Raw genomic sequence first — 115,343 nt, forward strand, 5'->3', positions numbered from 1 at the left:
GCGTCGGCGCAGCATGGTTTCTCGCGTTCACTCCGTCGGCCCATACCGAGGGCACCCGGCGAGCCTCATCGGCCCTGGTGATCAGGGCGCCGGCATTTCATGCGGGCCAACCGGGTGAATCCCCGCAACCAATTCACGAGGGTCCGGTTGTTGAGGCCGTAGGACACGCGTCGCTACGACGAAAGGAACGCGAAGTGCTCAAGAAGGCAATGGTTGCAGCGGCGGCTGCCGCTTCCGTCATCGGAATGTCGGTGGCGGCCGCGCCCCAGGCGCTTGCCATCGGCGACGACAAGGGGCCGACCGTTGCCAACGGCAACGGCGCCTCGTCGAAATTCGGCAACTCGGTGACCAAGGGCGACATGAGCCCGCAGCTCTCGCTGGTGCAGGGCACGCTCAACAAGCCCTGCCTGGGTGTCCAGGACACCGACGTCGCCGTCGACGGGTTCATCGGCGGCACCATCCAGGACGTCCCGGTTCTCTCGGACCACCTGCAGCAGCAGTGCAGCGACAACTCCTCGAACGTCAAGCGCGACGGCGCGCTCTCGCACGTCCTGGAGGACGTGTCGGTCCTGTCGGCCAACAGCGAGAAGTGAGCCGCCCCGCAGGGTGAGGGCTTCGGCGGTTGTGTAGCTCTTTCGGCGGTAGGGCGGCGGTATTGTGCGGCCCATCCGAGTGAATTCCGGGGTGTCGCACGTTGATTTTCCCTTCTTCGGTCAATTTCTCGTGTGCAGGCTGCTGGTCATGGTGCGAGCCGTACGGCTGTGCTCGCGCGGTTTCGGCCGTCAATGAGGCATGACCGCAGAGAAGGGAAAGTTCATGAAGAAGACCGCTGCTGTCGTTGCGGGCGTGATCATGGCTCTGGGTGCGGCCACTCCGGCTTTCGCTGACGCGGAGGCCGAGGCTGTCGCCGTCGGTTCCGGAGGATTTCTGTCCGGCAACGTGGTCCAGATTCCCATTCACGCGGCCATCAATGTGTGTGGCAACTCCGTGAACGTTGGCGGGATCTTGAACCCGGCGTTCGGCAACGTGTGCGTGAACGGCTGACGTCGTTCCGCACCAGCCGTACAGCTGTGTCATGGCCGGCCTTGGACATCCTTGTCCGTTCCAAGGCCGGCTTTCCCATTTCTTCAAGCAGGAAGACGAATAAGAGTGCGACAGACCCTGAGCAGGGGAATGTTCGCGGCCGCTGCCGCGACGAGCCTTCTGTCCCTGTGCGGTAGTCCCGCCCTGGCCGATTCGCAGGCGAACGGGGCCGCAATGGACTCGCCCGGTGTGGTGTCAGGCAACGACGTGCAGGTGCCGGTCGACGTGCCGTTGAACCTGTGCGGCAACACGGTTGACGTGATCGCCGCACTCAACCCGGCTTTCGGCAACGACTGCGCGACGCGGGGCGAGGGCGGTGCGGACGGCTCGGGTCATGACCACGATGAGGACGCGGACGGCGGGACCGAGGGTTCGCCCGGCGTCGGCTCCGGCAACGACGCGGGAGTCCCGGTCGAGGTGCCGGTGAACGCGTGCGGCGACAGCGCCGACCTGGCCGCCGTCCTCGCCCCCGCCTTCGGCAACGCCTGCGCCGAGGACGCCCCGGACGGATACGGCGACACCCCTGCGACGACTCCACCGTCCACCCCACCGCCCGGGGGGAAGAGCACGCCTCCCCCCGCCGACAGCGGCCACACGCCCTCGCACACCGGAAGCGAACAGCCCGCTCTGGCCGAGACCGGCAGCGCGGCCCTGCTGGGCACCTCGGCCGCGAGCGCCGCACTGATCGCGGCCGGAGCCGTTCTGTACCGGCGAAGCCGAGCCGCGTCCCGTCGATGACACGTGGGGGTGCCGGCCGCGGACGCCCGGCACCCTCCCCGTGGACGCCGGGCAACCCGGCCAGGAGCCGTGTCAGGGACGCACGGCGGGCGCCGGCCCGCGCTGCCCCCGACCGCTGGGCGCCGGGATCGTTCCGGCGGGTGTGCCCGTGCGCAGGCGACGCCGCACTCCGCCTACGAGCGTGCTCGCCGTGAAGGTCGCCCCGTGCACGAAGCGCATGGCCGGGCCGAAGCCGGACGCCGTCACCAGACCCGCGAGGAACAGCCCTGGACAAGAGGACTCGAAGTCCCGCCCGACCTGCGGCGCGCCGTCGGCCACCGTCGCCAGGGAGCCGCGCAGTTCGTCGGAGAGCAGCCGCAGCCGCTCTCCCGTCGCCCTGAAGCCCGTGGCGGCGATGACATGCTCCGTGTCCAGGGAACGCAGGACCCGCCCCGGCCCCGACGGGTCCGATCCGCCCCCGCCGCTCACCACGTCCAACCGCACCCCGTCGCGCACCGGACGGGCCGCCGCCACCTCGTGGCCGAGCTGCACCTCGACGACCGGCTCGATACGGTCGCGCAGCCACCAGGCTCCGGCCGGTCCCAGCGCCGTGGCGCAGATCCGCGTCCGCCTCGCCTCGGGAAGCCGGTGGAAGAGGCCCGGGCGTTCGGAGTAGAACCAGTTGCGCCAGCCGGGGCCGAGGCCGCTGTGAGGGGCGCGCGCCCGCTGCCACCAGGGGCGTTGCCAGGGCGGCGGCACGTCGTTCCACTGCAGCTGGTCGGCGCGCGCCAGGACCCGTACGCGTGTGCCCTGCTCGGCGAGGAGGGCCGCCGTCTCCAGCGCCGCCTGGCCACCGCCGATCACGGTGACATCACGGTCGCGGAAGCGGACGAGGTCGTCGTGATGGCTGCTGTGCGACACCAGGGAGGCGGGGAGCGCGCGCAGGGCGGCCGGCAGCTCCACGAAGGGCATCACACCGACCGCCAGGGCGACCGTGCGGGAGTGCAGGGTCTCGCCGTCCTCGGTGACCGCCTCGAAGCCGCCCGGGCACGGCGCGATCCGCGTGATCGTGCGCTCGTCCACCTCCGGTACCGCGTTACGCGCGAACCACTGCCCGTACGCGGCGAACATCTCCACCGGGATCGGCTCCCCGTGCTCGGCTGCCACGCCCTGGCCCGCGCAGTACGCGTCCAGCCGCAGCCGGCCCGCCGGGTCCGACAGGTTGGACGCCCACGGCTCGGACTTGAGGAACATCCCGCGCGGCATGTGGTCACGCCACGAGGCCATGGGGCGGCCGAACACCCGCAACCGCAGCCCGGCGGCCGCGGCATGGGACGCGATGGACAGACCGTACGGGCCCGCGCCCACCACCAGGAGGTCGTACATCAGCAGCTGCTCACTTTCTTCTCGTCCGACAGCTCGTCAGGGAGCCCGTTCGCAAGGGCGGGAGACCGGTAGGGCGTGGCGGGGGAGGGCGGTGGCACGGACACGGTGGCCCCGACCAGGCGTCCGGTGCCGACTCCGCCCGGCCGTCGCAGTCGCTCCCGCACGCGGCGGGACACATGGCGTGCCCACAGCCCCCGCATCACCCGGCCCGGCGCCCGGTCGTCCTCCGCGTGCCAGGCCAGTTCCCGTCCGTCGGGAGCGGGGCGCAGCAGCGTGAGCGGGGAGTAGTTCTCCACCACGAAGGCGCGCCCCGGCAGGGGCGAACCCTCCGGCAGCGGGCGGTGCGTCAGGTCCAGGTGCAGGGCCCGTACGACGTCCAGGTCCGCGCTGTCGGCGAAGAGCCGGAACTGGGCACCGGGGCGCGGGTTGAAGTCGAGGAGGTGGTAGGCGCCGGTCGTGCCGCAGCGGCGGAAGTCGAGATCGAGGATTCCGCGGTAGCCCAGTGCGCCGGTGAGCCGCTCGGCGAGCGCCTGCACGTCCGGGTTCGGCCGCCAGCGACCCACCGCGGTCAGGCCCGCCGCGCGCGGCCAGGACCGTTCCTTCACACCGGGGCCGCCGCCGATCACCGCGCCCGAGCGGGCGGCGTAACCGTGGAAGAACCAGTCGCGGTCCGGGCCCGGTGGCAGGAACGCCTGTAGTAGCAGCCGGCTGCCCGCTTCCTCGGTGCGCAGGTACAACTCGTGCGCCTCCTGCGGGCTGCGCACCACGACGGTGCTGCGCAGCCCACCCGTCGTCGGCAGCAGCCAGGGGCGGCTCCACTTCGCCACCACCGGAAGGCCCAGCCGCCAGGCCGCGGCGGCGGCCTCGCCGGCGCTGGCCGGGACGACCGTCTCCGGATGCGGGATGCCCGCTGCCGCGCACACCGTTGCCAGTTCGGCCTTGTCGGCCACCGTTTCGGGCAGCGCCGGGGGTTGCTGCGGCAGGAGGTAGGAGGGGGCCAGCTCCTCACGCAGCCGGCCGACCGCGACCGCGCTCGCGTCGTCCATCGGGATCAGGACGGCGGGGCCGGCGATCCGGGCGGCCACCTGACGCAGTACGACAGCGATGTCGGCCTGGGACGCGCCGGGCGGCGGCGGGGAGTGCAACTGCCGTACGAAACGGGACGCGCGGACCGGACTTCCCGCGCAGTCGGCGACCAGGTGCACCTCCAGACCTGCCCGGCCCAGTGAACGCACGGCACCCAGCGTTCCGTGGTGAAAGGGATTGGGGTCGATCCGCAGCAGTACTGCGGGGATCCGGCTGTCGAACGACGACACGGCATCATCCTTCGGTTGTTTCACTCGTGCGGGCGATCGGAGCACACGAAAGCCGTAAGCACGGTGGCGAAATTCATATTGATATGACTGAGTGTCAGGTAAGGGAAAAGCCTGAGGGCGAGGCAAAGACAGCGAAAGCGAAAGCGAAAGTCCGAGCGTGGAGAGAGGAGCAGGCATGGCCCTACAGCATCGACGGACCCGGTCCGGGCGGTTGGCCGTTGTCGCGGCGTCGGTCGTCGCGACAACGGCACTGGCGTCCGGTCCAGGATTCGCGGCGGGTGCGGGGGTGGCGCGGATCGCCGATCCTCCCGCTCCGACACCCGCCGTCACACCGGTCCCCGTGATCCCGGCCCTGCCCGAGCAGCCGAAGGTGACCCCGCTGCCCCTGCCGGCCCCGGCGCGGCCCGGAAAACATGCCCCCGCGTTCGGTGCCTATCTCGACTACGGCCCCAGTGGCGTGGCCCGCATGCTCGACCTCAGCCGCTGGCTGGGCGGTGCCGAACTGCGCGTCGGGCACACGTATCTGCCCGGAGACCGCTGGAGCAACATCGAGGGCGCCCCCGGCTTCCTCGACGCGTGGGCGCGCTGGCGCACCGGGCGGGAGGACCGGATGTTCGTCCTCAACGTCCCCATGCTGGAGCGCAACGAGGAGCACGTCCCCGACGCCGAGGTGCGGCAGTTGTTGCGCCAGGGCGCTGCCGGCCGGTTCGACCATCACTTCCGCGCGCTGGCCGAACGGCTGGTGCGGCTGAAGGTTCCGGACACGGTGATCGTGCTCGGCTGGGAGATGAACGGCACCACGTACACCCATCGCTGCGGGCCCGACCCGCAGGCCTGGAAGACGTACTGGAACAGGATCGTCACGACCATGCGTGCGGTGCCGGGGCAGAAGTTCCGGTTCGACTTCGCGCCGTCCCGGGGGCGGGACGCCGTGCCCTGGACGCGGTGTTATCCGGGGGACGACTCGGTCGACATCGTTGGCATGGATTCCTACGACCAGCCGTCCGGGGTGACATTCGACGAACAGGTGAATGAGCCCTACGGCCTTCAGGCGCAGGTCGATTTCGCCAAGGCCCACGGCAAGCCCGTCTCCTATCCGGAATGGGGACTGTTCCGCAACGGGGACAACGCCGAGTACATGCGGCGCATGCTCGCCTGGATGAACGAGCACAAGCCGCTCTACAACACGCTGACCGACTACTGCCCGCACGGTGTGTGGCAGTGCCCGGACAACCCGAGGGCGGCAGAGATCTACCGGTCCCTCCTCTCCGGCACCATCACGGACCCCGTCACGGAGCCGGCCGAGCCCACGGACCCGGTCACGGAGCCGGTCGAGCCCACGGACCCGGTCACGGAGCCGGAAGAGCCCACCGTCCCCGCCAGCCCGACGAGTCCGCCCAAGTGCGCGCCGTTGGATCTGGGCGACTGGGTCGAGTACTGGCTCGGCGGGAAGCTGTGCCTGCGCTTCGACTGGTGGGCGCGCAACCGGTAGCGCGGCCGGCCGGTGGCGGCGGACTCCCTCAGGACCCGCCGCCATCGTGGCGTTCCTTCCGCTCCGTCCAGCCCTGCCAGTGGAGAAGCAGTTCCTTGCCCCGCCGCCGCGCGGCCACGTCGCACTCGACCGCCGCGAGCAGCGGGGCCGTGCGCCGCCGGGCCAGCAGCAGCCGCTGGTTGACGACCGTCTTGGGCCGCCAGTGGTGCTTGTACGGTTCGGTGCCGCGCAGCAGGCTCAGCGTGCCGTGGCCGCCGTCCTGGGTGCGACGGCTGCACGCGTCGAGCAGCATCACCGCCACGTCCGCCTTTCGTTCCCGCAGGCACGGGTGGGCGCCGTACAGATAGCCGCCCGCGAGCCGCCGCGACAGCAGGGTGAGGTCCACGGCCACCACGTCGTCGTCGAGGCGGAACTCGGTGACCACCGCGTCCCCGGAGCGCACCATCGGTGCGACCGAGCGCACCAGGTGGTCGCGGAACCGAGGTCGCAGATGCTCGGGCGTCACCCCTCGGCCCTGCCACTGGAGCGTGTGCAGCTCGATGAGCCGCCGCAGCGCCTTGTCCACCTCGTCCGGTGTCACGGTGTGCTGCTGGATCCCGAGCGCGGTCAGCTTGCGCAGCTTGGCGCGGACCCGCTGCTGGGCCTTGGCCGTGGGCAGACGCGTGATCAGTTCGTCCATGGACACGGCGGGCAGTTCCAGGCACACCGAGTCGTCCACCCGGCGTCGGGGCCCGCTCCAGTGGCCGTAGATCCGCTCGGCGGCGCCGCCCGGGCGGACCTCGCGGAGGTCGATCAGGGCGGTGCGAGCGGCCGCGGACAGGCCCCCGGCGAGCGCGGTGACCGCCTCCGGGCCGCGCTCGTCGTCCAGCAGCACGTCCCCGTAGTCGGAGATGGACCCGCCGAGCGGCACGAGGGAGGGCACCGGGCGGTCCACCCGCATCAGCGGCGCGGCGGCGGCCAGGTCGGCACCGTCGCGCACCAGCACCAGCCGCAGCCGGCCGCGTCGGCCGTACGACAGCCACCAGGAGTGCAGCCAGGCGTGACTCTGGAAGGGGGTGGCGGACCCGCACCGGCGGTACAAGTCGCCCCACTCAGCCGCCAGTTCGGCGAAGCCCTGTTCTGTGGTGACGAGTTCCGCCCGGTACCTCACAGCTGCCCGTGGGTGTCGGCGGCCAGGGCCGGACCCGGTACGGACGCGGGGCGCCCGGGCGCGTCCCCGGACCGCCTGGGCCGGCCCAGCAGCACCAGCCCGCCGAGCAGGCCGCCCGCGCTCGCGCCCACCAGGCCGATCAGGGCCGGGGATGCCGAGGACGGCTCGCTGGGCTTGGTGGCCCGGGCGAACTGCTGAAGCTCGACACGGGTGGCGCCCTTGGTGTCGTTCGCGTGCCGGGTCAGCGCTCGGGAGACGGCGTTGGCCATGTCGGCGGCGAGGTCGGGGTGGGTGGAGGTGGCTGTGACGGCGACCATCGGGGCGTCCGGTGAGGTCTCCGTCCGCACGCTCGACTTCAGCGTCGTGACCGGCACCCCGGCCCACACCTGTGCGTCCCCGAGCACCGCGAGCTGCGTGGCGACCCGGCCGTAGGCCTGAGCGAAGCCGGTCGCGGTCGCCGGGTCGGACTTCGCGGTCGGGACGGCGACGACGTAGGAGGTGGCGGTGTACTCGGGCGGCGCGGCGACCCCGTACACCCCGCCGAGCAGCCCGCCGACGAGGGTTCCGGCCGCGAGCAGGGTCCAGGGCGGCAGGGTCCTGACGCGGGCCAGGCCGGTGCTCGGGTGGCTTGGTCCGGTGGGGTTCTCGGTCATGAGGAAGGGACTCCCTGGGGTGATGGAGACGTGGAAGAGGCGGCCACCGCGGCCGCGTAGACGTTCAACAGGCGATCGGCGCTGCGGGTGATGCTGTAGCGGTCGGTGGCCTCGGGCGCGGTGCGCGGGCCGGGGCCCATGGCCCGGGTGGCGGTGACGGCCCGCGCGAAGGCGTCGGGGCCGCCGCGGACGAGGCGAGCGGCCGCCGCGCTCTGCGGGGGCAGGTCCTCGAGCGCCGGACAGGACGAGTAGAGGACGGGCAGCCCGGCCGCCAGCGCCTCCACCATCGCCAGACCGAAGGTCTCCTCCGGGCACGGGGAGGCCAGCAGGTCCATCGCCGAGGTGAGGGACGGCAGATCGGGGCCGGGGGTGCCGTCGGGGACGCAGGGGCGTTCGCCGGTGAACAGCACGCGGTCCGTGACCCCGGCGTCCTGAGCGGTCCGCCGCAGAGCGTGCTCCTCCGGTCCGCCGCCGGCCAGCAACAGCCAGTGGTCGGCGGGCAGTCGGGCAAGAGTCCGGATCAGGACGTCGAAGCGTTTGGCGGCCGTGAGCCGGCCGATGCCGCCGATGAGGTACGCCGTCTCGGGCAGGCCGAGCCGCTGCCGGGTGCGCAGGCGACGGTCGGGGTCGAAGCGGAAGCGGTCCAGGTCGACGCCGTTGGGGACGACCTCGATCCGGGGAGCGGGAACGCCCCAGCGTCTCAGCCGTTCGGCGACGGCGGGGGAGACGGCGACCGTGGTCCGGCCCAGGCGCTCGCTGGCCAGGTAGAGCCCACGAACCCCCGCCGTCAGCGGGCGGCCCTCCATCTGCGAGTCACCCAGGGAGTGCTCGGTGGCGACGATCGCCCGGACGCCGGCGAGCCGCGCGGCGAGCCGGCCGTAGACGCAGGCACGGTAGAGGTGGGTGTGCACGAGGTCGTAGCCGCCCGCGCGGATCAGCCGGACCAGCCGGGGCAGAGCGCCCAGGTCCCGGTTGCCGGCCATCCCCAGGTGGGTCACCCGCACCCCGTCGGCGGCCAGCCCGTCGGCGACCGCGCCCGGGTTGGTGAGCGTGACGACCTCGCAGTCGACCGGCAGGTGCCGCAGCAGGTGCCGGAGCTGCTGCTCGGCACCGCCGACGCCCAGGCCGGTGATGACATGCAGGGCCCGCACGTCAGACCCCCTCGACAGGGCGTCGGCGCAGGCGGTGCAGCCGGTACTTCAGAAACAGGCGTACGGCGGTGTCGCCCTGCCCGATGTACAGGCGGGGCAGGGCGTACGGGCCGTTCAGCGGACCGGGGTCGATCGCGCAGGCGTACGTGTACCCGGCGTCGCGGACGGCGTCCACGGCACGTTGGTCGATCGTGCCGTACGGGTAGCAGAAGCCGTTGACGGGAGATCCCGTCAATTGCTCCAGCGCGGCCCGGCTCTCGACGACCTCGGCCTTCACCAGGGCGTCGTCCGCCTCGGTCAGGTCGACGTGGGTCAGCCCGTGCGAGCCGATCTCCACGCCCTCGGCCGCCGCCTGCCGGATGCCGTCCGCGGTGAGCAGCGGCTTGCGCGGGCCCGGCCGGTCCCAGGCGTTGTCCCCGCCGAGCCGGCCCGGCAGTGCGAAGAGCGTGGCGCCGAAGCCGTACCGGCGCAGTACCGGCAGGGCATGGTCGACGAAGTCGGCGTAACCGTCGTCGAAGGTGAGCCCGACCAGCTTGCGGCCTTCGCCGCGGGCGCGGGCGGCCAGCAGGTCGGCCACGGAGACCCCGGTGAGGCCGCGTCCGCGCAGCCAGCGCAGCTGCCGGTCCAGCCGCTCGGGCGTGACCGTGACGCGGTAGGGGTCGTCGGAGGCGTCGCCCACGGAGTGGTACATCGCCACCCAGGGCACCGGACCTCTGAGAGGGGCGATGTCAGCGGAAACGGGCATACGGGAGCCTTCGGGTGACGGTGCGTACGGAACGCAGTGCGGAAGCGACGCCCTGGACGTTCAGGGCCCTGGCGAACAGGACGAAGACGGCGACCACGGTCAGGGAACCCGCGGCCAGACCCGGTACCGCCGAGCCGAACAGGCTCGCCGTGAACGCGCCGGCGACGGCTGCGACGACCGCCGCGCACAGCGTCCTGCCGAGCCCGACGAGAACCCTCCGGGTACGGATCGGGACGTTGCGCGCGCCCATGCCGGCGAGCAGCACCATGGCCGTGACGGTGATGCCGATGGCGTTCGCGGCGGCGATTCCGGCCACTCCCCAGGGGCCCACCGTCCAGGAGCCGACGCCGGCGGTGGTGGCGATGCCGAGGGCCATCGCGCCGAGTGGATACCAGGTGGAGCGGCCCGCCGAGAAGTGCGACCGGACCAGGCACCCGACCAGGGTCTGGCCGAGCAGCCCGAGGGCGTACACGCGCATGACCCCCGCGGTCGCCGCCGTGTCCGCCGCGGTGAACTCGCCGCGTTGGAAGAGGAGTTCGACCATCTGCGGGGCGCAGGCGATCACCGTGGCCGCGCCGAGCAGCACCAGACACGCGGCCAGCGCCAGGTCCCGCTCCACGCGGTCCCGGGCACGCTCCGTGTCGCCGTCGGCCAGCGCCCGCGCCACCACCGGGAAGGTGACCGTGCACAGCATCAGTGACAGCGTCATCGGGATCTGTGCCACCTTCTGCGCGTAGTTGAGGTGCGAGATGGCGCCGGCCGGGAGGGTGGAGGCGAGGAAGCGTTCGATGAGGATCTGGGACTGCCGGCACAGGGCGAAGAGGAGGACGGTGGCGACCATCGTCAGCGTCACGCTCTGCCCGGGCGCCTCGGCGGAGGCGACCCGAGGTGCCGCCCGGCGTCGCGACTGCCGCCAGACGGACGGCAACTGGATCGCCACCATCAGTCCACCGCCCACCGCGACCCCGACGGCCGCCGAGCGCACGCCCCACTGGCCGCCCAGCACGAACATCGCGGTGATGATGCCGGTGTTGTAGGCCACGTAGATGGCGGCCGGCGCGAGGAAGGTCCGGTGTGCCCTGAGGGCGGCGCTGCAGTACCCGGCGAGCCCGAAGCCCAGCACGCTCAGCGCGGTCAGCCGGGTGCAGTCGACGGCGAGGCCGGGGTCGGGCAGCCCCGGTGCCAGGGCCTCGACCAGGTAGGGGGCGGCGCCGATGACCATCGCGGACACGCCGACGAAGGCCAGCGACAGCCAGGGGAGCGTGGCGGCCACCAGCGAGCGGACCGGGTCGCCGGGAGCGCCCTGCGCACGGCGGGCCAGCGCCAGGCTGAACGCCGGGATCAGCGCGAAGGCCAGTCCGTCCTCGATGAACAGGGTGGAGGCGAACTCGGGCACGGTCCAGGCCACCAGGAAGGCGTCCGTCTCGCTCCCGGCACCGAACAGCCGGGCCAGTGCCTGGTCACGGACCAGCCCGAGCAGGGCTCCGACGATCGAGAGGGCGGCCGTGACCAGGGTGGCCTTGGCGAGGAACCCCCCGGAGACGGGGGCGAGTTCGCTCGCGTCGGCGGTGCGGGCGGAGGGAACCGCCACCGTGGTGTCGGTGTCGGTGTCGGTGGGCGCGTCGGGCCGGGAGGGCGTCACGTTCACCGCACCGTGCCCCATGCCGTCGTCTTGCCGCTTCCGGCCAGCGCCCACCACGCCACCAGCCCGAAGCACACCGCCGTCAGCACGGTCGACGGGCCGCCGATGTCGGCGTACAGGAAGTCGCTCAGCTGCCAGATCAACAGGCCGCAGGCGACGAGTGCGCAGTCGAGCCCCGGACCGTCACGCCGTACCCGCGACAGCCCGCGCAACCCGCACACCAGAAGGCCCAGCCAACAGCCCGCGAGCGCGAGCAGACCGATCAGGCCCTGTTCGGCGAGGACGAGGAGGTACATGTTGTGCGGGGACAGCAGCGGCTGCTTGCGGAAGTCCGCGCCCGCGCCCTCGGTGTCGCTGCCCGCGGACAGCGCGAGCGAGGCGTGTGTGTCCCGGTGCTCGGGGAAGCCCTTCAACCCGACGCCGGTGAGCGGATGTTCGCGCCACATGCCGACCGCCGCCGCCCACAGCGTGTAGCGATCGGTGACGGACTGGTCGGGCGCGTCGGCGACCCGTGTGACGCTGTCGATCCGCTCCTGGAGCTGTGCCGAGCCCAGTCCGAATCCGCCCACCAGGATCACGCCGGTCGCGGCCACCGCCGCGGTCACCGTCAGCGCCCGCCGCAGCCCGGCCAGCACCAGCTGTGCCCCGCACGTCACGGCCGTCGCGATCCACGCACCGCGGCTGAAGGACAGCGCGAGCGGCAGCAGCAGCGCGACCGCGCAGCCGGCGGCGACCGCCCGCTGTCGTACGGACGTCCGGCCCAGGGCCAGCCCCACCGAGCACACCAGCCCGAAGGACACGACGGTCGCCATCCCCATCACGTCACTCGCCCCGAAGGTACCGACGGCCCGGATGTCCTGGCCCTGGTACGAGGCGCCGGTCCCCGTCATGTACTGATGCGTACCGATCGCGCCCTGCCACACGGCGAGCCCCACGAACGCCCAGGTCAGCAGCCGGAAGTCAGTCCGGTCGCGGATCAGCAGCAGGACGGCGGCCGGGACCAGCACGAACACCTGGAGGTAGCGGCCCATGCCGCTGACGCCCGCGCTAGGGGAGGCCGCCCCCGCCGCGGCGAGCGCGAGCCCGGCCACGGGCAGTCCCAGCAGCACGACCGCCGTACGGGACAGGGGGCGCCGCCGGTCCCGTACGAGCCGGATCGCGCAGTACACGACGACGAGCGCGGAGGCCGCGTCGGCCGGTCCCGCGCCGCCCTCGTCGCCCGGGGTGAGCGGCAGCGCGAGCAGGGCGACGACGGCGAGCACGGGCAGGACGGGGGGCCACTGCCGGACGCGGGGCAGGGTCAGGGCGTGGGTCATGTGCTCAGCTCCCCGTCGGGCGCACGAGCGCGGCCGCGGTGCGCAGCAGGATGCAGACGTCCTGCCACAGCGACCAGTTGTCGATGTAGGCGTTGTCGAAGCGGGCCCGGTCCTCGATGGAGGTGTCCCCGCGCAGACCGTGGATCTGGGAGAGGCCGGTGATGCCGGTCTGCATGCGGTGGCGGGCCGCGTAACCCGGGTGCGCCTGGCTGAACTTGGCGACGAAGTACGGGCGTTCGGGGCGCGGCCCGACCAGGCTCATGTCGCCCCACAGGACGTTCCACAGCTGGAGCAACTCGTCCAGCGAGGTGCGGCGCAGGAAGCGGCAGAACCACGGCATGCGGTGTTCGTTCGCCACACTCCAGCGGGTCGCCGCCTCGTGCTCGTCGACCGGTCTGTGGGTGCGGAACTTCAGCAGGGTGAAGGGCCGGCCGTCCTTGCCGATGCGCTCCTGCCGGAACACCACACCCGGCCCTCCGGTCAGCCGCAGCGCCACCGCGAACACCAGCAGCAACGGGCTGACCATCAGCAGCAGCGTCCCGGAGACGGCCACGTCCAGCAGCCGTTTGCCGAGGCCGCCGCGCCGCCGCGAGCCCAGGTCCAGCCGGCGACAGGAGAACCCGGCGAGCTGGTCCTTCGAGGCGTACGACGGTGAGTCCGGCTCCACCTCCCACACCGCGCAGCCCGACTCGGCGAGCGCCCGCAAAAGCGGGGCCTGGGCGGAGCGGGCGGAGGGATGGACGACCAGGACGTCCCGCACACCGTTCTGGATGAGGGCCCGCTCGACCTCCTCGCCGGTCGTCAGCACCGGCAACTGACCGCCGCCGTCCGGCTGCTCGGCCACGATGCCCACCGGCCGCACCCCGCACCGCGGATGCCGCAGCACGGCGGCGGCCACCCGCTGCGCGATCCCGGCCGGGCCGACGACCAGCGCGGCCCGCGGCCGGGCGCACCGCAGCACCCGCCGCCGCCAGTGCACGGTGCCCCGGGCCGCGCAGGCCGTCGCCGACTGGAGCACGAAGCCCGTGGCGAGGGTGCGGGCGGACAGGGCGTGGTGGGGCGCGTAGGCGGCGACGAGGGCCGCGACCGCCAGCCAGGCGATCGCGATCCGGCCGCACACGGTGGGCAGTTCGTCGAGGATCCCCGGTACCGGCCGCGTCGGGTGCCGGCGCAGCAGCATGGACGCGGTCACCAGCAGCGCCACCAGGAGCACTTGGTGCTCGGCGCCGGCGAGTGTCACGGCGCCCAGCAGGGCGGCGACGCTGTCCGCGGCGAGCAGCGGGGCCGGGGAGGCCGGGCGGGCCGGGGGTCTGCTGGCCGGGAAGCGGAAACCGGATGCGGTGCCGCGCGACGGTTTGACGAACAGCGGCGCGAAACCGGGATCCCGTGGCTGGGCACCGGGCGAGGGGACGGTACTTTCCGCGGTCACGAGTGGATGAACTCCCTGTACTCGGTGGGCACGGCGCATACGGCGGCCGGGCCGCCGAGCACGTCGCGGTACACGGCCGCCACCGCTTCGGCGGTGAGCCGTACATCGTGCGTGGACAGGACGTGGCGGCGCCCCTGATGGCCGAGCGCCTCGCGCAGCAACGGATCGAGCAGCAGCGTGGTGACCGCCTCGGCGAGCGGCTCCGGATCACCCGGTGGCACCAGGCAGCGGGGGAGGAGCGCGGGCGGCAGGCTCTCCCGGGCACCGTCCACGTCCGTCAGCACCACGGGGCGTCCGCAGGACATCGCCTCCAGCGGGGCGAGCGCCATGCCCTCCCAGAGCGAGGGCAGCACGACCAGGTCGGCGGCCTGGTACCAGGGCGCGGTGTCGGTGACGGCCCCGGCGAACAGCACGGTCCGCGGTGCACGGGAGCGCAGGCGTTCCAGGTCGGGCCCGTCACCGACGAGCACGAGCCGGGCGCCCGGAACCCGCCGCGACACGCTGTCCCAGGCATCCAGCAGGACGTCCTGCCCCTTCTGCCGGCACAGCCGCCCCACGCACACCACGAGAGGCGCGGCTGGATCGACACCGGGAAGGACATCGGACCGTACGGTGTCGACGGGGGCGGGGTGGAAGCGGTCGGGCCGGATGCCGTTGGGGACGACCGTCCACCTCCCGCCGATCCCGGCGCGCACGCCGGTCGCGCGCTCCGCCGCGCTCACACACACCACTCGCGATGCCCAACGCGCCCCCCACCGCTCCCACCTCAGCGCGAGCGCCGCCGTCATCCCGCCGACCGCCTCGAACGACCAGGCATGCGGCTGGAACACGGTCGGGATCCGCCCCCGCACCGCGAGCCGGCCGACCAGACCGGCCTTGGCGCTGTGTGCGTGGACCAGGTCGGGGCGCACGTCCTCGAGCACCTGACCGAGCCGCCGTACCTCCCGCACCAGGGCCGGACCCGGTGAGCGGGTGGCGGGCCAGTGCCGTACGTCGGCGCCCAGCCCCCGCACGGCGGGAGCGAGGGGGCCGTCCGGGCAGGCGACCGTCACGTGCAGACCGGCCGCGAGCTGGGCTCGGGCCAGGTCCGTCACCACACGGGCGACCCCGCCGTCCACGGGCTGGGTCAGGTGCAGGACCCGTGGCCGGGGGTCGGGGACTGACTGGTGCATGCGCGTTTCCTCGCTCACGGACGGCGCTCGGGACGGGAGGGAAGGCGCCTACGCGCGGGCAGCAGCAGCGACGAAGAGCACGCCGGCCCTGGCCGCGTCGCGCTGGGAAACGAGCCACAAGGCCGACTGGTCACCACCGGACCGCGGCGCCTTGCCGAGTTCGGACAGATCGGACCGGTCGACACCGGACGCGTCGAAGTCGTCGTCCGCCGCGCGGACGGTGCCCCGGACGCGGACGGGAGCAGCCGGCACCCCGAGGGCGTAGACGCCGATCCTCGCAACGTGGCACAGCGGGATCCCGGAAATACGCATGACCGGCTTTGCCCTTTCAGCAGGTGACGTGACGAATGCGAGGTGCTGGCTGCATGGGTGCGTCAAGAGCTTCGCACCCTATCCGGTATGCGCATTTAGTCCGTGAAACCCGACATGTGTGTCGGAATGGTGCGGCACGTTCGTTCGTGAGATCACCCCATTGGCCGCACAACCCGCGCGGGCGTCACGCGTTGACACAGCACCGGGCATCCCCGTCCGGTCTGTGTCAATCCCCAAGGAGTACCTCCCCATGTCGCGTATCGCGAAGGGCCTGGCCCTGACCACCGTTGCGGCCGCCGCCGTTGCGGGCACCGCGGGCATCGCCGCCGCCGACAGCGGCGCGCAGGGCGTTGCCGCCCACTCCCCGGGCGTGCTGTCGGGCAACGTCATCCAGGTCCCGGTCCACGTCCCGATCAACGTCTGCGGCAACACGGTCAACGTCATCGCCGCGCTGAACCCCGCGTTCGGCAACGAGTGCGAGAACGACTGACCTCGGCTCGCCGCCTCCGCCGGCCGCCCTCGCGTGGACCCTTCCACGGGAGTGCGGCCGGTCCGCGTTTCCCCGGTTGGGGGGTGACCTGCGAAACGAGCGGTCCATGTCTTGGCATGCCCTTACCAGGGGTGATGTCCGAGGGGCGCGGCCTGGGCGATGTCGGGGGGTGATCGTTTGGGTTGCAGGGCGCGGTGGTCGCATCCACGGTGAGCTCAGGATCCCGAGCACATCGAAAGGAACCCCATGCGTGGTCTGCCCGCACGGCGTATCGCCTCCTGCGCACTCTCCGCCGCACTGCTCGTCGCGGTCGCCGGTCCCACCGCGGCGGCGGCGGAGAGGGACTCGGCCGCCGGCCGCGTCGAGGCGGCGTCCCATGCGCCGGTGCCCGTTCCCGACGCGGACGTGCTCCGCCCCCAGGTCGAGGCCCTGGCCGGACTGGGCGGCGTGCTCACCCCGGTCACCGACCTGCTGAACACCGTGCTCGGGGCCGACAACGGCCAGCTCTCCGTCGAGCAGGCGTCCAAGCTCGGGGACGCCGTCAAGAACGCCTTCGCGAAGATCACGGAGGAAGCTTCGGCGGCCGCCGTCATCCCGCCGGCCACGGGCATGACGACGACTCCGAGCACGACGACGGGCGGCACGACGACGCCGAGCTCCTCCTTGCAGTTCACGCTCATCCAGAACCGCGAAGCCGCCGAGGCGCGGTCCACCAAGGCGTCGGCCGACCTGCTGGACGACGTGCTCGACGCCCTGCAGAAGGCGGTCGACGCCCTGCTCGCCGCGGTCACCTCCGGAGAGGCCACCCAGGTCGAGTCCACCCTCCCCGCCGTGATCAGCGCCCTGGTCGACACCATCGCCGCCACCATGGTCGGCACCGAACTGCCCGCTCCCGACCTGGCGGGCCTGTCCCTGCTGCCGAGCAGTTCGCCGCCCGCCGACTCGCTCTTCCCGGCATTTTCATGAAAGCCCAATATCCGCGCACGGAGTTTCCGCTCCGCCCGGGGCTCGTTGGGCACGGCGTCGGGCTTCCCCGCCCGACGCCATGAATTGCCGAAGAGAGGAACACGATGAAGTCCCTGAAGGCTGCTGCTGTCGTTGCCGGTTCCCTGGTTCTCGCCGGTGCCGCCGCACCCGCGTTCGCTCAGGACACCGCCGATCTCACGCCGACCAGCCTCAACGGCGCCGTCAACTCGCTCACCAAGGGCCCCCTCGACGTGCGGCCGCTGCAGCACCAGTCGGACGCGCTGAACACGGAGAACAAGAAGTCGGTGCTCCACACCGCCAAGAAGGCGACCGCCAAGGCGAACTCCAGGCGCGGACTCCTCGGTGGACTTCCCGTGGGCAAGTGACGTCATCCTCCACGCCGGGGCCGATTCCCCAGCGGCGGCCGCCGCCCGGGATCGGCCCTACGTGCTGTTCGAGCCGGACAGCACAGCGGAGCGGTGCCTCCCTCGTTCGGATGGAGACGGCATCAGCGCTCCCCCGGCCGAGTGAGAAACGGCCACCCCCGTCCGGCCGCGTGGGTACGGTCGCGCGGTGACCACGACCTCCGGCGAAACCCGCCCTCTGCGCACCGCCGATCTCGGCACTCTCGCGATGACGGCCTGGAGCGGCGAGGCTCCCGACGGCCACGACATGCCCTTCCTTCTCGCGTATTCCCGCGGGGACGCCCCCGACGGCACCGAGGCCGCGACCGCCGCCGTCGAGAGGCTGCTGAACGAGAACGGCCTGACCGTCGGCGGTGACCTCGTCGACGGCAGCGTCAGGCCGAGCCTGCCGATCACGATGCTCGTGGTGGCCGGGCATGCCGTCGTCACCATGCCGCGGCTGAACGTCCAGTGCCAGGTAGGGCCGCAATGGCTCGCGGCCGTCGCCGAGCGCGGCTACGCCTACGTCGTGTTCACCACCCGGCCCTGGCCCAGGGCCACGGGCCGGTCCGCCGTCACCTGGGACGAACTGGCCGTTTTCGCGAGTGCCGAAGAGACGCTGAAGGCCGCCGCCCACATCATCCTGCCGGCGCGCAGCCTGCGCTCCTGACAGGGCAGGCCGAGAGCCCGTCGGGATCGCCGGCATCCGGACGAGCCGACTGCCGTAGGTCGTACTACTGCGGCAACCGGGGGAATCTCGCGCTGGTCACCGCACCGGGATCGTTACCGGTACGGACGTTGAGCCCGCACACCTGAAAGGGACCGAATCTGTCATGAGGTCGACCACCCGAGGAACCCTTGCCGCCGTCATCACGGGCGTCGCGGCCGCGGTGGGGGCTGCCGCGTCCCCCGCCGCGGCGGTGGGCACGGTGCCCGTACCCGTGCCGCTGGAGGGTGCCGAGAGCGCCCTCCACATGGAGCTGCCCAAGGCCGGCGGGAAGATCCCGGTGATGACGCCGGGCGTCCCCGAGGCACCGAAGTTCGTCGAGGGCCGGCTCATGCCGGAGCGGACCATTCCGCCGGTGCCGATCAACGGCGGGCTGCCCGGCGCCGACCTCACCGCGCCGGTGCCGCACCTTCTCGACGACGGCTTCGACCATCTCGGCCTCGACGCGCCCGCCGCCGATGCGCGGACACTGACACCGGGCCTGGCCCTGGACGCCCCGCTGACCGCGCCCAAGCCCGGTAGCGGCACTCTGCCGCAGCCGAAGCTCCCGGAGGCGGGCGTCCTGCTGCCGATGGTGCAGGCCACGCCGGGCGCCGACCTGACCGCGGGCCCCGGCCTGTAAAGCGCCTCGACCCCTCCTCCCCCGACGGGGCCCGGACCGTGACACGGCCCGGGCCCCGTCGGCGCTTCGGCACGGAAGTTCACCCCTTGGGCCCTCGGACGGTGACCGCGCAGGCCGTCGGGCGGTTACCGGTACGGGCAACGGAACCCGAGCCCTTTCGCGCACGAGACGAGGAGCACACGATGGTCATGAGCGTCGGCCGAACACCGGTGGGCGCCGATCCCTCCCGGGCAAGCCCGGAGAGCGGCGCGCCCGTCCGCCGGAGCAGGCGAGACCTGCTGCTCGGGATCTTCGGCCCGGCCGCCGTCGCGGTCGCGCTCACCCCGGTCGTCACCGCCTCGCGGGTGCCGCGCGCGGCCGAACCGGCCGCCCGGCTCGTCTTCGACGAGATGTACCGGGGCCGCCTGATCCGCGGCGTCCGCACTCCCGTCGGCGGTGCTCCCGGCGGCGGACAGTGGCGGGTCACCGTGGACGGACGGCTGCTGCACCTGATGCGCCGCGCCGACGGCACCTGGCTGAGCATGGTCGACCACTACCGGTCGTACGCCACTGCGCTGGACGCCGCACGGGCGGCCGTCGACGAACTGGGGCCCGGGCGGCAGTTGCGGGAGACGGGGAACGACGGGGCAGACATGGGGGGCCACGGTGGCGTACACGCGTAAGGACGTCAGCACACTGACCGCGGCCGAGAAGCGGCGGTTCGTGCAGGCGATGCTGGAGCTGAAACGACGCGGCGAGTACGACGAGTTCGTACGGATGCACATCGACTTCTACGTCTCGGACGGCGAGGAGGGACTGCGTACGGCGCACATGTCGCCGTCCTTCCTGCCCTGGCACCGTCGCTTCCTGCTGGAGCTGGAGCGGGCCCTGCGCCGCGTCGACTCCTCGGTGACCGTGCCGTACTGGGACTGGACCCGCGACCGCACGACGAGGGCGGCGCCCTGGACGGACGACCTGCTCGGCGGCACCGGCAGGCTCCCGGACCGGCAGGTGACGACCGGGCCGTTCGCCCACGCGACCGGCAACTGGACGCTCAGGGAACGCATCACCGACGAGGACTACCTGACCCGGGACCTCGGGCGGCCCGCCGATCCGATCGAGCTGCCGACGCGGAGCGACCTGGAGTGGGCCCTCCAGGACCCCGTCTATGACACCTCGCCCTGGGACTCGACGTCCACCAAGGGGTTCCGCAACAAGTTGGAGGGGTGGGGGAAGGGCCAGGGTGCGGCCGCCTGGCGCAACCACAACCGGGTGCACCGCTGGGTCGGCGGGGTGATGGTGAGCGGCGCCTCCGTCAACGACCCGGTGTTCTGGATGCACCACGCCTTCGTCGACCTGTGCTGGTCGCGCTGGCAGCGTCGGCACCGCGACCACCGCTATCTGCCCGCGCGACCGCCCGGCCCGGGCAGCGCCCAGCGCGGCCGCATCGTCGCCCGCCACGAGAAGCTCCCGCCGTGGGACGTGACCCCGGACGAGTTGGAGGACCACGGCAGGATCTACCGGTACGCGTAGGCCGAACGGCGGCACGGAACCACGGGTGCGGACACACAAGAGCCCCGGCGCTGGAAAGTGCCGGGGCTCTGGAGTGGGTACGGGCGATCAGCCGCCGTAACCCTGCCCGTGGTCCTTCTTGTTGCCACCGGCGCGGTGCTCCTTGTGGCCGCCGTTCTTGCTGTCGTCGGCCTTCTTGTCCTTGTGGTCGCCACTGTTGTTCTCGCAGTGGTTGCCGAACGCCGGGTTCAGCAGGCCGACCACGTTGACGGTGTTGCCGCACACGTTGACCGGGATGTGGATCGGGACCTGGATGACGTTGCCCGACAGGAAGCCGGGCGAGTGGACGGCCGCGGCGTCGGCGCCCGCGTCCGCCATGGCCAGGCCGGCGCCACCGATCATCACGGCACCGGTGCCGAGAGCGACTCCGGCCGCCTTCACGATGCGAGACATAACGTTCTCCTTTGGTTCGTGGAGTGCGACGACAGGACGCGCCGTCGCACTCCCCCTTCAACGCCGCCCCTCACGGCTGGTAACGGCGCCCCGCCGCAGATCACCCGTTTTGAAGAGTGACGGGAGGGACCTCAGGGCAGTCGCCGTACCGGAGAACCCGAGAGGAAGGCCTGGATGTCCTCGATCGCCTGGCCGTAGTACGTCGTGTAGTTGGCGCGCGAGACATAGCCGAGGTGGGGTGTGGCGAGCAGGCGGGGGGCTGTGCGGAACGGGTGGTCGGCGGGCAGGGGCTCGGTGTCGAAGACGTCGACGCCCGCTCCGGCGATGCGGCCCTCGTGCAGGGCGGCGAGGAGGGCGTCCTGGTCGACGATGGCTGCGCGTGAGGTGTTGATCAGGTAGGCGGTCGGCTTGAGGAGGGCGAGTTCGGCCGGGCCGAGCAGGCCGCGGGTGCGGTCGCCGAGGGCCAGGTGGACGGAGACGAAGTCGCTGGTGGCGAGGAGGTCGTGCAAGGAGGCGGCCGGCTCGACGCCCACCTCGTCGGCGCGGTCCTTTGTGAGGTTCTGGCTCCAGGCGCTGACCTCCATGCCGAAGGCGAGGCCGACCCGCGCCACCCGGCTGCCGATCTTCCCCAGGCCGAGCAGCCCGAGCCGACGGCCGTGCAGGTCGGCACCGACCGTCCGCTGCCAGGGGCCGTTGTCGCGCAGGGCCCTGCTCTCCTCGACGATCCCCCGGGCGAGGCCGAGCAACAGCGCCCAGGTCAGCTCGACGGGTGGGGTGGAGGAACTCGCCGTACCGCACACGGTGACGCCGTGTGTCTCGGCGGCGGCGTAGTCGATGACGGTGTTGCGCATGCCGGAGGCGACGATCAGCTTCAGCCGGGGGAGGCGGGCGATCAACGATCCGGGAAAGGCGACGCGTTCGCGCAGGGTCACCACGATGTCGGCGTCGGCGAGGGCCGCGGCGAGGGCGTCCTCGTCGGGGAAGTGGGTGTCGTAGGTGACGACTTCGATCTCGTCGGCCAGCGGTGACCAGTCGGCGAGCTCGGTCGCCACGTTCTGAAAGTCGTCCAGCACAGCACAGCGCAGCCGCACTTCGGTTCCCTCCGGTTCCTCTCCACCGCCAACGAGGCCGACTCTACGGGGGATGGCCGGCTCCTCCTGGGCGAAGCCCGCCTGCGGGCGAGGCCTCCTGCGGGCGAGGCCTCCTGCGGTCGGCCGGTGAGGCGATCCGGGGGAGGTTGAGCACCCCGTGGTCCCCGGTCGACGAGACGCGAGCCCTCCTGCTCGGCCCCACTGCTCGGCCGGGGCGATGGCGCGCGTCCACACGACTGCCACCGAGGCGTCGAGCTCGCCCGGAAAAGGGGGCAGGCGTGAGGAGCTCAGGCCGGGTGATCTGTTGTCCCGGGGCGAGAACGGCGGCATCCTCGCAGGCTGCTCGCCACCTGCGCCCGGCGTTGTTGATGGGCAACTCTCGGGTCTGAAGAAGCGACTTGAAGCCGCCGGAGACCTCCCGGAGCCGCCCGACGGCGGTTGATCTTCAGCCAAAGAACTTCGACATGTGTGCGACGCGGCCACCCGCAGAAGCCCGGTGAGAGCCGGACCGCCTCTGAACCCGCTCTTGATCGGTGGGGGAGTGCCCGGGGGGCTCTGTCGTGGCGAGCGATACCCGTTCTGAGCAGCAAAAACGCCCTCCCGATGGGAGGGCGGAGACTTGCGCCCCCGGCAGGACTCGAACCTGCGGCCAAGCGCTTAGAAGGCGCCTGCTCTATCCACTGAGCTACGGGGGCCGGGTGTGGTGGCCTCTGTCTTGGGTGCCCGGGTGTGGGCCGTTCCGTGACGTTGCCGGGGACAAGGATAGGGCTCCCACGACCTTGTCCCTGTTGCTTCGCCTCCGTGGCTCGATGTGGAGGTTCAGTGAAGCGGTCCTGATAATCGCAGGCAGGTACGAATAGTGCATCGCTTTTGGCGCCTCACGCGCCGGGTGTTGTGCACTCGTTATGCCTGGACTGTGCCTGTGTCCCAGTCATCCCTTCCATCCCTTGTGTCCGGTCGGCGCGCAGGCATGGCCATATGCTTCAGAATTCCCCCAAAATTGGGCATTCTTCACATGTGGTGACCTTGGACGTACGGCCTCAGCTGCTCGACGCACTCTCCGCCCTGCGCGACCGTGTCGCCGCCGCACGCTTCCCGCTGCCCCTGGCGGGGGCCCCACGCGCGCGTGCCAACCGCGACGAACTGCTCGCCCAGCTCGACGACTATCTGGTGCCCCGGTTGAGGGACCCGGAAGCGCCACTGCTGGCCGTGGTGGGCGGTTCCACCGGGGCCGGCAAGTCGACTCTCGTCAACTCCCTTGTGGGACGGCGGGTGAGCCAGGCGGGCGTGCTGCGACCGACCACGCGGACACCGGTGCTGGTCTGCCATCCGGAGGACCATCACTGGTTCAGCGGAATGCGCGTACTGCCCGACCTGACCCGCGTGTGGGTGCCCCACCAGGAGCCGGGGGACGAACTCCTGCTGCCCGGTGAGAACCCCGCGCGCGTGCTGCGCGTCGAGACCGCCGACACCCTCCCGCCGGGCCTCGCGCTCCTCGACGCACCCGACGTCGACTCCCTGGTGGCCGACAACCGCGTCCTCGCCGCCGAGCTGATCTGCGCCGCCGACATCTGGATCATGGTCACCACGGCCGCCCGCTACGCCGACGCCGTCCCCTGGCATCTCCTGCGCACCGCCAAGGAGTACGACGCCACCCTCGTGACCGTCCTCGACCGGGTGCCGCACCAGGTCGTCTCCGAGGTCTCGCGGCAGTACGGCGCCCTGCTCACCAAGGCGGGCCTCGGCGAGGTGCCCCGGTTCACGGTGCCGGAGCTGCCCGAGTCGGCCTGGGGCGGTGGCCTGCTCCCGGCCACCGCCGTGGCGTCGCTGCGGACCTGGCTCGTCCACCAGGCGCAGGACCGCGTCGCCCGGCAGCACACCGTCGCCCGTACGGCCCACGGTGTCCTCGCCTCCCTCAAGTCCCGGATGCCGGAGCTGGCGGCCGCGGCCGCCGCCCAGTACGCGGCCGCGCTGCGGCTCACCACCGCCGTGGAGGGGGCGTACGACAGCGAGTACGCGCGCGTGCGGAGGCGGCTCCAGGCCGGTGCCGTGCTCGCAGGTGACGCCCTCAAGCGCTGGCGGGCCTTCCCCCTCGACTGCACCGCCGCGGAGCTCCTGGACGCCCTGGTGGAGAGCCTGGGCGCCCTCCTGCTGTGCGCGGTCACCGCCGCCGACGAGCGCGTCCACGAGGCCTGGCGGCGTGAACCGGCCGCCCTCGCGCCGGAACTGACGAACCGCGAGCCGGCCCCCGAGAGCGTCGAACACCGGATCGGGATGGCCGTACGGCGCTGGCGGCGCGAGCTGGAGGAGTACGCCGAGGAAGAGATCCGTGGCCTCGACCGCGGTGTCGCGCCCGACCCCGAGACGATCGCCGCCCTCGTGGCCACCGCGCTGCTCGGCGGACGCCGGGCGCGGGTCGCCGGTGAGGGGCTCGCCGAGCGGATCGGCGCCCACGGGGCCCTGCGCCTGCGCGACCGGGGTGGACGACTGCTCGCCGAGCACCTCGACAGGGTCGTGCACGCCGAGCGCGAGCGCCGGCTCGCCCCGCTCGACGCCCTCGACGTACACCCCGAACCACAGGCCGAACTCATCGCCGCGCTGTCCGTACTGCAGAAGGAGAGGTGACCGATGACCGCCGTCACGGATCAGGACCACACGGAGCGGGCGGGGGACGCCGGATCGGAGAACGGGAAGGCGCCGGGCGAGGAACCGGCGTCGGGGGGCGAGGTGGACGCGGGCGGGAAGGACGAGCACGCGCGCGTGGAGAGTGCGGAGGGCGGTGACGGGCGGGTGGGCGGCGGGCACGCGCGCGAGGAGGCCCGTCACGCGCGCCAGGAGGCCCGTCACGCGCGGGCCGACGCCGTGGACGCCTCCGGTGGGGCGGCCGACGCCGACGCCGCGGGCGCCTGGGACGACGGGCTCATCGCGCGCCGGGTCACCGCCGAGACCGAGCAGGCCGCCGTCGTGGAGGTCCGTGGGGCCAACGTCCCGCCCGCCGCCCCGCTCACCTACGACGGCCCCCTGCGCTCCCGTCTGGACGCGCTGCGGGAGCTGGTCGGGCTGTCGCGGGCCCGTCTTGACAGCCGGACGCTCGCCGAGGCCGGTCAGGTCCTGGACGAGGCGGCCGCCCGGCGCAGGCTCTCCGGGCACCACACCGTCGTCGCCATCGCCGGCGCGACCGGCAGCGGCAAGTCGCAGCTGTTCAACTCGCTCGCCGGTGTGGCCATCTCGGAGACCGGTGTACGCCGGCCCACCACGGCCGCGCCGATCGCGTGCAGTTGGAGCGACGGTTCGGCGAGTCTCATCGAACGGCTCGGCATCCCGCCCCGGTTGCGGCGGCGCCCGCTGCAGAGCGCCGAGTCGGAGGCCCAGTTGCGCGGGCTCGTCCTCATCGACCTGCCGGACCACGACTCGGCCGCCGTCCAGCACCGCGAGCACGTGGACCGGATTCTGCGGCTCGTCGACGCCGTCATCTGGGTCGTCGACCCCGAGAAGTACGCCGACGCGATCCTGCACGAACGCTATCTGCGGCCCATGGCGGGCCACGCGGAGGTCATGTTCGTCGTCCTCAACCAGATCGACCGGCTGCCCGGCGAGGCCGCCGAGCAGGTTCTCGACGATCTACGGCGGCTGCTGGACGAGGACGGGATCGCCCTCGGGGAGTACGGCGAACCGGGCGCGACCGTGCTCGCGCTGTCGGGGCTCACCGGCGACGGCGTCGGTGAACTGCGGGAGGCCCTCGGTCAGTTCGTGGCGGAGCGCGGGGCTCCGGCGCGGCGGATCGCGGCCGACGTGGACGCGGCGGCATGGCGGCTGCGGCCCGTCTACGCGACGGGCCGGCGCACCGGGCTGAGCGAGGAGGCGCGTGACGACTTCGCCGCCCGGCTCGCGGACGCGGTCGGCGCCACCGCGGCGGGCGAGGCGGCCGAACGCGCCTGGCTGCGCAACGCCAACCGCGCGTGCGGGACGCCCTGGCTGCGGCTGTGGCGCTGGTACCAGGACCGGCGCGAACCTCCCACGGGACGGCTGCCGTTGCGCGCCCAGCCGGACGAGGAGGCGACCGCGCGGCAGCGTGTCGAGCACGCCGTACGGACGCTCGCGGACCGGGCCTCGGCGGGACTGCCCGCGCCGTGGGCGCAGGCGGTGCGCGAGGCGGCCGTACGCGGCTCCCAGGGGCTGCCCGAGGCGCTGGACGAGCTGACGGCCCGGGCCGGGCTGCCACCGGGCCGTCCGCCGCGTCCGGGCTGGTGGCCGGTGGCCGTGCTGGCGCAGGCGTCCATGACGCTCCTTCAAGTCGTGGGCGGACTCTGGCTGGTGGGTCAGATCGTCGGGGTCATGGCGCCGAACCTGGGGGTGCCGGTACTGCTGATGGTGGCCGGCATCATCGGCGGCCCGCTCGTCGAGTGGAGCTGCCGGATGGCGGCGCGAGGGCCCGCGCGACGGTACGGCGTTGAGGCGGAACGGCGGCTGCGGGAGGCGGCGTCCGGGTGCGGGCGGGCGCGGGTGCTGGACCCGGTGGCCGCGGAGCTGCTGCGCTACCGGGAGGTCCGGGAGCAGTACGGCAGGGTCGTCGGGGTGGGGTGAGGGGCGCTCCAATGAGCCTGGTCCCTCGTTCGGGTGGGGGAGTTATCCACAACCCGGGGACGGTCCACAGGGCGCAGCGGGCTCGGCCCGGCGGAGGCAGTCTGGCTTCGCGGCGATCGCGGTGACGCGGTCGGCACGCAGACAGCAGCAGCCGTACGGGACGGGCCCGTAGGCATGTCCGGGAGGGGTTCCCAGCGATGAACGAGACCATGATCTGCGCGGTGGGCAACGTGGCGACGCAGCCGGTGTACCGGGAGTTGGCGACGGGGGCGTCGGTGCGGTTCCGGCTGGCCGCGACCGCGCGCTACCTGGACCGCGAGAAGAACGAATGGACGGACGGGCACACCAACTTCTTCACGGTGTGGGCCAATCGCCAGCTCGCCACGAACGTGGCGGGGTCGATCAACGTGGGGGATCCCGTGGTCGTCCAGGGCCGGTTGAAGGTGCGCTCGGAGGTGCGCGAGGGGCAGCCGGCCTGGACCTCGGCCGACATCGACGCGGTGGCGATCGGCCACGACCTCGCACGCGGCACCTCGGCCTTCCGGCGCACACAGCGGCCGGAGAACACCGCCGCCACGGGGTCGTCCGCACAGCCGGAGCCGGTCTGGGAGACACCGCCGGGCGAGGCCGCGGACCGGCAGGAGGCGGTCGCGGTGACGTGACGTCGACCGAGGGCGCGGCAACCCTGACCGAAGTGCGGCTTATTGATGAATGTGTTCCGGATGCCTCCGGTCGATTTGTCGATAAGCCATGCGGGTGAAAGGTCCTGGCGATAACGATTCCGAGTCGGATCGATCTTCCGACCGCATCCTCGGGAAGAGGGGGGCGGCCGCGTCCCTAGGATGCCGAACACAGCTCCCGGGGCTACTGATTCTGCTGGTGGGACCGCCACCCCGCTCGTCAACGGGTCCTGCTCGAAGGGGAATTCCGTGTTTTCTGCGTTCTCTGCGCTGTCCGTGCGCGGACGGGGGGCGGCTCGCCTCGCGGCCGTCACCTTCGTCTCCGGCCTGCTCGCCGCGGGTGCGACGGTGGCTGTCGCCGGCCCGGCGTCGGCGGACGAGGCGGCGCAGAACCAGAGAGGGGCGACCGCCACGATAGGGGGCCTGAAGACCTACGGTGACGCGGTGATTCACGACACCGACGGCGATCTCCAGGTGCCGGCCGGGCTGTTCGAGATGTCCGTCGAGGGCGGCGGAACCCTCCAGACGTACTGCGTCGATCTCTACAACCCCACGCAGAAGGACGCCAAGTACCACGAGACCGACTGGAGCGGCACCTCGCTGGGCGCCAACAAGGGTGCGGGCAAGATCCGTTGGATCCTGGAGAACTCCTATCCCCAGGTCAACGATCTCGCGGCGCTCGCCGCCAAGGCCGGTATCGCCGCGGGTCTGACCGAGCAGGACGCGGCGGCCGGCACCCAGGTGGCGATCTGGCGGTACTCGGACGCCGTGGACGTCGACGCCGCCGACCCGCAGGCCGAGAAGCTCGCGGACTACCTGGAGAAGAACGCCCGTGACGTCCCGGAGCCGACGGCGTCGCTGACGCTCGACCCGCCCGCGGTCTCCGGCCACCCCGGGGAGCTGCTCGGCCCGGTGACGGTGCACACCAACGCGACCGGCGCCACGGTCACCCCGCCGACGGACGCGGCCACGACCGGCGTGCGGATCGTCGGCAAGGACGGCAGGCCGGTGACCTCGGTGCGCAACGGCAGCGAGCTCTACTTCGACGTCCCCGAGGACGCGGCGGCGGGCTCGGCCGACCTCACCGTGCAGGCCTCGACCACCGTGCCGGTCGGGCGTGCGTTCGCCTCCGAGAGCCGGAGCCAGACCCAGATCCTCGCGGGCTCCAGCGAGTCGACGGTCTCGGCCACGGCGAGCGCGACCTGGGCGAAGCAGGGTGCCGTACCGGCCCTCTCCGCGGCGCGGAACTGCACCGAGGGCGGCCTGGACATCACGGCGGTCAACCAGGGCGACGAGGAGTTCGCGTTCGAGCTGATGGGCACGGAGTACGCCATCGCGGCGGGTGAGTCCCGCACGGTGACGGTCCCGCTCCAGGAGGACCAGGCCTACGACTTCACGATCACCGGCGCCGACGGTCTCGCCGAGCGCTTCACCGGCGTCCTCGACTGCCGCACGCGCAGCAGCGAGACGGGCGCCACGACCCAGACGCTCAGCGAGCCCAGCCCCGCCACGGTGGCCGTCCCCACCACCGACGTCAACCTCGCCGAGACCGGCGGCTCCGCCACCACCCCGCTGATCGCCGGTACCGCCATCGCCCTGGTCGTGGTCGGGGGCGCGGTCCTGGTCCTCACCGGCAGGAAGCAGAACCGGGCACAGGACTGACCGGGGCGCGCCTGGGTGGGCACAATGGCGTCATGACCAAGCCCTCCGCATCGCCGGCGCGTCACACCTCCTCGGACTCGGTGCTGTCCCTGTGGTCGCAGGACTCGGTGCTGTCGATCGGCTCGGTGGGGTCGGTGCTGTCCATCGGTTCCGTGGGCTCGGCCCTCTCGGTCGGCTCGATCGGCAGCGCCCTGTCCGCGGGCTCGATCGGTTCCGCCCTGTCCCTCGTCTCGGCGGGCTCGTGGCTGAGCACGGGGTCGCTGCTGTCGGCGCAGTCGAGGTGGTCGGTGCTGTCGTGGCGCACGTCCCGGGGGCGCATGCGGTCCGTGGGGGCAGCGGGCGCGCTGCTCGTGGGCGCCGCCGTGGTGCTGGCTGGGCGTGGGGCAGGCGACTGACCTCTGGGTGCGGTGTTCCTCCAGGGAGGGGCTCGGCGGTGGGGAGGTGGTCCTGGACGCCGGTCCGTTCACCGGTCCGTGGAAGGTGGGTGAGGGGGCCCGCCCTGGACCGGCGTGTGGAAAGTGATGCCGGAGAAGTCACGTCCCTGCACGACGGGTCCGTGTTGTGTGCCGCCGCTGATGGCGTTGTGCGTGTCTCCGTCCCCGGTGCGCAGCAGCTGCGCCTGCTGCTGCCACTGCGTCAAGTTCGCTCGGAACGAGGGGTCTTGTTCGGCGCGGCGGTTCAGGGCCTCGCTGAGCGCCCGCGCCCGCTCCACGTCGTGGGGAGCCTCGGACAGGGCGGCCAGTTCGGCTTCGCCGGATGCCGGGCCGGTCCGCACCAACCCCCGGAGCGCCGACCAGAGTTGCCGCCCCATCTCACCGCCCGCTCCGGTCGCCGCCGCCACGAGAAGGCTCGCCGAGATCGGATCCACGCCACTACCCCCAGTCGCTCAACGGAGTCGAACGCATCGGTACGTCATCGTCCCAGAACGGGCGCCGAGGAGGATGGTCGTCGTCGGCCAGATTCGGGGGGCCGGTGTCCGGCACGGAGCCACTAGCAATAGGTACCGGACACCGGGCGGTTCACATGCCGAAGTACGTCGGACCGTGACTGTGGAAAATCACGTATGCAATGCAGGTCAGTACGACGACACGGTTCAGGTATCTCACGAAGCTCTTTGCCTTTCGTTCCCTCAACGAGCGTTGGTCTATGTCGGAAGCGTGGGCAAGGCACAGCGGTGGCCCGAAGTGGCAGCGGAGTGCCTCGTCGCACGCAAGAACATTAGCGTGTTGATCGAGTGTGCGTGCGGCTCTATGACGAAACCAGTCGAACGCTGCGCTGGTTACGCGTGTATCCCTATGCTCCGGCCACGCCCGTACGAATTGAACTAGGCGGTAACTTCGCCCCGCAGCTCAGCCAGCAAGCCGGCGGCCCGGACCTCCTCGGCCAAGGCGCCGATGCTCCGGCTCACCGCCAGGCTCTCCTCCAGATGGGCCAGGGCCCGAGCGGTGAGTCCGGCATCCCGTTCAGCCAGGGCCAAGTCGTGGAGCACCTCGGCCTCCTCGCCCGCCGCATGAATCGCACGTGCCATCTCAAGTGCGATGATGTGGTGTCGCAGGGCATCTTCGGTGCGGCCCGCCGTTCGGTACGTCCTGCCGATGCGTGTGAGGGCGATGGCCTGCGCGCGCCGGTCTCCGACATCGCGCAGCACCTGCAGGGCCATGCCGTACAGCGCGAGGGCTTCATCGGCTCTGCCGAGCGCGTCCATCACGGACGCCATATTCATCCGGAGCGTGGCCCTGTCTCGCGGATTCCCCATCCGCTCCGCCACGATCACCGCCCGCCGGTAAGCGATTTCGGCGGCCTCCGGGCGCCCTGCTCTCTTGTGGAGTTCCGCCATGTTGTTCAGTGCGCTGTATTTTCCGCGCTCGTCCCCTATTTCCGTGAAATCGGCCAGAGAGGAGGTGAAGCACGCCAGGGCCTCTTCGTTCTCTGCCAGATGGAGATGATTGATTCCGAGTAAATTTCGGCAACGCGCGATTCGGAGGGTATCGGAAGTTTGCGAAAGAAAATCAAGGGACTTCTTGAGGAGTGATCGGGCCGATCTGTACTGCCCCGTCAGCCACAGCGGGATCGAGAGCTGGTGAATGCATTCGCTCGCCAGTTCCCGGTCCCGCAGCGACCGTGCGAGACCGAGCGCCTGGCGTGCGGTCGAGATCGCCTCGTCGTAACGGGAGGCGTGGGTGTGCACCGTGCAGAGGTCGAGCAGGGCACGCGCGCTGGCCGGACTGTCACCTGCGGCGTTCCAGTGGGCGACAGCGCGCCGCAGCAGTGGCTCGGCTGTGCCGAGGTGTCCCTCCATGTCCAGGAGACCGGCCAACACATGGACAGAAAGGGCGAGTTGATGTTCTGTGCCGTGCTTTGCAAGCCAGTTCAGGGTGTCCAGAAGATTGGCCGACTCGGTGATCAGCCAGTGTTCGGCCGACTGCGCGTCGACGATTTCCGGACAGGGTGCGGTGGCGGGAACACCCGTGCCGAGATCAGTGCGCGAACGGAAGGGATAGGCCAGTCGGTCCGCTCGGTCCGCGGTGTGCACGTAGTGATCCACAAGACTTTGTACGGCCCGTCGGACATCGTCCCGGGATTCGGCCTCGCCCGACTCCATCAGTGATCTGGCGTAGTCCCGTAAAAGATCATGCATGGTGAAACGGTGGGGAATGGGCTCGGCCACGAGGTGGTGAGCCAGTAGTTCTTCGAGTACGTGTTCAGCCGTCTCCGGTGAGAGCCCGGTGAGAGCGGCGACTGCCCGAGGGCCGAACTCGACTCCCACATGCAGTCCGACGCGGCGGAAGACCAACTGCTGGTCGGCGTTGAGAGCCTCGTACGAGACCGCGAAGACATGGGTCAACGTCCGGTCCAGGTCGTGAAGTTGAGCCAGGTGGCCATTGCCGTCGCTCAGCTGGCGCAACAGGTCGGATGTGGTCCACGAGCCGCGGGCCAGCAACCGGCTCGCGGCAATCTCGATGGCCAGCGGGAGGTAGCCGCAGGCCCGGACGATCTCCGCCACATCGGCGGGATCCGTGTCGCGTGCTCTCCCCAGTCGCTGTGAGAAGAGCGCCGCCGCGTCCTCGGGAGGCAGCACGTCCAGTGAGACCGGCCGTACGCCCGGCAGTCCAGGCAGGTGTCGGCGGCTGGTCACGACGACCGCTGTCGGAGAAGCGCCTGGGAGGAGTGGGCGAATCTGCTCGGAGGAGGTCGCGTCGTCGAGGATCACCAGCATCCGGCGGTCTCGTGCCACCGAGCGCCACAGGGCGACCAACTCGTCCAGTTCACGCGGTAGTTCCTTGGTGGTCAGGCCGAGCAGCCGCAGCAGTTCGGAGAGGGCGCGGGCTGGGGTCGGCCGGGTCCGGTCGGTGGAAGAGCCGCCGAGGTGGAGGTAGATGCGGCCGTCCGGGAAACGGTCCCGTAATCGATGCGCCAGATGGACGGCCAGGGCGGATTTTCCGACCCCGCCCATTCCGTGGATCGCCTCGACGGTGACGACGTCCGCTGCTCCCCGCCCCTCGCAGAGCGCCGCGGTGAGCCGCCGCAGCTCATCGTGCCGCCCGGCCCACGGGACATCACGGGGCAGGTTGTCCGGGACCCGGCGCGTCGGCGGCGGGGGGCGCTTGTCCTTGGCCGCGGCGTGGGGGAGGAGGTCCGCCGCGGGGGTTCCCGCCAGGATTCCCTGGTGGGCCCGGTGCAGCCCGCGGCCGGCGTCGAGGCCGATGTCACGGACGACACGCTGCCGGGTCCGCTGGAGCAGTCTGGTCGCCTCGGCGGTCCGGTTGCTGCCGTACAGGGCGACGGCGAGTCGTTCGGCCAGGGCCTCGTCCACGGGATGTGCCTCGGCCAACGGCAGAAGTACGGGCACGGCGTCGCTGAACTTCCCCGCGTACAAGAGGATTTCGGCTCTGGTCATCGCCGCGACGAGACTGATCTCGCCGACGGCGGCACGGAGATGTTCGGCCCAGGAGCCGGTGATCCCGGCCAGCGGCTCGCCGTGCCACAGGGCCTCCGCCCGGTCCAGCAGACGCAGTCCCGTCTCCTCGTCCTCGTTGTCCCGCAGGGACCGGGCTCGCTCGACGCAGTTCGTGTAACAGCGCAGGTCCACCCGCTCCGGGTCGACCTCCAGAGCGTACGAGTTCGTACGGCTGACGATCGGGGGAGCGTCGCCCCCGGCCATCCGCAGGACGCCCCGGATGCGGGAGATGTGGGCGTGGAGCGCTTCCCGTGCCTTGGCGGGCGGATGCTCGTCCCAGATGCGGTGGATCAGAGCGTCCACGCTCACCGTGCGACCCGCGTCCCAGGCGAGGCCTGCGAGCGCCAACCGTGTCTTGGTCGATCCGAGATCGCTACGGCGGCCCGCCGTTCGGATCTCCACCGATCCCGAAAGCCTGATCTCGAACTCCACCAGCGTCCTCCCCGCCGGTAGGCCCTGTGATTGCCGAGCTTTCGAGAGTGTCATGGACCTGGCACGGGCGACCATAAGGCGGAGTGATGTGTTCAAAGTTGACCGATAAATAGCGCTATTGGTTCACATCTGGTCCGCAGTGGGGAGTGACTCCCGAGGAGCCGGAAGGAGTTGCGCACGTGCGTGCTTTCCCCTCGGACGGATCGGAGGCGCTGCTGTCGGCCATGGCCGCCTGCGGTGCCGACCCGGAGTCGCCCGCGTGGCGCGAACTGGCCTGGGTGATGGACACCGCGGCCCGCGCGGACCCCTCGGTGACGCGGCTCTGGCCGGGGCACGGGACACGGGGGCAACCGGTCGAGGCGACACGGTGGCAGCAACTGGCGGACACTTTGGGTGAGTTGGCCTCGCACGACGCGTCGACACGGCTGGCGCTGACCAAGTGGTTACGCAACTACCCTGGCCCTGGGCCGGCTCTGCCTGGGTCGGCCTCCATGTCGCCTGGATCGGCCCCGGGGGCGCCGCCCACATCACCCACGTCGCCCCCCATACCGCCCGCCTCCACGCAACCCGCCCCGAGCCCCGCTCCCGCCCCCGAACCCCCCACCCCCGCGGCGACCACCAACCTCATCAGCGGCAGTTCCGTGCTCCACGGCCCCAACGTGCAGGCCCGGGACATCCACGGTGGTGTCCACTTCCACCCGTCCGCCACCCCGGCACCGCCGCCCCGTCACCCCGTTCCCCGTCAACTGCCGCCGGTGACCGCGCGGTTCATCGGCCGGGAGACCGACCGGCACGCGCTCGACGCGCTGCGTGCCGAGCGGCCGGCGCACGCGCCGCAGCTCCTGGTGATCACCGGACTCGCGGGTGTCGGGAAGACCACCTTCGCCGCCCACTGGCTCCACGAACACGCCGACAGCTTTCCCGACGGCCAGCTCTACGCCGACCTCGGCGCCCGGAACACAGCCGCGGAGGACGGCCCCGTCTCCCCGGCCACCGTCCTGGAAGCCTTCCTGATCGCACTCGGCGCGTCCTCGGTGCCGAGCGGGACCGCACAGCGAAGTGCGCTGTGGCGTTCTACGACCTCGGGCCTCCGGCTTGCCGTCCTGCTGGACAGCGCGTTCACCGCCGCCCAGGTACGCCCGCTCCTGCTCGGCACACCGACCGGCCTCACCGTGGTGACCAGCAGAAACAACCTGACCGGGCTGCGCGTCGACGGCGCCTCCGTACACCGGCTCGAAGGGCTCCCCACCGCCTCGGCCGTCGAACTTCTCGCCGTCGGCGGCGGGACGCGCGTGGCCCGGGAGCCCGCCGCCGCGCGTGAGGTGGTCAGACTGTGCGGCCGCCTGCCCCTGGCCGTGGCCCTGGCCTCCGCCCAGCTCGCCCTGCGCCCCCACCGATCCGTGTCCGCCCTGGCCGACAGCCTGTCCCGGGGGCGGGGCGCGGTCGACACGCTGCGGGTGGACGGGGAGGCCGTGATGCGTACGGCGCTCGACATGTCGTACGACGTCCTCCCGGGCGGGAGTCGGGCCCTGTACCGCCGGATGGGGCTGCTGCCCGCCGACCGCCACGACCTCTCGCTGCTGACCGCCCTAGCAGCCGACGTGGAGGAGCAGGGCGGGGAGGGGCCGGGGGAGGAAGGGGTCGACAGCGCGGAGGCCGCCGACATCGCCGTCGACGCGCTCGTGGAGTCGAATCTGCTGGAGGAGACGGGTCCGGGCACCTATCGCTTCCATGACCTCGTCCAGCCGCACGCCCGGCGGCTCGGCGAGGAACTGGAGGACCCCGGCCTGCGCGAGCGCACCCTGCGGCGGTTCGTCGACTGGTGTCTGTCCACCGCGGCTTCGGCGGAGGGCATCCTCACGCCCAGCCACCGGCTGGCAGGGCACGACCTCCCCGCCGGGACGACGCCCGCGACACCGCTCGACGGCCCCGAGGAGGCGCTGACCTGGCTGGACACGCACCGCAACGGACTCATGGGCGCCGTACGGCTCTCGGCCCGGCTCGGCTGGAACTCCTCCTGCTGGCGTCTGACGGACCTCATGTGGCCCCTTTTCCTGCGGTTGCGCCCCTCGGAGATGTGGATCGAGGCGCACCGCCTCGGCCTCGAAGCGGCGCGCCGGAGCGGATCGAGGCAGGGGGAGGGCCGCATGCTCACCTCCGGTGCGATCGGCCTGCGCGACGCGGGCCGCTACCGGGAGGCCGCCGACTGGTACCGGCAGGCGCTGGAGGCGGCCACGGCCGACGGCGACGTACGCCAACAGGCCCAGGCCCTGAGCGGGTTGGGACACGTCGCACTCCTGGCCCACCGGCTCGACGAGGCCCGCGGCCACTTCGAGCACGCCCTACGGCTGCGGGAGTCGATCGGCTACCGGCGCGGCGCCGCCCTGACCCGGCGGCGCCTCGGCGAGACCGCGCTGACCGCCGGTGACCTGGCCACGGCCGCCGAGCAGCTGCGCCGGGCGGGCACCGAACTGGACGCGCTGGGAGAGACGTACGAGGCGACCCGCGTCCTGGCCCTCCTCGGTCATGTGCTGGACCGCGCAGGGGACCCCGACGGGGAGCCGGGCGGTGGTGTGCGACGGCTGCGGGAGGCACTCGGGCGCTTCCGGACGGGCGAGGCCCGCTCCGAGCACTGGGAGGCACGCTGCCTGGAATGGCTCGGCCAAGCGGCCGAGACGCGTGGTGATCGAGAGGAATCGGTACGCCACTACGAGGCCGCGCGTGCTCTCCTCCGCCGCCTGAGCCCCGAGGACGCACAACGCCTGGACGACCGGCTGCGGCCGCGGTGAGCGCCGCGGCCGGTCGTCCTCCGCCGGTCCGTTCGGTGCGGCTACACCGGGGCGAGGCGGCGCAGCGCACCGGGCGGTCTCCCGGCCACCGTCCAGGCGTGCACGACCGAGGCGACCGTGTGCGGCGGGAGCGGGGCATCGGACCTGCCGCCCCGTGACGGCCGTACGAACGACACGGCGCCCGATGCGTCCCGCACCCCGACGACACACGCGGTGGACGTGTCGGGTACGGCGGCGGCAAGGCAACCGGGGTGGGCGGTCAGCAGCTCGAGCACGCGTCGGCGGGCCGCGTCGGGCGGCAGTGGGGCACGGCTCACGAGGACGTCGGCGTGTGCCGCGAGCGCTGCCCGCTCCGGGGTGTCCGCGTCCACCCGCAGGTGCACGTCGCAGGGCAGCGGTCCCCCGGGCGGGTGCGGGCAGGGCGAGGGATACGGATGTCCGCGTCGCGCGGTGGGCGAGGGCAGCGGATCGGACCGTACGAGCACCGGACCGTGCGCCGAGTCCGAACTCCAGACGGCGAGGGACGAGCGCTTGTGCGAGCCGTCGGCGTGGAGCGCGGACGGACCGGAGCACGCCGGGGGAAAGCACACCGTGGCCCATGCGGCATCCATGGCCGACGCGGCGTCCGTGGCCCATGCAACCTCCGGGACGGGGCGCCGGTCGCTCCTCATGCCGCCCCGCTGCCGGCGGAGATCTCCCACCGGGTCAGCGCGGGCGGTGGCGGGGGCGGTGCGACGAGGGGCGGACGGGCGGGTTCGCCCAGCCCGAGCAGGTGGTAGACGAGTGAGCGCATCCGCCGGTGGAACTGTCCCGGCGCCGATGTCAGCGAGGCGGCGACATGGTCGTACTGCCCCGGGCGGTGCAGCTGAGCCGCGTACTCCAGCTGCTCCGCGAGCGGATATCCCGGTACGACCACGGGTGCCACGGCCGACAGCAGGGCAGCCGGGGAGCAGGCCGACACCTCGCGCCGGGGCCCGGCGGTCAGCAGCAGCGTCGCGTCCGTGAGGGTGCCGTACGCGGTCAGTGATCCGTGGTCCCCGATGATCCAGTCGGCCGCGATCAGCGGCGCCTGCCAGTCGGCCTCCGGCGGCACGACCGCGAGCCCCCGGCCCCGGCAGGAGGACAGCCAGCCGTGCACCTGCCGGGTTCCGTGGCCGGCGAACACATTGGGATGGACCAGCATCGCCACGCGGTGGCCGTCGCCCGGCAACTGGCTCAGCAGTTGCGGCAGCAGGGCGTCGAGCCGCCCGAACGTCGACGCGGGCCCCCAGGTGGACGTGACGACCACGAGCCGCTGCCCGTCCTCGATTCCGAGGGCCCGGCGGTAGGCCTCGCGGCCGGCCCGGCCCGCCATGATCCGGTCGGCACACGGATCGCCCGCCACGTGGGCCACCGGAAGCGCCTCCGGGCAGGACCGGGAGAGTTCCTCCAGGCCCCGGTCATGGGCGTAGACGATCGCCGCCGGGACCAGCCGCCCCTCGTGCAGCAGATGCCGCCGGCTCAGCATCCCGGGCGGCCTCGGCTCTCCCGGGGCCAGTGCGGTGACGTCGGTGAGCAGTTTGATCTGGCCGGCCCCGTGCGAGATGCGTACGACCGGGGCCCGCAGTTCGTGCACTCCGCGGGAGCCCGCGGCGAGCGCGAGGTCGAAGTCGGCGCGCCGGGCATCTTCCCAGGGCACGGTGCTGATGCCCAGGCTCCGCAGGAACTCGGTGGTCCCGTTGCCGAAGGCGTGCGGGGCGACCGTGAAGACCAGTTGGATGCGCAGGTCGGTCTCCAGGAGTTCGAAGACCTCGCGCAGCCGTTGGGCGAAGGTCACGGTGTGCACGACGACCAGGACCCTCTTGCAGTCCCGTACGGTCAGCCAGTGCCCCTGCTCGATCAGTGCTGATCTCGTCGTTCCGACAGACACGCGATCCCCCATCGCTCGTCGCGACGTACCTCGGACGGCAGGGGGGTTCCCGGCGCACACGGCGCTTTCCTTGCACGTCTCTTGCAGCACCCTTGCGGCGGCGCAGCTGCCACTTACCTCTGCGGTGTCCCGGCACGACTGTCCGAGAGCTGTGGCTGCGGCCGAAGCAGATCTCCGGGGTCGCTGACGACCAGCGTAGTGGCCATTTTGTCCCAGAGCTCCTGTCGATTCTTGTCCCACAGGAGCCAGAAATAGGGAATCAGAAGGGTGAAGCTGGCAAGGAATCCGATGAGCGGCTTCGCGATGACTTCCCGGAAGAACATTCTGAGCCATCCGGCGGTTCGAGCCTGTGGAATGCAGACGACTCTCATGTGGAGCAGCTGTTTGGCGGGGGTCTGGCCGTATTGGAAGACTATGAGCGCCCAGATGACCCAGCCGATCACCAGCGTGCAGATCATGAGGACGAACTCCAGCAAGTACCCGCCGAAGCGGAGTCCAGCAGTGGAGAGCGTTATTCCTTGCGGCAGGAACAGGACTTGGTTGCAGAATTGGCAGGATAGTTCCTCGCCGGCGGGTTTTCCGCAGGCCGGGCATTCGGTGGGCGGTGTCAATGCCGTCGACGTTGCCGGCGGCGTTGGCTGTGGAGTCGGCTGTGGTGTGAACGGCGGCGGGGTCGTCGGGGGGTGTTGGGGTCGCTGGTCCCATTGCCGGGGCTCGCCGCGAGCCTCGGGCTGCACTCTCGTTCCCCTGTGCTCATCAGGGTTCTCGGGCATTGTCGTCTCCACTTGCTGATGCGTAGGCTCAGTGACCGAAGGGGTCAAGGGCCTGGGAGGTCCCGTAGTCCTCCCACTGCAGTGAGACGCGATCGCCGATCCTGGGAACGTTGTGGAATACAGCCCAGGACATGATGATCCTGTGGTTGGGGCTCAGATTGGCGTTCCACTCCGGGTGATCGCTGCATAGGTCGTGCTCGGCCTTCACGTACCCAATACTCGTGCCTTGTCTGAATATGTTTTCCCTTATCTTTCCGGTGTCCCAGCCCTGGCATGTCAAGTAAACGACATGATCCGACGTGTTGTTGTAGATCACGTTCACCTGCCAGCGTGTGGGTATGCCTCCCTCCCAGGGGAAAACTTGGCTCGCTATCCAGGAGACCTGCACCTCTCCGTCGTCCGAGATGACATTGCTCCTGCCCTGGGTTGCGTATGCACCAGCCTCGGGGAATGAGCTGGCTGCCGTGACCACGGACTGCTGCTCTGCGGGGGCGGCACTCAGTCCGATTGCTGCGACCATCATCACTGGGCTACTCGCAGCCAAAGCCCTTCGGATGTTCATGGTGACCACATCCCCAGCGGGCGGAAATGCATGATGTGCAGGTGCCACGGGAGGGCGATGCGTCGGAGCGATCCGAATGGTGCTCGGTGCATCAGCGGGTGCTTGACCGCTTCGAGCGGTAGCTGTCGCCTGCCGTGGGGCGAGAGTGTCCGCCAGGCATATGGCGGGTTCGCCTGCGGTACCGGCAGTACCTATGTCCAGGGGAGCACAGGTCGGAGGCAGCCGCATGTCGATCAAGGGCGTTGCGGGTACAGCATTCTCCCCGACGGGCCCGGCATCCGGGACGCGAACGGCATCGGGTCCTGCCGGTGTTCCAGGGCGTCCTGTTCGTGCCGGCATATCGGGATCGGCCGGGAGCACCTGCCGCAGGAGCTCGGCTTCGATTCGGGGACGACATGCGGGTGGCGCCCGGCCGGTGGACCGAGGCTGGGCTGGGGTGTGGCCCGCTGCACGAGGTGCTCGTCGCCGAACTCCGCGGCGCGGGCATCGTGGACTTCGGCGCGGGCGGTGGCCGACGGTTTCCACATCCGCGCGTTGAACGGGGGCCAGGACGAGTGGAAGCTGCGTCGACCGGGGTGAGGACGGGCAGGGCGGCAAGCATCACCTGATCACCCACGCCACCGGCAGCTCGCCCGCGGTCACCCTGGTCGGCGGTAACCGCAACCGCAAGCGCGGCCGACCGCGTCGCCGCGCGGACGTCGTCCTGCTCGGGAACCGCGGCACCGATCACGCCTCGGCCTGGGCGCCCAACGCCGGGTCGGATCCGCTGGGAGATCCGCGATGACATCCACGAAGCCTTCCTCACGCTCGGCTGGCTCGGCCGCCAAACGCGCGTCATCGCCCGGCAGGCCGTCACTTGCGGCTGAGAGCCTCCCGTCCGTCTCTGCCCGAGGGGCCACGCGGCGCGGACCTGTGTGAGTCGCGCTGGATATCGCTCCGGTCAGCGGTCAGGCGCACCGAGCTGTTGCCGGACGTAGGGCCTGTCCTAGGTGTACTGCCCAGCGATGTTGTCGACGGCGAGCCCGGAGATCTCGCCCTGTCGCAGGCCCCCATCGGCGCCGACGTCGGACGTGGCTCGGTAGCGGGAGTGATGGGCCGGGGCGGCGCGGCCTGAGTCATGGCGGTGATGAGGGGCACTTCCTTGGGCCGGCCCCTGGGCCGTCACCCGCGGCCGAGCGCCTCCTGGCCGACTCTGCCCGAGGGGCCACGCGGCGGGGAGCTGGGTGAGTCGCAGACGCTGGGTATCGCCCTGGTCAGCGGGCAGGTGCACCGAGCTGTCGCCGGACGCAGGCCTGCCGAGGTCACCGATCCTGCCAACGTGGTGACAAGCAGTGACGGGTCGGCTACCGCGCGGTCGGTGAACGGCCAGGTCACAGCCCCCCGACCAAACGGGTTACCACCTGAGGGTGGACCTCAGGCAAGATGGGGTGTATCTGCCCACTCCAGATCTCAAGTTGCCGGACGGTTTCTCTTGGCTGAGTACATCTACACCATGCGCAAGACGCGTAAGGCGCACGGAGACAAGGTGATCCTTGACGACGTGACGCTGAGCTTCCTGCCCGGCGCGAAGATCGGTGTGGTCGGGCCCAACGGTGCCGGTAAGTCCACCGTTCTCAAGATCATGGCGGGCCTTGAGCAGCCGTCGAACGGTGACGCGTTCCTGTCGCCCGGCTTCAGCGTCGGCATCCTCATGCAGGAGCCGAAGCTCGACGAGTCCAAGACGGTCCTGGAGAACGTCCAGGACGGCGCCGCCGAGATCATGGGGAAGCTCAACCGCTTCAACGAGGTCGCCGAGCTCATGGCGACCGACTACTCGGACGCGCTCCTTGACGAGATGGGCAAGCTCCAGGAGGACCTGGACCACGCCAACGCCTGGGACCTGGACGCGCAGCTGGAGCAGGCGATGGAGGCGCTGGGCTGCCCGCCCGGCGACTGGCCCGTCACCACCCTCTCCGGTGGCGAGAAGCGCCGTGTCGCGCTCTGCAAGCTGCTGATCGAGGCCCCGGACCTGCTCCTCCTCGACGAGCCCACCAACCACCTCGACGCCGAGTCGGTGAACTGGCTGGAGCAGCACCTCTCGAAGTACGCGGGCGCTGTCGTCGCCGTCACTCACGACCGGTACTTCCTGAACAACGTCGCCGAGTGGATCCTCGAGCTCGACCGCGGTCGCGCGATCCCCTACGAGGGCAACTACTCCACGTACCTGGAGAAGAAGGCCACTCGCCTCAAGGTCGAGGGCCGCAAGGACGAGAAGCGCGCCAAGCGCCTCAAGGAAGAGCTGGAGTGGGTCCGCTCCAACGCCAAGGGCCGCCAGACCAAGTCCAAGGCCCGCCTGGCTCGTTACGAGGAAATGGCGGCCGAGGCCGACAAGATGCGGAAGCTGGACTTCGAGGAGATCCAGATCCCGCCGGGCCCGCGTCTGGGCTCCATCGTCGTCGAGGTCAACAACCTCTCGAAGGCGTTCGGCGACAAGGTCCTGGTCGACGACCTCTCGTTCACGCTGCCGCGCAACGGCATCGTGGGCATCATCGGCCCGAACGGCGCGGGCAAGACCACGCTGTTCAAGATGATCCAGGGGCTTGAGCCCGCGGACTCGGGCACGGTCAAGATCGGCGACACGGTCAAGATCAGCTACGTCGACCAGAGCCGCGCCAACATCGACCCCAAGAAGACCCTCTGGGCCGTGGTGTCGGACGAGCTGGACTACATCAACGTGGGCCAGGTCGAGATGCCGTCGCGGGCCTACGTCTCCGCCTTCGGCTTCAAGGGTCCGGACCAGCAGAAGCCGGCCGGCGTCCTGTCCGGTGGTGAGCGCAACCGCCTGAACCTGGCGCTCACGCTCAAGGAGGGCGGCAACCTGCTGCTCCTCGACGAGCCCACCAACGACCTCGACGTCGAGACCCTGTCCTCGCTCGAGAACGCTCTGCTCGAGTTCCCGGGCGCGGCTGTGGTCATCTCCCACGACCGCTGGTTCCTGGACCGGGTCGCCACCCACATCCTCGCCTACGAGGGTGACTCCAAGTGGTACTGGTTCGAGGGCAACTTCGAGTCGTACGAGAAGAACAAGATCGAGCGGCTCGGTCCGGACGCCGCGCGTCCGCACCGCGCCACCTACAAGAAGCTGACCCGGGGCTGATCTTGCGGCACATCTACCGCTGCCCGCTGCGCTGGGCGGACATGGACGCGTACGGCCACGTCAACAACGTGGTCTTCCTCCGCTACCTGGAGGAAGCCCGTATCGACTTCCTGTTCCGCCCGGAGAAGGACTTCCAGCAGGGGTCCGTGGTGGCACGCCATGAGATCGACTACAAGCGGCAGCTGGTCCACCGGCACGCGCCCGTGGACATCGAGCTGTGGATCACCGAGATCCGGGCGGCGTCCTTCACCATCGCCTACGAGGTGAAGGACGGCGACGACGTCTGTGTCCGGGCCTCGACGGTGATCGTGCCGTTCGACTTCGAGGCCCAGCGGCCGCGCCGGATCACCGCGGAGGAACGGGAGTTCCTCGAGGAGTACCGGGACGACGACGAGGAGGAGGCCGTCGCCGCATGACGGTCCTCCACCTCGCCGACGAGGGGGAGGCCGCGGACCTCGCCGCCTTCCTCTCCCGGCTGCTCCACTACGACCGCTCGGCCGCGGTACGCCTCCAGGGCACCGGCACCGGCACCGCGCTCGCCGTCTTCGGGCGCCCACCGTCCTTCGAGGTGCTGGCGATCCGGGCGGTGCGCCTCGCCAAGCCGTACGAGAACGGGCTCGACGTCACGCTCGACGTGACCGTGTCCGCCGGGGAGCTCCTCGAGTCCGTCGACGAGGGCGCCGGTACGGCTGTCGTGCCGGGGGCGGTGACCGGGCCGCCGTGGGCCGGAGTGCTGCCGCCGCGTGGCGGGTGGCAGACGGTGAGCGGGCTGCCCGAGCCGGCGGCGCTGCGGGCGCTCGTTAACTCCGGGGTCGCCGAGTTCCGGTCCCGTACCGAGGAGTTGGGCCCCGAGGAGCGTACGCGGGCCGAACTCGACCGGATCGGGCGGGAGATCTGGTCCCGGACCGTGGGGGACACCCGGCTGCCCGTGCGGGCCGTGCACGCGGCCCAGTCGCTCGGATTCCTGCGGCCCGGCGCGGAGTTGGCGCTGTTCTCGTCGGGGGCGTGGCTGCGGCTGCGTTCGCCGTACGGCTCGATCGCCGTACGGCAGGGGGGACTCGGGATGCTCGGCGTCAGCGTGCGCTGAGCGGGGCCGTCAGTCCCGGTCGCTGTCGTCCGGCCATACGCCGATGTGGTCCGGCTCCAGTTCCAGCGCGACCCTGTCGCGCATGCCCAGCGCCTCGGTGTACTCCTTCGGGAGCTGGAGGCGGCCCGCGCGGTCGAGCATCGCGTACTCCCGCGCCACCAGGGTCTCGTGGCCCGTCGCCGCGTCCACCTCACTGCGGCGCAGCACCTCCGTGGACGTACGGCCGTCCCTGATGGCGACCGTGCGGCGGACCTCTCCCGCCACTGCCGGGTCGTGGGTGACGATGACGATGGTCGTGCCGAGCTGTTCGTTGGCGGTGCGGAACGCGGCGAAGATCTGTTCCGCGGTGTGCGAGTCGAGTTCGCCCGTCGGTTCGTCGGCCAGGAGGACCGCGGGGTTGTTGGCCAGCGCGACCCCTATCGCCACGCGTTGTTGCTGGCCGCCCGACATCTGGTGGGGGCGGCGGTTGCGGCAGTCGGCCACATCCAGCAACTCCAGGAGTTCCAGGGCGCGTTCGGTGTGGGCGCGGCGGGGAGTCCGGGAGCCGGAGAGCTGGATGGGCAGGGTGATGTTCTGGACCGCGGTGAGGTAGGGGAGGAGGTTGCGGGAGGTCTGCTGCCAGACGAAGCCGACCGTCTGGCGGCGGTAGGCCAGGCGGTCCTTCGCGGTCATGGTGAGCAGGTCGTGGCCGGCGACCCTGGCGGCACCGGCGGTGGGGGTGTCCAGGCCGGCGAGGATGTTCATGAGCGTGGACTTGCCGCTGCCGGACGCGCCTACCAGGGCGAGGAGTTCGCCCTCGCGGACCAGGAGGTCGAGGCCCTGGAGGGCCTGTACCTCCACGCCGTCCGTGGTGAAGATGCGGACGAGCCTGTCGCAGGTGATCAGGGCGTCGTGGCCGTAGGTGGGGCGGTTGCGGGCCTCGGTCGCCTTGTGGGCGAGGTCGGTGAGGGTGGGGTTCGTGGTCACTGGCCGTCTCCTGTGGGGGCGCCTGTCGATGTGCCGCGCTGTGCCGCAGTGCGGGTACCGCTCTGAGCCGGCCGGGAGCCGCCCCCGCGGCACGACCGCCCGTGGCCGGCCGCGACGAAGTCACTCATCTCGCGTCCCCCGCTCTCAACTCCCGCACCGACCCCCGTCTCGCCGACCACCACGCCTGGCCGATCCCCATCCCCACCGCCAGCAGCAGCACGGCCGCCGCCGGCAGCACCAGGGACAGGGCGTCCGTGCGCAACTGCGCCTCGGCCGAGGAGGGTTCCGCCGAGGGGAGGGCGATGGCCGTCAGGTCGATGCCCGGGGACAGGAGGCGGATGGTGGCCCAGCCCGTGAGGGTGCCTCCCAGGGCGGCCAGGATCGCCTGCGGCAGGGACTCCAGGATCAGCAGGCGGCGGCCTGCCGCCCGGGTCAGGCCCATCGTGCGGAGGCGGGCCAGCAGGGCCGTGCGTTCGGGGGCGGTGCGCAGGAGGGACAGGAGGAGGGCCAGGACCGCGTATCCGGTGCCGGCCGCCACCGCCGCCGCGTAGACGCCTTCCGCGCCGGTCTGGAGGGGGGAGTCGACGTAGTGTCGCCGTTCCTCGGACCACAGGTGCACGGACGCGTCCTTGGGGGCCGCCTTGCGCAGAGCGGTCCCGTCCAGGCCCTTCCCCGTCAGCAGCAGGGTCGTCGGCCGGGCCACCACAGGGCTCAGCGCCTTGCGGTTCACGATCAGGAAGTCCGAGCCCGTCACGGCCGAGGTGCGGTCGATGACGGTGGTGATGCGGACCGTGAGCGAGGTGCCGTCCGGGAGGAGGACCAGGAAGGGGCTGGTGCCGTACGTCCGGGCGGTGTCCGTGGAGGCCACGGCCGGGACGGGGGCGCCGGCGGTCCCTTCTGCCAGCCGGGCCGCCGCGAAGGCACCGATGTCCGTCCGGGACGACAGGGCCGCGTAGTCGGCGGGGTCCACGCCGACCAGCGGTATCGAGGTGAACCCGTTCCCCGGTTTCGCGTCGTACGTGACGCTCACCGCGGACAGATCACTCACCCCGGGTGAGCGGCGCAGCCGGTCCGGCAGCTCCGACGGGAGCGGCGTCGCCGTCTCCACGCGCGCGTCGGCGCCGACCGCGAGCAGGGCCGCGTGGTCGCGGGCCTCCTGCACGCCCGCGAGGACCGAGCCGCCGAAGGCCGCCGTGGTCAGGGCGGTCAGCAGGGCGAGGAGGGGCAGGACGGCGGAGGCCGAGGTGCGGCCCGCGCGGGCCAGGGACAGATGGGCCAGGGCACCGCGCAGGCGGGCGGCCGGGCGGGCCAGGCCCCGCAGGGGGAGCGGGTACAGACGGACCAGGACCAGGGCGGCGATCACGCCCACCAGCACGGGCGCGAGGGAGACGAGGTCGTCGGAAGCGCCCGGCGTCGTGCCCCGGCGGCGCAGCGACTCCACCGCCCCCGCCGCCAGTACCAGCAGCGTCAGCTCGGCGACCGTACGGCGCCGGGACGGTCGTACCGAGGCGACGTCCTCGCGGCCGGTGTGGACGCGGACCACGCGGTGGGCGGCCGTCGCGCGGAGGGGGAAGGCCGCGCAGGTGACGGCGGTGACCGCCACGGCGGCCGCGATCGCGTACCGGAAGCGGCCCTCGGGGACCGCGAGCAGCGCGGCGGCCAGGCCCAGGGCGCCCGCGGGGACGGCGACGACCGCCGTCTCGGCGAAGAGGCGGGCGGTGAGACCGCGCAGGGAAGCGCCGCGGGCCCGCAGCAGGGCGAGCTCGGTGCGGCGGCGGTCGGCGATGAGGCCGCCCGCCATCAGGAGCACGACGGCGGCGACCGTGCCGGTGCCGACCGCGGCGATCGCGACCAGCGGGGCGACCCCCTCGCGGAACCGGTCGTAGGCGATGAGGACCTCGTCGAGGTCGGTGAGGACCTCGGTCTGGCCGGTGATCTGCGTCAGCTCGGTCACCGGACCGTCGATCGACAGACGCAGCTTCCGCAGTGCCGGACCGGCCTCCAGGGAGGCGAGCGCGGACCGCAGGCGCGGGGCGTCGCGGGCCCGCAGCGCCTGCTCGGAGGGCGCCAACTGCCAGTAGGGCTCCGGCAATCCCGGGGTGGCCAGCATGATGGGGGCCGCCTCGGGGGCGATGAGCAGGGCGCCGAGCCAGTACATGTCCACGGACGGCGCGGGTTCGCGGATCAGGGACGGGCTGCGCAGGATGGGGTGGGTGGACCAGTAGGCGCCCTTCGGGGCGTGCGGGCGGACGATGCCCGTGACGCGGATGGGGAGCGTACGGCCGGCCGCGGGTGTGTGGATCACCGAACCGACCTTGATGCGGAGAAACTTGGCGGTCTCCGCGGTGACCGCCGCCTCCACCTCGGGAGTGGTGGCGGTCACCTCGTCGTCCGCACGCGGCAGGCGGCCCCGGACGACCGAGGAGTGGGCGCCGAGACCCGCTTGGGCGACCAGGGTGACCTTCGCGGGCTTGCCGGTCGGCCTCGGCAGCCAGGGGTCCTCCGCCGTGAGGTTCGCGGTGGTGCGCACGCCGTACGTCGACTGGCCCGCGTCGAGGGCGAGCGCGCGCGGGACCCGGGCGCGGACCTTGGCGTACTGCGCGGCGAGCACCCCTGGGCGCAGCACGTTCTCGCGGTCGTGCGGCGTCAGCATCGGGGACGGCTGCGGGGCGAACACCTCGATGCTGGTCCGGTCGGGGCGGGCCTGTTCGACGGCTCCGCGCAGTCCGGCGTCCTCGTAGCGGTCCACCGCCCGTGGGAACGCTGCCGCGAGGCACGCCGTCAGCGCGACCAGCAGCGCGAGCCAGAGCGCGGTGCCGGGCGCTGTCCGCAGCCGGGTGCGCACCCAGGGCACGGTCTCCCGGGTGACGCCCGGCTCGGCTGTCCTGAAAAACCTCATCTCACTCGCCCCCCTCACGCAGCGCGCGTGCCGGATCCGCCCGCCGCAGTGCCAGCGCCGCCGTGACCAGGAGCGGGGCGAGGGCCACCGCCGCCAGCAGCGCGGCCGCCTGCGGGAGCGGGAGCTGGACCAGGACCCGCGGGACCGGTCTGGCAGCCTCGTCCGTCAGCACGATCAGCGGGACCACCGCCCGGGTCAACGCCGTGCCCAGCAGCGCGCCCACCAGCAGCGCCAGCACCACCAGGACGCCCTGCTCCACGGCGACCGCCCGGGCCAGCCGCCGCCGCGTGGCCCCCAGGGCGCGCAGTACGGCCAGCTCCGCGCCGCGTTCCCGCAGCGACCCCGCCGCGCTCACCGCGAACCCGACCGCGGCCAGCGCCGCCGCCACCGCGGCCGCCGCGGCGAACGCGGCTTCGGGGCCCGCGCCGAACGGGTCGTCGCGCAGCTGCCCGGAGAGTTCGTCCCGCACCACGACCTGGGCGGGGTCCATGTCGGGCCGGGCCCGCAGCGCCGCCGCGACCTTGCCGGACGCACCGGGCTCCGTCGTCAGCCACCACTCGGTCGGCTCCACTCCGCGGCCGCTCTGCGCCTGCAGCCTCCGGTTCACGGTCCGCAGATCGACCAGCAGGGCCCCGCCGCTGTCCGTGACGGTGGGCAACTCCCGTATGGAGCGCACGATCCGCACCGAGACCGTCTCGCCGTCCAGCGGCACGTCCAGGCTGTCCCCGACGGCCGCACCCGCCGAGGTGAGGAAGCGCTCGGTGGCGACGGCCGTGATCCTGGCGGGCACCGGCTGCGGGGCCTCCAACCGGACTGCCAGCGTCCCCGAGCCGGAGGTGTCGTCCCACGGGACGGTCCCGGTGCCGTAGTCCACGCTCAGCCGCCCCGGTTGCGAACTCAGGCGCGGTGCGGGGGGTTTGTCCTCGGCGTTCAACGTCGAACTCGCCCCGTCGCTCTGCGAGTGGGCCGTCCAGCCGGTCGGCAACGGCAGCCGTCGTACCGTCCCGTCGGTGCCCGTGGCCGCCAGCTCGCTCAACGTGAAGCGCTGTCGGTCGGGCGTGTCGGCCGGGACGGGAACGGCCAGTTCCAGGGCGGTGAGGGTCAGCGGGCCCCCGGACACGTAGACGTCCAGCGCGTGGGCCCGGCCGTCGCAGGGGAGTTGACCGGCCGGGATCCGGAAGGGCGTGCCGTAGCGGTCCACCAGGGTGACGGTGACCCCCGTCGTACCCCCGTCCTCACCGCGCAGGGTCGCCGTCAGCCGCAACCGGGCCGTGTCCGCGGGCACCTTCAACCCCGCGGTCGAACCCTTGGGGGCGAGCGTCTGGAGGAACGGTCCGGAGTGCAGGTCGGGGCGGATCAGCATGGAGGCGCGCGAGGTGTCCAGCGCCAGCACCGTCGCCACCTTGCTGCCGGACAGCGGCAGTTCGGACCGGGCGGCGGGAGCGGTCTGCCGTACGCCCGCCACGGCCGCGTACTGCTCGGTGCGGCCGAGCCCCGCGTCCCCGGAGACCAGCACCCGCACCGGCGCCCCGGCCCGGAAGTCCGCCTGGTCGGACTGCGAACGGTCCCAGGAGGCGCTCTGCCCGATCGCCAGCATGCCCAGCGCCATCGCGAGGACCAGCAGCAGCACCGGGCCCGCCCCGCGCATCGGGCGGCGGGCGATCTGCCAGCCCGCGAGGGCCGCGGTCAGCCCGCGCCCGCCGGTCGCCCGGCGTTCGGCGAGCCGGGCCAGCGGCGGCAGCAGCCGCAGCGTCAGGACGGTCCCGGCCAGCAGCGCGAGCGCGGGCGCCGCCACCAGCAGCGGATCCACGCCCAGCGTGCCGGCGGTGTCGTCGGACACCGCACCGGAGGTCTGGCGGCTGAGCTGGAAGTACGCCACGGCGGCCACGGCCAGCAGCCCGAGGTCCGCCCCCGCGCGCACCGCACCGGGCAGCGTCCGGGCCCGGCCGCGCGCGAACGAGGAGGTCAGCGCGGGCAGGGTCACCGCCAGCGCACACCCGAGCGCCACCGCCCCCGCCACCAGCCACACCCCGGGCCGCCCGCCCGACGGCACCTCCAGATGCAGCCCGATCCGGGCCAGCGGTCCCCGCCCGGCCAGCATCCGCGTCAGCGGGCCCGCCAGCAGCGGCGCGCACAGCAGCGCGGGCGCCGCGAGCAGCGCCCCCTCCAGCGCGGCCAGGCCCGCGATCCGGGCACGGGAGGCGCCGCGTGCCAGCAGCAGCCGGCTCTCGCCTGTGCGCTCACTGCTCAGCAACCCCGCCACCAGCAGCAGGGCGCAGCCCGCGAGGAGCACCAGTTGCAGGGCCACGATCAGCAGGGTCGAGCGGGAGACGAGCAGGGAGCGGTCGGTGCGGTCGAGGACCTCGGGCAGCGAGGTCGACGCGGTCGTGGCCCCGCCGAGGGAGGACTCCTTGCGCAGCGCCGCGTTCCCCGCGACGGCCGTCTTGCGTAACGCGTCCGACCGGGCGGTCGTCACCGCCGCGAAGTCGGCCGACGCCAGCCACCCCGACGTCCCGACGCTCACCGTCCCGTCGGCCAGCACGCCGGGATCGGCGAGCAGGGGGCCGTACGTCGTGAAGTCGAGCTTGTTGATGCCCCGCCCGTGCAGCTCGTCGAGGAGCCAGTACGGATCGTCGGCGCGGACGGGCCGGTACAGGCCGGTCACCGTGACCCGCACCGCCGGGCCGCGGAACCGGTCGGCGAGGGTGAAACGGGCGCCGGGGCCGAGGTGGAGGGTGCGGGCGGCGGCCTGCGGGAGCGCCACCTCGACCCGCCCCTCGGACGGCCGCGGCAGCCGCCCCTGGACCAGCCGCAGCCGGCTGCGGTCCAGTGCCGCGAAGTGGGTCAGGTCCGGGTCCCCGGACCGCTCCGACTCGGGCTGCAGCGACCGCGGCAGCGCGTACGGACCCGACCGCAGGAACGTCCGCACGGTCACCGGCAGCCCGTCGAACGCCCGCCGCGCCACGTCGCGTACGGCGGTGTCGGCGGCCGTACGACGGTCCTCGGGCACGTCGGCCTTGACGACCAGCGCGGTGTCGGCGGCGTTGCGCGGGTCCTGGAGGGAGTGGCGCAGGGCCGCGTCACCGATCGCGCCGGAGTAGGCGGTGAGGGTCGCGAGGACCGCGGTGGTGAGCAGGACCGTGAGCAACGCGGCGGCGAGCAGCAGCCGGTGCGCCCGCGCACGCAGGAACACGAGACGTGCGATTCCCCCGAACCCCGTCACCCGGCCCCCCGCCGTGTTGTGCCAGATCTCCGGCGAGGATGTCAGAGGGGACGGTCAGGGGTAAGCGCTTGTAGCGCGGGCTTGACCGGATCGTGACCGGAATCCGGCGCCGTGCGACCGGAATCCGGCAATCAGTGAGCGGTGGTCACCCAGCGGTGATCAGTCGGCCGTGTTCACCATCGAAGCGGCCGCGTACGTCAGGTAGTCCCACAGCTGCGTCGCGTGCGCCTCGGACAGACCGAGTTCGTCGACGGCGTCCCGCATGTGCCGCAGCCACGCGTCGTGCGCCTCGCGGTTGACGACGAAGGGGGCGTGGCGCATACGCAGCCGGGGGTGGCCGCGGTTGTCGCTGTACGTCGTGGGGCCGCCCCAGTACTGCATGAGGAACAGCGCGAGGCGCTCCTCGGCCGGGCCGAGGTCCTCCTCGGGATACATGGGCCGCAGGACCGGGTCCTCGGCGACCCCCTCGTAGAAACGGTGGACGAGGCGGCGGAAGGTCTCCTCCCCGCCGACCTGCTCGTAGAAGGTCTGCGTCTGAAGCGTGCCGCGCCGGATCTCTTTCACGTCAACCATGGTCTCAGACCGGGTGGACGAGGACTCAAGGCTTAGGACCTCCCCTGCCCAGGGTGCAGAGTGGAGGTATGGGCGCGCACGCTCTCGACAGGGATCTCACCGAACTCGCCGCCTCCGCGCGGGCCGCGCTGGTGCGGGAGATCGACGCGAGCGGGGCCTGGGCCACGGACCCGGCATGGCGGGAGGCCTTCGAGGCGGTGCCCCGGCACCTGTTCGTGCCGTACTACTACGTCGGCACCAGGGGAGGCCACGAGCGGCGCTGGGGCGAGAGCCCGGACCCCCGCAGCCGGGAGAAGTGGCTCCGCGGGGCCTACGCCGACGCCCCCCTCGCCACCCGGCTGCGCGACGGCGAGCTGGTCTCCTCCAGCAGCCAGCCCTCGCTGATGGCCTTGATGCTGGCCGAGCTGCGGGTACGGCCCGGCGACCGGGTCCTGGAGATCGGCGCCGGCACCGGCTACAACGCGGCCCTGCTCGCGCACCGGCTCGGCGACGACCGCGTCACCACCGTCGACCTGGAGCCCGAGATCACCGAGGCGGCGCGCGGACACCTGGCCGCCGCCGGGTACCACCCCGTCGTCGTCACCGGCGACGGCGCGCGAGGGGTGCCCGAACACGCCCCCTTCGACCGGATCATCGCCACCTGCACCCTGGCCTCGGTCCCGACCGCCTGGCTCGCCCAGTGCCGCCCCGGCGCGCGCGTCCTGAGCCCGCTCGCCACCGGCCTGATCGCCCTGACCGTGCGGGACGCCGGGCATGCCCAGGGGCGGTTCCTGCCCACGCCCGCCTACTTCGTGCCGTTGCGTGGCGCGGACCGGCCGGACGAGGAGCCCGCGCACCTCGACGGGATTCCGGGCCCGGCCCGGGACAGCGATCTGTTCCGCTTCCTGCTGGCTCTGAGCCGCGGCAGCCTCGAACCGCGGGAGGCGCACGCGCTGTGGGAGCGCGAGGACCGGCCGCGTCGTGAGCGGTACGGCATCACGGTCAGCGGAGAGCGCGAGTGGGCGTGGCTGGACGACCCGGAGGGACCGTATGCCTGGCCCCTCCGGTGACGTGGCCGTTCGCTAGCCGCGGCGGATCGTGATCGTCGTCCAGGCGCCGACGTGCACCCGGTCGCCGTCCTGGAGCGGCACGGGCACGAACGGCGTGATGGGCTCCTCGGCGCCGTTGACCGTGGTGCCGTTGGTCGAGTTCTGGTCGACGACCGCCCAGGAGCCGTCCGGCTGCTGCACCAGCACCGCGTGCTGGTGCGAGACGCCCGGGTCCTCCGGCGGTACCGACAGGTCGACGTCGGGGGTGTCGCCGGTGGAGTGCCGGCGGCGGCCGATGGTGACCTGGTTGCCGGTGAGGGCGCGCTGCTGCTCGGGGGAGTACGCGGGCAGGTTCAGGCCCGCGGCCTCGGGGCCGGAGCGCTGCATCATCGCCATGAAGTAGTCGCGGTCCGGGCCGATGGTCGCCGTCCAGGTCGCCGGCTGCTGCGGGAAGGACGGGCCGGGGGGCGCGGGCGGGGCCTGGGTCGAGCCGGGCTGCGGGTAGCCGTAGCCGCCGCCACCGGGACCACCGGGACCGCCCGGACCTCCGGGGGCGTTGGAGGACGGCGGGGAGATGACCCAGTCGTCGGCGCCGCCGCCGAAGGGCGGACCGCCCGGCCGGTGGGTCTCCTGCGGGAAGGCGGGCGGGGCCGATGCGCCCTGCGCCTGGAAGCCCTGGGGGGCACCGCTCGTGGCACCGGGGCCGGCGGGCGGGGTCGGGCCCGGGGGCGGCGGGACCGGGCGGGAGGGGTCCGCGCCGAAGTTCGGAGGACCGCCGGGTCCGCCAGGTCGGGACGGGTCGCCGGGGAAACCGGAGGGGCCGGGACCGCCGGGACCGCCAGGTCGGGACGGGTCGCCGGGGAAGCCCTGCGGGCCTCCGGGACCGGACTGCCCGGGGCCACCCGGACCGGGCTGGGTGGGAGGACCGCCGAAGCCCTGCGGGCCGGGGCCGCCGGGGCCACCGGGACCGGGCGGGGCCTGGTTGGAGCCGGGCTGGGGGTAGCCGTAACCGCCGGGGCCGCCGGGACCACCAGGGCCGGGCTGGCCACCGGGACCGCCGGGGCGGGACGGGTCGCCGGGGTAACCGGAGGGGCCGGGGCCGCCGGGACCACCGGGGCCGCCCGGGAAACCGGAGGGGCCGGGTGCGCCGGGGCGTCCGGGATCACCCGGGAAACCCTGCCGTCCACCGGGGCCGGACTGGCCGGGACCGCCGGGGCGGGACGGGTCGCCGGGGAAACCGGAGGGGCCGGGGCCGCCCGGACCGCCCAGACCGCCAGGACCACCCGGAAAACCGGAAGGAGCGGAGGAACCAGGGCCGCCGCCGGGACCGCCGGGTCGGGACGGGTCGCCGGGGAAGCCCTGCGGACCTCCGGGACCGCCAGGGCCACCGGGCCCACCCGGACCGCCGCCGGGACCGCCCGGACCCGGGCGCCCCGACGGCTCCGAGCCGAACGGGATCGGTTCTGCGGGGCGGTTCACCTGGGACGGGCGCGAGCCCTGGTACTCGTACGAGTCACCGCCGCCGCCGAAGGACGGACCGGGTCCGGGCGGCTGCTGCTGGAAGTGCGAGGGCGGCCCGCCGGAGCCGGCCGGCGGGCGCGGGGCGGCCGGGGTGTACGAGGTCGCCGTGTTCGTCAGGAAGTTCCACCGGCACTCCTCGCAGAAGGGCGCACCGCCCTCACGGGGCGTACGGCACTGCGGGCAGAGCTCCGGCTCGGGGTCCGGTACGGCGGACAGGTGCTGGCGTCCACCGGGCTGGCCCCCGGGACCGCCGGGCTGCGGGAAGCCGTAGCCGCCCGCACCTGGACCGGGCGGCGGCGGAGGGGGCGGAGGCACGGCACCGGCCATGCGGTGACCGCAGACCTCGCACCAGTCGTCGGAACCCGACTGGTGTCCGTTCGGGCAGGTCGGCATGTCGGCGCTTCCCCCTCTCGGATCAGGGAACTTCTACGTCGGTAACTGTCTACTTCTTTACGCGAACTGTCTTTGTCGACCGGGTCTCGAGAGTCATCTCGTCGGCCTCCTGGACCTTCGCCTTCAGTCGCACAGTACCTGTCGTGGCGTCGACCACGTCGACCACCTTCGAAAGCAGTTTCGCAGTATCGGCGTTCCCCGAGTCGTTCGCGAGCTGAACGGCCCGGCCCAGTTTGGCCGTTGCTCCATCGAAATCGCCCGCTTTGCGCAGATCGAGACCTTGTTGGATGGCTTGCGCCAGTTCGGCCTGGCCGGTGTAGTGGGCGACTTGGGGGTTGATCGACGTCGAGGCGACCATGTCGTCGGTCCACACGGCCCTGACGAGACCCTGTGCGCCCAGGTTCTGTGTGCCGCCGTCGGGCTGCGGGATGACCAGGGAGACCCGGGCGGCGAGCATCTCCTGGCCGATGTTCGCGGCCGGGACCTCGACGCAGACGTGGTAGTCACGGGACTCGTCTCCCCAGGAGCCGGTGGGGTAGTCCCCGGCGCGCGGGCCGGCCTCGGTGCGGCGGTCGGTGAGCTGCTCGACGGTGGGCGCGACCTGCTTGACGAACTTGATGGCGGTGCCCACCGGGGTCCACACCCGCAGGGCGACGTCGGCGACCTCCTTGCCCATGGCCGTCTCCATCATCTGCGTGAAGTCGGCGGCGAGGGCGGCCGGGTCGGCGACGATGTCGGCGGTGCCGAGCAGGGCGGAGGCGATCCCTGTGACTTCTTTCACTTCCCAGTCGGTGCCCACGCCCCGGGCGTCGCAGGTGAAACGGCCCGCGCAGGCGTCGAGGGAGGCCTTGAGGTCCTCCGGCGACTCGTGTTCGTTGCGCCCGTCGGTGAGCAGGATGCCGTGACGTATGGCGACGTCCGCCGAGGACAGCAGGCGGTCGGCGAGGCGCAGCCAGGTGCCGATGGCCGTACCGCCGCCCGCGCTGAGCTTGCGCAGGGCCTGTTTGGCCTGGTCACGGGTGGTGGCGTCGGCGATCGCGAGGCGGCCGTCCCCCGGATACACCTCCTTGGCCACGTGGGTGCCGCCGATCACCGCGAAGTGCACACCGTCGCGCAGGGTGTCGATCGCGGCGGCCGTGGCGTCGCGGGCGTTGCGCATTTTGGCCCGCGGGTAGTCCATCGAGCCCGAACAGTCGACCATGATCGCCACCGCCGCCGAGGGGCCCTGCCCCGCCGACCAGAGGTGCGTGGCCGCGACCGCGCTTCCGATCGTGCCGCCGCCGGTCGCGGTGACCGTGACGATCGCGTTGACCTCGCGGCCGCCCTCGGGCAGGTACTCGTTCTGGTAGACGTCCATCGCGAACTGCGGCACGTTCGACTTCGAGAAATTGGCCATGCCTACTCAAATCCCCCTCGCGAACCCCACATGCGTGGGCCGGTGACTGATCGCGGACCGGTCCCCTCCGGTCCTGCGCTGGTGCCGCGACGCGTTCCCCGTATACGGCCTCAGCCCGATCCTGCCCCCTGCACAGGGGTCGGGAACGGCACGACGGCCACTGTTACGTTGTCGTGGCCCCCGCCGTCCAGGGCGTGACCGACCAGGACCCGGGCGGTGTGCAGCGGGCGGGCGGCGGCGTCGGCCGGCACGGCCTGAGCCATCTCGTCGGCCGCCTCCGCGTAGTTCCACAGGCCGTCGGTGCACACCACCACCACACCAGGCCGGTCCGGCTTGAAGGAAGCGGTGTGCGGGTCGAGTTCGTAGGCGTCCGCGCCGAGCCAGCCGGTGATCGCGTGGGCGCGCTCGTCGGCGTACGCCTCGGCCTCGTTCATCAGGCCCGCGGCGACCATCTGCGCGGCCCAGGAGTCGTCCTCGGTGAGCCGGGCCGGGGCCGAACCGCGGTCCGTGGGCACCCAGTAGACGCGGCTGTCGCCGACCCAGCCGACGACCAGCAGGCTGGGGGTGACGATCGAGCCGACGAGCGTGCACGCCGGGGCGTTCTGGTGCGGCTGGTGCTCGCGGGCCGTGGCGGGTTCCGCGGCGAGCGAGTTGACCGCGCGGGAGGCGGCGACGATCGCCTCGTGCATCGCCTGCTGGGGGTGCGTGCCCTGCGGCAGCGCGGCCAGCAGCGCGTCGGCCGCGGCCCGGGAGGCGGCCAGGGAGGCGTCGTCGGGGCGGGTCGCGGAGGACACGCCGTCGCAGACGACCGCGAAGGTCGCCGGTGTGCCGTCGGGCAGCACGCTGGTGCCGAGGGTGAAGGCGTCCTCGTTGCGGTGGTGGCGCAGACCGCGGTCGCTGACGGCGGCGATCGGACCGGCCTCCTGCTCCATGTGGTCGCGCTCGCGCGGCTGGGCGTGCCCGCAGTTCTCGCAGTAGCCGTCGTCGTCGACCCGGCCCGCGCTGCAGGCCACGCACACTTTGGTGCCCTCGGCCGGGGTGGGCGGTCCGGCGGCCACCCGCGGGTCGGGCGCCTGCAGGAGGTACTCCTCGGGCTCGGGCGCCCGGTCGAAGCGCACACCGGAGGCGGGGGAGACCGGCGACCCGAGCACCGGCCCCGACTGGGGCGGCACCGGGGGCAGTTCGTGCTCGCCCGACGCGGAGGCCCGCAGGTCGCTCGGCAGATGGAGCTCCGCCGGCGGGTGCGGGGCCTGTGGCCAGGGGCCGCCCGGGGGCGCGCCGTTCACGGCGACGGCCGGGCTGTCGTCCGGCCGCGCCGGGACGGCGGACAGGTCGTATCCGCACGCACCGCAGAAACGGTCGCCCGACTCCAGGGGTTCCTCGCAGCTCGGGCACCTCGAAAGGGCGGTCTGCTGGGGCATCTGCGACATCAACTACACCCACGTCCGGGGGCGGTAACGGTTGGCTCGTTCCACCAGGTCGATCCTCTCCTCGCCGCCCTGCGCGAGCCTGGCCAGCGCGCGGTACGAACGCTCCAGGCCGAAGCGCAGTCCTCGCTCGTCCAGTCCGCTGCCGAGCAGTGCCCGTCCCCCGGCGGCGGGGGCGACGGAGTCCTGGCCACCGGAGAGTATCCAGTCCAGGGCCGCGCCCAGCACCTCGGCGGACAACTGCTCGCGACGCGCCGGATCCAGTCCGTACGCGTCCAGTGCCTCGACCTGCCCGGCGGCGGCGGTCAGGTCGTCCAGGAAGGGTACGTCGCCCGCGGTCGCGGTGCGTTGACGCAGCCTCGCGCGGACGGCCGCCACCCGGGCCGCGGTGTAGTGGATGGAGGACTCCGGCACCGACTCCAGCGTCCTCACCGCGCTACGGCGGTCCCCGGTCGCCAGTTGCACGCGCGCGAGGCCGAACGCGGCGCTCACATAGCTGGGGTCGGTCGACCAGACCAGGCGGTAGTACTCGGCGGCGTTGTCGAGCTGGCCGAGCACCTCCGCGCACAGGCCGAGGGCCAGCTTGGGGGCGGGTTCGCCGGGGAAGGCGTCGTAGATCGCGTCGAAGGCGAGCGCGGCGGCCTCGTGGTCGCCGGTCACCAGGGCGGCCACGCCCCGGTACCAGACCACCCGCCAGTCGTCGGGCCGTTCGTCCTCGAGGTGCCGCAGCGCCTCGTCCGCGGTGTGCGTGTCGCCGTTCTCCAGCCAGGCCCGCACCTGCCGCAGCCGGGTCTCCGCCGACGGGGCCGGCGCGGCCGCGAGGGCGCCGAGCAGCTCGGCGGGCGCGGTGGTCATGAGACCGGCGAGGAAACCGGCGTTGGGGTCGGAGGGGTCGACGTGGGGGACGGGCAGCGAGAGCGCGGCCACGGGAGCGTTGACGTCCTTGACGATGGTCCTGGTGGCGCTGACGGCTCCGGTGCCGACGGGACCGACCGAACCGGCGGTCGCCTTCCGGCGCGTCGGCACCACCCGTCCCCCCAGCCGCGACACCTCTCCGTCCAGCTTCGGGAACAACTCCGCGTCGGTGACCCGGACTTCGGGCCCGAAGAGGGTCGACAGGGCGGGCCTGGCACGGCCCGTCTGCAGGGAGACGACCTCGCGCAGGACGCCCGTCAGCTGTTCCGACATCTCCTGCGCGGAGGCGAAGCGGCGGGCCGGGTCCGGGTCGGTCGCGCGGACCAGCAGGCGGTAGAAGGACTCGTACCGGCGGAAGACCTCGATGTGGTCGGGGTCGGGGAGCGAGTCGACGAAGACGTTGGTGTAGCCCTGGAAGTCGAAGGTCAGCACGGCCAGGGTGCGGCCGACCGTGTAGAGGTCTGAGGCGAGCGACGGGCCCACGTCGGCGACCTCCGGCGCCTGGTAGCCCACCGTGCCGTAGATGGCCGACTCCTCGTCGTCCATCCTGCGCACCGCGCCCATGTCGATCAGCTTGAGCTGGTCCTCGGTCTGGATGGCGTTGTCGACCTTGAAGTCGCAGTACAGCAGGTTGCGGCTGTGGAGGTGGCCGAGCGCCTCCAGGGCCTCGATGCCGTAGGCGCACGCCTGCTCCACCGGCAGCGGATCCCGCTTGCCGTCGGCCGAACGGCGGCCGTTGGCGATCTCCTTGAGCGACTTGCCGCCGACGTACTCCATGACGATGTAGCCGTCGAGCGAGCCGGTGCGCTGGTCGAGGTGTTCCACGAAGTTGTAGATCCGCACGATGTTGGAGTGCTCGATCTCCGCGAGGAAGCGCCGCTCGGAGATCGCGGCGGCCATCGCGTCCTGGTCGCCGGTGTCCAGCAGGCCCTTGAGGACCACCCAGCGGTCGGACACCGCGCGGTCCACGGCGAGGTAGACCCAGCCGAGTCCGCCGTGCGCCAGACAGCCCGCGACCTCGTACTGGCCGTGCACGATGTCACCGGACTTCAGCTTCGGCACGAACGAGTACGGGTGGCCGCACTTGGTGCAGAAGCCCTCCGTGCGCCCCTTGTGGTCCCCCCGCGCGCGCCCCACCGGCGCCCCGCAGTCGGAGCGCGAGCAGAACCGCTTGCGCTCGGGCACCTCGGGGTTCTCCAAAACCATCTCGCGCGGGTCGGGCCGCGGCACCCCGGGCACCTCGACGAGCCCCGCGCCGAGCCGGCCGCGCCCGGTCGAACCGGCGGAGGAGCCGGAGCCGCGCACCGACACCGAACGGCCCGTGGACTTCCCGGAGACCGAGCGCGAGAGCCGCCCCGACACCGAGCGCCGGGACTTCGACGAGTGCGAGGACGTACGCGAGGAACGCGAGGATCCGCGGCCGGTGGAGCGCGAACCGCCGCTGCCCTGCGAGCCGCTGCCGGCGCCCGTGCTACCGGTGGGCACCGGTCCGGTCCGGCCCGCCCCGGCCGGGAGGACCGGCGCGAGACCGCAGGTGTCGCAGTACAGCTCGCCGCCTCCCATGTCCTCGTACCTGCCGTCGCAGCCGGGCCGCTGGCAGGGTTGCTGTTCCTGACTCATGACGTCGACTCCCCCCTACGGTCCTCGGTGCCGCTCTGCTGCGGCACCCGCGGTGCCCCCAGCAGTTCGGCGACCGCGTGCTGGTAGCGCAGCACGGCCTGTTCGGCGACCCGCAGGTCGCAGGGCGCGCTCCACAGCATCCGCCGGGCCGCGTCGTACCGCTCGATCAGGAACGGGTCCTCGGCCAGGCCGTGCCGGGCGACCTTCGCCTTGTACGCGTCGAGCCGGCCGCGCAGCTCCGCGCGGACCGCGAGCGGCGCGGTGACCGCCGTCAACGACTCGCGGGCGCGCAGCAGTTCGTCCTCCGCCTTCTCCTCCAAAGACTCCAGGAGCGGGGACAGACGGTGCCACTGGGCGTGTCTGCGGTACTCGGCGGCCGTCGCCAGCTGCTCCTGCAGCACGGTCGGCGGTCCGCTGACGACCGGCACCTCCGTGGCCGCGATCTTCGCGAGGACCTCGCCGCGCGCGAGGCGGGCCTCGGCGAGCGTGCGGTCCGCGCGGGAGAGCACGTCCCGCAGCCTGACCAGCCGGGCCTCCGCGTCCTGCCGGACCGTGAGCACCGCGTCGATCTCCCGGCGCACGTCGTCGAGGGCGCGCGCCTCCCGGTCGTACGCCGTGGTGTCCGGCCTTCCGCCGCCGGGCGCCGAACTGCCCTGCGCGCGCTGCCAGAAGGCGAGCGGATCGGAGATCACCTGCTCGCGCAGCGAGGTGAGGGTGCGTGTGATGCGCTCCAGGTCGTCGCCCGCCGGGTGCTCCCCGGGGCGTACGCCGACGGAGTGCGCGAGCCGACGGGTGCGCTGGAGTTCGGCGGACAGCAGGTCTATCCGCGCGGGCAGCGCCGACCAGACCGCGTCGGCGGCGACGACCATGTCCAGGCTCGACGCGTACAGCTCGTTCATCCGCTCCACGAGTGTCACCAGCGAGAACTGCTCGCTGAGTTTGCCCGAATTGCCGTGCAACGTGGGCGCGTTGGCCGTGGCGGTCGCCGAGCCCGCGACCGTGACCGACTCGCCGCGCAGCAGCTCGGTCAGCTCCACCAAATCCTCGCGGCTGGACCAGCGGCGGCGGGAGCGGATCTCGCGGGCGGAGCGCAGGGCGTCCGAGTACGCGTCGAAGTACGCCCACAGCAGGGTGATCGACGCGTCGGCGGCCTCCCAGCGCTCCTTGGTGACCCCGGTGAGGTCGGCGCCTTCGAGGAGCCTGCGGCCCGCGTGGTCCTGCAGGGCGAAGAGCGAGGTCTCGATCGCCTCGTGCTCCGCGCCGAGCCGAGCCAGCGCACGGTCCACCTCGTCCCGGTCCATCACCGGCCCGGGGGGTCCCGTGACGCCCATCGATCACCTCTCGCTGCTGAAGGGTTGCTGGGTGGTTGTTCGTCTGTGCCGGTCGTCTGTGCCTGTGGTCCGTGGTGGTGGTCAGCTCGTGCGCAGGTACTTCGGTGGCGGCGGCTCCGACTTCGCCGAGTCCTTGGCCAGTGTGGCGGACAGCCACTTGTCGTACGACGCCTGCCAGCCGTCGGTGGTGTCCTTGCGGTAGTCCACCAGGATCTGGTTGACCCGGCGTACCAGATCGTCGGCGTCGCTCTTCATCGCCACGCCGTAGTACTCGGTGGTGAAGGGGGAGCCCTTCAGTTCGACCGTGGGGTCCTGGGCGGCCTGGCTGGCGGCGAGCGCCCCGTCCGTGACCACGGCGTCGACCTCGCCGAGCTGGAGCCTGACCAGGCAGTCGAGTTGGTTGGGCACCGTGGTCCTGATGTCGGCGGAGGCGACGAGCTCGCCCGCCCTCTTGTCGTCGTCCAGCTTGCTGAAGGCGGTCGAACCCTCCGCCGTGCAGATCTTCTTGTGCGCCAGGGTGGCGCCGTACCCCTTGATGTCGGAGGACTTGGGGGCGAGGACCTGCTGTCCGGTCTTGAAGTACGGTGCGGAGAACGCCACTTGGCCCACCCGCTTGCAGTTGATCGTCATCGTGCGGACGACCATGTCGACCCGGCCGTTCTGCACCGCCGGGATGCGCTGGTTGGTGGGGATCGCCTTGAACTGCACGGCGTTCGGGTCACCGAGGATGTCCTTCGCGATCCGGTGCACCAGGTCGATGTCGAAGCCTTCCAGGTCGGCGTGGTTCCCGCCGTTGGGGTTGCGGTAGCCCCAGCGGTAGCTGTTCTGGTCGACGCCGACGATCAGCTTGCGCTTCTCGCCCTGCCGGGCCTTGATCTTGTCTATGGTCGTGCCGTCCGCGCCGGACGGGGACAGCGTCTGGTCCTCCGGGTGCGTCTTGATCGCCGGGACAAGACAGGGATCGCCCTCGGCCGCCGCCTGATCGGCGTGGGTCGTGCCCGGGCCGCCGGTGCCCGTGCCGCCGTCGCCGTTCGGCCGGGTCTGCGGCAGCAGCAGCGCGCAGGCCAGCACCAGGGCGCAGACGAGCGCCATCACCCCGACCCCGCCCCAGCCCTTGAGACCGGTCCGCACACGTCCACGCATCCGCATCGTCACGCCCCCTCTCACCGGTACTCCGACAGCCTGCGCCCGATGCCGAGCACCGCGCCGGCCGCGCCCAGGACGGCCAGGACGGCGGCGCCCACCGACAGGCCGGTCATCGCGTCCAGCCCGTCGGCGGCCGACTGCTGGAACTCGGAGTCCTCGTGGTCCAGGGCGAGCTGGAGGTTGTGGTCGACGCTGTCGAAACACTCGCCCGTCGCGCCCTTTCCGCCGATGACCCGCTTCAGCGCCTCTTCGTAGTTGCCGTAGTCGTCCTGCTTGCGGGCCGCGGCGTGGCGCTCCTTCCACACCTTCATGTTGCCCTGGGCCGCGGTCACCGGCTCTGCGCCGCTGCTGTCGTCGGCGAGCTTCGACGCCTCGGCCAGGCCCTTGGAGAGGGTGTCCATGTCCTTGCCGAAGTCGTAGTCGTAGGCGTCGTAGGTGACGTCCTCACCCTGGGCGTTCTTCTTGACGACCGTCTCCGCGCCGCGGGCCACCAGCGTGAGGTTCTCGTTGCCACGCGCCTTCAGGGAGGCGATGCGGGCGTCGTGCAGCACGTTGAGCGAGCGGACCCCGTGGTCGTAGGAGTCTTCGAGGCCCGCGCGCGCGACGGTGTGGCCGACGACCAGCCACAGCAGCACCACCGTGGCCGTCGCGGTGGCCGCGACCAGGCCGTGGTTCAGGACCCGGTTGGTGCGCCGGTAGTTGCGGTGCTGGGCCCAGGCGAGCCCGGCGAGCGCCAGGACGCCGAGGCCGATCGCGGCCCACGGGTAGGGCGTGGCGTCGGCGTAGTCGGCGCGCAGCCGCTGGTTCTCGCTCGTGTAGAGGTTCTGCGCCTTCGGGAGCATCTCCTCCTGCATCTTCTCGTTGGCGTACCGCAGATAGGCGCCGCCGACCGGGAAACCCTGGCGGTTGTACGTACGGGCCTGCTCCACCAGGCCCTTGTACTCCGGCAGGAGGGTGTTGAGCTCGGCCACGGTCTTCGCGGCGGGGGAGTCCGGGTCGGAGTTCGAGGCGGCCTTGACCAGACCGGCCGCGGCCCGGGCGATGTCCTTCTCGTACCGGTCGCGGGAGTCGGCCGACTCCTGGCCGCCGACGAGGAAGCCGCTGGAGGCCGTGGTGTTGGCGTCGGCCAGGTACAGGTATATGTCGGCCGCGGCACTGCTGAGCGGCTGGCTCTTGTTGAGCACGTCGTCCGCGGCGGTGGCCCGGTCGTTGGTCTGCCAGGCGGTCACCGCGCCGAAGAGGACGACGAGCAGGGCGAGCGCCGCGCCGATGATGCGCAGCCGGCCGGGCTCGGTGGTGGCGGCCGCGCGCACCTGGTCGAAACCCTCCGCGAAGGCCGTACGACGGGCGGGTGCCGGGTCCGGCGCGGAGTCGGGCGGGGGTGTCTGCGGTGCCGGGGCCGGGGGTCCCGGCTGCGGCGGTACGGCCGGCATCGTGGGCACCCCGGAAACCGGTGGTGCCGCACTGCTCTTCGGCGGGTGTGTCACCGTTTGACCTCCCCCATGGTCATCCCTCGCCGCAAGTATCGCTGCCGGGACCGACATCCGCACCGGCCTTGGCTGGATCTTGATCGGATCGCGTCGGATCGTCTGCCGACGGCCCTGCCGCGCCCCCCCGCACCACCCCTTGCCCATGAATACGCCACGGGAATCGGTTCGGTTCCCCCAGGGGGCGCGTAGGGTCGCCGTCGTGCGCGGGCTACGAGTGGTGATGATCGGCGGAACGTCTCATACCGGCAAGTCCACGGTCGCCGCGGCGATCGCCGACCGGCTGGGCTTCGAGCATCGCTCGACGGACCTGCTGGCGAGACACCCGGGGCGGCCCTGGCGCACGCCGGAGCGGGAGGTGCCGCCGCATGTGGCCGAGCACTACGCGACGCTCGGCGTCGACGAGTTGATCGACTCGGTCCTCGCCCACTACGAGAGGCTGTGGCCCCGCATCGAGGAGCTGGTCAGAGCGCACGCCACCGGACCGGGCCTGGTCCTGGAGGGCTCCGCGCTGTGGCCGGAGCGGGTCGCGACGCTGGATGTGCCGCACACCGCCGCCGTATGGCTCACCGCCGGCGAAGACGTCGTGCGCGCCCGGATCCGTGCGGGCGGGCGCTATGACGAGGCGTCGGAGGGGGAGCGGGCGCTGATGGACAGGTTCCTGGCCCGGAGCGTGCGGTACCAGGAGCTCATGGTGGAGGCGGTCGACCGGCTGGGCCTGCCCCGCGTCGACGTCGGGAACGGCAGGTCCGTCCCTGAAGTCGCCGACGCGGTGCTCGCTCAGGCCTCGTAGTACGCCCGCACCCTCGCCTGTACCTCCGGGGACGACCCCGCCCGGTCCAGGCCGAGGAGCGCGGCGCCCAGGACCGGGCTCGCCGTCACCACCTGGGGTACGGCCTTCGGGGCGCGGGCCGCCAGGAGTTCCCGTACGCCGTCGTCCAGTTGCGGGTGCCGGGCGGCCAGGACGCTGCCGCCGAGCAGGACCGGGGTCTCCTCGTCGAGGAGGTCGAGGCGGGTCAGGGCCACCGTGGCCATGGACACCACCTCGTCGGCCAGGCGGTCGACGAGCGAGCGGGCAACGGGGTCGCCGGCGGCCGCCGTGGCGAAGAGCACCGGGGTCAGTTCGTGGCGGCGGGCGGGGGCGACCTCCTCCAGGTGCAGGGCCTCGATGAGGGCGTACATCGACGGCAGCCCGAAGTGCCGCGGAAGCACGCGCGCGAGGTCGGTGTCGACGCCCCGCCCGTCCTCCGCGCGGGCCGCGTGCCACAGCGCCTCCTCCGCGAGGCCCCAGCCGCCGCCCCAGTCGCCGGAGATCCGGCCGAGCGCGGGGAAGCGGGCGGTACGGCCGTCGGGGCGCATGCCGACGCAGTTGATGCCCGCGCCGCACACCACGGCGACCCCGCGCGGTTCGGTGACCCCGGCCCGCAGGATCGCGAAGGTGTCGTTGCGGACCTCCACGTCCGGGCCCCACGCGCGCGTGTGCAGCGCTGCGGCCAACTGCCGTTCCTCCACGGGGAAGTCGGCGTTGGCGAGGCACGCCGAGACGTGCTCCACCGACGTCACGCCGGCCGCGGCGAAGGCCCGCCCGACCGCGTCGGCGACGGTGTCCACCGCCGCCTCGACGCCCACCACCGGTGGCCGGAACCCGCCGCCGCGGGCCGTGGCGAGGACGTTTCCGTCGGCCGCCACGACCGCGACGTCGGTCTTGCTGTTGCCCGCGTCGACGGCGAGGACGCATGCGGTCAGGCCCACGCGAGATGCTCCCGGTTGTGTGCGATCAGTCGGTCGGTGAGGCCCTCGGCGTACTCGTACTGGCCGACGAGGGGGTGCGCGAGGAGTGCCTTGAAGACCCGGTCCCGGCCGCCCCGCAGAGCGGCCGCCAGCGCCAGGTCCTCGTAGGCCGTCACCTGCGCCATCAGGCCCGCGAACAGCGGGTCCACGGTCGGTACCGCCAGTGGGGTCGGCCCGGTCGGGCCCACCGCCGCCGGTACCTCGATCACCGCGTCGCCGGGCAGGAAGGGCAGGGTGCCCCGGTTGAGGGTGTTGACCACCTGGTAGGGGCTGCCGCCCCCGCCGAGCAGCCCGGCGGCCAGGTCGACCGCCGCCTCCGAGTAGTAGGCGCCGCCCCGCTTGGCCAGCAGCTCCGGCTTCTCGTCCAGGGCCGGGTCGCCGTACATCTCCAGCAACTCCCGTTCCATGGCCGCCACTTCGGCGGCCCGGGACGGCTTGCTGCCGAGCTCCCGTACGACCTCGTCGTGCGCGTAGAAGTAGCGCAGGTAGTACGACGGGACCACGCCGAGCCGGTCCAGGAGCGCGCGCGGCAGGTGCAGGTCGCCGGCGATCGTGTCGCCGTGCCCGGTGAGCAGCTTGGGCAGGACGTCCTCGCCCTCGGGACCGCCCAGCCGCACCCCGGTCTCCCAGGTGAGGTGGTTGAGGCCCACGTGGTCGAGGTGGATGTCGGAGGGGACGACACCGAGCAGCCCGGCGAACTTCCGCTGGAAGCCGATCGCCACGTTGCACAGCCCGACCGCCTTGTGCCCGGCCTGGAGCAGGGCGCGGGTGACGATCCCGACCGGGTTGGTGAAGTCGATGATCCAGGCGTCCGGGTTGGTCCGGCGGACCCGTTCGGCGATGTCGAGGACCACCGGAACGGTGCGCAGCGCCTTGGCGAGGCCGCCCGCGCCGGTCGTCTCCTGGCCGACGCAGCCGCACTCCAGGGGCCAGGTCTCGTCCTGCTGCCGAGCCGCCTGGCCGCCGACGCGCAGTTGCAGGAGCACGGCGTCCGCGCCGTCCACGCCCGCGTCCAGGTCGGACGTGGTGACGATACGGCCGTCATGGCCCTGCTTGGCGAAGATGCGCCGGGCGAGACCGCCGACCAGCTCCAGGCGGTCTTCGGCCGGGTCGACGAGGACGAGTTCCTCGACGGGCAGGGTGTCACGCAGGCGCGCGAAGCCGTCGATGAGTTCGGGGGTGTAGGTCGAGCCTCCGCCGACCACGGTGAGTTTCACTGAAGGTTGCCTCGCTTCCGGGCGTGGGGTGCGGTGATCATCGGCCGGGGGTCCGGGGGTTGCCCCCGGGGAGATGCCGCATACGTGGTTAACCCTTCACTCCGGTCAGCGTGACGCCCTCGACGAACGCCTTCTGCGCGAAGAAGAACACGAGGATCACGGGGGCCATGACCAGCACGGTCGCGGCCATGGTGAGGTTCCAGTCGGTGTGGTGCATGCCCTTGAAGGACTCCAGGCCGTAACTGAGCGTCCAGGCGTTCTGGTTCTCCGAGGCGTAGATCTGCGGGCCGAAGTAGTCGTTCCAGGCGTAGAAGAACTGGAACAGGGCCACCGCTGCGATCCCGGGCTTGGCCATGGGGATGACGACCCGCAGCAGGGTGCGGAAGTCGCCGCACCCGTCGACCTTCGCCGCGTCCACGTACTCGTTCGGGATCGTCATCAGGAACTGCCTGAGCAGGAAGATCGAGAACGCGTCCCCGAACGCCATCGGGATGATCAGCGGCCACAGGGTGCCCGACAGGCCGAGCTGCTTCGCCCAGAACAGGTACATCGGGATGATGACCACCTGGGGCGGCAGCATCATCATCGAGATCACCAGCATCAGGGAGAGATTGCGGCCCCGGAAGCGGAACTTGGCGAGCGCGTACGCCACCGGGATCGACGACACGACTGTCAGGACTGTTCCCAGTCCCGCGTAGATCAGCGTGTTGCGCCACCAGGTCAGGAAACCCGGCGTGTCGAAGACCCGCTTGTAGTTGCCCCACTCCCAGGTGTGCGGGATCAGATCCCGGCTGAGGGCCTGGCTGTCGCTCATCAGCGAGGTCAGGAACACGAACACGAAGGGCAGCGTGAAGAAGAGGGCGGCGGCGAGACCGAGGGAGTGGATCGCGACCCACTCCAGGGCGGCCTTGCGCCGGGCGGTGCGCTCGGCGGGCGAGGCCGGGGTCTTCAACTCCACCGGCCGGTCCAGTACTTGGGTCATGGTCAGTCACCTGCCTGGATGAGACCGCCCCGGCGCCGCATCAGGAACGCGGTGAACACCATCGACAGGGCGAAGAGGACGAGGGCGACGACACACGCGGAGCCGTAGTCGAAGCGCTGGAAGCCGAGGTTGTAGACGAGCTGCGGGAGGGTCAGCGTGGACTTGTCCGGGTAGCCGGGCTCGAACTGCGTGCCCGCCCCCTGGATCACGCCCGAGGCGACCTTCCCGGCGATCAACGGCTGTGTGTAGTACTGCATCGTCTGGATCACACCGGTGACGACGGCGAACATCACGATCGGCGAAATGTTGGGAAGGGTTACATACCGGAACCGCTGCCACGCCGACGCCCCGTCCAGTTCGGCGGCCTCGTACTGCTCGGTCGGCACGTCGAGCAGCGCCGCCATGAAGATGACCATCAGGTCGCCGATGCCCCACAGGGCGAGCAGGGTGAGGGCCGGCTTCGACCAGGTGGGGTCGTTGAACCAGCCGGGGGCCGGGATGCCGACCTTCTCCAGGATCGAGTTGACCGGTCCCGTACCGGGGTTGAGGAGGAACGCGAAGGCCATCGTGGCCGCGACCGGCGGGGCGAGGTACGGCAGGTAGAAGAGCGTCCGGAAGACCCCCGTACCCGTCTTGATCTTCGTGATGAGCAGGCCGATCCCGAGGCCGAAGACGACCCGGAGGGACACCATCACCACGACCAGCCACAGGGTGTTGCGCAGGGCCGGCCAGAAGAAGGGGTAGTGCTCGAAGACGTAGGTCCAGTTCTTCGTTCCGCTCCAGGTCGGCGGCTTGAAGCCGTCGTAGTGCATGAACGAGAAGTAGAGGGTCGACAGCAGTGGGTAGGCGAAGAAGACCGTGAAGCCGATCAACCAGGGCGACATGAAGGCGATGGTTCGAAGCGCCGACCGGCGGCGCTTCGACGCCAGAGTGATCGTGGCCATTACTTCGCCTGCGCGATGTCCGTGTCGATCTGCTTGGCCGCGTCGGCGAGGCCCTTCTTCAGGTCGGTGACCTTGCCGCTCTCGTAGCCGTAGCCGAGCTCCTGGACGGTGGTCAGGTACACACCGCCGTTGATCGAGGACGGGGCGGTCGTCGAGTTGGGGTTCGCCGCGATGTCGAGGAAGGTCTTGAAGCGCGGGTCGTACTTCAGCTTCGGGGACTTCAGGGCCGCGAGCGTCGAGGGCACGTTGTGGATGGCGTTGGAGAAGCCGACCACCGCGTCCGTGTCCGTGGTGATGTACTTCAGGAACTCCCAGGCCGCGTTCTGCTTCGTGCTGTTGGCGGCGATGCCGGCGATGGTGCCGGTGATGTAGCCCTTGCCGTACTGGTCGGCCTGGGCGTCGGGGACGGGCAGCGGGGCGACGCCGATCTCGAAGCCGGGCTTGGCGTCCAGGGCCATGCCGAGCCGCCACTCACCGTCCAGTTGCATGGCGACCTGGCCGGTCTGGAAGGGGTGCTTGGGGCCCCACTCGTCGCCGAGCCCCGCACGGTACTTCTCCAGCTTCTTGTAGCCGCCCAGTTCGTCGACGAGCTTCTTCTGGAGGGTGAAGGCGGCGGAGACGGCCGGGTCGGTGGCGACCGTGGACTTGCCCGACTTGTCGAAGTAGGTGGGCGAGAACTGGCCCATGTAGTGCTCGGTCGTCGTCTCCCAGCCGTGGTAGTTCGGCATGAACCCGAGCTGCTTGTACGAGTCGCCCTGCGTGATCGTCAGCTTCTTGGCGTCGGCCTCGAACTCCGACCACGTCTTGGGCGGTGAGGTGATGCCGGCCTTCTCGAACGCGGTCTTGTTGTAGTAGAGCCCGTACGCGTCGCCCAGCAGCGGCACGGCACAGCGGTCGCCGTCGAACTGCGTGTACTGGTTCATCGCGGCCGGGAAGGTCTTCTCCGCGTCGACGCCCGACTTCTTGAAGAACGGGTTCAGGTCGACGAGCGCGCCCGAGGAGCAGAACTTGCCCACGTTGTTCGTGGTGAACGACGAGATGACGTCCGGGGCCTTGGCGCCGCCCGTGCGCAGCGCCTGGTTGATCTTGTCGTCGGTCATGTTGCCGACGACGTTGACGTGGATGTTGGGGTGCGCCTTCTCGAACCCGGCGACCAGCGCCTTCACTCCCGCCACCTCGGAGTCCGCGCTCCAGGCGTGCCAGAAGTTGATGGTCGTCTCCTTCGACGCGTCGTCGTCGGCGCCGGAGGAGGACTGGCCGGTACAGGCCGTGGTGACGAGCACGGCGGACACGGTCAGGGCAAAGGCCGCTTTTCGGGCGGCGGAGGGTATGGCTGAGGGTACGGCTGTGCGCATGACGGGGTCTCCCTGGGACGGGCGGTGAGAGGAGGGTGTGGGGGAGTACGGGGGTCAGCGCGAGGTGTCGAAGACCTCGTCGCGGGTGGCCGCCAGCGCGCTCTCCAGCGCGCCACGCAGCACGGGGTTTTCACGGACGTCGCCGACGACCAGCCGGGGCCGGGAGGCTGCCAGTTCCTCCAGCTCGGCCTGGACGAGGGCGCGCAGGGTGTCGCCGCCCGCGGTGAGCGAGGCACCGCTGAGGACGACGAGTTCGGGGTCGAGGACGGAGACGAGGGAGGCGAGACCGGTGGCCAGACGGGTGGCGTAGGTCTCCAGGAGCAGCCGGCCCAGGACGGTGTCCTCGGTTGCGGCACGCTCGACGAGGGCGGCGGCGACCTCGGCGTACGGTCCCGAAGGGATGTCCGTCATGCCGAGCTCGCGGGCGAGGTCCGGGATGGCCTGGGAGCCCGCGAGCTCCTGATAGCCACCACTGTTGGCCTTGGTCACCTGCCGCACCAGAGGCGCTCCGGGAACCGGCAGGAAACCCACCTCCCCCGCACCGCCGGTCCAGCCGCGGTGCAGCCGTCCGCCGAGCACCAGGGCGGCGCCGAGACCGCCCTCGTTCCACAGCAGCACGAAGTCCTCGTGGCCGCGGGCCGCCCCGAGCCGTTGTTCGGCCACGGCGACGAGGTTGACGTCGTTCTCGTACTCGACCGGCATCGGCAGCGCGGCGGCGAGTTCGTCGAGGAGGGTCGGGGTGTGCCAGCCGGGGAGGTGGGAGGCGTAGCGCAGCCGGCCCGTGCCCGGGTCGAAGGCGCCCGGGGTGCCGATGACGAGCCGGTGGACGTCGCCGCGGGCGAGGCCCGCCGCCTTCACCGCGCCGTCGAGGGCGTCGGTGACCTGCCGGACCACGGGCTGGGTGGGCCGCCGTCCGGGGGTGGGCAGTTCGTACGACCCCACCGTGCGGCCCGTGATGTCGGCGACCGCGGCGAGGATGCGCTCGGGGGTGACGTCGAGCCCGGCGGCGTACGCGGCACTCGGGTCGACCTCGTACAGCTGGGCGTTGGGGCCCGGCCTGCCCTCGCTGGTACCGGTGGCGAGGACGAGCCCCGATGCCTCCAGGCGGGCCAGGAGCTGGGACGCGGTCGGCTTGGAGAGGCCGGTGAGCTTGCCGATCCGCGTACGGGAGAGGGGCCCGTGCTCCAGCAGGAGGTCGAGCGCGGCACGGTCGTTCATGGCGCGGAGTGTGCGTGGTGTGCCTGCCATGGGTGCCCCTCTCCGTGACTGTCGGACGACTTTAGTGTCCGGCGACTGTTAGGAAGGTTTCCTATCGGATGCACGGAACATAGGTCTGGACCACCTGTCCGTCAAGAGGGGAACGACAAACCGCCCCCGCAGGAAACGGAGTCGTTACCTGCGAGGGCGGTGGAGGCGGGGGAGCGGGTGGTTACCGGACGTCCACGTAGTCGCCGGCGGCGGTCGCCGAGCCGGTGGTGGCCGTGCCCGCGAAGACGTAGCGGTAGTAGCCGTCCTTGGTGGCGGTCGTCGTGGTCCTCAGCGCGCCGCCGGTACCGGAGGTCACCGTCTTGACCGTGGTGTAGGTGGTGGCGCTCTTGGCGCGGAACTGGAGGGTGGCCTTCTGGGTGGTGTAACCCGAGTACGTCCCGGTCTCCCAGTTGGCCCGGGTCAGCTTGCCGGTGACGGTGATGGTCCGGCCCTTCTTCACCGGCTCGGGCGACGCGTCGGCGGTGAGCTTCGCGGCGCGCTTGATCTGGACGCCGCTGCCGAGGGGGCCCCAGGCGTCGTAGTTGTAGCCGAGGCTGATGTGACCGTCCGAGTCGTCGTCGTCCTGGTCGATCTTGCTGTAGAGACCGGCCGCCTTCCAGGTGGTGGCGTCCGAGGCCGAGTACAGGAAGGCCTCGGGGTCGATCGCCAGGGTCTCCTTGCACGACTCGGTGACGGTGGTGTCCGTCGTCGCGGTCGTGGTGCAGGTGGGCACGGCCTCGGGGTCGATCTCGTTCGCCATCCTGCTGAGCGTGCCCCGGTAGAGCAGGACGCCGGCGAAGGTGGTCTTGTAGTCGACCGTCAGGTCGGAGGGGCGGGTGAGGGTGTACGTCACCGGCACCTTCACGGTGGCGGTGGTGCCGATCACGATCGCCTTGCCGCCGTTGACCGTGACGGCGGAGAAGACCAGGTCGGGCGAGGTGGCCGCGGACGCGGCGGGCGCGACCAGGCCGGTCAGGGCCAGGGCACCGGACGCGGCGATGCCGATGGCGAGCTTTCTCATGTGTTTCCCCACATTCGAAACGGCCCCTGGGCGTTGCGCTCCAGAACAAGGGCCCGTTGTGTGGGTGACGTTAGATGATCACACTCGTGCGCGGGATGCGCCGATCTTGTGAAGACGGTGAGAGTTCGGGCTACTTCGGCGCGGGACGCTGGACCGGTGCCGACACGAGCGGGGAGGCCGCTGCCGACTGCGGGGAGTCCGAGTTGGAGAAGACCGACGGGGCCGCGACCGCCGCGGCCGGGTCTGCGGGCTCCTCCTCGGCGAGGACGGTCGCGCCGCCGACGATGCGGATGTCCGCCGCGTCGAAGGCGCGCTTGATGCGCCACCGCAGCTCGCGCTCGACCGTGAGGGACTTGCCGGGCATCGTCTTGGCGGAGACCCGCACGACCATGGAGTCCAGCAGGACGCTGTCCAGGCCGAGGACCTCGATCGGGCTCCACAGGAGCTCGTTCCAGGGCTCCTCCTTGCTCATCTTCTCGGCGACCTCGGCCAGCACCCGCCTGACCTTGTCGAGGTCCTCGGAGGCCCGCACGGTCACGTCCACGCCGGCCGTCGCCCAGCCCTGGGAGAGGTTGCCGATGCGCTTGACCTCGCCGTTGCGGACGTACCAGATCTCGCCGTTGTCACCGCGCAGCTTGGTCACCCGGAGGCCGACCTCTATGACCTCGCCGGACGCCACGCCCGCGTCGATGGTGTCGCCGACGCCGTACTGGTCCTCCAGGATCATGAAGACGCCGGAGAGGAAGTCCGTGACGAGGTTGCGGGCGCCGAAACCGATCGCCACACCCGCGACACCGGCCGACGCCAGCAGCGGGGCCAGGTCGATCTCGAAGGCGCCGAGGATCATCAGGGCCGCCGTGCCCAGGATGGCGAAGCTGGCCACCGAGCGCAGCACCGAACCGATCGCCTGGGAGCGCTGGTGACGGCGCTCGTTGTTGACGAGCAGACCGCCGATCGAGGTGCCGTCGACCGCCTGGGCGGTGCGGTTCATCCGGTCGATCAGCTTGGTGATGGCCCGCCGCACGACCATTCTCAGCACGCCGGCGATCACCAGGATCAGCAGGACCCGCAGACCGATCGCCAGCCAGGTCGACCAGTTCTGCTCGACCCAGCTCGCGGCGTTGGTCGCGCTCTCCTGGGCGTCCTGGAGACTCGGCACGGCCGGCGTCGACGTCTCCGAGGGGGACGGCGACGGCGACGGACTCGCGGCCAGTAGGACGGCGGACAAGGACACGGCAGGTACCTCCAGGTGCTGCGTCTGCCTCCGGTGCGGCGGTCAAGGTCACGAAAAGGTCACCGGTAAAGCAGGCTCACCACACTAACGGTGCATCGTGTGTGGATCGTTGCGATGTTCAGGGGAGAGACGGCTCTCACCTGGGGAGGAAGAAAGGTGTGGTCGAAAACACTCCCAGCCCGTTACCGGGACATGGTGGCGTTTCTCCCGGCAGAGAGGGGAGACTGACTGCAGTTCGTCCCGGCGCGAGCCACGCGCCGCCGACGCCCAAGGAGGCATCCGTGCCGCATGTCCTGGTACTCAACGCGTCGTACGAGCCCCTCGGCGTCGTACCGCTCCGCCGCGCGCTCGTCCTCGTCCTGGAGAACAAGGCGGTCTCCCTCGAGGAATCCGGCGCCTACATGCACAGCGCGACCGTCACAGTCCCCGCACCCAGCGTGGTCCGGCTCAAGCGATTCGTGCGGGTCCCCTATCGGGGGCCCGTCCCTCTCACCCGCAGGGCGCTCTTCGCCCGCGACGGGGGCCGGTGCATGTACTGCGGTGGCGTCGCAACCAGCGTCGACCACGTCATCCCGCGCAGCCGCGGGGGCAAGCACGTCTGGGACAACGTGGTGGCGTCCTGCCGGCGCTGCAACCACGTGAAGGCCGACCGGCACCTGTTCGAAATCGGCTGGCGGCTGCGCCACAAACCCGCCCCACCCACCGGTCTGGCCTGGCGCATCATCGGCACCGGGCACAGGGACCCGCGCTGGCTGCCGTACTTGCAGCCGTACGGCGCGGAGGACGCCATGGCCCGGATCGACGGCATCTCAGCCTGACGACGATCCGGGCCTTTGTGTTGCCGCTGCGGCGGCTCGGATCCGGCCCCGGAGGTCCCCCGTGCCTCCGGGGCCGGACGTTCATGCGCTCACGTGTACCTGAGCTCCGCCGGCCGCAGCGAGCGGCGCAGCAGGGGGAGCGAGGTGGCGGCGGCCAGCAGACAGGCCGCGTACACCCCGAGCGGGACCAGGAGGGCCGCGTACGGCGTGACGGGCGACCCGTGCGAGGTGAGCCGGGCGTACCAGACGCCGATCGCCATTCCTCCGGCGCCGCCCAGCAGCAGAGCGGGCGCGAGCGGCAGAGCGGTCTCCAGGAGCAGCGCCCGGCCGAGCACCGACCGCGGCACCCCGGCGGCGGTCTGCGCGGCCAGACCCCGGCGCCGCGCGGCCAGGGACTCGACGGTGCCGACCGCGAGGCCGCCCAGGGTGATCACCAGGGCGACGAGGAGCGCGGCGGCGGTCAGGTTCAGGCCCGACTCGTAGTACGACATGCTCGCGCCCAGCCGGTCGGGGTTCCTGGCGCCGAGATCGGCGAGCAGGGCCTGGCGGACGCCCAGGTATCCCGTCCCCGCGACCGTCACCAGCAGCACCGCGGCATGCGTACGGGCCGCCGCCCACGGGTCCTCGCGCAGCCGTTCCGCGGCGATCAGCGTCGCCGCCGTCCGCGCCCGCGCGGCCAGCCGGCGCCCCATGAACCCGGCCGTCGCCCCGGACAGCCCCACCGCGCCCGCGCCGACCGCCAGCAGCGCCCCGGCCACCAGCAGCGGACCCCGCCCGTACGACAGGCCGCCCCGGTCCGGCATCCCGTCGGACGTGCCGGCCACGGTGGCCAGCACCACCGCGCCCACCAGCAGCAGCGCCGCCGCGAACAGCAGCCCGGGCCCCCGTCCCGACCGCGGGCGCACCCGCCGGACCCAGCCGAGGGGCGAGGCCACCAGACGGCGCAGCGCCAGCGCGCTCGCGCTCGCGCCCAGCACCGGCACGCCGAGGCCGATCACCGCGATCCCGGCCCAGGCGAGGGCGGCCGGGCTCTGCCACTGGCTCAGCAGCACCACGACCGAGCCGATCGTCGCGAGCGCCGAGCCGAGCAGACAGGCCAGGCCCGTCTCCAGCGCGGAGATCCGCCGTACCTGGGCGGACGAGGCGCCCGCCAGCCGCAGCCCCGCGAGACGCCGGTCGCGGTGCACGGCACCGATCCGGGCGCACTGGCCGAGGAAACCGAGGACCGGCACCAGCAGGAGCAGCAGGGTCACGATCACCCCGGAGCGGGTGCCGGGCTGGTCGAGCAGGCCGGCGCCCACGGAGATGTCGTACTGCCCCCGAAGGGAGGCGAGACAGACGGCGGCCAGCGCGAAGCCGGTCGCGAGCGCGGCGCCCACGGCCGTGAGCCCGGCCCGCCACCACTCCCGCCGGTCGGAACCGCGGGTGAGCAGCCAGGCCGTCCGCAGATCGGTGGCCAGGGAGCTGCCGGTCCGCGCCCCGAGGCCGGACGCCCCGCGGCCGCCCCCAGCAGGGCCGGCACCGGCACGCGCGCGTACGTCGGTCGTCACGCCGTCACCCCCACCGGGACCACGGCCCCGTCGGCCATCCGCAGCTCGCGGTCCGCGTACGCCGCCACCTGGGCGTCGTGGGTGATCAGCAGGACCGCCGTGCCGGACTCGCGGGCCGTGTGGACGAGGGCGGTCATGACCTGCTCGCTCGCCAGGGAGTCCAGCGCGCCGGTCGGCTCGTCCGCGAAGACGATCTTGGGTCCGGTGATCAGGGCGCGGGCCAGCGCGGTTCGCTGGGCCTGCCCGCCGCTCATCTCGCCGGGCCGCAGCCCGGCCTGGCCGCGCACTCCGAACCGCTCCAGCCACTCACCGGCCCGCGTGTGGGCGTCGGCGCGGGTGAGGCCCGCGAGCAGCAGCGGCAGCGCCACGTTGTCGAGCGCCGTCAGCTCGGGGATGAGCTGGCCGAACTGGAAGACCACCCCGAACTCCGTACGGCGCAGCTCGCTCAGCCGCCTCTCGGGCAACTGGTCGAGGCGCTCACCGGCGTAGGACACCGAACCGGCGTCCGGGCCGACGATCCCCGCCAGGCAGTGCAGCAGCGTCGACTTCCCGCTGCCGCTGGTGCCGGTGACGGCGAGGATCTCGCCGGCGTCCAGCCGGACCGAGGCGCCGCGCAGGGCCTCCGTCGGGCCGTACGTCTTGACGAGACCGCGCCCTTCGAGAAGTGGCACCGCTGTGTCCCCCTTGGTGTTCATGCCGAGTCGACCTCCGCGGTCAAAGTGACGAGCCGGGCCGCCGTGGTGTTCATCCAGCGGAGGTCGGCGTCGAGGTGGTTGAGGGCGTAGTCCGCCGAGAGCACGGTCGCGAGGTCGGCCCCTTTGGCGGTCTTGACCGCCGTGAGCTCCCGCATCCGTGCCATGTGGGCGGCACGCTGGGCCCGGAGGTAGGCGTCCGGGTCGCCGCCGGACAGGATCGAGACGACGACCTTGGCGAAGATCTCGTTGGTCACGAAGGGTGCGGGCGGGGTGATCTGCCCGGCCCACTCGGCCAGTTCACGCGTGCCCGCCTCGGTCGAGCGGTACCTGGTGCGCTCCGGGCCGCCGTCGGAGTCCGTGCCGTCGATCTCGGCGAGACCGTCCCGGACCAGGCGTTGGAGGGTCGTGTAGACCTGCCCGTAGGCCAGTGGACGGGCCTCGGGGAAACGGTCGTCGTGGCGTCGCTTGAGGTCGTAGCCATGGCTCGGCCCTCCGGCGAGCAGCCCCAGCAGGATGTGGCGGATGCTCATGGCGATCAGTATGCACCATGTACATGTACTGAGTGAATAGTGATCAGTGGACGACGGCCGATCGACGACTGATGGGCGGCCGATCGGTGTTCGACGGCCGTTCGGTGGACGGGAACATTGAAGCCACGGAACATGACGAAAAGCACGTTCTCCCCTCCCGCACGTCTGTCCTCGCGTCCTGTGGGTAGGGCTGCGGTAACCCCCGTCGTCGTACTCGACAAGGAGGCCCCCGTGGCCGCATCGGCACCCCTTCTGCTCCCGGCCCCGTCCAAACCCGAGGCGCCCGCTGATCACTTCTGTGTCTTCAGCGCCGAGGGCGCCTGCACCGAGACCCCGCTCACCAGCGAACCGCCCCTGCCCGACGCCGAGCCCCTCACCAGCGAACCTCCGCTCGCCGACGCCGCCCCCCTGACCAGCGAGTCCGACGCTTACCTGGAGCCCTAGATGGTGGCGCCCCCCGGTCCGGAGCTGTCCCGGCTCGCCGAGTCGTACGGCATCGCCACCTCCTATCAGCCCTCCCCGGACCGTACGGTCGCCGCCTCCGCGACCGCCGTCACGCTGGCCCTGGCTGCCCTCGGCGTCGACGCGGGCGACCCGGCCGCCGCGCTCGCCGCCCGGGAACGCGAACTGCGCGCGCGCCTGCTGCCGCCGACGGTGGTGTGCTGGAGCGGCAGCCCGCCCGCCTTCGTCGACGACCTGCCGGAGGGCACCCGGCTGCGCATCGAGACAGAACAGGGCGAGACCCGCGCCGCCGCCGACCAACTCCCGCCCGGCGTCCACCGGTTGACCGCCACCGCCCGCGACGGCCGCATCGCCGACGCCCACCTGATCGTGGCCCCGCCGCGGCTGCCCGCGCCGCCCGGACGATCGTACGGACTCCTCGTCCAGCTCTACTCCCTGCTCTCGCACCGCTCCTGGGGCATGGGCGACCTCGGCGACCTCACCGAACTGACCTCCTGGGCGGGGCGCGCCCTCGGCGCCGGCTTCGTCCAGGTCAACCCGCTGCACGCGGCCGTGCCCGGCGCCCCCACGGACCCGTCCCCCTACCGGCCCTCCTCGCGCCGCTTCCCCGACCCGGTGCACCTGCGGATCGAGGACATCCCCGAGTACGCCCAGGTCGCGGACCCCGACCGGCTGCGGACCCTGCGCGAGCGGGCCGAGCGGCTGCGCGAGTCCGTGCTGGCCAAGGGCGCCCTGATCGACCGGGACGCGGTGTGGGAGCTGAAGCGGGAGGCGCTCGAACTCGTCCGCGAGGTCCCCCTCGGACCCGGCCGCCGCGCCGCCTACGCCGACTACCTCGCCGAGGGCGGCCAGGCCCTGGAGGACCACGCGACCTGGTGCGCGCTGGCCGAGACGCACGGCTCCGACTGGCGCGGCTGGCCCGTCGGCCTGCGCGACCCGCGGTCCGCCGAAACGGCCCGCGCCCGCGGCGAGTTGCTGGACCGCGTCGACTTCTACTGCCGCCTCGCCTGGCTCACCGAGAGCCAGCTCGGCGCCGCACAGCGGACCGCGCGGGAGGCGGGGATGCCGGTGGGCGTCGTCCACGACCTCGCGGTGGGCGTGCATCCCGAGGGCGCGGACGCGTGGGCCCAGCAGGCGTACTTCGCGGCCGGGATGTCCGTAGGAGCGCCGCCGGACGCCTTCAACGCCCGCGGCCAGGACTGGGGACTGCCGCCGTGGCGCCCGGACCGGCTCGCGGAGTCCGGGTACGCGCCGTACCGGCAGTTGCTGCGGGCCCTGTTCCGGTACGCCGGCGCGCTGCGCATCGACCACGTCATGGGCCTGTTCCGGCTCTGGTGGGTCCCGCAGGGGCAGCCGCCGACGGAGGGCACGTACGTCCGCTACGACGCGGAGGCGATGCTCGCCGTGCTCGTCCTGGAGGCGTCGCGGGCCGGGGCGGTGGTGATCGGCGAGGACCTCGGCACGGTCGAACCCGGTGTGCGGGAGACGCTGCGCGAGCGCGGGGTGCTCGGTACGTCGGTGCTGTGGTTCGAGCGGGACTGGGAGGGCGACGGGCGTCCGCTGCCGCCCGAGGCGTGGCGCGCGGACTGTCTGGCGACGGCGACCACGCACGACCTGCCGCCCACGGCCTCACGTCTCACCGGGGAGCATGTCGAACTCCGGGACAGCCTCGGCCTGCTGACCCGGTCGCTGGACGAGGAACGCGCGGAGGCCGCCGCGGACACGGGGGAGTGGCTGGAGCTGCTGGCCCGTCTCGGCCTGCTGCACGGCACGGGGGGCGGTGCCGACCCCTCCTCGGAGGAGGCGCAGATCCAGGCCGTCCACCGGTATCTGCTGCACACTCCGGCCCGCATGGTGGGGGTCTGGCTGCCGGACGCGGTGGGGGACCGCCGGCCGCAGAACCTGCCGGGGACGTGGGACCAGTACCCGAACTGGCGGTTGCCGATCGCCGACGGGGAGGGGCGGGCGGTGACGCTGGAGGACCTGGCGGCGTCGGCTCGGTTGCATGCCCTGGTCGAGGTGCTGCGGGCGCGGTAGGTGGGTGCTGCGGGTCGTAGGCGGGCGCTGCGGGTGTCGTAGCGGGCGCTGTGGCTGTCGTGAGCAGGCGCTCGCACCGCCGGGTCGGCTCATACGGCACCCCGGACGCGCGGCCCGAACCGCCGTTGGATACTTTGACTCCGTGGACAAGAAGAACGCCCTGCGCGCCGGCGCCCTGGTGGCCGGTACGACGCTGATGATGCTGCTCATGTCGTCCCCCGCCTCCGCGCTGACCCGCGACGACGGCGACGACCCCGGCACGGGCCTGAGCGTCATCGAGACGCTGGGTCTGTTCGTCGTGGCCCCGCTCGTGCTCTTCGGGGTCATCGCCGGCCTGGTGCTGGTCCTGGACAAGTCCAAGGAAGAGCACCGCGTGACCAGCCGCAACATCAGGACCAAGCCCGCCGAGGCCGGGGCCAAGGCCGGATCGAAGGCCTGAGCCCGCCTTTTCCGGGGCGCTGACCTCGTCTTTTCCGGGGCGCCGACCCCGCCGCACGTACGCGCTTGAGCCGTGCGTGGGCGGGGCCGGCGCCCTTGTGCGTCCTCAGGGGCTCGGCGCCGTGAGGTACCGCTGCACCGTGGGCGCCAGCCACGCCACGAGCTCCTCGCGCGTCAGCGCCACGGTCGGCGGAAACCGCAGGACGTACCGGGTCAGCGCGAGCCCCAGCAGTTGCGTGGCGGCCAGCGCGGCCCGCGCGGGAGCCTGTTCCGGGTCCGGACACACCCGCAGGGCGACCGGCATCACCTGTTCCCGGAAGATCTCCTGCATCCGCTCCGCCCCCGCCTGATTGGTCGCGCCGACCCGCAGCAGCGCGGTGAGCACCTCGTTCTCCTCCCACAGGTCGAGGAAGCGGGAGACGAGCGCGCGGCCGATGTCGTGCCGGGGCAGTGAGCCGGAGTCCGGCAGCCCCAGCTCGACCGAGACGGCCGCCGCGAACAGGCCCTCCTTGTTGCCGTAGTAGCGCATCACCATCGACGGATCGATACGCGCGTCCTTGGCGATGGCGCGGATGGTGGCCCGCTCGTAGCCGTCGGCGGCGAAACGCTCGCGGGCCGCGGCGAGGATCGCGGTGCGGGTGGCGTCGGAGCGGCGGCGGGGGTTTCCGTTCATGCCAACGATCGTAGGCCAACACGCGTTGGCCAACAAGTGTTGACGTGGTGGGGAGCCGCCACTACCTTCGTCAACAAGCGTTGGCAAACAGACGTTGGCGAACAAGTGTTGGCGAACAAGCGTTGGCAACAGGAGGCCACCATGAACGGCACCCCCGTGATCGTCGTCGGCTCCGGTCCCACCGGCCTGCTCCTGGCCGGTGACCTGGCCACCGCCGGCGTCCCCGTCACCCTCGTCGAGAGGCGCTCGCACGGGATCAGCAACCTCTCCCGCGCCTTCGTCCTGCATGCCCGCACCCTCGAACAACTCGACGCCCGCGGCCTCGCCGACGGCCTGGAGGCGCTCGGACAGCGCCTGGACAAGCTGCGCCTGTTCGGCAGCCTGACCGTCGACCTCGACGACCTCCCCTCCCGTTTCCGCCACCTCCTGGTCCTGCCGCAGTACGAGGTCGAGAAGGCCCTGGAGCAGCGGGCGGTGGAGGCGGGCGTCGACTTCCGGTACGAGACCGAGGTGACGGGCCTGTCCCAGGACGAGAACGGCGTGACGGTGGAGGTCAGGGGCCCGGACGGGTCCAGGGAGTCCCTCCGCGCCGAGTACCTCGTGGGTGCCGACGGCATGCGCAGCGCCGTACGCGACGCGATCGGGCTGCCTTTTCCCGGCCGCTCGGTGATTTGCTCGGTGGTCCTCGCTGACGTCCGCCTCGCCGAGCGGCCCGAGACCCTGCTCACCGTCAACGCCGTGGGCGACGCCTTCGCGTTCATCGCCCCCTTCGGCGACGGCTACCACCGGGTCATCGCCTGGAACCGCGCCCACGACGTCCCCGACAGCGAGCCCCTCGACCTCGACGAGATCAAGGAGGTCACCCGGCTCGCGCTCGGCCGCGACTTCGGGATGCACGACGCCCGCTGGATGTCCCGCTTCCACAGCGACGAACGCCAGGCCCCCGCCTACCGGGTGGGCCGGGTCTTCCTGGCCGGCGACGCCGCCCATGTGCACACCCCGGCGGGCGGCCAGGGCATGAACACCGGCCTCCAGGACGCGGCGAACCTGAGCTGGAAGCTGGCCCAGGTGGCGGGCGGCCACGCGTCCCCGGAACTCCTCGACACGTACGAGTCCGAACGGCACCCTGTCGGCAGGGCGGTCCTGCGCAGCAGCGGCGGCATCGTCCGCCTCGCGATGGCCAAGGGCCCCTGGGAACTGGCCCTGCGCGCAGCCCTGACGGCGGTCCTCGACCGAGTCGCCCCGGCCCGCCGCAGGATGCTCGGCCAACTCACCGGAATCGGCTACAAGTACGCCGCCCCGCGCGGCGCCCATCCCCTGACGGGCACCCGGGTCCCGGACGTGGCCCTCGCGGGGGGCGGCCGCCTCCACGCCTCCCTGCGCGGCGGCCACTTCGTCCTGATCACCCCCGAGACCTACGACGACCGGGGCGCCCACAAGGGCCGCCTCACGGTGGAGCGCTGGGCGAGCGGACGGCGTACGACGGTGCTGGTGCGGCCTGACGGGTATGTGGGGTGGGCGGCGGACGGGGCGACCCCGCGGGAGATCGAGGCGGCTCTCACGGCCCACGTCGGCTGACGCGGATGCCGGTGCGGGCGGCGAGTGTGATCTTTTCGTCGCCGGGGCAGTGTTCGAGGGGAGCGGCTCGGTGGAGTCCGCGGCCGGCTGCGGAATGGCACTGATCAGGTGACACTTTCCGCGTCGGGCGGCGGGCTGCTTCGGCGCGCTGTACATTCGGCGGGTGCTCCCCCCGTACGTGGATCTTCGTCCGATCGGCAGATGCAATCTGAGCTGCCCTTTTTGCTTCGGACCACGCCACGAAATGCCCACCATGCGCCGTGCGGAGGCGTTCCGGATCGCTGCGACGCTGCGTCAGGAGGGGGTGCAGGGAGTGGTGATCTCGGGAGGCGAGCCCACCCTCCTGCCGTATCTCGGGGGACTGGTCCAGGAGTTGAGCAGTCCGCTGCCGGACGGCGGAGCACCTCCCAGGGTGGTGCTCAGCACGAACGGACTCGCACCGCTCAAGCTCATGCATCGCGTACTGCCGGGACTGTCGTGGATCGCCCTGCCCCTGGAATCGGCGGACGAGAAGGAGCATCGGGAACTCCGGAAAGGCGTCGCGCCGCACCGGGAAAGAGTTCTCGGCCTGCTGCGGGAAGTGCGAAAGAACCACGAACAGGTCAACGTGAAACTGGGGACTGTCGTCACCCGGCGCAATATCGCCGGAGCTCCACGCGTGCTCGATCTCATCGAGGACTCGTGTCGACCCCACGTGTGGAAGGTCTACCAGATGTCGGAGACCAACTACGGGGCTGACAACGCCAGTTGGCTCTCCGTCGGCGACGAGGAGTTCGAAGAGGTGGTGGCACGGTGCCAGGAGGCCGCCGACCGGCGCGAAGTCCCTCTTCGGGTCTACCGGAACGCCGACCGGTCGGGCACGTACTTCTTCATCGACCCCGACGGTGAGGTCGTGGTCGTCGACGCGGGCGAGGAACGGCGGCTCGGCAACTTCTTCGACCTGGTGCGGGGTGACGGCTCTCGCCCCGACGGTCTGGTGCAGCCGTTCAGCAATGCCGCCAATTTCGTTGGAACGTACCCGGTCAGACCGAAAGGGCAGCGATGACGACGGCACACGTACGCGTGGGAGTGCAGGCCATCGTCCGCTCCGGCGAGCGCGTGCTGCTGGGGCTGCGGGCCAACACCTTCGGCGCCGGCAGCTGGGGGCTGCCCGGTGGGCATCTGGAGATCGGTGAGACGCTGACCGGTGCGGCCTGCCGGGAACTGGAGGAGGAGACCGGGGTGCGGGCCCGGGACGCACGGGTCGTCTGTGTCACCGACCCGGACCCGGCCGCCAACCACCACATGCAGGTCGGTGTGGAGATCCCCGACTACACGGGCGAGATCCTGGTGCGCGAGCCGGACCGGTGCGAACGCTGGGAGTTCTGGCCGCTGGACGCGCTGCCGACGCCGTTGTTCGTGGGCTCGGTGGACGTGCTGCACAAGGTCAGGGACGGGGCACTTCTCCCCTCCTGACACTCGCCCTCATCCGCACGGAGGCGAGCGCCCCCATCTCCGACCGCAGCGCGGCCTTGTGCTGTTCCTGGTTGGCCTCGAACTCCTTCCAGGTGCTGGACAGTTCCCACTGCGCCCGGAACTCCTCCAGGCTGTCCGCGTAATACCGGCTGTCCCTGCGGAACTCCACCTCGAAGACGCTCATGCCCCGTCGCGTCCGGCGCTGCGGATTCGACGTGATGTACGGCTCGAAGAACCCGACGTCCGAGGTGAGCAGGGTGGAGCCGCTGACGTCCATGGAGGTGATCCGCAGCTCGATCAGGTCCGGGTACATCGACTTGAGCAGCTGGTACGACTCGATCACGGGCAGGAAGGTGTTGTTGTACGACGGGCTGCTCTCCACCAGTTCCACGATGTTCTGGTAGTTGCCCGGTTCGGCGGCGGCGTCGTGCGGCATGAAGGCGGCGAGGCTGTTCCACGGACTGCTGATGACGACGTGGAAACGGACCCCGCGCTCCAGCGCGTCCTTGACCCGGCCGTAGAAGAGCCGTGTCTCCTGCAGGAAGTAGGAGGCGCCGGCGTGCGCGATGAGCCGGATGATGCCGGTCTCCTCCTCCAGCGCCTTCCGTTTCGCGTCGTTGCGCTCGGTGTTCTGGTGGGGCTTGTACACCCCCTCGATGTGGTACGGGAGCTTGTCGTCCGGGGTGATGGCCGCCCGCATGTCCGCGAGTTCGTCCTGGAGGATGTGCGTCTGGGGATGCTCCTGGCCGAGGTCGGGAGAGACGACGGCACGGGCTGCCGCGGTGACGAAGGCCTGCACGGCGGCCTCCGTGCGCTCGTCGGCCTGCCCGTCCCAGCCGCCCGCCGCCGCGAACTCCGCGGCCGCGAGGGTGGCTTGGGCGATGATGGTCTCGCGGTGATCCAGGCCCAGGGTCACCTGCGCGGTGACGTGGAGAAGTTCCAGCGCGGCCAGGTTCTCCAGGCTCGGGTCCGCGTCGTGGCGTGCCGCGGCCAGCGCGACGCGAGCTCCGAGCGCTCGGGCGTGGTCACTGCCCTCACTCTCGACGAACCGGGTCACCGACTGGTCGAAGCTGTCCACCGCGTTGTGCAGATCCTGCTCGTCTCCGGACGCCCGGGCGAGGTCGAGGCGGACCCGGTCGGCGGTCAGCCGCGTTTCCAGGTCCTTGTCCTGTTCGTACTTGAGCGAGTCGAGCGCCTTGTTGGCCCAGATCGCGGCCGCGTCGGGATCGCCCAGCTGAAGGCTTACGACGCTCAGATTGGCGAGGATGGCCGGGACTTCGTAGGTCTCGTACTCGTGGGCGCGGGTGAGCGCGCAGTCCAGCACGGCCATGGCCCGCACCAGGTCGCCCTGTTCGGCGAGCAGGGAGCCGAGGTGGTTCCAGAGCTCGGGCTCCCGGTAGACGACCTGATCGATCTCGGAGAGCCGCATGGCGCGCAGGGTCGTGTCGGTCAGGTCCATCGCGGCCTTGTCGAGACCGAGCGCCAGCAGCAGTTCGACCAGGTGGGCGTACCGGGCGATCCGCTCCGGTTCGTCCTCCCACACGGCCTGTCCGCTGCGCAGCCGGTCCACGTAGCCGATGAGCGCCGCTTCGGATTCCCGAGCGGAGGGCTGCGTTTCCGTGCCGCCGTCCTCGTGTTCCGCCTTTTCCTCGGCGATCGATATCGCTTCGTCGAGGTCACTGATGTCGTTCATCGCTCAGTTTCCTTCTGACGCACGCCGTGCACGACGGCTCGGCTCGGTCCTCGTCCAGCGGGGGCGCACACTTCCGTATCCCCGGTCGTGGAGAACCTGGTTGGCCCGGGTGCGCTTTTCCGCCTTCTTGCCGCCGGTGACGTCATTGAACAGTCTGAGCGCCTCCGCCACGGAGATCGCGAACGCCTCGTCGCTCTCGCGGGGCGATGTGTCCCGGGGTTTCACCAAAAGACCGAGGACGACGGGCGGGTCCTGGCGGGTCTCCTCGATCGGACTGCCGGCGTAGGCCGCCGGGTCGCGCAGGATGCGCTCGCAGCGCAGCCGCAGGGCCGTGACCGTGAGGTGGGGGCTCTCGTGGTAGACGGCTTCGGGTTCGACGACGCTGCCCGTCAGGGGCTTGGGGTCGACGGAGACGGTCGCCCGCCAGGACTGCCCCTCCTGCGCCTCACCGAAGGCGGTCGTCGGCAACGGGCCCGTGGTGCCGTTCAGTTCGAGTCTGAGCAGGGCGAGGTCCGAGGGGGTGTTGCCCCAGACGATGTGCGCGGGTGTTCCGTCGCGCAGATGCAACAGCGGCTTCCCCGAGAGGACGTCCGGCCCGAGCGCGTGGGCGGTCGTCAGCGCGAAGGGGCGTGCGATACGCAGGCCGGACGCGATGCGCTTTCCGGCGAGATATAACTCGATCAAATGCTCGTCCCGCGCCATGACCGGCCCCCCGTCTGTTCCGCCGCGCGTTCCAGAAGTCTCACCCGGAACGAAGAACGTTAACCGCGATCGAGTTTGCGGGCCGCCTTCTTCCCGATGACTGTTTCCCATGAGGCGGAGGAGCCGGATGTGGTCACGCTCAATGTGATTCCGAGGAAACGGCCGGCGAAACGGCCCGCGGGTAACCGCCTGGAGCTGCGTCGCTCACCGTGGACGTCGGCCAGCAGCAGTTCGAGGAGTTCGCTGTCGGCCTCCTCCGCCTCCTCGACGCGTTTGGTGAACTTCTTCCACAGGCCGTCCGCCTGGCTGGGGAGGCGGACGGCGGCGCCCTGCTGGTGCCACTCCTCCCATGCCTCCAGCCACCGCTGCATGCCGTCGAACGACCTCTCGCAGGCCTCGCGGAGCCGCTCGGAACTGTAGAGCTCGACGCGTGCCGCCAACGCGGCAGCGGAGTGCAGGGCCTCGCTGCGCACGCCTTCCAGTTCCGGGAGGTCGAAGCTGCGCCGGGTGTGGGCGCGCAGCTGGGCGTAGGTGTGCACGGTGCTCATGAGATCGTCGTACGTCGCCACCCGGCGGTCCCAGAGCCGCCGTTCCCGTTCGCGTCTCGACGTCGCCCGCTGGGTGATCCAGGCCGCGCTGAGCGTGGCCGTCGCGCCCAGTGACGTACCGATGAGCGCGGCTTCTGCCGGTGTGATGCGCACGCCGTCATGATGAGGGGGTGGGCGGGGCGGGCGGAACTGCTGCGTCGTCGTGAGTCTTCGGGAGGCCGGGTCACTCGGGTGAGTTCTGGGTTCCTTCCAGCAAGTCCCGCAACAAGTCCGCCAGTTGGTCGGCCCGGTTCTCGTCGAGAGTGGACAGAACCTGCGTCTGGGCGGCCAGGCCCGCTGCCACTGCCTCGTCGATCACGGTCAGTCCCTTCTCCGTCAGGGTCACTTGGAGGCCGCGGCGGTCGTGGGGGTCGGGGGAGCGGCGGAGGAGGCCGGCGCGTTCCAGTTTGTCGAGGCGGCCCGTCATGCCGCCCGTGGTGAGCATCAGCGTCGAGGAGAGCCGGCGGGGGGAGAGGGTGTACGGCTCGCCGGAGCGGCGGAGGGTGGCGAGGACGTCGAACTCGCCGCGGGAGATGCCGTAGGGGGCGTACGCCTTGTCCGCACGGTCGCCCATGGCGCGGGAGAGGCGGTAGATCCGCCCGAAGACCTCCATGGCCCGGGTGTCGAGGTCGGGCCGCACGGCCGCCCACTGGTCGATGATCGCGTCGACGGCGTCCTTGCGCTGTGCACTCATGGGCCGAGTATCCGTGGGCGCAGGGTTGCCCGCAAGAAAGTGGCTTGCGGGAAAGTAGCTTAGGGGTAAGCTACTTTCCATCAAGCTAACCGCGGCTGTGAGACCGAAGGGCCCGCCATGAACCGCACTGCCACCATCCTCCTCACCGCCCTCGCCCCCGTCTCCTGGGGCACCACCTACGCCGTCACCACCGAGTTCCTCCCCGCCGACCGGCCCCTGTTCACCGGCATGATGCGGGCGCTGCCCGCCGGGCTGGTGCTGCTCGCCCTCGCCCGGGTGCTGCCGCGCGGTGTCTGGTGGGGGAAGGCGGCGGTGCTCGGGGCGTTGAACATCGGGGCCTTCTTCCCGCTGCTGTTCCTGTCGGCGTACCGGCTGCCGGGCGGGATGGCGGCGGTGGTCGGGTCGGTCGGGCCGCTGATCGTCGTAGGGCTGTCGGCCGTGCTGCTGGGGCAGCGGCCCACCGCCCGGAGCGTGCTCACCGGGCTCGTGGCCGCGTTCGGCGTCAGCCTGGTCGTGCTCAAGGCGGCCGGCGCCCTCGACGTCGTCGGTGTCGCGGCGGCCTTCGCCTCCGCCGCCTCGATGTCCGCCGGGACCGTGCTGACCAAGCGTTGGGGCCGCCCCGACGGCGTGGGCCCGCTCGCGCTCACCGCCTGGCAGCTCACCGCCGGCGGCCTGCTCATCGCGCCTCTCGCCCTCCTCGTCGAGGGCGCCCCGCCCGCGCTCGACGGCGGTGCGGTCGGCGGCTACCTCTACCTCGCGCTGGCGAACACGGCGGTCGCGTACTGGCTCTGGTTCCGCGGCATCGGCCGCCTCACCGCCACCCAGGTCACCTTCCTCGGCCCGCTGTCCCCGCTGACCGCCGCGGTCGTCGGCTGGGCGGCACTGGGACAGACGCTGACGCCGCTGCAGTTGGCGGGCATGACGCTGGCCTTCGCGGCGACGGTGGCGGGGCAACTGGGGGTACGGCAGCCCACGGTCGGCCGAACGTTCGGTCCTGCTGAAGGGACCGGGGCACCGGAGGCGCTGCGGGGCGTGCCGAGGGCGTTGTAACGTCACTCCGTCCCCGCGTTACGCAACTCCCGGAGGCACCCGTGGACGCAGGCACCTGTCCGGTGTGCGCGAAGCCCCTCCCCGCGCGAGCCGGCCGTACCGGACGCGGATCGCTCTACTGCTCCGGCGCCTGCCGGCAGAAGGCCTACCGGGAACGGCGGCAGCCCCAGGGCCTCACCCTGCAGGGACTCATCGACGACATCGGGCGGCAGGCGGGCAAGCTGGCGCCGCAGCCCACGGACACCCTCTACGCGACCGTCACCGAACTCTCGGAATCCGTAGCGCAGTTGAGGCGGGTGGCCCGCACGGTACGCGACACCACCCAGGCCGCCGCGGATTCCGTAACAGCCACCCCCGTTACGCAACCCGTCGAGGCCGCCCCCGTCACGCACCTCACCGAGACCGACTTCGCCGCCCTCACCGAGCAGTACCGCCGCGAGATCCAGGTGCACTGCTACCGCATGACGGGGTCGTACGACGAGGCCGAGGACCTCGTGCAGGAGACCTTCCTGCGGGCCTGGCGGGCGCGGGACGGCTTCCAGGGGCGGGCGAGCGCGCGGACCTGGCTGTACCGGATCGCCACCAACACCAGTCTGGATCTGCTGCGGCGGACCGCGCGCCGCCCGCAGCGGTACGAACCGGTGCCGGGGATGAACCACGGCGACGGGGAGCCGCCCGCCCGGATCACCTGGTTGCAGCCCTACCCCGACGACGAGATGCCCCTCACCGAGGAGCACGAGCAGCCCGAGTCCGCCGCGGTCTCCCGCGAGACCCTGGAGCTCGTCCTCCTCGCCGCGATCCAGCATCTGCCCCCGCGCCAACGGGCCGCACTGGTCCTGCGCGACGCCCTCGGGCTGACCGCCGCCGAGACCGCCGAGGCCCTGGAGACCAGCGTGGCCTCCGTCAACAGCGCACTCCAGCGGGCCCGGCCCACCCTGCGCGAACACCTGCCCCGGGAGCGCTCGGACTGGCGGGCCACCGTGCCCACGGAGGACCAACAAGCCGTACTGGACCGGTACATGGCCGCCGTCGGACGCCTCGACTTCGACGCGATGGCCGCACTGCTCACCGAGGACGTCACCCTCACCATGCCGCCGAACCCGTTCTGGTTCGTCGGCCGGGACGCCATCATCGACTTCGTGCGGGTCAGCCTCGATCCCGGCTCGCCCGGGTTCTTCGGGCACTGGCGCAGCCTGCCCACCCGGGCCAACGGCCAGCTCGCGGCGGCGAACTACGTCCGCCGGCCCGGGACCGGCGTCTACCGCGCCCAGGTCCTGGACGTCCTGCGCTTCGGCGACCAGGGCCAAGGCGACCGCATCGCGGAGATCACCTCCTTCGAGCCGCATCTCTTCCCCGCGTTCGGACTGCCCCTGCGGCTGTGACCCGGCCGATGAGCGGTGACCCGACCGATGAGCATCCGCAGGGTCGTACGTCTGCATGGATGTCACGTTCGAACCACTTCCAAGGAGTCACCATCATGCTGCTCACCGACAAGACCGCGATCGTCTACGGCGCCGGCGGTTCCATCGGCGGGGCCGTCGCCCGCGCCTTCGCCGAGCAGGGCGCGAGGGTCCACCTCGTCGGCCGTACCCGGGAGACGCTGGAGGCGGTGGCCGCCGACATCAAGGACGCCGAGGTCGCCGTCGTGGACGCGCTGGACGAGGCGGCCGTGGAGGCCCACGCCGAGCGGGTCGGGGACATCGACATCTCCATCAACCTCGTCACGCGCGGCGATGTGCAGGGCGCGCCGCTGGTCGACATGGCCGCCGAGGACTTCCTGCGGCCGGTCACCCATGGTCTGCGCGCCAACTTCCTCACCGCCCGTGCCGCCGGACGCCGTATGGCCGCGCGGGGCTCCGGCGTGATCCTCGCCCTCAACAGCGGTTCCGCGCACGGCAGTCCGATGATGGGCGGCACCGGTCCGGCGGACGGGGCGATCGACACGCTCGTGCGCAACCTGGCGATCGAGCTGGGGCCGCGCGGGGTGCGGGCGGTGGGTCTGTGGGTGGCCGGGGTGCCGGAGACGTTCACCGTGGAGAAGCTCGCCGCCGTCAACCCGGCCATCGACGAACGTGCCGTCCAGGGCATCGTCGACCAGCTCGCCGGAATGCGCATGACCCGCCGCAATCCCACCCTCGCCGAGGTCGCGGCCACCGCGGTGTTCCTCGCCTCCGACCACGCGGGCGGTATCACCGGCACGTTCGTCAACGCTACGGGCGGGATGGTGTCCCTCTGATCCGACGGCACCGGGGTCGTCCGACGCCCCAGAGCGGTCAGCGATCGCTTTGAAAAGGTCTGATCCCGTACGGAGAAGAGGAGTTGGGATGCCGACAGAGATCGTGATTCGCCCGCTGGACAAGGAAGAGACCCCTGGGGACAGTAATTCCCAGGGTGCTTGATCGGATCACCAGCGTGGGAGGACCGGCGTGCGGACTTCGCTCTATCCGGCAGTCGACGAACTGGAGCGAAGGGCCCGCGCGCTGGTCGGCGTCGCCCCCGGCCTGCTGCGACTGGGCCGGGTCGGGGAGAGCCGGGCCGGACGCCCGTTGTGGCTGCTGTCCGCCGGACACGGCGACCGTCACATCCTCGGCGTCGCCGGCGCCCACGCCAACGAACCGGTGGGCGGCGCCTCGGCGTTGCGGCTCGCCGCCCTGTTCGCCCGTCGCCCCGGCCTGCTCGAACCCCTCGGCTGCACCTGGCACTTCCTGCTCTGCCTCGACCCCGACGGGGCGCACCTCGCGCACGGCTGGCAGCCGGAGGAACCGGAGCCTTCGCTGACGGAGTGTCACCGGCACTTCTACCGGCCCGCGTTCGCCCGCCAGCCGGAGTCCCTGCCCGTGCCTCCCGGCAGGCCGCTCCCCGAGTCGGCCGCGCTCGTCCGGCTCCTCGACGAGCTGCGGCCCGTGGCCCAGTTCACCCTGCACGGCATCGAGTTCGGCGGTGCCTTCGTGATGATGACGCGCGAGGTGCCCGGCGCCGCGGACGTCTTCCGGCAGACGGCGGCGCACCTGCGCGTCCCCGTCGACCGGCACCCCGTCGACGGCCCGGACTGGCGGCTCGACCCGCCCGGCGTCCTGGTGCTGCCCGACGGCCACGGCGAGGGCGAACGCGACCCGAGCGGGTACGTCGCCGCGAGCACCTGGTTCCATCCCCGCCGCCACGGCACCCTGACCACCCTGATCGAGGCCCCCGCCTGGGCCGTTCCCTCGGTGAGCGACGCCCGGCCCGTCGCCGACCCGGACCGTGCGGCCGCGCGGCTGGGCGAGGTGCTGCTGGGGCGGAGCGAGGAGCTCGCGGGAGTCCTCGGGACACGGCTCGACGACCTGGCCGTACCGGAGGAGCTCGCGCCGCTGCGGGACGCCGCGCGGGAACTCCTCGACGTGGCGCCGTCGATCGTGGAGAGCTGGGCGGCGGAGGAACCCGGCGGATTCCAGGGCCACTTCGCGACCCGGGGGATCTCCGCCCGCCGTATCCCGCTCAGGGTGGCGGCGATGGCGAGCCGCGCCCTGGCCCGCACCGACCCCCGGACCGTCGAGATCCTCGACGACCTGGTGCGCGAGTGGAGCCAGGAGCTGGAGAAGACGTACGACCTGCGATGGGTGCCGGTGGCCGCGCAGACCGGGCTGCACCTGCGGACGATGCTGAGCACGGCCCGGCTGGTGTGCGGGGAAGGCTGAGCACGGCCCGGCGGGTGTGCGGGGGAGGCGGATGACCGGGGTCACCCGCCTCCCGCCGTCCTACTGAGCCGCCTGGGCGTCCGCCGCCTGGGCCTTCAGCGCGCGCTCCACGCCCGCGCGGGACTCGGAGACGAGCCGGCGCAGGGCCGCGTTCGGCTCGGCCGAGGCCAACCAGGCGTCCGTCCTGTCCAGCGTCTCCTGGGAGACCTGGAGCGAGGGGTAGAGACCGACCGCGATCTGCTGGGCGATCTCGTGCGAGCGGGACTCCCAGATGTCCTTGACCACCTCGAAGTACTTGTCCGTGTACGGCGCGAGCAGCTCCCGCTGGTCGGTCTGCACGAAGCCGCCGATGACGGCCTCCTGGACGGCGTTGGGCAGCTTGTCGGACTCGACGACCTGCGCCCAGGCCTCCGCCTTCGCCTCCTCGGTGGGCCGCGAGGCACGGGCGGTCGCCGCGTGGCGCTCACCCGCCGCCGTCTTGTCCCGCTCGTACTCGGCGGTGATCTCCGACTCGTCGTAGCGGCCCACGGCGGCCAGCCGCTGGACGAAGGCCCAGCGCAGCTCGGTGTCGACGGCCAGGCCCTCGACGACCTGGGACCCGTCGAGCAGCCCCTCCAGGAGGTCCAGCTGCTCCGGGGTCCGGGCCGTCGCCGCGAACGCCCGCGCCCACGCCAGCTGGTGGTCGCTGCCCGCCGCCGCGGACCGCAGGTGGGCCAGGGTGGCGTCGGTCCAGCGGGTCAGCAGGGTCTCGCGGGCGGTGGGGGCGGCGTACAGCTCGATCGCCAGCTTCACCTGCCGGTGCAGCGACTGCACGACACCGATGTCGGACTCCTTGCCGATACCGGACAGCACCAGGGAGAGGTAGTCGCGGGTCGCGAGCTCCGCGTCCCGCGTCATGTCCCACGCGGAGGCCCAGCACAGCGCGCGCGGCAGCGAGGACTCGAAGTCGCCGAGGTGCTCGGTGACGAAGGCCAGCGACTGCTCGTCGAGGCGGACCTTGGCGTACGACAGGTCGTCGTCGTTGAGGAGCACGACCGCCGGACGGCGCTTGCCGACCAGCTGCGGTACGGCCGTCAGGTCGCCGTCGACGTCCAGCTCGACGCGCTCGTCCCGGACCAGCTTGCCGCTGTCGTCGTCGAGTTCGTACAGGCCGACGGCGATGCGATGGGGCCTCAGAGTCGGCTCGCCCTTCGCGCCGACGGGGAGCGCCGGGGCCTCCTGACGGATCGCGAAGGAGGTGATGACACCGTTGCCGTCCGTCTCGATCTCCGGGCGCAGGATGTTGATGCCTGCCGTCTGGAGCCACTTCTGCGACCAGTTCCCCAGGTCGCGTCCGGAGGTCTCCTCCAGCGCGCCCAGCAGGTCGGACAGGCGGGTGTTGCCGAACGCGTGGCGCTTGAAGTACGCCTGCACACCGCCGAAGAACTCGTCCATGCCGACGTAGGCGACGAGCTGCTTGAGGACGGAAGCGCCCTTGGCGTACGTGATGCCGTCGAAGTTGACCAGCACGTCGTCCAGGTCGCGGATCTCCGCCATGATCGGGTGCGTGGACGGCAGCTGGTCCTGGCGGTACGCCCACGTCTTCATGGAGTTGGCGAACGTGGTCCACGAGTGCGGCCACCGGCTGTCCGGGGCGTACGCCTGGCAGGCGATGGAGGTGTAGGTGGCGAACGACTCGTTCAGCCACAGGTCGTTCCACCACTCCATGGTCACGAGGTCGCCGAACCACATGTGGGCCAGCTCGTGCAGGATGGTCTCGGCGCGCATCTCGTACGCGGCGTCGGTCACCTTGGACCGGAAGACGTACTGGTCGCGGATGGTCACCGCGCCCGCGTTCTCCATCGCGCCCGCGTTGAACTCCGGCACGAACAGCTGGTCGTACTTCTTGAACGGGTACGCGTAGTCGAACTTCTCCTGGAACCACTCGAAGCCCTGCCGGGTGACCTCGAAGATGGCGTCCGAGTCGAGGTGTTCGGCGAGCGAGGGGCGGCAGTAGATGCCGAGCGGCACGGACTGGCCGTCCTTCTCGTACACGCTGTGCACGGAGTGGTACGGGCCGACGATCAGGGCCGTGATGTACGACGAGATCCGCGGGGTCGGCTCGAAGACCCAGACGTCGTCCTTCGGCTCGGGCGTCGGGGAGTTGGAGACGACGGTCCAGCCGGTCGGCGCCTTCACGGTGAACTGGAAGGTGGCCTTCAGGTCCGGCTGCTCGAACGAGGCGAAGACGCGGCGGGCGTCCGGCACCTCGAACTGCGTGTACAGGTACGCCTGCTGGTCGACCGGGTCGACGAAGCGGTGCAGGCCCTCACCGGTGTTGGTGTACGCGGCGTCGGCGACGACCCGCAGGATGTTGCGGCCCTCCAGCAGGCCCGGCAGGGCGATACGGGAGTCCGCGAAGACCTCCGCCGGGTCGAGCGGGTCCCCGTTCAGCGTGACCTCGTGCACCGTGGGAGCCACGAGGTCGATGAAGGACTCGGCGCTGTTCTCCGCGACGTCGAAGCGCACCGTGGTCACGGAGCGGTAGGTACCGCCCTCCTGCGCGCCGGAGAGGTCGAGATCGATCTCGTAGGACTCGACGCTCAGCAGCTTCGCCCGCTGCTGAGCTTCTTCGCGAGTCAGGTTTGTGCCAGGCACGCGGTCATCTCCTCGTTATGTGTGGGTTCGGCGGTTCGGTCATCCTTCCACGAACTGTCTCCGACGGATCGGGGGATTACCCTGCGGTTCGGGGGCGCCGCGTCCGAATTCCGCCGGTCATCCGTGCCCGTCCGCGCCAGCCTGGTCCCATGACGACCTACACCGCACTCCCCGTGGCACCCGTGGTGCTCAAGGAACTCCGCACCGCCGACGACGCCGGCCGGCCCCTGTCCCCCTTCACGGACGAGGAGGGCGGGGCCCCGCTCCGCTGCTGTCTGCGCCGCAGTGAACCCGGCGAGCGGATCGCGCTCGTCTCCTACGCGCCCCTGCGCCGCTGGGCGGCCGAGACGGGCGCCGAGCCCGGGGCGTACGACGAACAGGGTCCCGTCTTCATCCACGCCGACGAGTGCGCGGGGCCGGACGGGCACGACGGGTATCCCTTCACCAACACTCACCGGACCGTCCGCCGCTACTCCGCCGACGGGCACATCCTCGGCGGTGAGCTGGTCGCCGCCCCCGACGACGACGCCTTCCGAAACGCGTTCGACGACCCGTCCGTGGCACTGGTCCACGTCAGGGCCGTCGAGTACGGCTGTTTCCTCTACGAGGTGCGCAGGCCGTAGGGCCTGTCCGGGGCCGAGCCCGCCGCGTCGGCAGCAGCCGGGCGCACGCTCCAGCGCGTCACGCACCGAGTGCTTGCGTACAGACGCCGATCGGCCCGCACAGCCCGGCCGTGACGCACCGCTCCCGCAGCCGGACCGCTCCGCCGCAGTCCCGCGCCCTGCCCCCGCGCACGGACAACCTGGCGCGGCGGTACCCCGGCGATGCGCTCGCCCCGGCGGGGAAGCGCCGTTTCCGGCGCCCCGCCCGATGAGTCGGACAGGTGTCAGCCCTTGAGCTCCGCCGCCACCAGCTCCGCGATCTGGACCGCGTTCAGCGCGGCGCCCTTGCGGAGGTTGTCGTTGGAGATGAACAGGGCGAGGCCGTTGTCGACCGTCTCGTCGCGGCGGATGCGGCCGACGAAGGAGGCGTCCTGGCCGGCGGCCTGGAGCGGGGTCGGGATGTCCGAGAGGGTCACGCCGGGGGCGCCCGCCAGGAGCTCCGTCGCCCGCTCCGGGGAGATCGGGCGGGCGAAGCGGGCGTTGACCTGGAGGGAGTGGCCGGAGAAGACCGGGACGCGCACACAGGTGCCGGAGACCTTCAGCTCGGGGAGCTCCAGGATCTTGCGGGACTCGTTGCGGAGCTTCTGCTCCTCGTCGGTCTCGTTCAGGCCGTCGTCGACGAGGTTGCCCGCGAAGGGCAGGACGTTGAAGGCGATGGGCCGCTTGTAGACCTGCGGCTCGGGGAAGTCGACCGCGCCGCCGTCGTGGGTGAGCTTGTCCGCGTCGGCGGCGACCTTCTGCACCTGGCCGTGCAGCTCCGCCACGCCCGCGAGGCCCGAGCCGGACACCGCCTGGTAGGTGGTGGCGATCAGCGTCTGCAGGCCCGCCTCGGTGTCCAGCACCTTCAGGACCGGCATCGCGGCCATGGTGGTGCAGTTCGGGTTGGCGATGATGCCCTTGGGGCGGTCCGCGATGGCGTGCGGGTTCACCTCGGAGACGACCAGCGGGACCTCGGGGTCCTTGCGCCAGGCCGAGGAGTTGTCGATCACGACCGCGCCCTGCGAGGCAACCTTTTCGGCCAGTGCCTTCGAGGTCGCGCCGCCCGCGGAGAACAGCACGATGTCCAGGCCGGTGTAGTCGGCCGTCGCCGCGTCCTCCACCGTCACACCGTCCAGGACGGACCCCGCCGAGCGCGCGGAGGCGAACAGGCGCAGCTCCGTGACCGGGAAGTTCCGCTCCTTGAGGATCCCGCGCATGACCGTGCCGACCTGTCCGGTGGCTCCGACGATTCCGACCCTCACGGTGACTCCCTATCTCTTCGCACTTGACCGAGGCTTTTCCATCATGCGGCCGACCCGGGGCTTCCTGTCCAATTCTTTGCGCTCCATGCCCGAGGAGTGGAACGCCGGACGGTGTGACGTACACCTCCAAGAAATTTCCCCGGACCCCGCCGAACGTTTTCCGCCCCACCCGCGTCGTAGGAGAAACGCGGCGAGGGGAGGGGTGTCGGTGCTGCGCAGAATCGCCCGCCGGACCCAGGGGGACGACCCCCTGGACGCGGCGCAGGAACGCCGGGTGCGGGCCGTGCTCGCCCTGGGCGGGGTGCCGCAGGCGGACCTGCCGGACGGGGTGCAGCAGGTTCGCCTGCGGTTGCTGGAGCGGGCGGCGAAGGGGTACGAGGCGCCACGGGACGTGTCCGCGTGGGCCGCCGTCGTCGCCTCCAACCTCGCCATGGACTGGCACCGGGCCAAGAAGCGCCAGGAGCGGCTGGGGGAGCGGCTGGCCTCGCTGCGCCAGCACGAGCACTCCTCCGGGGAGGACACCAGCGTGCTCTCCCTCGCCGTCGCCCAGGGCCTGGACGAGCTGCCCGACCAGCAGCGCCAGGTCCTCGTGCTGCGCTTCTTCGCCGATCTGCCGGTGCGCTCGATCGCCCAGGAGCTGGGCGTCCCGGAGGGCACGGTCAAGAGCCGCCTGCACACGGCGGTACGGGCCCTGCGCGCCCGCCTGCACGAGGACGAGGTGGTGTGACATGAGCGCCGAGAACGAGACGTACGACGGCGACGCGCTCATGGCCGCGATCACCGGTGAGGAGCTCGGCGACGAGGCCCGCGCGGACACCGCGTTCCTGGCCGAGTACCGGGCGGCCGAGGCCGACCTCGGGCTGCTGAGGGAGCAGCTCGGGATTCTCGGCGAGACCCTCGCCGAAGCGCCGCCCGCCCCGGTACCCGTTCCGCTTCGGTCCCCCTCCCGCGCCCGCCGCCGCGCCCGCACCCTGGCCTTCGGCACCCTCGCGGTGGCCGCCGTCGCCGGTGTCGTCACGGGTCTCGGCTGGCTCGTGGGGCACGGCGGGGCGCAGGACCTGAGCTCGGCCGACTCCGGGTCCTCCAAGGCGGAAGCCGGCGTCCGCTTCGGCAGCCCGGGCTACCTGGCCTGCGCCACCACGGTCGCCGAGGGCGAGGTCACCGCCGTCAAGGAGCTCCCCGCCACCGGGGAACTCCAGGTCACCGTGCACGTGAGCCGCTACTTCAAGCAGACCCGGAACCTCGATCACCTCACGTACGCGGTGAGCGAGTACGACCTGCCCGAACCCCTCGCCAAGGGCACCCGTGTCCTGTTCGGGGTGACGGAGGGCTCGCCGACCCCCGACCACTGGGTCGTCGGGGAGCAGGAGATCGCCCGGGAGCGGGCCTGGGTCACCGCCTCGCTCCCGGCCTCGCGCGGGCTGACCTGCTAGGGGCACGAGAAAGGGCGGGCGCCCCTCGGACGCCCGCCCCTTGTCGCCGTACGGAGAAGTGTTACGGCGTGACCTTCTCGATCTTCACGTTGCCGACGCCCGCGACCGTGCCGCGCGCGTTGACGAGGCTGACCTGGCCGAAGAACTCACGGCCCTCCGGGGCGGCCGCCAGGGCGGTGACGCTGCCGGAGACGGTCGTCGAGGCGCCCGTGGCGAGCTTCACCGGCGCGTCGGAGACGGAGACCGTGCCCAGGGTGCTGGAGAAGAACACGTCCTGGTAGTCGTACGCCGTGGACCCGGCCGGGACCGAGTAGCCGGCGACCTCGATGGTGTACGTGCCGGCGGCGGGCGAGGCGACCGAGACGGCCTCCTCCGAGTCACCGTCGGCGGACTGGCCGACCACGGTGCCCGCCGCGTCGTAGACCGTCAGGTCCAGGTCGGCGGAGACGTCGGAGACGTTGCCGATGGCGACGTCGAGCGACTTGGCACCCGCGGGCACCTCGACCGTGGTGGTCTGGGTGGCGCCCTCGGCGATGGTCGGGCGGGCCGTCTTGGACGAGCCGAGCGGGCCGCCGGCCAGCTTGCCGTCGAACGCGGCGAGGGTGTTGGTCACCTTCCAGGAGGCGGTGGCCGGGGTACCGACCTTGGCCTCGGGGATGGTCACGGTCTCCGGGTCGAAGACCGCGCCGTAGACGGCGACATCCAGCTTGTACGGGTTGTCGAGCAGCGGCGAGGTGCGGCGCGCCTCGACCTCGATCTCCCAGACACCGGCCTGCGGGTCGGCGTAGGAACGGGCGTCGGGCTTGCAGCCGTTGCCGTCGAGGTAGTTGTTGTAGCAGTACGGGGTGCCGGTGTTGTCGACCGGGACGCCGTAGGGGTGGATGGCGATGAAGCGGGTCTGGCTCTTGTCCTTCAGCCCGCCGATCGCGACCTCCAGCGACTTGGCGCCCGCGGGCACGGTCACGAAGTACGACTGGGTGCTGTTGCGCTGCACGGTGTTCGACGCGGTGTAGGTGTACTTCACCGGCGCCGAGACGACGACCGTGGTGAGGATCTGCTGGTCGAGGCCCTCGGTCTTCGGGTCGTCGACGACCAGGATCGCGCTCTTGAGACCCGCGGACCTCGGCTGGGCCTGGACCTTGACGGTCACCGGCTGGTTCAGCGGGAGCCTGATGTCGTCCTTGCCGAGGATCCGGAAGGTGTCACCCGCGTTGTTGCGGAAGTGCAGGTCGTGCCGGATCGCCTTGTCCGCGCCGGACGTACGGGTGATCGTGACGTCGTACGTCTTCTTCTGACCGGTCTTCAGGCCGCCCTCGCGGTCGTAGAGACCGGTGCCGTAGCCCGGGGTCTTCAGGAGCTGGTCGATCGCGGTGTCGACCGGGGCCTTCACGGTGTAGGTGTTCGCGGTGGCGCCGTCCTTGATGGCGTCCCAGGCGTCCACGATGTCGATGAGGCCCGCGCCCTCCTCGTACGCCTGCACACCCTTGATGTGGTCGGCGGTCGAGGTCAGGGCGGTACGCAGGGTGGCCGGCGTCAGCGCGATGTGCTTCTGCTTGGCGGCCGAGATCAGCAGCGCGGACGCGCCCGTGGCCTGCGGAGAGGCCATCGAGGTGCCCTGGAGCATCGAGTAGCCGGCCGGCAGCGTGTAGCCCGACTCGGCGACCGGGGAGCCCGGCAGCCAGGTCTGGGTGGTGTTGATGGCCGCGCCGGGGGCGGACAGGGTCGGCGTGAAGCCGCCGTCCTCACGCGGACCGCGCGAGGAGAACGGCATCATCGCGTACTTCTTCTCCACGGCCGAGCCGTAGTTGGCGGCCCAGGTCGCCTTGGAGATGGTCGCGCCGACCGAGATGACCTTGTCGGCCAGGCCGGGGTCGCCGATGGTGTTCGCGCCGGGGCCGGAGTTGCCCGCGGAGATCACCAGCTGGACGCCGTAGGTGTCGATGAGGCGCGTGTAGAGCTCGGCGCGCGCGTTGTTGCCGTCGTTGAGCGCGGGCAGGCCGCCGATCGACATGTTGACGATGTCGACACCGCGGTTGACGACGAGGTCGATCATGCCCTCGGTCAGCGCCACGTTGGTGCAGCCGCCGGTCCAGGTGCAGGCGCGGGAGGAGACGAGCTTCGCGCCCGGGGCCGCGCCGTTCATCCGGCCGCCGAACAGGCCGTTGGCGGCGGTGATGCCGGCGACGTGGGTGCCGTGCTCGGACTCGATGACGCCGATGTTGACGTAGTCGGCCTTGTTGCCGGCGGCGTCGAAGACGACGTCCTTGCGGATCTCGACGACGAAGGGCTGGCGCTCGGCGACGTCGGTCGCCGGGTCGTCGGTGCCGAAGTACCCGACCTGGAAGCCGTCCTTGTACGGCTTCATCGGGGTGTCGTCGGAGAAGTCGTTGTTGTTGTTCAGGTCGACCCGGACGGTTCCGGCGGCCGCGTCGTACAGCACGCCCCAGACGTCGGTGGTGTCGCCGTCGCGGTTGGCGTCGCCCTTGGCGTCACCGCCGGCGGTGGCCGACTCGCGGAACAGGTTGAACTGGTAGGAGCCCGCCGGGGCCTTCCAGGTGGCGCCCGCGATGGTGAAGGCCGGGCCGCTGACGGGGTTGTTCATCCGCCGCCAGGTGGCGTCTCCGTCGGAGACCGGGTCGGTCGACGTCACCCAGTCGACGATCTTCCGCTCACCGGTGGTGGTCTTCTGCAGCGCCGGGTGGCCGAGGTCCACGCCGGAGTCCAGGATGCCGATGGTGACCCCGCGGCCGTCCGCCTTCGGGTGGTCCTCGACGAAGTCGACGGCGCCCGTCTCGAAGGACGGGTTGTACGGGTTCTCGGCGGGGGTCTTCGCGCTCGGCGCCGGGTAGGTCTTCGTGGCCTTGTGCGCGGCGCCCTTGGCGGTGTCGGCGCTCGGCCTCGGGTCGTCCAGCGGGATGTCCTGCTTGACGTCGATGCCGTGCACGGAGGAGAGCTTCGCGGCGGCGGCGATGGCCGAGTCCGCCTTCGCGGTGGGGACGGTGGCCCGGACGTAACCGAGCTTGTCGTAGGTGAGGCCCACCAGGCCGCCCTTGACCGCGTCCAGCTCCTCGGCGACCTGCTCGGTCCTGCCGGGGGCGGTGGCGATCATCAGCGTGATGTTCTTGGCACCGTCGGCCTTGGCCGCGGCGAGCGCGTCGGCGTCGTCCGAACCGAGCTTCTCGTCGGCGGACTTCAGGCCCGGGTCCGACGCCGCGGGGGTGGTACCCGACTCGGCGGAGAAGGCCATGGGTATCGGCCCCGCCGCCGAGAGCGCGGCGACCAGTCCGGCGGCCGCCGCTATTCGCGCCACACGTCTCGCGCCCGATATCGGAGCGTGCTGGGGGGTGAGGGTCATCGGCATCCCTTGTAGGTAAAGGAACGAGCGGGTGTGTGACCGGGTCCGATCGGACCTGGCCACGGTGATCCGGAAGAAGACCCCGGATGACCGCACAGCTTTACGCACGGGAAGGATGTTTAGGGAGAGTTGACCGAATCGATATGGGTGTATGGGGAAAACCCGCGATGCCCTTTGGGGACATCGGTGAAGACCCGCAAGAAAGCGCGCAATTCGCCCCACGCGCCCTTTGGGCAACCTTTTCAGGCGTCCCTGGGGCGCGCGTCATGCCGGGACGCCTTCGCGCGGTTGCCGCAGACCGCCATCGAGCACCGGCGCCGGGCGCCGTTCCTCGACGTGTCGTCCGGACGACCGGCACGGCACTCCAGCTGACCGGGGAGGCGGCCACCGCGTTCGGCCCCGAGTGCAGGGTCCGCTGCACCGCGCGGGAGGCCGTCGAGACCCCGTCGGCGCTCCCGCTGCGCTGGTCCGCGCCTCAATACTCACCGGCCAATCCGGACGAGGCGGACTAACTTGCGGGTATGCGCGAGAAGTTGAGGGTGGCGGCCTACGCCATATGCGTTCGCGAGGGACAGATCCTGCTCGCCCGCTGGATCAACGACGGCGTGCCGGAGTGGACCCTGCCGGGCGGCGGGATGGAACACGGCGAGGACCCCCACGACACCCTCCTGCGGGAGGTGTACGAGGAGACGGGCTACCGCGTCGAGGTCACCGGCCTGCTCGGGGTGCGGTCGGTGCGATTCCCGTCGCGACGCCGCTTCGGGCGCACGGTCGACCAGCACCATGTCGGTCTCGTCTACGAGGCCCGCGTCACCGATGGCGAGCTGCGCTTCGAGGTCGGCGGTTCCACGGACATGGCCGAGTGGCACGACCTCGACGCGGTACCGGCGCTGCACCAGGTCCCGCTGGTCGACTTCGGTCTGCGGCTGTGGCGGGAGCGGCCGGTGGCCGGACGGCCCGGGGGATAGGTGTCGTACCCCGGCAGATGAACACGGAGTGACCGCCCTCGGGCCGTTCGACGAGCGCTCCTGAACGCGCGGGGTGGGCCAAGATCCACGTACGGTGATCGGCGTTGCGCGTTGCCGTCTCGTTCACGCGCAGGTCATCCCCGATGCCAAGCATCCAGTGAGAGCGGGTTGTTCGCGAACGCGATCACCCCGCGACCACTGCCGACGCAGTTCGCACTCGGGGAGATCGCGCCATGTCGCGCACACGCTCTGTCGCCAGCACCACGCTGGGGGTCCACCGCCGTACCGTCCTCGCCGCCGCGGGCGCGGCCGCCGCCTCCGCAGGGGTCGGCTACGCCCTGCGGCCCACCGACAGCCAGGCCGCGACGACCGGTGCTCCGGCCGAGGCACCGGTGGCCCAGACCGTCCACAAGGCCGCCGCCCCGGTCGAGGCCCCCCTCGCCCCCTACACCCGCGGCACCACCGTCGCCTCCGTCGCCGCCCCGCGCACGAGCTCCGGCTACCGGCGCCTGGGCAATGGTCCCGGCTGGAGCCGCAAGGTGCGTTCCGACCTCGCCGCCCCGAAGGCCGGGCGGGCCGGCCGGCGTACCCCGCTGGCCGCGTTCGTGCAGCTCACCGACCTGCATCTGATGGACAGCCAGCACCCGATACGCCTGGAGTACCTGCGCTCCATCGACGCGCACGCCTGGCGGCCCCAGGAGGCGCTGACCGTGCCCGGCGCGATCTCGCTCGTCGAGCGGATCAACGCGTTGCGGGGCGCCCCCGCCACCGGCGCCCCGCTCCAGTTCGCCATGACGACCGGCGACAACACGGACAACAACTCGCGCACCGAGCTGGACTGGTTCCTGACCGTCATGAGCGGCGGCCGGATCACCCCCAACTCCGGGGACCCGCGCCACTACGAGGGCGTCCAGAACAGCGGCCTCAAGCAGTACTGGCAGCCCGACTCGACCACCCGCGACCAGGACAAGCAGCTCGGCTTCCCGCACCTCCAGGGCTACCTGGCCGCCGCCGTCCGGGAGGTGAACAGCCCCGGCCTGACCATTCCCTGGTACTCCACGGTCGGGAACCACGACAGCCTGCCGCTGGGCTGCTACGGCCACGGCGACTCCTGGCTCGCCGAGTACGCCGTCGGCGGCAAGAAGCTGATGTCGCTGCCCGCGTCCGAGGGGAAGAAACTCCAGGACATGATCAGGAAGGCATCCGACCCCCAGGGCCACGCCTTCCGCGACCTCCTCAAGGCGCACACCCGGAACATGCGCTCGGTCACCCCCGACGAGCGGCGCGCCCCCTACACCGCCCGCGACTACCTCACGGCCCACCTCGACCCCGCGTACCGCGGCGTCGGCCCGGTCGGGCACGGCTACTCCACCGCCAACCTCGACGCGGGCACCCAGTACTACAGCTTCCGCGTCGCCGACGACGTCATCGGCATCAGCCTGGACACCACCGACCCGGGCGGCCACTTCCAGGGGTCCATCGGCACCGGGCAGCTGCGGTGGCTGGACCGGACGCTGCGGGCGAACAAGGACTCCTACGTCGTCGTCTTCAGCCACCACACCAGCGACTCGATGGACAACACCCGCCCCGACCCGGCCCACCCGGGTGAGCGCCGGCACAACGGCCAGGAGGTCGTCGCCCTCCTCGCCCGTCACAGCAACGTCCTCGCCTGGGTGAACGGCCACATCCACCGCAACGCGATCACCGCCCACCCGGCCCCCGACGGCGGCTCCTTCTGGGAGATCTCCACCGCCTCCCACATCGACTTCCCGCATCTCGCCCGGGTCATCGAGCTGGCCGACAACAAGGACGGCACGGTCTCGGTCTTCACCACCCTGATCGAGTCCGCGGCCCCCCACCGCACCGACTTCACCGACCTCTCCCAGACCGGCCTCGCCGCCCTCTACCGCGAACTGGCCTACAACGCCCCCGGGTCGAGCAACAAGCTCGGCGGCGGCTCGGGGGACCGGAACACGGAGCTGGTTCTGAAGAAGGGCTGAAAAAGGATCAACCCCCTGATCCGCCTCAACCTTCCCCCGCAGGTGCCGGTCTCTCCCGCCGAGCATGCTCGCCGAGCGTGCCCGGACTGGGGGAAGACATGACCGTACGTACGACTGTGATGGTGGCGGCGACGACCGTGGCGCTCACGGCCGGCTTCGCCGCCCCGGCGCTGGCGGCGCAGTCCACCGGAACCGGTGACGATCACCGCGCGACCCGGCAGGCCGTCCGCGCCGCGGTGAAGGACGGCGTGCCGGGGGTGACGCTCACCGCGAAGGACGGCCGGCGCACCTGGTCGACCACCGCCGGGGTCGGCAACCTCAGGACGCACGCGCCGCGTTCGGCGGACGACCGCTACCGCGTCGGCAGCATCACCAAGACCTTCGTCTCCACCGTGCTGCTCCAACTGGAGGCGGAGGGACGGCTGTCGCTCGACGACACGGTGGACAAGTGGCTGCCCGGCGTGGTCCACGGCAACGGCCACGACGGCAGCCGGATCACCGTCCGGCAGCTCCTCAACCACACCAGCGGGATCTTCAACTACACCGCCGACGAGACGTTCGGGCGCACGTACTTCCTCAAGGACGGCTTCTTCGAGCACCGTTACGACACGCTGACTCCCGAGCGGCTCGTCGCGACCGCCATGGCCCACAAGCCGGACTTCGCGCCGGGCACGTCCTGGAACTACTCCAACACCAACTACGTCGTGGCCGGCATGGTGATCCAGAAGGTCACCGGACGGTCGTACGGCGAGGAGATCCGGCACCGCGTCATCGAGCCGCTGCATCTGACCGCCACCTCGGTGCCGGGCACCCGCGTCACCGTTCCGCGGCCCAGCAGCCGGGCCTACTCCAAGCTGGCGCAGACCGCGACGGGGCCGACGTACGACGTCACGAAGCTGAACCCCTCCCTCGCCTCCTCGGCGGGCGAGATGATCTCCGACTCGGCGGACCTGGACCGTTTCTACTCGGCCCTGCTGAAGGGCAGGCTGCTCCCCCCGAAGCAGCTGAAGGAGATGAAGACCACGGTGCCCGTCGAGGGCATCCCGAACGCCGGCTACGGCCTCGGTCTCATGGACCGCAAGCTCAGCTGCGGCGTCCACGTCTGGGGCCACGACGGCGGCATCCACGGCTCGAGCTCCGTGGCCGTGACCACGGCCGACGGCAAGCACTCCGTCTCCTTCAACTTCAACGGCGACTGGTCGGGGGACAGCGACGCGGTGGTCGAGGCGGAGTTCTGCGGCGAGTAGCCGCGCTCGGCGACAGCGCGGCGATCACGCGCCGGCGCGAACGAGGAGGGGCCCCGGCTCCCCAGCGCCGTGGCCCCTCCTCTCCCCTCCTGATCCCGCCCCGGTCCGTCACTACCGGGGCAGCACCACGACATAGGCGGCGGGATCTCGGTCGCCGGAGGCCATGAGCGCCGTACGGACCACCGTCGCCTGCTGTTCCATCGCGTCCCGGAGCTTGCGCGGGGTGATGTGGACGACCGTGATGCCGAGCCGCTCCAGGTGCTCGCGCTTGCGGGCGTACTCGGACCAGAGCGCGTCGTCGTCCTGCCGGTGGCCCTGACGCGGGGCGCGGGTGTCCAGTTCGACCGCGACCGCCTGCTCCGGCCAGTAGGCGTCCAGGCCGCCGAGGTGGGGGCCGCCCGGCAGCCTCAGGTCGACGTTCCACACCGGGTCGGGGAGGCCGTACTCCTCGACCATCCGGTACAGACGGTCCTCCGCGATGGCGCGTCCCTCGGCGAGCAGGGAGTCCACGGCGTCGACCACGTGCGGGCGGCTCAGCAGTTTCGCGTTGTTCAACTCCCGTACGACCGCTGCCGGTTCGCAGTGTCCGCCGCGTACCGCCTCCGTCAGCAGCCGGCGTACCGCGCCCGCGTCGGTCAGTTCGGTGACCGCGTCGGCGAGGGCGCGGGGCACCGGGGCGACCGGGACGCCGGTGACCTGTTCGGCGGCGGGGAGCGACGACGTGCGGACGATCCGCACGCCGCCCGTCGAGCGCAGCCGGCGCATCCTCGGGACCAGGACGTCGATCCGGTCCAGGGAGAGCAGCGGCGGGGTCGAGCTGAAGCCGTACAGCGTCAGCGCGGCGAGCCCGGTGATCATCGCCTCCGCGTACACCGGGCGGTGCGGCTCCTCCGCGCCCGGCTGCGTCGGGACCCCGGCGCTCTGCTCCCGTGCCGCGTACATCAGCACCGCGTGCAGCCGCTCCTCGCTGGTCGGCGGGCCCGGGTGGAGCAGGAAGACACCGGGGAGGATCTGCTGCCAGGGGCCGCCGGGCCGGCACTGCTCGTTGGCCTCGGCGACCGAGACGCCGGTCGCACGCAGCCGGCCGGCCGTCACGACACGGCGGTGCACCTCGGAGAGGTGACGCAGGGGACGGGGGGAGAGCGGGGGGACCGGGGTGTTGTGGTTCATGCAGCGGAGATTCCCGCCTCCGGTCCGCCCGCTAACCGCTGTTACACGCTCGTCGACAAATACGGACAAGGCAGCACTAAAGGACGGGTGTTCGGATGCCGAGCAGGGAGCGAAAACCCCTGGTCCATTCGGGTGGGACCAGGGGTTACGGCTGCTATTGACAGGATTTCGTAACGGCTACCGGACGCCCAAGCTCAGGCCAAAGGTCATCCGTGATTGACGGCCCGCGCATCGCACTCCTGCCCCCGCAGCGCCCGCGCCAGATCGTCCCGCCCTTCCAGCACCAGCCTCCGCAGCGCCGGCGCCGCGTCCTCGTGCGCCGTGAGCCACGCGTCGGCCGCGTCCAGCGTCGTCCGCGGGTCCTGCAGGGAGGGGAACAGCCCCGAGACGATGTTCATCGCGATCTGGATCGAACGGTCCTGCCAGATCCGCTCGATCACCGCGAAGTACTTCTCCGTGTACGGCGCGAGCAGCTCCCGCTGCGACGGCCGGTTGAACCCCGAGATCGTCGCCTCGGCCAGGGCGTTGGACAGCGCGTCGGACTGCACGACCTGCGCCCACGCCTGCGCCTTCACCGCCTCGGAAGGGCGGGCGGCCAGACAGCGGACGTGATGGCGCTTGCCGGACGCGGTGTCGTCGCGGGCGAGTTCGGCGGCCAGCGCCTTCTCGTCGGCGATCCCGTGCGCGGCGAGCGGTTCCAAAAACGCCCACCGCAGCTCCTGGTCGACGTCCAGCCCGGCGATGTCCGCCGTGCCGTCCAGCAGACCCTGCAGCAGCTCGAAGCCGCCCGGCCCCCCGGCCGTCCGCGCGAAGAACCGCGCCCACGCCAGCTGCTGCTCGCTGCCCGGCTCGGCGGCGTACAGCTCCCGCTCGGCCCCCTCGGCGAGCAGCGCCCCGGCCCGCTCCCGGCCCTCGGGCGCCACGTAGTGCGTGAGCGCCGACTCGGCCCAGGCGTGCAGCATCTGCAGGACGCCGATGTCCGACTCGCGGCCCGCGAAGCGCAGCACGATCTCCATGAACTCCCCGGCCGGGAGCAGCGCGTCCCGCGTCATGTTCCACAGCGCCGACCAGCACAGCGCGCGGGCGAGCGGGTCGGTGAGGTCGCCGAGCGCCGACTTCAGGGTCTCCAGGGAGCCCGCGTCGAAGCGGGTCTTGCAGTAGGTCAGGTCGTCGTCGTTGACCAGGACCAGCGCGGGAGCCTCGGCACCCGCCAGTTCCGCAACGACCGTCCGCGGACCGTCGATGTCGGCCTCGGCGCGCGCGTACCGCACCAGGCCGCCGTCCTCCACGCGGTACAGGCCGATCGCCACCCGGTGCGGACGCAGCTCCGGGTGCGACTCCGCGGCCTCCTGCACCACCGCCAGCTCGTCGACCCGCCCCTCGGCGTTCAACAGCACCTGCGGGGTGAGGGAGTTGACCCCGGCCGTCTGCAGCCAGGACCGGGCCCAGGTGCCCATGTCCCGCCCGCTGGTCTCCTCCAGCACGGACAGCAGGTCACCGAGCCGTGTGTTGCCGTACGCGTGCCGCTTGAAGTAGCGCCGGGCGCCCTCCAGGAACGCGTCCTGGCCGACGTACGCGACGAGCTGCTTCAGTACGGAGGCGCCCTTGGCGTACGTGATGCCGTCGAAGTTGAGCTTGGCGTCCTGGAGGTCGCGGATGTCCGCGGTGATGGGGTGCGTGGAGGGCAGCTGGTCGGCGCGGTAGGCCCAGGCCTTGCGACGGTTGGCGAAGGTGATCCAGGCGTCGGTGAAGCGGGTCGCGCCGACGTTCGCGAAGGTGCCCATGAAGTCCGCGAAGGACTCCTTCAGCCACAGGTCGTCCCACCACACCATGGTGACCAGGTCACCGAACCACATGTGTGCCATCTCGTGCAGGACGACGTTGGCCCGGCTCTCGTAGGACGCCCGGGTGACCTTGCCCCGGAAGATGAACTCCTCGCGGAAGGTGACGAGCCCCGGGTTCTCCATCGCGCCGAGGTTGTACTCGGGCACGAACGCCTGGTCGTACTTCCCGAAGGGGTACGGGTAGTCGAAGTGCTCGTGGAAGAAGTCCAGGCCCTGCTTGGTGACGAGGAACACGTCGTCGGAGTCGAAGTGGGGGGCGAGCCCCTTGCGGCACAGGGCGCCGAGGGGGATCTCCAGTGTCGTGCCGTCGGCGAGAGTACGGGAGTACGAGTCGGTGACGTAGTGGTACGGGCCCGCCACCACACAGGTGATGTACGTCGAGATCGGCTTCGTCTCCGCGAACCGCCAGACCCCGTCGTTCTCCGAGCCGACCCCGTTGCTCCACACCGTCCAGCCCTCCGGCGCCCGCACCTCGAAGCGGAAGGGCGCCTTGAGGTCCGGCTGCTCGAAGTTCGCGAAGACGCGGCGGGAGTCGGCGGGCTCGTACTGCGTGTAGAGGTAGACCTCGCCGTCCTCGGGGTCGACGAAGCGGTGCATGCCCTCGCCGGTGCGGGAGTAGGCGCACTGGGCGTCCACGATCAGTTCGTTGTCGGCGGCCAGGTCCTCCAGGGCGATCCGGGAGCCGTCGAAGACCTCGCCGGGGTCGAGGTCCCGGCCGTTCAGTGAGAGAGCCGTGACGCTCGGGGCGATCAGGTCCGCGAAGCTCGTGGCCCCCGGCTCGTTGCACCGGAAGCGGATCGCGGTCACCGACCGGAAGGTGCGCGGACCGTCCCCGGCCTGGTCACCGACCGCCGAGCGCAGGTCGAGGGACACCTCGTACCCGTCGACGGACAGCAGGCGGGCCCGCTCCCGGGCCTCGTCACGGGACAGATTCTCACCGGGCACGGCGATGCTCCCTCGGATGGTGTTCAGCATGCGGACAGGCCCGATCCTGCCATGTGCTCCTGACATCGGTCAGCCGGGAATGGGGCGGGCGACGGCCGGTGTTGCCGGTGGAAACGAACACTTCTCTAGGAGACCCATGTCCGAGACCACGAGTGCCTCCGGCAAGACCCCCGTCGACTTCTGGTTCGACCCGCTGTGCCCCTGGGCCTGGATGACCTCCCGCTGGGTCCTGGAGGTGGAGAAGGTCCGGGACATCGAGGTGCGCTGGCACATCATGAGCCTGGCGGTGCTCAACGAGCCGAAGATCGACGAGCTGCCCGAGGAGTACCGCGAGCTGCTGGAGACCAAGGCCTGGCAGCCGATCCGGGTGGTCACCGCGGCCTGGCAGAAGCACGGCTCCGACATCCTCGGCCCGCTGTACACCGCACTCGGCACCCGTATCCACAACGAGGGCCAGGGCCCGACGCGCGAGGCCGTCGAAGGCGCCCTGGCGGACGTCGGCCTGCCCGCCGACCTGATCGAGTACTTCGACCAGAAGGACTTCGAGTTCGACGCCGAGCTGCGCGCCTCCCACAAGGAGGGCATCGACAAGGTCGGCCAGGACGTCGGCACCCCGGTCATCGCGGTCCCCGGCGCGGACGGCGAGCAGATCGCCTTCTTCGGCCCGGTCGTCACCCCGGCCCCCAAGGGCGAGGAGGCGGCCAGGCTCTGGGACGGCACCCTCGCGGTGGCGTCGGTCCCGGGCTTCTACGAGATCAAGCGCACCCGTACGAAGGGCCCGGACTTCAGCAACCTGTAGGGCGGGCTCACTTGGAGTCGGGCTCGGGGAAGGTGCCGCCGTCCTTCACGTCACCCCGCCGCTGGTATCGCCGGCAGCTGCCGCGGGAGCAGCGGTAGTACGCGTTCAGGCGGGCCCACTTCGGCTTGTGCTCGCGGACGTGCGCTCTCTCCTTGTCGTCCCTGAGCGGTTCGAACTCCTCGGACGAGCCGCAGTTCGGACACGGCATCTTCGGCATGTGACCCTCCGGTAGCCCGCGGCCGGGGACCTCGGCCCCGCGAGCGTAGAACCTCGCGGGGCCCGGGCGGCAGCCCGGAATCGGTCCCGCCGCACACTTGGCACCGCGCCCGCGCCGGGATTTCCGGCATGGGCCGGCGTCCCGTCCGCGCCGGGCCTTCGGGCACGGGTGGGTGCCTGGCCCGTGCCGGGTCTTCGGGCACGGGTGGGTGCCTGGCCCGTGCCGGGTCTTTGGGCACGGGTGGGTGCCTGGCCCGTGCCGGGTCTTTGGGCACGGGTGGGTGCCTGGCCCGTGCCGGGTCTTCGGGCGCGGGTCGGTGCCTGGCCCGTCCCCGAGGCCTCGCGTGGTTCAGGTCTCGCCCGCGCCGGGCCCCGCGCATCGTCTGTGCTTCGCTCGGCCACGGGCTTTCTCTTCTGTTCAGCGTGTCGCCGGCGCCGGGGCCTCGCGTCGTCAGGGCCCGGCTTGTCCGCGGGCCGTCCCGCCTGCTCAGCGCTTCGCCCGCGCCGGGCCCCGCGCATCGTCAGCCCCTCGCTCGTCCACGGGCCTCTTTCAGGCGACCCAGGTGCTCCTCGTATCCCTTCGCGTAGGACGACGCCCGCCCTGCGTCCGGCTCCACGATCGCCGTCGGCTCCGTCCAGGCACCCGCGTCCAGGGGAACCCCGTACCGCTCCGCCGCGGCCAGTACCGCCCCCCGGGCCCCCACCTCACCCTCCACGACCCGCAACGGGCGCCCGAGTACGTCCGCCAGCAGCTGCGTCCACGCGGAACTCCGCGTCCCGCCCCCGCACACCGCCAGCGACCCCGTCAGCCCCGCCGCCTCCAGGCAATGCCGGGCCGCGTACCCGATTCCCTCACAGGTCGCCCGGATCAGATCGGCAGGCGTCGTCTCCAGGGAGACACCGCTGAGCTCGGCCCGCAGATGCGGCTCGACGAACGGGGCCCGCTCCCCGGACGGCGCGAAGTACGGCAGCACCCGCACCCCGTGCGCCCCCGGCGGAGTGGACGCCAGCAGGTCGTCCACCTCCGCGTGCGTCACCCCCGTCGTCGACAGCACCCAGTCCAGCGCGGCGGTACCGACCATCGCCGGCATCGCCCGAAGCCGGTGTCCGGGCCGGTCGGTGGAGATGTACAGCCCGGCCGGCTCGCCGGTCAGGTCCAGCTCGGTGGTGGCGACGAGCGCGGCCAGACAGGTGCCGACGATGAGGAGCCCGTCGCCCGGCGCGGTCACCCCCGCGCCCAGCGCGCAGGCCGGCAGATCGTAGGGCCCGTTCGAGAGCCGTGTCCCGGACGGCAGCCCTTCCCGAGCCGAAGCCGTGGCGATCGGGTCCCCGACGGGAGGCAGCAGCCGCCGACGACGCGTGAGCCCCAGCAGCTCCACCACCCGGTTGTCGTACGACCGCGTCCGGGGGTCGAGGAAGGGCATGGACGCGTCCGACACGTCCGTCGTCGCCCGCGCGGCACCCGTCAGCCGCTGGAAGACCATGTCCTTGCAGTACACGGCCGCGGACGCGGCGTCCAGGGACTTCGGGTCGTACCGGTCCAGCCAGGCCAGCAACGGCCCCGGCGAGCCCGGGAACATCGCGCCGCCGGTCCGCCGGAACACCGTCTCGAAGGTGCCGTCCGCGAGCCACTGGTCGAGCAGTTCGTGTGCCCGCCCGTCCATCCAGGACAGCGCCGACCGCACCGGCCGTCCCTCTCGGTCGACCAGCCACACCCCGTCGCCCTGCCCGGTCAGCCCGGCCAGTTCCACCGGCTCCGGCACCTGCCCGGTCAGCTCGCCGAGGACCTCGACGACCGCGCCGTAGACCTCCTCCATGTCCTGCTCGACGAACCCGCCGTGCAGGGAGAGCTCCACCGGGCGTGACGCGACGGCCAGTTGACGGCCCTCGGCGTCGAAGGCGGCGGCCTTGACGACGGACGTGCCCACATCGATACCGACGTACATGAACATCCCTTCCAGGTCACGTCAAGCAGTGCGCCAACCGCTCCCCCCGCGCCCAGCGGCCCACCTCCTCCGCCGCGATCCTCGCCGCCTTCTCGGCCACCGCGCGGCTCGCCCCGCCGAGGTGCGGGGTCAGGACGACCCGGTCGGCCAGGGCGCGCAGGCGGGAGTCCGAGGGCAGCGGCTCGTGCACGTAGGTGTCGAGGGCGGCCGCGGACAGCCGGCCTGCTTCGAGGGCGTCGCACAGGGCGCTCTCGTCGACGAGCGGGCCGCGGGCCACGTTCACCACGACCGCCCCCCGGGGCAGCAGGTCCAGCTCACGGGCGCCGATCAGGCCGCGGGTCTCGGCGGTGAGGCGGGCGTGCAGGGTGATCACCCGGGAGCGGGTCAGGAGCTGGTCGAGGGAGGAGACGCGCAGGCCGTGGATCTCGCCGCGCACATAGGGGTCGTACACCATGACCTGCGCGCCGAAGGCGCACAGCACGCGGGCGACCCTGCTGCCGACGGCGCCGTAACCGACGAGTCCGACGGGCAGGTCCTCCAGCTCCAGGCCGCTGTGCTCGTACGTGTAGTAGGCGGCGCCGCCCTCCCAACTGCCCTGTCCGGCAAGGAGGTCGTGGGCCTGCGGGATGCGGCGCACGGCGGCCAGCAGCATGCCGACGGTGAACTCGGCGGTGGCGGCGGCGTTGCGGCCGGGCGCGAAGCACACCCGCACGTCACGGGCCTTGGCCGCGTCGAGGTTCACGTTGACCGGGCCGCCCCGGCAGACCACGACCAGCCGCAGGCTGTCGGCGGCGTTCAGCACCCGCTCGGTGACCGGGCCCATCTGGGTGACGAGGACCTCCGCGCCGTCCAGCGCCTCGATCAGCTCGTCCTCGGCGTCGCTCGCCTCCGTCACCTCCGAGACGGGCCCGAAGGGTTCCAGCGGCCAGCCGAGCGTCACTTCCTTCGTCTCCACGGCGATCCCGCCCAGCTCGGCCTCGACGGCCCCGGCGATCAGCCCCGGCAGTACGAAGTGGTCGCCGGCCGCCACGACACGTACGGGATCGGTCCTCTGGGGCATCGTCGACCTCCGGATCGTCGCTTCACTGACACGATGTTGAGCCGCGTGTCCGGGGTACGCATAGACCCCGTGCGGGTGGGAGGTGCCGGTAGGGCGGAGATGACAGAGATGACGGACGAGAACGAGACGGCGTGGCTGGGGCTCGACCTCGGCACCCAGAGCGTGCGCGCGCTGGCGGTCACGGCCGACGGAACCGTGCTGGGCCGGGGTTCCGCCCCGCTCGGCGGCCGGCGCGAGGGCGTGCGGCACGAGCAGGATCCGGGGGAGTGGTGGGCGGCGGTGCGCACGGCGTGCAGTTCCGCGCTTCTCACCCGGACGGGCGTACGGATCGGTGGCCTCGCGGTGTGCGGGACGTCGGGGACGGTCCTGCTGACGGACCCGGAGGGCAGGCCGACGACCCCGGCGCTCATGTACGACGACGGACGCGCGGCGGGTGAGGCGGCCGGGCTGCGTGCGGCGGGCCTCGCGGTCCAGGACACCTGGGCGCTGCCGAAGGCGCTGTGGCTGGTGCGGGAGTACGGCGGAAAGGGCCGGGTCACCCACCAGCCCGACGTCGTCACCGCCCGCCTGGTCGGCCGGCCGGTGCCCACCGACTCCAGTCACGCGCTGAAGACGGGCTACGACGTCGAGCGCGACGCCTGGCCGGACATCGCCCTGGAGCTTCCCGAGGTCGTCCTCCCCGGCAGCCGTCTCGGCGAGGTCTGCCCGGCCGCCGCCGAGGAGACCGGCATCCCGGCCGGCACTCCGGTCATCGCCGGGATGACCGACGGCTGCGCGGCCCAGATCGCGGCGGGCGCCCTGCGGCACGGTTCCTGGAACTCGGTGCTCGGCACCACCCTCGTGCTGAAGGGGGCCGCCCCCGACCCGGTCCGTGACCCGGCCGGCGTGGTCTACAACCACCGTGCGCCGGGCGGTACCTGGCTGCCCGGCGGGGCGTCGAGCGTGGGCGCCGGGGCGCTCCCGGCCGACGTGGACCCGGTGGCCATGGACGAACGGGCGGCCGCGTTCGAGCCGTCCGGCGCGGTGGCCTACCCGCTGGTGTCGCGCGGAGAGCGGTTCCCGTTCCGTGCCCCGGACGCCACCGCCCTCCTCCTCGGCACCCCCGCCGACGACGCCGACCGCTGGGCCGCGCTCCTCCAGGGCGTCGCCTTCGCGGAACGCCTCTGCCTGGACTACCTGCACCACCTGGGCGCCCCGCTCGACGGCCCCCTCACCTTCACCGGCGGCGCGGCCCGCAGCCTGTACTGGAACCAGCTCCGCGCCGACATCCTCGGCCGCCCGGCCCGCATCCCCGAACAGACCGAACCGGCCCTGGGAATGGCCGCGTTGGCCTCCCACGGCACCACCGGCACCCTCCTCGCCGAGGCCGCCGAGCACATGGTCCGCATCCGCACGGTCGTGGAACCCCGCCCCGGCCGCACGGCGCTCTTCGCCGAGCCGTACGCCCGTCTCGTCGACGAACTCACCGAGCGGGGCTGGCTCCCCGCCCCGGTCGCGGCCCACGCGCGCGGCCGCCTGGCCGGGAACACGGCGACATCATGACCGCATCCTTGCCCCGTGGGGGACACCCCGGCCGATGGCGCCCTCGTCGGGGCGCCTGCGCCGAGCCGTACCCGTCCGGTCCGCGACCTCACCGTCCGGGGCGGCTCCCCGCACAGGTCACGGCTCATGCGCGGCCGCCTGGGCCGGAACCCCGCGGCACCCTGACCCCACTCCCGCCGCGTGAGGGGTGCTCCTGCCCACGGCGCCTTCGGCCGGGCGCCCGCGTAGCGTGTCCGGGCCGCCCCGGGCGGCGGGTACTCATGCCCGCTCCGGGTAGCCGCCTCCCGGCCGGTGGCCGCCCCTCGACCACGGCGCACCTCGCCCCGACCCCGACCGAGCGGACCGTTTCATGAGTATGAGCACGACCCTGCTGCTGGCCCGGCACGGGCAGACCATCTGGCACGCCGAGAACCGTTACGCGGGCGTGAGCGACATCGGGCTCACCGACGAGGGCCGCGCCCAGGCGGAGTCGCTCGGGCGGTGGGCCGCCGTTCACCGCCCCGACGCGATCTGGACGTCACCCCTGTCGCGGGCGATCGCCA

The 115,343-nt window shown here is 71.9% G+C and carries 96 protein-coding genes, 1 tRNA gene and 2 pseudogenes (1 of these 99 cut by a window edge); 43 read left to right on the forward strand and 56 right to left on the reverse strand.

Features of this window, described 5'->3' with window-relative positions:
* The first annotated feature begins 194 nt into the window (after positions 1 to 194).
* The 3 genes from ABZT02_RS13490 to ABZT02_RS13500 all read left to right on the forward strand — a co-directional run bounded on the left by ABZT02_RS13490 (position 195) and on the right by ABZT02_RS13500 (position 1,821).
* Complete coding sequence (locus tag ABZT02_RS13490) at positions 195 to 593, forward strand: rodlin (RefSeq protein WP_356017344.1); 399 nt, start codon at positions 195 to 197, stop codon at positions 591 to 593.
* A gap of 199 nt (positions 594 to 792) precedes the next feature.
* Positions 793 to 1,044, forward strand: a complete 252-nt coding sequence (locus tag ABZT02_RS13495) for a chaplin (RefSeq protein ID WP_356017346.1) — start codon at positions 793 to 795, stop codon at positions 1,042 to 1,044.
* Positions 1,045 to 1,173: 129 nt separating this feature from the next.
* Positions 1,174 to 1,821, forward strand: coding sequence for a chaplin (locus tag ABZT02_RS13500; RefSeq protein ID WP_356017975.1), 648 nt, complete (start codon positions 1,174 to 1,176; stop codon positions 1,819 to 1,821).
* Positions 1,822 to 1,893: 72 nt separating this feature from the next.
* Here the strand turns inward: ABZT02_RS13500 and ABZT02_RS13505 are convergent, their stop codons facing one another.
* Both ABZT02_RS13505 and ABZT02_RS13510 read right to left on the reverse strand, forming a co-directional pair.
* On the reverse strand, positions 1,894 to 3,186 hold the full coding sequence (locus tag ABZT02_RS13505; protein ID WP_356017349.1) for an FAD-dependent oxidoreductase: 1,293 nt from the start codon (positions 3,184 to 3,186) through the stop codon (positions 1,894 to 1,896).
* Entirely contained in the window at positions 3,186 to 4,502 is a 1,317-nt protein-coding gene (locus ABZT02_RS13510) for an ATP-grasp domain-containing protein (protein ID WP_356017351.1), read from the reverse strand. Before ABZT02_RS13510 ends, ABZT02_RS13505 begins: the two co-directional genes overlap by 1 nt.
* 175 nt (positions 4,503 to 4,677) lie before the next feature.
* On the opposite strand from ABZT02_RS13510, the gene ABZT02_RS13515 reads away from it, so the two are divergent.
* A complete protein-coding gene (locus ABZT02_RS13515; RefSeq protein WP_356017353.1) occupies positions 4,678 to 5,994 on the forward strand; it encodes a glycosyl hydrolase in 1,317 nt (438 codons plus the stop codon).
* 28 nt (positions 5,995 to 6,022) lie between these two features.
* Here ABZT02_RS13515 and ABZT02_RS13520 read toward each other — a convergent pair whose 3' ends face one another.
* The 9 genes from ABZT02_RS13520 to ABZT02_RS13560 are packed head-to-tail and all read right to left on the reverse strand — an operon-like array spanning position 6,023 to position 15,564.
* Entirely contained in the window at positions 6,023 to 7,144 is a 1,122-nt protein-coding gene (locus tag ABZT02_RS13520; protein WP_356017355.1) for a GNAT family N-acetyltransferase, read from the reverse strand.
* Complete coding sequence (locus tag ABZT02_RS13525) at positions 7,141 to 7,797, reverse strand: lipopolysaccharide biosynthesis protein (RefSeq protein WP_356017357.1); 657 nt, start codon at positions 7,795 to 7,797, stop codon at positions 7,141 to 7,143. Before ABZT02_RS13525 ends, ABZT02_RS13520 begins: the two co-directional genes overlap by 4 nt.
* Positions 7,794 to 8,948 (reverse strand): glycosyltransferase, encoded by a 1,155-nt coding sequence (locus ABZT02_RS13530; protein ID WP_356017359.1) that lies wholly within the window; start codon positions 8,946 to 8,948, stop codon positions 7,794 to 7,796. The genes ABZT02_RS13525 and ABZT02_RS13530 overlap by 4 nt, the downstream gene beginning before the upstream one ends.
* A gap of 1 nt (position 8,949) precedes the next feature.
* Positions 8,950 to 9,693 (reverse strand): polysaccharide deacetylase family protein, encoded by a 744-nt coding sequence (locus ABZT02_RS13535; protein ID WP_356017362.1) that lies wholly within the window; start codon positions 9,691 to 9,693, stop codon positions 8,950 to 8,952.
* Positions 9,677 to 11,356 (reverse strand): lipid II flippase MurJ, encoded by a 1,680-nt coding sequence (locus tag ABZT02_RS13540; protein WP_356017364.1) that lies wholly within the window; start codon positions 11,354 to 11,356, stop codon positions 9,677 to 9,679. The genes ABZT02_RS13535 and ABZT02_RS13540 overlap by 17 nt, the downstream gene beginning before the upstream one ends.
* Positions 11,338 to 12,651, reverse strand: a complete 1,314-nt coding sequence (locus ABZT02_RS13545) for an O-antigen ligase family protein (protein WP_356017366.1) — start codon at positions 12,649 to 12,651, stop codon at positions 11,338 to 11,340. Before ABZT02_RS13545 ends, ABZT02_RS13540 begins: the two co-directional genes overlap by 19 nt.
* A gap of 4 nt (positions 12,652 to 12,655) precedes the next feature.
* Positions 12,656 to 14,080 (reverse strand): exopolysaccharide biosynthesis polyprenyl glycosylphosphotransferase, encoded by a 1,425-nt coding sequence (locus ABZT02_RS13550; RefSeq protein WP_356017368.1) that lies wholly within the window; start codon positions 14,078 to 14,080, stop codon positions 12,656 to 12,658.
* A complete protein-coding gene (locus ABZT02_RS13555) occupies positions 14,077 to 15,252 on the reverse strand; it encodes a glycosyltransferase (protein WP_356017370.1) in 1,176 nt (391 codons plus the stop codon). The genes ABZT02_RS13550 and ABZT02_RS13555 overlap by 4 nt, the downstream gene beginning before the upstream one ends.
* Positions 15,253 to 15,300: 48 nt before the next feature.
* Entirely contained in the window at positions 15,301 to 15,564 is a 264-nt protein-coding gene (locus ABZT02_RS13560; protein ID WP_356017372.1) for a hypothetical protein, read from the reverse strand.
* 250 nt (positions 15,565 to 15,814) lie between these two features.
* Between ABZT02_RS13560 and chpG the strand changes: the two genes are divergently transcribed.
* The 7 genes from chpG (at position 15,815) to ABZT02_RS13595 (ending at position 20,285) form a co-directional block, all read left to right on the forward strand.
* Positions 15,815 to 16,054, forward strand: a complete 240-nt coding sequence (gene chpG / locus ABZT02_RS13565; RefSeq protein ID WP_356017374.1) for a chaplin ChpG — start codon at positions 15,815 to 15,817, stop codon at positions 16,052 to 16,054.
* 246 nt (positions 16,055 to 16,300) lie between these two features.
* Positions 16,301 to 17,020: a hypothetical protein gene (locus ABZT02_RS13570; protein ID WP_356017376.1), complete on the forward strand. Its 720-nt coding sequence runs from the start codon at positions 16,301 to 16,303 to the stop codon at positions 17,018 to 17,020.
* 104 nt (positions 17,021 to 17,124) lie between these two features.
* Positions 17,125 to 17,406 carry a hypothetical protein gene (locus ABZT02_RS13575; protein ID WP_356017378.1) on the forward strand — a complete coding sequence of 94 codons (282 nt, stop codon included), beginning with the start codon at positions 17,125 to 17,127 and terminating at the stop codon, positions 17,404 to 17,406.
* Between the two features lie 187 nt (positions 17,407 to 17,593).
* The gene (locus ABZT02_RS13580) at positions 17,594 to 18,094 is read left to right on the forward strand and encodes a DUF5949 family protein (protein WP_356017379.1); all 501 of its coding nucleotides are present in this window, start codon (positions 17,594 to 17,596) and stop codon (positions 18,092 to 18,094) included.
* A 163-nt stretch (positions 18,095 to 18,257) separates the two neighbouring features.
* Positions 18,258 to 18,773 carry a hypothetical protein gene (locus tag ABZT02_RS13585; protein ID WP_356017381.1) on the forward strand — a complete coding sequence of 172 codons (516 nt, stop codon included), beginning with the start codon at positions 18,258 to 18,260 and terminating at the stop codon, positions 18,771 to 18,773.
* Between the two features lie 182 nt (positions 18,774 to 18,955).
* The gene (locus ABZT02_RS13590; protein WP_356017383.1) at positions 18,956 to 19,435 is read left to right on the forward strand and encodes a tyrosinase family oxidase copper chaperone; all 480 of its coding nucleotides are present in this window, start codon (positions 18,956 to 18,958) and stop codon (positions 19,433 to 19,435) included.
* Positions 19,419 to 20,285, forward strand: a complete 867-nt coding sequence (locus ABZT02_RS13595) for a tyrosinase family protein (protein ID WP_356017385.1) — start codon at positions 19,419 to 19,421, stop codon at positions 20,283 to 20,285. The genes ABZT02_RS13590 and ABZT02_RS13595 overlap by 17 nt, the downstream gene beginning before the upstream one ends.
* A gap of 87 nt (positions 20,286 to 20,372) precedes the next feature.
* Here ABZT02_RS13595 and ABZT02_RS13600 read toward each other — a convergent pair whose 3' ends face one another.
* From ABZT02_RS13600 to ABZT02_RS13610, 3 genes are all read right to left on the reverse strand, one after another.
* Positions 20,373 to 20,717, reverse strand: coding sequence for a chaplin (locus tag ABZT02_RS13600; protein WP_356017387.1), 345 nt, complete (start codon positions 20,715 to 20,717; stop codon positions 20,373 to 20,375).
* Positions 20,718 to 20,848: 131 nt separating this feature from the next.
* Entirely contained in the window at positions 20,849 to 21,808 is a 960-nt protein-coding gene (locus tag ABZT02_RS13605) for a D-2-hydroxyacid dehydrogenase family protein (RefSeq protein WP_356017389.1), read from the reverse strand.
* Between the two features lie 622 nt (positions 21,809 to 22,430).
* Positions 22,431 to 22,503: transfer RNA gene (locus tag ABZT02_RS13610), tRNA-Arg, on the reverse strand.
* 322 nt (positions 22,504 to 22,825) lie between these two features.
* Between ABZT02_RS13610 and ABZT02_RS13615 the strand changes: the two genes are divergently transcribed.
* From ABZT02_RS13615 to ABZT02_RS13635, 5 genes are all read left to right on the forward strand, one after another.
* Positions 22,826 to 24,433, forward strand: coding sequence for a dynamin family protein (locus ABZT02_RS13615; RefSeq protein WP_356017391.1), 1,608 nt, complete (start codon positions 22,826 to 22,828; stop codon positions 24,431 to 24,433).
* 3 nt (positions 24,434 to 24,436) lie between these two features.
* Positions 24,437 to 26,392 carry a YfjP family GTPase gene (locus tag ABZT02_RS13620; protein WP_356017393.1) on the forward strand — a complete coding sequence of 652 codons (1,956 nt, stop codon included), beginning with the start codon at positions 24,437 to 24,439 and terminating at the stop codon, positions 26,390 to 26,392.
* 197 nt (positions 26,393 to 26,589) lie between these two features.
* A complete protein-coding gene (locus tag ABZT02_RS13625; protein WP_356017395.1) occupies positions 26,590 to 27,054 on the forward strand; it encodes a single-stranded DNA-binding protein in 465 nt (154 codons plus the stop codon).
* A gap of 267 nt (positions 27,055 to 27,321) precedes the next feature.
* Entirely contained in the window at positions 27,322 to 28,734 is a 1,413-nt protein-coding gene (locus ABZT02_RS13630) for a TQXA domain-containing protein (RefSeq protein ID WP_356017399.1), read from the forward strand.
* Positions 28,735 to 28,766: 32 nt separating this feature from the next.
* Entirely contained in the window at positions 28,767 to 29,129 is a 363-nt protein-coding gene (locus ABZT02_RS13635) for a hypothetical protein (RefSeq protein ID WP_356017401.1), read from the forward strand.
* 68 nt (positions 29,130 to 29,197) lie between these two features.
* Here ABZT02_RS13635 and ABZT02_RS13640 read toward each other — a convergent pair whose 3' ends face one another.
* Complete coding sequence (locus ABZT02_RS13640) at positions 29,198 to 29,602, reverse strand: hypothetical protein (protein ID WP_356017403.1); 405 nt, start codon at positions 29,600 to 29,602, stop codon at positions 29,198 to 29,200.
* Positions 29,603 to 30,058: 456 nt separating this feature from the next.
* On the reverse strand, positions 30,059 to 33,178 hold the full coding sequence (locus ABZT02_RS13645) for a tetratricopeptide repeat protein (protein ID WP_356017405.1): 3,120 nt from the start codon (positions 33,176 to 33,178) through the stop codon (positions 30,059 to 30,061).
* Between the two features lie 125 nt (positions 33,179 to 33,303).
* Here ABZT02_RS13645 and ABZT02_RS13650 point away from each other — a divergent pair, with 125 nt between their 5' ends.
* Positions 33,304 to 35,913: a tetratricopeptide repeat protein gene (locus tag ABZT02_RS13650; protein ID WP_356017408.1), complete on the forward strand. Its 2,610-nt coding sequence runs from the start codon at positions 33,304 to 33,306 to the stop codon at positions 35,911 to 35,913.
* A 41-nt stretch (positions 35,914 to 35,954) separates the two neighbouring features.
* Here the strand turns inward: ABZT02_RS13650 and ABZT02_RS13655 are convergent, their stop codons facing one another.
* The 4 genes from ABZT02_RS13655 to ABZT02_RS13670 all read right to left on the reverse strand — a co-directional run bounded on the left by ABZT02_RS13655 (position 35,955) and on the right by ABZT02_RS13670 (position 39,157).
* The gene (locus ABZT02_RS13655) at positions 35,955 to 36,524 is read right to left on the reverse strand and encodes a hypothetical protein (RefSeq protein WP_356017410.1); all 570 of its coding nucleotides are present in this window, start codon (positions 36,522 to 36,524) and stop codon (positions 35,955 to 35,957) included.
* Positions 36,525 to 36,580: 56 nt separating this feature from the next.
* Complete coding sequence (locus tag ABZT02_RS13660) at positions 36,581 to 37,834, reverse strand: hypothetical protein (RefSeq protein ID WP_356017412.1); 1,254 nt, start codon at positions 37,832 to 37,834, stop codon at positions 36,581 to 36,583.
* Between the two features lie 101 nt (positions 37,835 to 37,935).
* Positions 37,936 to 38,433: an RDD family protein gene (locus ABZT02_RS13665; RefSeq protein ID WP_356017414.1), complete on the reverse strand. Its 498-nt coding sequence runs from the start codon at positions 38,431 to 38,433 to the stop codon at positions 37,936 to 37,938.
* A gap of 190 nt (positions 38,434 to 38,623) precedes the next feature.
* Positions 38,624 to 39,157, reverse strand: coding sequence for a hypothetical protein (locus ABZT02_RS13670; protein WP_356017415.1), 534 nt, complete (start codon positions 39,155 to 39,157; stop codon positions 38,624 to 38,626).
* 1,471 nt (positions 39,158 to 40,628) lie between these two features.
* On the opposite strand from ABZT02_RS13670, the gene ettA reads away from it, so the two are divergent.
* The 3 genes from ettA to ABZT02_RS13685 are packed head-to-tail and all read left to right on the forward strand — an operon-like array spanning position 40,629 to position 43,380.
* The gene (gene ettA / locus ABZT02_RS13675) at positions 40,629 to 42,293 is read left to right on the forward strand and encodes an energy-dependent translational throttle protein EttA (RefSeq protein WP_328638688.1); all 1,665 of its coding nucleotides are present in this window, start codon (positions 40,629 to 40,631) and stop codon (positions 42,291 to 42,293) included.
* A gap of 2 nt (positions 42,294 to 42,295) precedes the next feature.
* Entirely contained in the window at positions 42,296 to 42,709 is a 414-nt protein-coding gene (locus ABZT02_RS13680; RefSeq protein ID WP_356017418.1) for a thioesterase family protein, read from the forward strand.
* Positions 42,706 to 43,380: a hypothetical protein gene (locus ABZT02_RS13685; protein ID WP_356017420.1), complete on the forward strand. Its 675-nt coding sequence runs from the start codon at positions 42,706 to 42,708 to the stop codon at positions 43,378 to 43,380. The genes ABZT02_RS13680 and ABZT02_RS13685 overlap by 4 nt, the downstream gene beginning before the upstream one ends.
* Positions 43,381 to 43,389: 9 nt before the next feature.
* On the opposite strand, the gene ABZT02_RS13690 is transcribed toward ABZT02_RS13685, so the two are convergent.
* The 4 genes from ABZT02_RS13690 to ABZT02_RS13705 all read right to left on the reverse strand — a co-directional run bounded on the left by ABZT02_RS13690 (position 43,390) and on the right by ABZT02_RS13705 (position 51,041).
* Positions 43,390 to 44,346: an ABC transporter ATP-binding protein gene (locus ABZT02_RS13690; protein ID WP_356017422.1), complete on the reverse strand. Its 957-nt coding sequence runs from the start codon at positions 44,344 to 44,346 to the stop codon at positions 43,390 to 43,392.
* Positions 44,347 to 44,470: 124 nt separating this feature from the next.
* Positions 44,471 to 47,245, reverse strand: a complete 2,775-nt coding sequence (locus ABZT02_RS13695) for an FtsX-like permease family protein (RefSeq protein WP_356017424.1) — start codon at positions 47,243 to 47,245, stop codon at positions 44,471 to 44,473.
* 1 nt (position 47,246) lies between these two features.
* Complete coding sequence (locus tag ABZT02_RS13700) at positions 47,247 to 50,438, reverse strand: FtsX-like permease family protein (protein ID WP_356017426.1); 3,192 nt, start codon at positions 50,436 to 50,438, stop codon at positions 47,247 to 47,249.
* A 189-nt stretch (positions 50,439 to 50,627) separates the two neighbouring features.
* Positions 50,628 to 51,041 (reverse strand): globin, encoded by a 414-nt coding sequence (locus ABZT02_RS13705; protein WP_356017428.1) that lies wholly within the window; start codon positions 51,039 to 51,041, stop codon positions 50,628 to 50,630.
* Between the two features lie 68 nt (positions 51,042 to 51,109).
* Here ABZT02_RS13705 and ABZT02_RS13710 point away from each other — a divergent pair, with 68 nt between their 5' ends.
* Complete coding sequence (locus ABZT02_RS13710; protein WP_356017430.1) at positions 51,110 to 52,090, forward strand: methyltransferase domain-containing protein; 981 nt, start codon at positions 51,110 to 51,112, stop codon at positions 52,088 to 52,090.
* 12 nt (positions 52,091 to 52,102) lie between these two features.
* On the opposite strand, the gene ABZT02_RS13715 is transcribed toward ABZT02_RS13710, so the two are convergent.
* The 7 genes from ABZT02_RS13715 to ABZT02_RS13745 form a co-directional block, all read right to left on the reverse strand.
* Positions 52,103 to 53,983 (reverse strand): FHA domain-containing protein, encoded by a 1,881-nt coding sequence (locus tag ABZT02_RS13715; RefSeq protein ID WP_356017433.1) that lies wholly within the window; start codon positions 53,981 to 53,983, stop codon positions 52,103 to 52,105.
* Positions 53,984 to 54,032: 49 nt separating this feature from the next.
* A complete protein-coding gene (locus ABZT02_RS13720) occupies positions 54,033 to 55,379 on the reverse strand; it encodes a VWA domain-containing protein (protein ID WP_356017435.1) in 1,347 nt (448 codons plus the stop codon).
* A gap of 110 nt (positions 55,380 to 55,489) precedes the next feature.
* Positions 55,490 to 56,812, reverse strand: coding sequence for a protein phosphatase 2C domain-containing protein (locus ABZT02_RS13725; RefSeq protein ID WP_356017437.1), 1,323 nt, complete (start codon positions 56,810 to 56,812; stop codon positions 55,490 to 55,492).
* Entirely contained in the window at positions 56,813 to 59,341 is a 2,529-nt protein-coding gene (locus ABZT02_RS13730; RefSeq protein ID WP_356017440.1) for a tetratricopeptide repeat protein, read from the reverse strand.
* Positions 59,338 to 60,672: a hypothetical protein gene (locus ABZT02_RS13735; protein WP_356017442.1), complete on the reverse strand. Its 1,335-nt coding sequence runs from the start codon at positions 60,670 to 60,672 to the stop codon at positions 59,338 to 59,340. Before ABZT02_RS13735 ends, ABZT02_RS13730 begins: the two co-directional genes overlap by 4 nt.
* An 81-nt stretch (positions 60,673 to 60,753) precedes the next feature.
* Positions 60,754 to 61,815 (reverse strand): glutamate ABC transporter substrate-binding protein, encoded by a 1,062-nt coding sequence (locus tag ABZT02_RS13740; protein ID WP_356017978.1) that lies wholly within the window; start codon positions 61,813 to 61,815, stop codon positions 60,754 to 60,756.
* 20 nt (positions 61,816 to 61,835) lie between these two features.
* Entirely contained in the window at positions 61,836 to 63,251 is a 1,416-nt protein-coding gene (locus ABZT02_RS13745) for a hypothetical protein (protein WP_356017444.1), read from the reverse strand.
* Between the two features lie 256 nt (positions 63,252 to 63,507).
* Between ABZT02_RS13745 and ABZT02_RS13750 the strand changes: the two genes are divergently transcribed.
* Entirely contained in the window at positions 63,508 to 64,098 is a 591-nt protein-coding gene (locus ABZT02_RS13750; protein ID WP_356017446.1) for a hypothetical protein, read from the forward strand.
* Here ABZT02_RS13750 and ABZT02_RS13755 read toward each other — a convergent pair.
* The 8 genes from ABZT02_RS13755 to ABZT02_RS13790 form a co-directional block, all read right to left on the reverse strand.
* Positions 64,086 to 65,057, reverse strand: coding sequence for a BadF/BadG/BcrA/BcrD ATPase family protein (locus ABZT02_RS13755; RefSeq protein ID WP_356017449.1), 972 nt, complete (start codon positions 65,055 to 65,057; stop codon positions 64,086 to 64,088). The two genes, ABZT02_RS13750 and ABZT02_RS13755, sit on opposite strands and share 13 nt — an antisense overlap.
* Entirely contained in the window at positions 65,048 to 66,313 is a 1,266-nt protein-coding gene (locus ABZT02_RS13760) for a 6-phospho-beta-glucosidase (RefSeq protein ID WP_356017451.1), read from the reverse strand. Before ABZT02_RS13760 ends, ABZT02_RS13755 begins: the two co-directional genes overlap by 10 nt.
* 88 nt (positions 66,314 to 66,401) lie before the next feature.
* Positions 66,402 to 67,295, reverse strand: a complete 894-nt coding sequence (locus ABZT02_RS13765) for a carbohydrate ABC transporter permease (RefSeq protein ID WP_356017453.1) — start codon at positions 67,293 to 67,295, stop codon at positions 66,402 to 66,404.
* 2 nt (positions 67,296 to 67,297) lie between these two features.
* Positions 67,298 to 68,239: a sugar ABC transporter permease gene (locus tag ABZT02_RS13770; protein ID WP_356017456.1), complete on the reverse strand. Its 942-nt coding sequence runs from the start codon at positions 68,237 to 68,239 to the stop codon at positions 67,298 to 67,300.
* Complete coding sequence (locus tag ABZT02_RS13775) at positions 68,239 to 69,594, reverse strand: ABC transporter substrate-binding protein (protein WP_356017458.1); 1,356 nt, start codon at positions 69,592 to 69,594, stop codon at positions 68,239 to 68,241. The genes ABZT02_RS13770 and ABZT02_RS13775 overlap by 1 nt, the downstream gene beginning before the upstream one ends.
* 54 nt (positions 69,595 to 69,648) lie before the next feature.
* Positions 69,649 to 70,842, reverse strand: coding sequence for an ROK family transcriptional regulator (locus tag ABZT02_RS13780; protein ID WP_356017461.1), 1,194 nt, complete (start codon positions 70,840 to 70,842; stop codon positions 69,649 to 69,651).
* Between the two features lie 181 nt (positions 70,843 to 71,023).
* Positions 71,024 to 71,863 (reverse strand): hypothetical protein, encoded by an 840-nt coding sequence (locus ABZT02_RS13785; RefSeq protein ID WP_356017463.1) that lies wholly within the window; start codon positions 71,861 to 71,863, stop codon positions 71,024 to 71,026.
* 130 nt (positions 71,864 to 71,993) lie between these two features.
* Complete coding sequence (locus ABZT02_RS13790; protein WP_356017465.1) at positions 71,994 to 73,097, reverse strand: mechanosensitive ion channel family protein; 1,104 nt, start codon at positions 73,095 to 73,097, stop codon at positions 71,994 to 71,996.
* Between the two features lie 281 nt (positions 73,098 to 73,378).
* On the opposite strand from ABZT02_RS13790, the gene ABZT02_RS13795 reads away from it, so the two are divergent.
* Positions 73,379 to 73,915 (forward strand): HNH endonuclease, encoded by a 537-nt coding sequence (locus tag ABZT02_RS13795; protein WP_356017467.1) that lies wholly within the window; start codon positions 73,379 to 73,381, stop codon positions 73,913 to 73,915.
* Positions 73,916 to 74,004: 89 nt separating this feature from the next.
* On the opposite strand, the gene ABZT02_RS13800 is transcribed toward ABZT02_RS13795, so the two are convergent.
* The 3 genes from ABZT02_RS13800 to ABZT02_RS13810 form a co-directional block, all read right to left on the reverse strand.
* A complete protein-coding gene (locus tag ABZT02_RS13800) occupies positions 74,005 to 75,375 on the reverse strand; it encodes an FtsX-like permease family protein (protein ID WP_356017980.1) in 1,371 nt (456 codons plus the stop codon).
* Positions 75,376 to 75,461: 86 nt separating this feature from the next.
* Positions 75,462 to 76,160, reverse strand: coding sequence for an ABC transporter ATP-binding protein (locus ABZT02_RS13805; RefSeq protein ID WP_356017468.1), 699 nt, complete (start codon positions 76,158 to 76,160; stop codon positions 75,462 to 75,464).
* Complete coding sequence (locus tag ABZT02_RS13810; RefSeq protein WP_356017470.1) at positions 76,157 to 76,690, reverse strand: PadR family transcriptional regulator; 534 nt, start codon at positions 76,688 to 76,690, stop codon at positions 76,157 to 76,159. The genes ABZT02_RS13805 and ABZT02_RS13810 overlap by 4 nt, the downstream gene beginning before the upstream one ends.
* Positions 76,691 to 76,921: 231 nt before the next feature.
* Between ABZT02_RS13810 and ABZT02_RS13815 the strand changes: the two genes are divergently transcribed.
* The 3 genes from ABZT02_RS13815 (at position 76,922) to ABZT02_RS13825 (ending at position 79,628) form a co-directional block, all read left to right on the forward strand.
* Positions 76,922 to 77,134 carry a hypothetical protein gene (locus ABZT02_RS13815; protein WP_356017473.1) on the forward strand — a complete coding sequence of 71 codons (213 nt, stop codon included), beginning with the start codon at positions 76,922 to 76,924 and terminating at the stop codon, positions 77,132 to 77,134.
* Positions 77,135 to 79,189, forward strand: a complete 2,055-nt coding sequence (malQ, locus tag ABZT02_RS13820; protein ID WP_356017475.1) for a 4-alpha-glucanotransferase — start codon at positions 77,135 to 77,137, stop codon at positions 79,187 to 79,189.
* Between the two features lie 142 nt (positions 79,190 to 79,331).
* Positions 79,332 to 79,628, forward strand: a complete 297-nt coding sequence (locus ABZT02_RS13825) for a hypothetical protein (RefSeq protein WP_356017477.1) — start codon at positions 79,332 to 79,334, stop codon at positions 79,626 to 79,628.
* 105 nt (positions 79,629 to 79,733) lie between these two features.
* Here the strand turns inward: ABZT02_RS13825 and ABZT02_RS13830 are convergent, their stop codons facing one another.
* Positions 79,734 to 80,300 (reverse strand): TetR family transcriptional regulator, encoded by a 567-nt coding sequence (locus ABZT02_RS13830; RefSeq protein WP_356017479.1) that lies wholly within the window; start codon positions 80,298 to 80,300, stop codon positions 79,734 to 79,736.
* Between the two features lie 141 nt (positions 80,301 to 80,441).
* Between ABZT02_RS13830 and ABZT02_RS13835 the strand changes: the two genes are divergently transcribed.
* The 3 genes from ABZT02_RS13835 to ABZT02_RS13845 all read left to right on the forward strand — a co-directional run bounded on the left by ABZT02_RS13835 (position 80,442) and on the right by ABZT02_RS13845 (position 83,333).
* Positions 80,442 to 81,878, forward strand: a complete 1,437-nt coding sequence (locus ABZT02_RS13835; protein ID WP_356017482.1) for an FAD-dependent monooxygenase — start codon at positions 80,442 to 80,444, stop codon at positions 81,876 to 81,878.
* Positions 81,879 to 82,056: 178 nt separating this feature from the next.
* Positions 82,057 to 82,923 (forward strand): radical SAM protein, encoded by an 867-nt coding sequence (locus ABZT02_RS13840; RefSeq protein ID WP_356017982.1) that lies wholly within the window; start codon positions 82,057 to 82,059, stop codon positions 82,921 to 82,923.
* The gene (locus ABZT02_RS13845) at positions 82,920 to 83,333 is read left to right on the forward strand and encodes an NUDIX domain-containing protein (RefSeq protein ID WP_356017484.1); all 414 of its coding nucleotides are present in this window, start codon (positions 82,920 to 82,922) and stop codon (positions 83,331 to 83,333) included. The genes ABZT02_RS13840 and ABZT02_RS13845 overlap by 4 nt, the downstream gene beginning before the upstream one ends.
* On the opposite strand, the gene ABZT02_RS13850 is transcribed toward ABZT02_RS13845, so the two are convergent.
* From ABZT02_RS13850 to ABZT02_RS13865, 4 genes are all read right to left on the reverse strand, one after another.
* Positions 83,305 to 85,026 carry a tetratricopeptide repeat protein gene (locus ABZT02_RS13850; protein WP_356017486.1) on the reverse strand — a complete coding sequence of 574 codons (1,722 nt, stop codon included), beginning with the start codon at positions 85,024 to 85,026 and terminating at the stop codon, positions 83,305 to 83,307. The two genes, ABZT02_RS13845 and ABZT02_RS13850, sit on opposite strands and share 29 nt — an antisense overlap.
* 3 nt (positions 85,027 to 85,029) lie before the next feature.
* Positions 85,030 to 85,728, reverse strand: a complete 699-nt coding sequence (locus ABZT02_RS13855; RefSeq protein ID WP_356017488.1) for a hypothetical protein — start codon at positions 85,726 to 85,728, stop codon at positions 85,030 to 85,032.
* A gap of 59 nt (positions 85,729 to 85,787) precedes the next feature.
* On the reverse strand, positions 85,788 to 86,429 hold the full coding sequence (locus tag ABZT02_RS13860; protein WP_356017490.1) for a hypothetical protein: 642 nt from the start codon (positions 86,427 to 86,429) through the stop codon (positions 85,788 to 85,790).
* A 70-nt stretch (positions 86,430 to 86,499) separates the two neighbouring features.
* Entirely contained in the window at positions 86,500 to 87,009 is a 510-nt protein-coding gene (locus ABZT02_RS13865; protein ID WP_356017492.1) for a MarR family transcriptional regulator, read from the reverse strand.
* 117 nt (positions 87,010 to 87,126) lie between these two features.
* Here ABZT02_RS13865 and ABZT02_RS13870 point away from each other — a divergent pair, with 117 nt between their 5' ends.
* The 4 genes from ABZT02_RS13870 to ABZT02_RS13885 all read left to right on the forward strand — a co-directional run bounded on the left by ABZT02_RS13870 (position 87,127) and on the right by ABZT02_RS13885 (position 91,736).
* The gene (locus ABZT02_RS13870; protein ID WP_356017495.1) at positions 87,127 to 88,059 is read left to right on the forward strand and encodes an EamA family transporter; all 933 of its coding nucleotides are present in this window, start codon (positions 87,127 to 87,129) and stop codon (positions 88,057 to 88,059) included.
* A 41-nt stretch (positions 88,060 to 88,100) separates the two neighbouring features.
* Entirely contained in the window at positions 88,101 to 89,441 is a 1,341-nt protein-coding gene (locus ABZT02_RS13875) for an RNA polymerase subunit sigma-70 (protein WP_356017497.1), read from the forward strand.
* A 95-nt stretch (positions 89,442 to 89,536) separates the two neighbouring features.
* On the forward strand, positions 89,537 to 90,295 hold the full coding sequence (locus ABZT02_RS13880; RefSeq protein WP_356017499.1) for an SDR family oxidoreductase: 759 nt from the start codon (positions 89,537 to 89,539) through the stop codon (positions 90,293 to 90,295).
* Between the two features lie 190 nt (positions 90,296 to 90,485).
* Positions 90,486 to 91,736, forward strand: coding sequence for a M14 family zinc carboxypeptidase (locus ABZT02_RS13885; RefSeq protein ID WP_356017501.1), 1,251 nt, complete (start codon positions 90,486 to 90,488; stop codon positions 91,734 to 91,736).
* 60 nt (positions 91,737 to 91,796) lie between these two features.
* Here the strand turns inward: ABZT02_RS13885 and pepN (ABZT02_RS13890) are convergent, their stop codons facing one another.
* The gene (gene pepN, locus ABZT02_RS13890) at positions 91,797 to 94,373 is read right to left on the reverse strand and encodes an aminopeptidase N (RefSeq protein WP_356017503.1); all 2,577 of its coding nucleotides are present in this window, start codon (positions 94,371 to 94,373) and stop codon (positions 91,797 to 91,799) included.
* Between the two features lie 149 nt (positions 94,374 to 94,522).
* Between pepN (ABZT02_RS13890) and ABZT02_RS13895 the strand changes: the two genes are divergently transcribed.
* A complete protein-coding gene (locus ABZT02_RS13895; RefSeq protein WP_356017505.1) occupies positions 94,523 to 94,996 on the forward strand; it encodes a DUF1203 domain-containing protein in 474 nt (157 codons plus the stop codon).
* Between the two features lie 263 nt (positions 94,997 to 95,259).
* Here ABZT02_RS13895 and ABZT02_RS13900 read toward each other — a convergent pair whose 3' ends face one another.
* Positions 95,260 to 96,276: an aspartate-semialdehyde dehydrogenase gene (locus tag ABZT02_RS13900; RefSeq protein WP_356017508.1), complete on the reverse strand. Its 1,017-nt coding sequence runs from the start codon at positions 96,274 to 96,276 to the stop codon at positions 95,260 to 95,262.
* Positions 96,277 to 96,478: 202 nt separating this feature from the next.
* Between ABZT02_RS13900 and ABZT02_RS13905 the strand changes: the two genes are divergently transcribed.
* Complete coding sequence (locus ABZT02_RS13905) at positions 96,479 to 97,003, forward strand: sigma-70 family RNA polymerase sigma factor (RefSeq protein WP_356017510.1); 525 nt, start codon at positions 96,479 to 96,481, stop codon at positions 97,001 to 97,003.
* A 1-nt stretch (position 97,004) separates the two neighbouring features.
* Positions 97,005 to 97,709, forward strand: coding sequence for a hypothetical protein (locus ABZT02_RS13910; RefSeq protein WP_356017513.1), 705 nt, complete (start codon positions 97,005 to 97,007; stop codon positions 97,707 to 97,709).
* Between the two features lie 61 nt (positions 97,710 to 97,770).
* Here ABZT02_RS13910 and ABZT02_RS13915 read toward each other — a convergent pair whose 3' ends face one another.
* Positions 97,771 to 101,064 carry a S8 family serine peptidase gene (locus ABZT02_RS13915; RefSeq protein WP_356017515.1) on the reverse strand — a complete coding sequence of 1,098 codons (3,294 nt, stop codon included), beginning with the start codon at positions 101,062 to 101,064 and terminating at the stop codon, positions 97,771 to 97,773.
* 242 nt (positions 101,065 to 101,306) lie between these two features.
* Positions 101,307 to 101,405: pseudogene (locus ABZT02_RS13920) on the reverse strand (CGNR zinc finger domain-containing protein); the annotation flags it as partial.
* 6 nt (positions 101,406 to 101,411) lie between these two features.
* On the opposite strand from ABZT02_RS13920, the pseudogene ABZT02_RS13925 reads away from it, so the two are divergent.
* From ABZT02_RS13925 to ABZT02_RS13940, 4 genes and pseudogenes are all read left to right on the forward strand, one after another.
* A pseudogene (locus tag ABZT02_RS13925) lies at positions 101,412 to 101,576 on the forward strand (pyridoxamine 5'-phosphate oxidase family protein); the annotation flags it as partial.
* 9 nt (positions 101,577 to 101,585) lie between these two features.
* Complete coding sequence (locus tag ABZT02_RS13930; RefSeq protein WP_356017517.1) at positions 101,586 to 102,032, forward strand: NUDIX hydrolase; 447 nt, start codon at positions 101,586 to 101,588, stop codon at positions 102,030 to 102,032.
* Positions 102,033 to 102,265: 233 nt separating this feature from the next.
* Positions 102,266 to 104,032, forward strand: a complete 1,767-nt coding sequence (locus ABZT02_RS13935) for a TIGR03767 family metallophosphoesterase (RefSeq protein ID WP_356017519.1) — start codon at positions 102,266 to 102,268, stop codon at positions 104,030 to 104,032.
* 98 nt (positions 104,033 to 104,130) lie between these two features.
* The gene (locus ABZT02_RS13940; RefSeq protein WP_356017521.1) at positions 104,131 to 105,279 is read left to right on the forward strand and encodes a serine hydrolase domain-containing protein; all 1,149 of its coding nucleotides are present in this window, start codon (positions 104,131 to 104,133) and stop codon (positions 105,277 to 105,279) included.
* Between the two features lie 111 nt (positions 105,280 to 105,390).
* Here ABZT02_RS13940 and ABZT02_RS13945 read toward each other — a convergent pair whose 3' ends face one another.
* Complete coding sequence (locus ABZT02_RS13945; RefSeq protein WP_356017524.1) at positions 105,391 to 106,449, reverse strand: hypothetical protein; 1,059 nt, start codon at positions 106,447 to 106,449, stop codon at positions 105,391 to 105,393.
* A 206-nt stretch (positions 106,450 to 106,655) separates the two neighbouring features.
* On the reverse strand, positions 106,656 to 109,238 hold the full coding sequence (pepN, locus tag ABZT02_RS13950) for an aminopeptidase N (protein WP_356017985.1): 2,583 nt from the start codon (positions 109,236 to 109,238) through the stop codon (positions 106,656 to 106,658).
* Between the two features lie 136 nt (positions 109,239 to 109,374).
* Between pepN (ABZT02_RS13950) and ABZT02_RS13955 the strand changes: the two genes are divergently transcribed.
* The gene (locus ABZT02_RS13955; protein WP_356017526.1) at positions 109,375 to 110,037 is read left to right on the forward strand and encodes a DsbA family protein; all 663 of its coding nucleotides are present in this window, start codon (positions 109,375 to 109,377) and stop codon (positions 110,035 to 110,037) included.
* A gap of 7 nt (positions 110,038 to 110,044) precedes the next feature.
* On the opposite strand, the gene ABZT02_RS13960 is transcribed toward ABZT02_RS13955, so the two are convergent.
* The 3 genes from ABZT02_RS13960 to ABZT02_RS13970 form a co-directional block, all read right to left on the reverse strand.
* Positions 110,045 to 110,254 carry a hypothetical protein gene (locus tag ABZT02_RS13960; protein ID WP_356017528.1) on the reverse strand — a complete coding sequence of 70 codons (210 nt, stop codon included), beginning with the start codon at positions 110,252 to 110,254 and terminating at the stop codon, positions 110,045 to 110,047.
* Between the two features lie 520 nt (positions 110,255 to 110,774).
* A complete protein-coding gene (locus tag ABZT02_RS13965) occupies positions 110,775 to 112,199 on the reverse strand; it encodes an FGGY-family carbohydrate kinase (RefSeq protein WP_356017530.1) in 1,425 nt (474 codons plus the stop codon).
* Positions 112,200 to 112,215: 16 nt separating this feature from the next.
* Positions 112,216 to 113,259 carry a 2-hydroxyacid dehydrogenase gene (locus ABZT02_RS13970; protein WP_356017532.1) on the reverse strand — a complete coding sequence of 348 codons (1,044 nt, stop codon included), beginning with the start codon at positions 113,257 to 113,259 and terminating at the stop codon, positions 112,216 to 112,218.
* Positions 113,260 to 113,367: 108 nt separating this feature from the next.
* Between ABZT02_RS13970 and ABZT02_RS13975 the strand changes: the two genes are divergently transcribed.
* The gene (locus tag ABZT02_RS13975) at positions 113,368 to 114,801 is read left to right on the forward strand and encodes an FGGY-family carbohydrate kinase (RefSeq protein WP_356017535.1); all 1,434 of its coding nucleotides are present in this window, start codon (positions 113,368 to 113,370) and stop codon (positions 114,799 to 114,801) included.
* A 355-nt stretch (positions 114,802 to 115,156) separates the two neighbouring features.
* On the forward strand, positions 115,157 to 115,343 hold the 5' portion of the coding sequence (locus ABZT02_RS13980; RefSeq protein ID WP_356017987.1) for a histidine phosphatase family protein. The gene runs 437 nt beyond the window's last position; the window shows 187 of its 624 coding nt (coding positions 1-187); it begins with the start codon at positions 115,157 to 115,159; its stop codon lies beyond the right edge, outside the window.

It is taken from the genome of Streptomyces sp. NPDC005402, from assembly GCF_040606575.1.
In the GTDB taxonomy this organism is placed as follows: Bacteria; Actinomycetota; Actinomycetes; order Streptomycetales; family Streptomycetaceae; genus Streptomyces.

Coding starts and splice junctions, on each gene's coding strand:
- chpG (WP_356017374.1), top strand. CDS start 15,815: ATGTCGCGTATCGCGAAGGGCCTGGCCCTGACCACCGTTGCGGCCGCC.
- ABZT02_RS13535 (WP_356017362.1), bottom strand. CDS start 9,693: ATGCCCGTTTCCGCTGACATCGCCCCTCTCAGAGGTCCGGTGCCCTGG.
- ABZT02_RS13600 (WP_356017387.1), bottom strand. CDS start 20,717: ATGTCTCGCATCGTGAAGGCGGCCGGAGTCGCTCTCGGCACCGGTGCC.
- ABZT02_RS13880 (WP_356017499.1), top strand. CDS start 89,537: ATGCTGCTCACCGACAAGACCGCGATCGTCTACGGCGCCGGCGGTTCC.
- ABZT02_RS13805 (WP_356017468.1), bottom strand. CDS start 76,160: ATGAACACCAAGGGGGACACAGCGGTGCCACTTCTCGAAGGGCGCGGT.
- ABZT02_RS13975 (WP_356017535.1), top strand. CDS start 113,368: ATGACGGACGAGAACGAGACGGCGTGGCTGGGGCTCGACCTCGGCACC.
- ABZT02_RS13635 (WP_356017401.1), top strand. CDS start 28,767: ATGACCAAGCCCTCCGCATCGCCGGCGCGTCACACCTCCTCGGACTCG.
- ABZT02_RS13915 (WP_356017515.1), bottom strand. CDS start 101,064: ATGACCCTCACCCCCCAGCACGCTCCGATATCGGGCGCGAGACGTGTG.
- ABZT02_RS13560 (WP_356017372.1), bottom strand. CDS start 15,564: ATGCGTATTTCCGGGATCCCGCTGTGCCACGTTGCGAGGATCGGCGTC.
- ABZT02_RS13540 (WP_356017364.1), bottom strand. CDS start 11,356: ATGGGGCACGGTGCGGTGAACGTGACGCCCTCCCGGCCCGACGCGCCC.
- ABZT02_RS13545 (WP_356017366.1), bottom strand. CDS start 12,651: ATGACCCACGCCCTGACCCTGCCCCGCGTCCGGCAGTGGCCCCCCGTC.
- malQ (WP_356017475.1), top strand. CDS start 77,135: ATGGTGGCGCCCCCCGGTCCGGAGCTGTCCCGGCTCGCCGAGTCGTAC.
- ABZT02_RS13730 (WP_356017440.1), bottom strand. CDS start 59,341: ATGAGTCAGGAACAGCAACCCTGCCAGCGGCCCGGCTGCGACGGCAGG.
- ABZT02_RS13765 (WP_356017453.1), bottom strand. CDS start 67,295: ATGACCCAAGTACTGGACCGGCCGGTGGAGTTGAAGACCCCGGCCTCG.
- ABZT02_RS13970 (WP_356017532.1), bottom strand. CDS start 113,259: ATGCCCCAGAGGACCGATCCCGTACGTGTCGTGGCGGCCGGCGACCAC.
- ABZT02_RS13830 (WP_356017479.1), bottom strand. CDS start 80,300: ATGAACGGAAACCCCCGCCGCCGCTCCGACGCCACCCGCACCGCGATC.
- ABZT02_RS13955 (WP_356017526.1), top strand. CDS start 109,375: ATGTCCGAGACCACGAGTGCCTCCGGCAAGACCCCCGTCGACTTCTGG.
- ABZT02_RS13620 (WP_356017393.1), top strand. CDS start 24,437: ATGACCGCCGTCACGGATCAGGACCACACGGAGCGGGCGGGGGACGCC.
- ABZT02_RS13500 (WP_356017975.1), top strand. CDS start 1,174: ATGTTCGCGGCCGCTGCCGCGACGAGCCTTCTGTCCCTGTGCGGTAGT.
- ABZT02_RS13780 (WP_356017461.1), bottom strand. CDS start 70,842: ATGGCAGGCACACCACGCACACTCCGCGCCATGAACGACCGTGCCGCG.
- ABZT02_RS13870 (WP_356017495.1), top strand. CDS start 87,127: ATGAACCGCACTGCCACCATCCTCCTCACCGCCCTCGCCCCCGTCTCC.
- ABZT02_RS13910 (WP_356017513.1), top strand. CDS start 97,005: ATGAGCGCCGAGAACGAGACGTACGACGGCGACGCGCTCATGGCCGCG.
- ABZT02_RS13895 (WP_356017505.1), top strand. CDS start 94,523: ATGACGACCTACACCGCACTCCCCGTGGCACCCGTGGTGCTCAAGGAA.
- ABZT02_RS13625 (WP_356017395.1), top strand. CDS start 26,590: ATGAACGAGACCATGATCTGCGCGGTGGGCAACGTGGCGACGCAGCCG.
- ABZT02_RS13785 (WP_356017463.1), bottom strand. CDS start 71,863: ATGAGAAAGCTCGCCATCGGCATCGCCGCGTCCGGTGCCCTGGCCCTG.
- ABZT02_RS13590 (WP_356017383.1), top strand. CDS start 18,956: ATGGTCATGAGCGTCGGCCGAACACCGGTGGGCGCCGATCCCTCCCGG.
- ABZT02_RS13745 (WP_356017444.1), bottom strand. CDS start 63,251: ATGCCGGCCGTACCGCCGCAGCCGGGACCCCCGGCCCCGGCACCGCAG.
- ABZT02_RS13555 (WP_356017370.1), bottom strand. CDS start 15,252: ATGCACCAGTCAGTCCCCGACCCCCGGCCACGGGTCCTGCACCTGACC.
- ABZT02_RS13505 (WP_356017349.1), bottom strand. CDS start 3,186: ATGTACGACCTCCTGGTGGTGGGCGCGGGCCCGTACGGTCTGTCCATC.
- ABZT02_RS13660 (WP_356017412.1), bottom strand. CDS start 37,834: ATGGGGGATCGCGTGTCTGTCGGAACGACGAGATCAGCACTGATCGAG.
- ABZT02_RS13850 (WP_356017486.1), bottom strand. CDS start 85,026: ATGAACGACATCAGTGACCTCGACGAAGCGATATCGATCGCCGAGGAA.
- ABZT02_RS13930 (WP_356017517.1), top strand. CDS start 101,586: ATGCGCGAGAAGTTGAGGGTGGCGGCCTACGCCATATGCGTTCGCGAG.
- ABZT02_RS13770 (WP_356017456.1), bottom strand. CDS start 68,239: ATGGCCACGATCACTCTGGCGTCGAAGCGCCGCCGGTCGGCGCTTCGA.
- ABZT02_RS13865 (WP_356017492.1), bottom strand. CDS start 87,009: ATGAGTGCACAGCGCAAGGACGCCGTCGACGCGATCATCGACCAGTGG.
- ABZT02_RS13735 (WP_356017442.1), bottom strand. CDS start 60,672: ATGGGCGTCACGGGACCCCCCGGGCCGGTGATGGACCGGGACGAGGTG.
- ABZT02_RS13575 (WP_356017378.1), top strand. CDS start 17,125: ATGAAGTCCCTGAAGGCTGCTGCTGTCGTTGCCGGTTCCCTGGTTCTC.
- ABZT02_RS13945 (WP_356017524.1), bottom strand. CDS start 106,449: ATGAACCACAACACCCCGGTCCCCCCGCTCTCCCCCCGTCCCCTGCGT.
- ABZT02_RS13740 (WP_356017978.1), bottom strand. CDS start 61,815: ATGCGTGGACGTGTGCGGACCGGTCTCAAGGGCTGGGGCGGGGTCGGG.
- ABZT02_RS13720 (WP_356017435.1), bottom strand. CDS start 55,379: ATGGCCAATTTCTCGAAGTCGAACGTGCCGCAGTTCGCGATGGACGTC.
- ABZT02_RS13570 (WP_356017376.1), top strand. CDS start 16,301: ATGCGTGGTCTGCCCGCACGGCGTATCGCCTCCTGCGCACTCTCCGCC.
- ABZT02_RS13710 (WP_356017430.1), top strand. CDS start 51,110: ATGGGCGCGCACGCTCTCGACAGGGATCTCACCGAACTCGCCGCCTCC.
- ABZT02_RS13960 (WP_356017528.1), bottom strand. CDS start 110,254: ATGCCGAAGATGCCGTGTCCGAACTGCGGCTCGTCCGAGGAGTTCGAA.
- ABZT02_RS13645 (WP_356017405.1), bottom strand. CDS start 33,178: ATGACACTCTCGAAAGCTCGGCAATCACAGGGCCTACCGGCGGGGAGG.
- ABZT02_RS13775 (WP_356017458.1), bottom strand. CDS start 69,594: ATGCGCACAGCCGTACCCTCAGCCATACCCTCCGCCGCCCGAAAAGCG.
- ABZT02_RS13495 (WP_356017346.1), top strand. CDS start 793: ATGACCGCAGAGAAGGGAAAGTTCATGAAGAAGACCGCTGCTGTCGTT.
- ABZT02_RS13715 (WP_356017433.1), bottom strand. CDS start 53,983: ATGCCGACCTGCCCGAACGGACACCAGTCGGGTTCCGACGACTGGTGC.
- ABZT02_RS13655 (WP_356017410.1), bottom strand. CDS start 36,524: ATGGATGCCGCATGGGCCACGGTGTGCTTTCCCCCGGCGTGCTCCGGT.
- ABZT02_RS13670 (WP_356017415.1), bottom strand. CDS start 39,157: ATGAACATCCGAAGGGCTTTGGCTGCGAGTAGCCCAGTGATGATGGTC.
- ABZT02_RS13695 (WP_356017424.1), bottom strand. CDS start 47,245: ATGAGGTTTTTCAGGACAGCCGAGCCGGGCGTCACCCGGGAGACCGTG.
- ABZT02_RS13705 (WP_356017428.1), bottom strand. CDS start 51,041: ATGGTTGACGTGAAAGAGATCCGGCGCGGCACGCTTCAGACGCAGACC.
- ABZT02_RS13525 (WP_356017357.1), bottom strand. CDS start 7,797: ATGACCGAGAACCCCACCGGACCAAGCCACCCGAGCACCGGCCTGGCC.
- ABZT02_RS13965 (WP_356017530.1), bottom strand. CDS start 112,199: ATGTACGTCGGTATCGATGTGGGCACGTCCGTCGTCAAGGCCGCCGCC.
- ABZT02_RS13935 (WP_356017519.1), top strand. CDS start 102,266: ATGTCGCGCACACGCTCTGTCGCCAGCACCACGCTGGGGGTCCACCGC.
- ABZT02_RS13810 (WP_356017470.1), bottom strand. CDS start 76,690: ATGAGCATCCGCCACATCCTGCTGGGGCTGCTCGCCGGAGGGCCGAGC.
- ABZT02_RS13585 (WP_356017381.1), top strand. CDS start 18,258: ATGAGGTCGACCACCCGAGGAACCCTTGCCGCCGTCATCACGGGCGTC.
- ABZT02_RS13835 (WP_356017482.1), top strand. CDS start 80,442: ATGAACGGCACCCCCGTGATCGTCGTCGGCTCCGGTCCCACCGGCCTG.
- ABZT02_RS13855 (WP_356017488.1), bottom strand. CDS start 85,728: ATGGCGCGGGACGAGCATTTGATCGAGTTATATCTCGCCGGAAAGCGC.
- ABZT02_RS13940 (WP_356017521.1), top strand. CDS start 104,131: ATGACCGTACGTACGACTGTGATGGTGGCGGCGACGACCGTGGCGCTC.
- ABZT02_RS13515 (WP_356017353.1), top strand. CDS start 4,678: ATGGCCCTACAGCATCGACGGACCCGGTCCGGGCGGTTGGCCGTTGTC.
- ABZT02_RS13845 (WP_356017484.1), top strand. CDS start 82,920: ATGACGACGGCACACGTACGCGTGGGAGTGCAGGCCATCGTCCGCTCC.
- ABZT02_RS13685 (WP_356017420.1), top strand. CDS start 42,706: ATGACGGTCCTCCACCTCGCCGACGAGGGGGAGGCCGCGGACCTCGCC.